Here is a 115,343-nt window from a genome sequence, read left to right as displayed (position 1 = left end):
CCCACAGCGTGCCGTCCTGCTCGATGTTCTGCGCGTCGAGCACGAGCGTGCCGCCAGCCGACAGCGGCGCGGTCGGCTGGCTGTTCGCGTATTGCTTGATGGTGAGCGTCGGCGAGGAATCGCTGACGCTCATCGTCGACATCAGCAGGTAGGCGGTGCTCGTGGCCGGAAAGATCTCGGACGCCGTGATGGTGAGGCGACCGGGTGTGACGAAATAGCCGCCGAGCGTGGTGGTGCTAGCGGGCAAGAGGGTTTCGCTGCCATAGCGGCCGGGCAGCAGCCGCACCGCGCCGGCCGTGGTCAGCGCGGCATTGCCGACATTCACCAGTGACAGGTCACCCTGGAGATCGATCCATTGCGTGACAAAGCGCCCATGGGATACGCCATCCGAGCCGACATAAAGCGTGCCGTCGGCCCGATTCTTCGCTGCCGGGGGCGATATCAGTTGCTCATAGCTGGTCCCTGCCAGCCGGATGTAACCGGCGTCGAGCGTGACGGTCGCGCCGCCGACGCTCGTCGGAGTATCATTGAGATTGGCGAGCTTGGCGCCGGCCTGCAGAATGCTGATCAGGTTGCTCCCACTGTGAAGCACCAGCGATCCCGGCAGGCTGATCTCTGTCGACCCGGCAAACCCGATCGTGGCTTTATTTTGCAAGCCACTACTAAATCCTCCGGCCGCGAGCGACACGGAGCTGAGCCCGCTATTGTTGAGCATGTCGGCGGCCAGCGTGACCGTCGTGGACGGCGTCGCCAGACCGCTCTGGGCGATCAGAATCCCGGACCCGATCCCGATCACGGTTTGCGCGTCGGCGCTGTAGACGGAGTTGAAGGCCGACCCATAGGGCACCAGCGTCCCCGGCAGCGCGAAATCGCCGAGCGACAGCGATCCGCCGGCGGCCAGCGGCGCCCCGCCGGCCGCCGCCAGCGCGCCACCGAGATAGACCGTGACGCCTCCGATCTGCAGCGTGCCGCCATTGCTCCACACCGCCTGGGTCTGGAGCTCGCGCCCGACGGGGACTTCGATCACCCCCGCCGCGCCGGCGATGTTGATCGCGGCGCCTGGCTGCACCTCGACCGCGGCGTTGCTGAGCAGGGTGACCGTGCCGCCATCATAGACCGTTCCGGTCGTATAACGGGTCACCGTTGGATCGGGCACGAACACGCCACTCACGTCCAGCATGCTGCCGGCAGCGATCGTGAGATTGCTGGAGCTCACGAGGTTGATCGCCCCGCCTTGCGCCTTGACGCTGCCAGCGACGGTCAAGGCGGCCTTGTTCGAGACCATGGTGACCGTGGCACCCGCCCCGGCGGCAATGCTGCCTTTGAAGCTCACGGCCTGATCGGCGACCAAGCTCACTGTCGCACCGGGATCGGTCGTGATCGTAGCACCGGTGCCGACATTGATGCCGCCGGTCACGTTCGCAAATCCGGACGAGGACAGATCGATGCCGGACTGCGTGAGCGACAGGTTGAGCGGCTTGCGCAGGCCATCGATCACGGTCCCGGCCTGGGCAAGATCGCTCGCCTTTGCAGCATTCGTCGCGACCCCTGCCAGCGATCCGGGAGCCGGGGTCAGGAGATTCGACTGTTGCAGCGTCAGCGCGGTGTTCGCGGCGACATTGGCTTCCGCCAGCCCGATCAGCGCGTAGCTGCCGAACCCGCTGTTGCTGAAGAAGGCGGTCGGCAGGTTGATCTGACCGACGCCGCCAGTCTGGGTCTCACCCGCACCGTAGGAGATCGCGCTGGTGCCGCCGATCTGGACGTAAGGCGCCTGCAGGGTGAAAGTGCCGCCTCCGGCGAAACCCCGGGCGTAGATGTTGCCCTCCAGATAGGTATTGGCGCGATCGCTCAACGGGACGATTGTGGTCAGTCCCGTCCCATTGTCGCTATAGTAGTAGAATCCGGTTCCGGCCGCAGCGAGGAGACCGGAGGGCGAGCCCACGATATTCGTCGACGCGGTTGCGTAGATCGGTAGTATGAGATTATACCCATCACGGGCACTATAGGTCTTCAATGCAACGCTGCCGCCCTTGCCGAGCGGAAGGCCGTCCGTCCCCTTTTTCAGCGCACCGTTGCGATCGATATAGCCGCCGCTCGACGCATCGATCACACTCCCCTGCGCCAGCCTGATGCTGCGCGTGGTGTCTGAAATCGACTGGATCACGTAATTAGTTGAATTGCCTAAATCACGTCCCGAGGTGATGGTACCGGTACCAATCAATTGAGTAACGCGATCGCTGCTCGCAAGGGTGCTGATCGTCACCGAGCCGCCGTCGACATAGGCGGATCCGAGCAGCGAGCCAGTGTCGGCGCCGCTGTCGTTGACCCACAGTCCGCTGACGTCGAGCCGACCCGTGACGAGGAGATCCTGAAGCGCCACCGACTGCGCAATAGGCCTCACGGTCATCCCGTCGGTGAGCGTCCAGCCTGTCAGGGTGATGCTGCCGCTGCGCGCCGTAATGGTTCCGTCGATCCGCTCGACATTGCCGAGCGTCACGCTGCCGCCGGGCAGCACGGTGAGCGCGGCATCCGCGGTCATCTGCAGCATGGCATTACTGCCGGTGTTGATGCTGACACTGCGGAAGGCTGACGATGTGAGGAGGTCGCTGAACACTGGGAATGCCAGCGTACCGTCGGCAAGCGCGACGAGCGTCGGAGACCAGGATGTTCCGAGCTTGAACGTCGACAGGCCGAATGGATCCAAACCGGCGTCGGCTCGAGGTTCGAGCAGCACCGTGTAGGTCGTGCTGTTGGTGCCCGACAGGGCCACGCTGAGGCCGGCGCCGTTCGGCATCGCTTCGAGTCCGGCGCGCTGACGCTCGCCGGCAACGATCGCCGTCGCGAACGATCCTTCCAGGATCGGGGCGGTCGCGGTGAAGTTGGCGGAGCCGGCGCTGCGGCCGGAGATGTAACCTGGATCGTAGTAGCCGCCCGCCAACACGCTGGCATAGGTTTCGCTCACGCCCCAGCGCGCATGATCGACGCTGAAGCCGCCGAGAACCGCATAGCTGAGATCGGACGGCGCGCTGCCGATGTTGTAGACGCGGCCGTTGGAGCCGACCACACGCGTCGTGGCGACCAATCCTGGGGCATACTGGACATAGCCTCCGGAGAGATTGATCGTGGAGCCCGGCAGCGTGATCGCGTTCTGTCCCGCCGTGATCGCGAGCTTTCCGCCCACGGTCAGCAACTCGTCGATCGTCTTCGGAATCAGGCCGGTAAAGCCCTGCGCGTTGAGAAGCGGCGAGCCGACCCACGAAACTCCGTCGGCCCGCGTTCCACTCAGTCGTGCATCGATCGTGACGGTGCTGCCAATCAGCCCCCGCGCCAGCGGCGTATCCGCGACCTCGGCAGCAGTCACCTTGAAAGTCAACATGTAGTTGGAGGTCGGCAAGGTCACGCCGGCAAGACCCGACAGGTCGATGCTGCTGCCGGCTTCCATCAGAACCGTGCCGGTCGTCCCGCTTGACAGAGTTCCGGCCGTCAGCTCGACGGCCGCTCCGGGCGCCCTGAGGAACGCGCCTCCAGTACCATCTGAAGCGCCCTGCAGGTCGACGTCACCGCTCGCCTTGATCGATACCTGCGGCTGGATGTTGGCCGCGAAGTAGGTCGACGTGGCCGTATTGGTGGGGATGGTGCTGCTGGTCTCGTCCGGCAAGATCGTCGTCAGGCTGCTCGGTCCGAGCACGATGCTCCCGATCGCTCCGTTGGTCGTCGGAGTTGTGTAGGATGTGCTCAGACCGATCGACCCGGGTCGGGTGACGCTCGTCGTGGCCTCGATCACACCGAGCTGGCGAATGCTGTCGGCGACGACGCTGATCGCACCGTCATTGGAGACGATCAGGCCGTCGTTTGTGACGAGGCCGCCATTCGGCAGAGCTGTGGTGAGCGATGTGGTCGTGACCGCCGGCGAGAGCACGATCTGGTCCCCGTTCACCACGTTGACGGACACCGTCGTCGTGCCCGGCGCGAAGGAGGTCGCCGTCAGCGCCTGCTTGACCCCCGTCGCCGTCGAGAACGGCTCGGTGAGGACGATCCCGCTCCCGGCTGCGAGGACGATCTGGCCATTGTTGGCGGTCAGCGTGCCGGAATTGGTGACCGTTGGCGCGATCAGCGCGACATAGCCATTGCTGGTCGTCGAGCCCACGGGGTTGGCGGTGATGTTCGCACCCGGCTGCACCACGATGCCGCCGCCCCCGAGCGATCCCAGCGTCTGATCGCCCATCACGAAGACGGCGGATTTTCCGCTGGCCACCGCGACGCCGTTGCTGTTCGTTGCAGCCGTGACGAAAAGCCCGTTCTGCGAGAAGTAGTCGTTGGCACTGCTCTCATTGGCCGGCGCGGCAAACGCGTACGACGTACCGTTCGCGGTGACGCTCTGCACGCTGTAGTTCGGGCTCGTGCCGGAGAAGGCCGAGGCAGCAGCGGTCGAGGTTCCAGCGATATCGTGGGTGCTCGCGATCAGCGACCCCACATTCACCTGGCTGCTGCCGCCGAAGATGATGCCGTTCGGATTGATCAGCAGTACCAAGCCATCGGCTTTGATGTTGCCGAGGATCTGGCTCGGCCTGCCGGTCGCGTCCACCCGGTTGAGCGCAACCCAGCCGGGATTGCCCTGCTGGTCGAAGACGAGCGAGGTGTTCCTGCCCACATTGAACTGATACCAGGTCATGATCGCCTGAGAGGCGGTCTGCTTGATCGTGACCGTGGTCTGGCCGTTGCTCGCGGACTGAACCGGTTGGCCGGCTCCGCTCCAGAGGTTGGTCGCCGTGCCGGCCTGCGAGGCGTTCACGACGCGTGGATCGACCACGAGGCCGCCGGGCGATAGACCATCGGTCACAGTTGCAAGGCCGCCGCCGAGGCTGTTCGACGTGCCGGTCGTCGCGACATTGCGGGCGGCCGCCTGCGCTGCCTGCATCGCCTTCAGCATGGCGGCAGCCTTCGCCATGGCATCTTGCGACTGCTTGGCGATCGTTGCCGCCTGTTGGGAAGCAGCCGAGGCTGCAGCGCTCGCCGCCGCAGCCGCCGATGCCGCGCCCGACGCACCAAGCGGACGCGCCTGGACCGCGACGCCGTTCAAAAACAGCGCGAGCGCGCTCACGCAGCCGAGCCACGCCAGCCGGTGGAAACGGGATGGGGCCACCCGGCGCGAGACGTGCCGCTGCGCGGCCATCGGCGCCACAGCAGGCGGCTGCGTCTCGATCCCGGCCGCGCATTGAAACATGCCGCTCGAACGCGCGGCACGTCGCTGGCGCGAGGCCGCCATTGCAGCTCGTCTCGCGTGCGTTGACCTGCCCTGCGACATCGTTCGCTCCTGATTTCCGCCGCGCTCGCTGCAGGCGCGCGTCATGGACGCGGCCGCCGCGGCTCGGCTCACTGGTAAACAGACGATTGATCGGGGCCGACACCGAAAGAGATTCGGCCAATGGACGGCCAATGCCGCCGCCGCGCGCCGGGGGGCGGACCATCCGGCAAGCCGTTGATCTGAAAAATCAGTGCGTTCGGACGCTGACGCCGATCCGCACCGGCTGCGCCATTCCAGCCGGTTGTGGACGGCTCATGGTGAGGCCGCGCAGAGCCGCGATCAGGGCCGTATCCCGTGCCGGATCGCCGGTCGTGGTGGCCACATCGACCTGCTCGACCGTGCGCTCGTGGTTGATCCAGAGGTTCACCACCGCGCGATAGTTGCCGTCGCGCGTCCGCGGGTTGTTGCGCAGCGCGTTATGGACGTCCATCCGCACCGACTCACTGAATTCTTGCGAGACCAACGTGCTCGCCGTTGCTCCCTGGACGTGCAATGTGCCCAGCGACAGATCCGAACCGAAGCGCGGCGCGGCGCCGTCGGCCTCCGCGGGAGCCTCGAGCATGAGCGTCAGCGCACCAGGGCGGCTGTACTGCACCTTCAGATCGGTGCCCGCCAGGAGTTTTATCAAGGCCTCATGTGGGGTATGGAGCCCCTCGATCGCCGTGGACCACCGCCCTTCGGCCGATTTGCTTTCATAGAGCAACTGAACTCCGGCCACCTGGCCGAAGGCCTGCAGCGCCGCCGCAAGTGGCTGCGCGGGAATCGCGAAGAAGCGGCGCTGATCGTCCCCAGGCGTGCCGGCTTCGACAGCCAAGCTCGTCGACACGTCCAGCAGAATGAACACAACGGCGACCAGCAGCGGCAGAACCGTGCGATACAGAACGTCTCTGGCGGTCGGAACAGCCGCAATTTGAGGGTGACGCCCCATTCCCATCGAACGCTCTCGAACCACGCGCAGGTCGCTGTTGGCACTTTGTCCAACATGCCCATTTAGCGGAGAGATGTGACGTCCATTCGGGTGTTTCGGTCGTCCTCGCGCAGGCCGTCCGCAACTAGGCTACCGACATCGACCCGGCGCGAAGGACGAATGGTCAGGCAGCCGGCGCGGCGGCGCTCGGGATCACGTCCTCAGGACCAGCCTCCTCCTTGCCGCGCCATTTCGACAGTTCCGCCAATTCTGCCTCGGGCTGCCGCGTGATGATCTCGCCGCGACCGAGATAGATGCAGCCTTCGTTGCCATCAACGGTGATCCAATCGCCCGCCGCAATGGTGGCTTCGTTGATGCGCGCCTGAGCCTCACCATCGAGCTCGATGGCGCCGCATCCGACCACGCACGGCTTGCCCATCTGGCGTGCAACCAACGATGCATGGGCCGTACGAGCCCCCACCGCGGTGACGATCCCCGATGCCGCGGCAAAGCCGGCGATATCAGCGGTGCTGGTGTCATGACGCATCAGGATGACCGGATCACCTGACGCCGCGAGCCGTTCTGCGGACGCGCTGTCGAACGCCACTCGCCCGGTTGTGACACCGCCACATGCAGCAATCCCGACCGCCGCGGGTGACCCGGTCACGACGAGCGAGGTCTCCGCGAGAGCGGCGAGGTCGATGCCTTCGATCCTTCCGATCGCCTCCGCGCGCGTGATCAGCCCCTCATGCACCAGGTCGACCGCGATGCGGACCGCGGCGCGCGGGGTGCGCTTCGCCGCCCTCGTCTGCAGGATCCACAACCGGCCTTCCTCGATCGTGAACTCGATGTCCTGCACATCCCGAAATTCCCTTTCGAGCCGCTTCAGCGTGTCGCGCAGTTGCTCCGCCACCGCGGGAAGCGCCCGCGAGAGGGCCGCCTCCGTCTCCGGCGTCCTTCGCCCAGACACCACGTCCTCCCCTTGAGAGTCGAACAGCACATCGATGACCGGCTCGCGCGCTCCCGTGGAGGGATCGCGCGAAAACGCGACGCCCGCACCGGACGACGTGCCGCCATTGCCGAAGATCATGGCTTGCACCGTGACGGCAGTGCCCTTCAGATGCTGCATCCCCTGCAGGCGGCGATAGGTCTGTGCACGCTCGCCCATCCACGATCGATAGACGGCCCGCGCCGAGCGTTCCAGCTGGATCGCGGCATCCTCCAGCCAGCCGTCATCGTCGAAGTCCTCCAGCAGCCTGCGCTCGTCAGAGGCGAGGCGCTCGAGCGCTTCGCTGTCCAGCTCGCGCTCGTTTGCCACGCTCTCCGCGGCAATCATCTGGTTCAAACGCCCTGCCAGCGGTGCAGGGTCGAGTCCGACGACGGTTTCGGCATAGCTCTCGAGCAAGCGCCGCCGGCAGTCCCATGCCAGGCGGGGCCGGCCGGTCGCGCGGACCAGACCGCGCACGGCGTGGGACGTGCAGCCGACATTGAGAACGGTGTCCAGCATGCCGGGCATCGACCGCGCTGCGCCGGACCGGACCGAAACGAGCAGCGGATTGCGGGAGCAGCCGAACGACTTTCCGGTCGCCTGCTCGAGGAACGCTATCCCCTCCTTCAGTCCTTCAACAAGCCGGCGCGTTGCCTGGCCCTTTCCTGCCACGACGTCCGCGCAGAGCTGTACCGGCAGCACGAAGGCGGGCGGGACTGGCAAGTCCAGTGCCGCCATCCTCGCGAGATTGGCCGCTTTTGCCCCGACGTCCTCCGCTGTGGGCCGCTCGCGTCGGCCATCCCCGATCCGTACGATACTCATCAAATCATTCCTCAGGCCGAGAGGTCACTCATCGTGTAGCGCCGCAGCAGGTGGCCGAAGCTCGCCAGACAATCGGTTGCGCGCTCGATCGCCCGCGCGAGCTCCAGGGCAGCGAGGGACGCCGCCACGTCGAGTCCACCGGAGAACACGCTCGCGGTAATCTCGCGCTCCCTTGCATCCGCCTGATGCTCCGCATCCATCAGCCGGGCGACGGCCGCAAGGGCATCCTCCGAATCCGCGCGTCTGCCTTCCTGCACCTCCGCCGCAGCAGCCAGTCCGGCAGCCGCGCACTCGGTCGCAGTGACGGTGATCGAGGCCAGACTCCCCAGCGCGGACCTGATCTCCGGATTCATCGGACCCGACGTCAGAGACGCAATGAACGCAGCCTGCTCCAACTCATCGATCGCCTGCTCGATACGGTCGACCAGCTCGCCGATGACCGGCCGCGCATTGAGCCGCGCGATTTCCGCGCGCGCCTCGATGGCAATCCTGTCGGCCTTGCGCTCGATCCGGCCGGCTCGCTCCGCGAGCAGTCTGACCGCAGCCGGATCCGGATCAATCGTGGATACGGATTGCTGGACGAGCGCAGCGACATCGCGCGACAGGCCGATCTGCCGCAGCACCATGGCGAGCAGCGCGCTGTCGACGCGATCGAGATGCCTGACGAGGTCGGCGCCGATCCGGTCACGCGCCAGCCGCGACGACTGACCGCCAAGCAGAGCCTCCGTCGAAATCTGCAGCGTCATCTTGAGGAAGCTGATCGCGGCGTCTCGTCCCAGCACCTGGTCTAGTCTCTCGCCGAAGCCGATGCGCGTGGGAGCCGCGCTGCGTACGGCTGCGCCGAGCAGTTCGTTGCCGCCAAGCTCCAGGAAGCCGCGGTGGCCGATACGCTGGCGCGCCGCCCACTCCAGGATGCGCACCGCGTCATTCTTCGCGACCCAGCTGCGGAGCAGCTTGCGGGCCTTGTTCCAGTCGATCAGGAAGACCAGCGACGAACCGATCGCGGCGAGCAATTCGTCCCGATCGTCGGGCCCGCTATACTCATAAGATCCGGTGACGAGATAGAAGGTCCCGTCGTTCTCGAGGCCCCCGGCAGCATGCTTGTCCAGTCCGCTCCATTTCAACTGACGTCCGTCGAACAGGGATACGAAGAATTTCGCGCGCGCCAGATGCACGTCGGTGTAGGTCATCGTGATGGCGCTCTCCGTGACGACGATGACGATCACGTGCGCATCGGTGGTGCCGATGTCGTTCTGGATCACCAGGCGATCGCCCGCCCGAAGCGCGGTCGCATCCAGTCCGGGATGGTTGAACTTGAGTGGCCGTGTCTCATTGAGGCCGCGCATGAAGCTCGCGACCGGTGCACGATCGGACTCCTGGATGCCGAAGACATGGGCCCCTGCGATGATCGCCTCCGCATGACTTGCGGCCAGACGGTTCAGCGCCTTGTGTAGATCCATGACCAATCGATGCAGGCTGTCCGGCCCTTCACGATCGACGCCCGTGAGACGACCGATGCGAGCGATCTCGATCTCCGACGTCGCGTCGAGATCACCGGCGCTGCGGATCAGAGCCAGGCGCTTTTCGAAGTGTTGGCCGTCCGCCGGATCTCCCGCGGTGACCGCGCCGATCATCGCGAGAATATCGCCCTCGATACCCTTCAGCAGCGGCGCCAGTCCCGGTGCAACGACCTTGTCGTCGCCGGCGAGATGGGCCCCGCTGATCAACGTGACGAGCGCCGCAGGCGCAAGTCCGGCCGCACGGCTCTCCATTGCGAGATCAGGCACGTCGCTGCGCGGCTGCCTTGCATGTTGTGCCGCGGCCTGCAGCGCGCTCAGACGGAGCTTGATGCGATCATTGGCGGCCAATCCCTCGGACACGAGGTGTGGCAACAGAATGTCGGACTGTCCGAGTTCTTTGACGATTTCTGTCTTCATTGGCCCATATCGCGGTTTAACGATACGCTTCGTAGCAGTCGTCGAACGAACGGGTTTTGCGCTGGATCATTCATCAAATTGTCACATGCCGAGATCATGCGCTCGGCATGGGCGGCCTCGTCATGAGGATGCATCGTTGTGCAGAACGTTGCAGTGATGCAGACGCGGAACACGATCGCGTCGGGAATTCGTCCGGCCTGCGTGGGGGCGATCGGAGCGAGCTTTCCGCCGCCTGGGTACGCCCGTGGCCTCGACGACGAGATAGATGCGGTAGGCGACGAACAGCTCCCCGGATCTTGAGAACCCGATTGTGCAGCGGCGATTTGAAGCGCAGATGACACGGGTTCGCACCGCGACCGAATCCGCGTCCCGTCGATGGGCGTCGAGATCTCCGCCGGCTCGCGGTGAGGCAGAGCGACGATCCCGACCTCGATACGCTCGCGGATGACACGACCAATCAGGCGTCACGCATCGATCATGTCGTGGGATGCGTTGCATCACGCTCCCGCTCCGTCGATGTGCGGGTGGGCCTCGCGGCAATATGATGCTGATTTTAGCGACGGAACGCGAAATGACCCCGACCATCGGCAACAGCAGCTGGGCTGAGCGGCGGGCTGACAATGAGCTACCATGGCGCCGACAAGGTCGCGGACCGTTACAACATCATGGGGTTGGCCAAGGCGTCGGTCCGCTGTCTCGCCGCCGAGCTCGGCGACAACAACATCGGAGTCTGCGCCGTGTCGCTCGGCCCGCTGCTGGTCCGCGCCGCGAGCGGCATCACACTTTCGATGAGCTCATCGAGGCCGCTGTGGCCCAAATCGCCTGCAGAAAGCTACACAGGCGCAACAGAGCTCGATTGACTGTTTCACCCTAGATCGGGGACATGATTGAGGAGAACAGTTTGGCGACGCTGCGTGGCAAGCCGGGCGACGGGAACCTGAGCTAGGCTGCCGTCAACAATTGCAGACAAGGCGCGACGACCAAAACTCCCGCAGCCTGAGGGCTACGGGAGTCTGTAGCGTTGGTTGCGGCGAGGCGCAACTACGGACACCGACATTCGCTGAGGGCGGACACGTGAGATCTGCCGCGAAATCAGCCTTCCGAAAGCTGTGCGTATCCCGATCCCGTGAGGGCTTATAGTCCGCTCGGAGGGAGGTCGCGGCCATCGTCATTTCAATTGCTTGCGGAGATAGGCGACAGCGTATTTTCCGCCGACGAATGTCTTTCAAGTCCCGAGCACGACCTGAGTGCATGTTCGGCGGGTTCTACGGGTTCGGCTTCAGGCGCACGACGTGCCTCTCAGGCTGTTCAGGCGAAGCTGCGGCGAACGTCGCACCATCGCTCACCACAGCAAGCCCGAACCCGACGCCTCCGCTTGTCGCTAAGGTTTCCTCGCGGCCAATGACTTCAGCTCCGGCTCTACAACACCTCGCAGAAGCTTCCGGATCTCATCCGATGCCAGTATCTGACTCCGCAACTTCGCGCGCAAGACGACGGCGGTCACAGGATCAATCGTAGCGAGTTCCTCAGCCGTCAGAACTCTCGCCGCCAGATACGCATCAAAATCTCGTCCACTCAGCTCCGGGAAAGTGCCGTCACGAAAGCCTTCTCTGAAGGTGGCAGTAGCCATGAGATCCTCCTGCGAAAAGAAGCTTGCTGAATTCAACCGTCAAGATAGTGCCACCGCACAAAAACAATAACAAGTAGAAATTCCTTTTGATTGCAGATGCGACGATGTGACACCTTAAGTGACATCGGTAGTTGAGCACGGAGCCGTGCTGACCGCTCCTGCCCAACTGTCCAACAAGGAGAGGTATCGCGCGAGCCAGCGCGTGACCCTTTCGCGCTCAAAGCTGCAGGTCTTGTACTCGAATAGGACGCGCAACTGTCCTTGAGAGTGCATGGCCTGAACCGACAAATCGAGATCCGAACAGGCGGTATCATAATCCTTGGCCGCCTCCGCAACTGGCTCGATGATCTCGATGCCGGGAAGTGCCTCCGTTTGACCCGGCGGTTCCTGAAACAAGAGCACGGCATTAAAGGGAAATTCAAACGCTGGCGCCTCCTGCCGCAGGCGCTCGATGACCCATTCGAACGGCGCTGCGCGATGCCGATAGGCATCAAGCAGGACGCTCCGGCAAACCGAGATTACTTCCGTGGGGCCGGCGCTTCCCGCGAGATCGATGTCGAGCGTAAGCATGTTGATAAAGAGGCCGACAGCGGCTTCGTACTCAGCGCGCCCGCGAAGGGATACCGCGGTGCCAATCCGCACGTCGTCCCTTCCTGTCACCTCGCGAAGCAGCATCGAGAGGGTGGCAAGCAGGACGACATAGAGCGTACAGCCGCTGTTGCAGCCTGCGATGCGCAGCCGCTGCAGCAAACCCGCATCAATCACGGCACTCACGCGGCCGACGCTAAATCGCGAAAGGCTTGACCTCGAGGCGTCTCGGGGCAATTCGGCCGGCGCCTTCGCCAGCCTGGTGCGCCAGAAATCCAGCTGTTTCTCGGCCTCCGGACTGGCGAGCCATTTCCGTTGCCAGCGCGCGAATTGCAAGCCAACGCGCTCCGCGCGCGCAACGGCTGGCGGGGCGGCTCCAACCGCAACGCGATAGGCCATGACCAGGTCGTGAACGACCACGTCCAACGACCATGCGTCGGCTATCATGTGGTGGACGCAGAGGAGCAGAAAATGCTCTCGAGGCCCCGCCCTGACCACAAGCGTCCGAAAAAGCGGCCCGGCCGCGAGTTCGAACGGTCGCAGCATGTCCTCGGAAAGGAGCGCTTCGACCTTCCCGTGACCGTCGACGACTCGTATCGAGGGTTCCGGCACCGGCTCGAACCCGAACATCGCACCTTCGAGGCCATCGACGACGTGCGAGCCCAAGATCGGGTGCTGTCCGATCGTTGCATTGAGCGCGCGACGCAGCGCTTGCACATCGAGATTTCCCTCAATTCGGTACGCCCTTCCGTTGACGAAGAAATGGCTTCCGGGAAGCATGCGTTCGACGTGGTACATCTTCGACTGAGCGACCGACATCGGCCAAGTGCGGGCATCCTCCTCGTGTTCAGGCGCTGCGGCCAGCTCGACATTCGCCTGCAGCAAGTGGTCGATCACGCGAGCGAGTTCCAACGCAGTGGGATGCTCGAAGATCGACTCGAGAGGCAAAGCCACCCCGAAGGAGTCCTGAATCATGGCCATCAGCCGAATGGCGAGCAGCGAATGGCCTCCCAGCGCAAAAAAGGAATCCTCCTGATTGACTTCCGCTACGTTCAGCATAGCCGCGTATAATGCGGTGATCATTTCTGCGATTGGCGAAGGGGGACGAGCGCCGGCCTCCAGCTGAGTCCGGGGCATGGGAAGGGCCGCCAGGGCCTGCCGGTCGATCTTTCCGGATGGCGTCATCGGCATCTGGTCGATCGCCACGATAGAGGTCGGGATCATTTCACGCGGCAGGCGTGCGCGCATCGCTGCAAAGAGATCACCGTCGGTCACGCCGCTCGATACCACATAGGCGGCGAGCACGGTATTGGCCTGGTTGGTGCGCTTGGCTACGACGGCGGCTGCGAGCACCCCGCTTGTGCCCACCAGCACAGCTTCGATTTCGCCCGGATCGATGCGAAGACCTCGGATCTTGATCTGCTCATCTGTCCGGCCAAGACAAACGATCGTTCCGTCGGGGCTGCGATACGCCAAGTCTCCACTGCGAAACAGGCGCTCGGTATCCAATTCGGGAAATGGGTTTTCGATAAATCGGCTGGCTGTCATCTCCGGATCATCGAGATATCCGCGTGCGAGGCAGCGCCCACCGAGGTAGAGCTCACCGCGCTGGCCGATCCGGCAGGGCTGTCCGGCTGAATCGAGAATCACTGCCTCGACATTATCGATCGGCAACCCGATGGGAATCGGCTCATCGTTCGGGATGTCGACGATCTCGTGCCAGATGCAGCCAATCGTCGCCTCGGTCGGGCCATACAGGTTCAGGATACGGATGTGGGGGCATATGGCGCGCAGCGCAGAGGCAACCGAGGCGTCCAGCCTCTCGCCACCCAGTATGACGGTCCTGAGGCTCGCCAGAGCCTGCGGTTCTCGCCTGAAGCCGGCGACGAAGTAGTTCAAGATCGAAGGCACGAAATCGACAAGCGTAATTCGTTGCTTCGCGATGGTTCGGGCGAGCTCTGCGCCATCTGCGGGCTGGTCGTCCGACAGAACGACAGTGCCCCCTAGGGTCAAAGGCCACAGACACTGCCAAACGACGCTGTCGTAGATGAATGGCGTCGTCTGCAAGACGCGGGCGCCCGCCTCCGCACCGATCACGTCGTCCATCCAGTCGAACCGGTTGACCAGCGCGCCGTGAAGGCAAACGACGCATTTGGGTTCACCGGTCGAACCGGACGTTGAAAAGACATAGGCCGGATCTTCAGAGCCAACCGCGACCGAGATCGCGTCGGCCTTCTCCGTCGGCGGAGCGATGACGATCCCCTTGAGCCACGGCAGCCGATCCGCTGTTGCCGGATCAAGCACCACGGTGGGGCTTCGAAAGCGCAACTGCTCGATCCGGTGTTTCGGCCACCGCGGATCAACGGGCGCAAAAGCGGCCCCGCTCCGCAGCACCGCGAGCATGGCGACAACCGCCTCCCTCGCTCCTTGCACCACGATCGGCACAATGCCCCCGGGCGCCACGCCGACCTCGGCCAAGCGCTTCTGAACGGCGGCAGCCCAGTTCACAAGGCTGCCGTAGTCGAGATCACCGCGATCCGACGACAGGGCAATGGCCCGGGGCGACCGAGCGGCCTGAAGATCGATGCGCTGAGCAATACCGACCTCGTTTGCCACCCGACGCCGGCCACTCCACGCCTTCAGCGCGGCTTCCCTGGCCGCGCGATCGAGTACGGCAAGGCTCGACAGATGCGCCTCGGGCCTCGCGGCGACATCGTTCAGCATGGTCATCAGCGATTCCAGCAGGCCATGCGCGCTCGCTGTTCCCAACTGATCAGGTCGCGCCTGCACGGTCAGGTCCCAGCCCAGCTTCGACCGCCGGACATCGACGCTCATATCGAATTTCAACTGCCGCGGCGGAATCGCGATGGGACGAATATCGAGATCGAGGCATCTGACTGCATCGTGCGCGCCCTCGGTGAACGTGATCATGCCCTGGAACAGCGGCCGCTCACTTGCGCCCAGGGTCGCCACGACCTCCTCGAAGGGCAGATCGGCGTTGTCGAAGCTTTCGCTGCAGACGTCGCGCACCCGCTTGAGGAAATCGACGAAGCGCGGATCACCTTCAGCCGACACGCGGAGCACGACCGTGTTGACGGTGAACCCCACAATACCCTGCAGCTCCCCCGGCATCCGATTCGTGACCGGCGTGCCGACCGACAGATCCGTTTCCCCGGAAAGCCGGTGCAGCAGTGCAAAATAAACCGCCACGGCAACCACCATCGGGGACGTCCCGCAGGTCGCAGCCAGCCTCTCGAGAACGCGAGTACGTTGCGGCGGCAGGACTGCCGTCGCAATCTCGGCTCGGCTCTCGACAACCGCGCCCATGCGCGGAACGCGAGCCAGCTCCGGCAAAGGCGACAGCTGCTCGCGCCAATAGGCCAGTTGGCGTTCTCGTTCACCGCCTTCAAGGAGCGATCGCTGCCAGGAGACGAAATCGGAATACTGATAATCGGCATGTGCCGACAGCCTGGGTTGGCAGGTGACGATTGCCGCATAGTCGGCTGCCAATTCGCGTTGCATCACGTCGAAGGAGAGACCATCACAGGCGATGTGATGGACGGCAAGAACAAGGACGTGGGAGCCATCCCGCACCGAGAAAAGTGCGGTCCGACAAACGCCTCTGCTCAGGTCGAAAGACTGGCTGATGAAATCCGACGCCGCCTGCTGGATCTCGGATTCGCAGATCGGTCCGCCCACACACGAAAGGCTCGTCTTGGTGTCGGTCTGGACCAACGCCCACGGCTCGGCCCCGATTTCGACAATCGACGTCCGCAGTGCCTCGTGGCGACCGACGAGATGATCCAGCGACTGCGCGAGCGCACCGATGTTCAGGTTCCCGACGATCCGTCCGACCCACGCCTCCGTATAGGCAGAGCCGCTCGGATCACGCCGGTGCAAGAACCACAACCTCTTCTGCCCGGCAGAGAGAAGTTGCATTCCGTGAGATCCGGTGACGGCCTGTTCCATTCGCACCTCCTTCCCCGCAGCTGCCGACAGCCGGGCATCATCCGGTCAACAGAGACGACACACGCACCTCGTCGATCATGAGCGCAAGCGCCTCCAGGCTCGGCGCTTCCAAGAACGCGCGCAGCGACACGTCGACCGCAAAGATCGTTCGCACGCGCCGCATCATTTGCATCGCCAGCAGGGAATGACCGCCGAGCTCGAAGAAATGATCATGCGCGCCGACCAGCGGCACCTGGAGCAGCTCAGCCCAGATTCCGGCGAGAGTTCGCTCGGTATCGTTGCGCGGAGCGATGAAATCGGAGCTAGAGGGCCCGAGGTCGGGCAGAGGCAGCGCCAGCCTGTCGATCTTCCCGGTCGGGGTCAGCGGCAATCGCTCAAGCGCCATGAACCCAGTTGGGATCATGTAGTCCGGCAGGCGCGCGCAAAGATGCTCGCGCAAGAGCCTCGCAGCTAGCGGCCGCGAACTCACAACATGCGCGATGAGATGCGTGTCCTCATGCCCTTCGGCACGGTAGGGCACGACGGCGACCTGTTCGACGGCCGGATGGCTCCTCAAGGCGGCCTCGATTTCGCGCAATTCGACGCGCGCACCGCGAATCTTGACCTGATCGTCCAGCCGGCCAACGAACTCGAGTTCTCCATCATCGCGCCAACGCGCGCGATCTCCCGACCGATAGAGTCGCTCTCCCTGCCCGAACGGACTCGGTACGAATCGATCGGCCGTCAGTGCCGGCCGTCGCCAATAGCCGCGCGCAACGCCCGCACCGCAGACGAAAACCTCGCCGACTTCGCCGGGTGGGACCGGTCGCAGGTTCTCGTCCAGCAAATGAACCTGGGTATTCATGATCGGGCTGCCGATTGCGACAGGCCCATCGTGCTGGACACGCCAAGCTGTGGCGTCGGCTGCGATCTCGGATGATCCGTATATGTTGGCGATCCCGCAGTCCGGCATCGATCGGCGAAGCTGCCGGACAAGCTCGGCATCCAGCGGCTCTCCGCTGAGACTCCATGCACGCAGGTGGCGGAGATGCCGCGCGACATCCGGAAGAGCGAGCATGGCGCGCGCCATTGTCGGCACAGTCGACAGCCGCGTCACGCGATTGTCGGCGATCGCCCGGACGAATCGCTCGGGATCGCGCGCCTCGGCATCGGGAATCAGGACCAGCGGCACGCCGCTGCAGAGTGGTCCAAACAGCTCGAAAACGGAATCGACAAATGCCACCGAGCTGTGCAAGCAGCAGACGTCATCGTCCTCAAATCGGCAGATTCCGGCTTGGGCCGCAATGCGATTGACCATTCCGCGATGCGTTCCGATGACCCCTTTTGAATTGCCAGTCGAGCCCGACGTATAGACCAGATAGGCTGCGTTGAGCGGATGCGCCTCGCGGACGGACGGTGGCGAGGCCACCACCGCCGGTACCAGTCGGTCGACCTGCATGACCACCGCGCCGCAGTCCGCCAGACGAGCGGCCGTGCCTCCGCTGGTCATCACAATCGAAGCGTTGGCGTCCTGCACCAGCCATGCGATTCGTTGAAGCGGGTGGCTGGGGTCAATCGCCAGATAGCCGGCACCGGCTTTCAAGATGGCGATGATCGCGATGACCGCCTCGAATGAGCGCTCCATGCATGTGGCAATAATCGATTCGGGCCCGCCGCCCCTGGCACGCAACTCATCCGCCAGCCGATCCGATCGCTGGTCGGCCTCCGCATAGGACATCGTTGCGCCGGCGCACATCAGCGCCGTGCGATCTCCATGCAACCGCAAACGGTCGCGCCAGAGATCGTGAAGACACTTTTCCTCTTCAAATGGCCGTGCGGTTGAATTCTTGCGTGCAATGATCTCTTGCCAGTCGGCGCTGCTCGGCCGCTCGCCGATCAATCCCGCCCCGGCATCCGGCCGATGAGTTTGAGTGCCGCGATCGTGGCTGGCAATGAAGACTACACTTGCGCCCTGGGCAGCCAGCGTAGAGGGGTCATGCAACATCGCCGCGGCGTCGGGCGTCCCGTTCGGCCGAAGCCGGATGCCGGAGCAATCGATATAGAGTGCCGGCAACTCGCCCGATGAGACACGCCCACGCATGAAGCCACGAATGGCCGCGTGATTGATCGTGTTCCGCTTCCCACCGACGATAAAGGCCAACAATGCAGCCGTGCCATTGGCCTGCAAGAACGGCAGCACCAGGCAGTCCGTCACTCCGGGGGCATCGCGCAGCACGTCCTCGGAGGCAGCGGGGTCGAAACTCCGCAGCCTCGTTTCGAGCAAGCGGTCCCGCCGACATATGAGCTGGAGCGAGCCGTCGCGCAAACGGCGCGCGATGTCACCAGTCAGAATCCAGCCCACCGACGCCTCAGGACCAGCGCCGACAGCGGCTTCATCATGTCGCGGCGGCTGCACGACGCGCACGGCGACTTCTCCAAAGACCTGGTTGTCTTGACCGAACTTGTCGAGCAGGTGGACTTGGACGCCATCAACAGCCCGTCCGACCGGCATCGAGACACCGTGCAGAGCCTCGGCACGGGAAAGGCTCTGTTGCGCAATGACCGGCATCTCGATGCAGCCATAGCCGTTCACCAGCACCGCATCCTTCGGGAGCAACCGCCGGAACAGCTCGATGTGCCGCATGCGCACGACTTCTCCGCCAAGTAGCAGGGTCTTCAGTCTCGCCCACTCACTCGCCCGCGTGCCATGCGCAAAACGATGGAACAGCGTCGGCGAGCAATGCACGATCGTCGCAGCGCTTGCCCTCAGGAATGGCCCCACGACACAGGCCGGCTCGACGACCGCGTCGACGAGGCAAAGAGTTGCCCCGGTTTGCAATGCGGCGAACGTCCCGAGCAACGCAGGCCAGGAGTTGAGCGAATAGAGCACGGCAACGCGATCGCTTCCCGTTGCCCGCATCGCCTCGGCGCAGCGCCGTCCGAACCACGACATCGCCGTGGCGTCGTGCGCGATCAGGTTCGCCGATCGCTCGCCGACCTTGCGGTGAAAGAGCACCCGGCCAGGTCGCAACGGCCTGGAGGTGACAGCATGTTCGTTGCCACGGACTGCGTCCCACGCCAGATGGCGTGCACCGGCTGCCTCGAGACGGTTCAACAGCCCGGCTTCGATGCGGCCCAAAACGACGTCTGGTCGAAATTCGACCAGCACCGCATCGAGATTCGCCTCAATCTCGGCGGGGTCGAACAACAGGCAGTCGCCCCCGGCCCGTAACGCCGCCAACATGGCCACGATCGACAACGCTGGATCGTCAATCGCAACGGCGATCCGGAACGCGGTCCCATGTCCCCCAAGGATCCCGCGTTCAAAACGGCAAATCGAAGCGTCCAGGTCCGCATAAGACAACGAATGGGCAGGCGTGACGATCGCCGATCTTCCGGGATCGTCCGACGCGATGGTGCTGATACGCTCGAATATGCAGAGCGAAGCGTCTGCTTCCCCACCTGATGGAGACACATCTTCATCCACCAGTCGGACCGAAGCCGGCTCCTGATCCGGGTTCGCAACGACAGATCGCAAGAACCGCAAGAAACGGTCGCGAAAGGCAACAATGGTTTCGCGTTCGAACAGGTCGGCGCTGTAGACCAGCCACATCGTCGTCAGCCGCGGGAACTCACGCACTTCAAGGCCGATATCGACCATCGCATAGGCCTCTTCTGCCTCGCTGATAGGTCGGAGGGAGACCCCGGGCAGCTCTCCACCTGTCCGATCGTCGATCGCCAGAACATTGAGCATCGCCTGAAAGATCGGCGCTCGGCCGACATCCGCCGGCAGACTGATCTCCTCAAACACCCGCTCGAACGGCACGCTTTGATGGTCTTGCGCCGCGACCGTCACATCGCGCACGTGCTTCAGAAAGGCGCGGAACGTGCGCGCCGCCGACAGATCGAGCCGCATTACGAGAGTGTTGAGAAAACAACCTATCAGCGGGGCCACCTCTTTGCGAGGACGGCCTCCAGCGGGCGACCCGATGCAGACATCAGTGCGCCCAGCGTGGCGCCCCAAGACGAACGCGAATGCCGCCAGATACACGACGTAACGACTGCAGCCTTCCGCTCTTGCAAGCAAGTCGATCTCGGCAGGGAGCGCGTCGGGCACCGAAATCGCCACCTTAGCGCCGCGTCCGCTGCGAACCAGCGGTCTTGAATGGTCACACGGCAGATCGAGAAAGGCATAACCGGACAACCGGGTCCGCCAATAGTCCAACTGCGTGGCGATGGCTTCGCCCTCGACCAGCTTGCGTTCCCAGCGGGCATAGTCGGTGTATTGCACTTCGAGAGGGGGCAGCCTCGGCGACCGCCCAAGCACCGCCGCTTCATAGAGCACGGCGACCTCGTGCACAAAGATCTGCACCGAGCGACCATCGATGATGGCGTGGTGGAAGATGAACGCGATGATGTATTCCTGCTGCGTCAACCTCACCAGCATAGCGCGGTACAACCGCTCTCTCTCCAGGTCGAACGGCCGTCTGACCTCCTTGTCGATCAAGGCCCTCGCCTCGACCTGGCGCACGCCGGGACGCAGCTCCGACAAATCGACGACCGCCAGTTGCGGGTCACAGGGCGAATGAACGACCTGATAGGGCACGTCTTCGATGGTCACAAAGTTGGTGCGCAGGATGGAATGCCGCTCCTGCACCCGCGCGATCGCCTGCTCGAGCAATTCGATCTGCAGGTGACCGTTGGCATGGACAACGTAGCGCACATTGCAGTTGTTGTTGTTGGGGTCGAGCTGATGCAGAAACCACAGCCGCTGCTGGGCGAATGACAGGGGGGCGAGCTCGCTTGCGAGCAGCCGCCGTTGCTTCGGCGGCAATTCACGGATGCGATCTGCAAAATCGTCCATCTCGCAACAACCGAAGTAAGTTTTCGTTGAAATTTGCTCCTGGAGATTGTACTCTTCGCGCGCGTGGCATGTCCAGCTGGACGAAGCCAACCCTTCAAGTCCGACAGCGACTACGTCTGATTCCTTGCGAAAGGCAGATCGAGCAAATCACCCCTGTAGCGCCGCGCTAGAGGCCGAACAGCGTCGACAGGAAAATTACAACCTTAAATTGCTAGTGACAGAAAATGACTCTCAGGCTGTTCATCTATCTTGCTGGGTGCATCACATTTTCGGTCGGCGCCTATTGTTACATCTACTCCCATCTCGGGACAGATCCGCTCGATGTCCTGGCGCTCGGTCTTCGCACGCATTTACCGGTGACTGTCGGCATGGTGCAGACAGCCGTTGCCGTCGTTTGTCTGGCTGGCACAGCGGTTCTAACGTCCCGGAGGCCTCTGCTCTCTCCCCTGCTCACGTTCTTCTTGTGCGGCAACCTCATCGACCTGCTGCTCCACGTCGAGCTCGGCCCTTTCCTTGCCATCAACCCGCTGTCCTTCATGGTGTTGGGAACGATGTTGTGTGCCTACGGTTCGGCCCTGATCATTATGAGCGGCTTTGGAATCCGTGCCATCGACCTCTTGGCGATTGCCATCGTCAAACGATGGAGCGCACCCTTTTGGCTAGCGAAAGGCAGTCTGGAGGCGCTGTTGCTCGGGTCCGGATACCTCTTGGGTGGACCGGTTGGAATCGGAACGCTGTCGTTCATGGTGCTGGTCAATGGTCTGATTCAGCCCATGATGTGGGGCAATGGCCGACTGTTCAATCTGCCGAACTTCGGTTTGCCACCGGAACAGGTCACGTCCTCGACATGACCGTCGGTCCCCGCGCATAGGACTGTGAGCGCGACGACATCATCGAGCGACGCTCCCCGGCATCTCGGCGTTTCAAGCGGGTCCCTGCGACAATTGGTTTCACCCCTTTTCAACGCCATCCAGTCTCAAGCTCGAGAGAGCTTGGGACCTCTATTCACGACGACGCAATCGCCTCGACAGGCAAGGGACCCTCGCTCGAAACCAATTCACCGATCGCGCGGACGAATTCGTCGATGTCCTCACGTGTCGTGCGGTGGTTGACGATCGCTGCGCGAATGACTGGCTGTGCATCGAGATATGTCACCGAAGGTGCAGCTCTCCCGCTCAGGTGAAGACGCTCGACCAGGGTACGATTGGCACGGCCAGAGCGCTCGCCCTTGATACCGAAGCAGACGATGTTCAGCACCACAGGCGCCCGCAACTCGAAGCTTCCGTCTTCAGCGAGCCGCTCCGCCAGGTAGGTCGCCGCGAGGCAGTTCTTTTCGGCGCACTTGCCGATCCGGTCCGCACCGTAGGTCTGAAATGCAAACCAGACCTTGAGCGCGCGGAAGCCGCGCGAAAGATCCGGTCCCAGATCGCAGGGCCACACGTCGCCTCCTGCCAATCCGACCTTCGCCCGCGACAGGTAAGCAGCCTCGCTCGCGAACGTATCGAGATGCAACGAAGCGTCGCGCACGCTGACGAACCCTGCATCGTAGGGCACGTGCATCCACTTGTGGAAGTCGAGCGCCGCCGAGTCCGCCCGCTCCAGGCCTTTCATCAAGGGCCGCAACGCCGGCGAGAGCATCGCCGCCGCGCCGATCGCGCCGTCGACATGAAACCAGAGGCCTTTGGCGCTCGCGATCTCTGCAATCTCGTCCAGCGGATCGATCGCGCCCGAATTGACGGTTCCGGCAGTTCCGACCACCAGAAACGGCACGTGGCCCGCCGCACGGTCCTCCTCTATCCTGTCGACCAGAATGTCCGTCCGCAGAGTGCGGCGGCTGGAATCGACCGGGATCACGCGAAGGTTGTCGGAGCCAAGTCCGGCGATCTCGATGGCCCGAACGATGCAGTGATGCGTCTCGCTCGACGCATAGGCGACAAGACGTTGTTTCAGCCCCTGCAACCCGGTCGTCCGCACCTCCGAGCCCAGCGCGCTGCTGCGGGCCACCAGGACACCGATCAGATTCGCCATCGATGATCCGGTGACGAACAAGCCTGACGATTGACGCGGAAAGCCGAGTATCTCCGCAACCCAGAGCGCGGCCTGGCGCTCGACATCGATCCCGATGTGGTTGCGGCCACCGCAATTGGGGTTCAAGCCGGCCGCAAGCATGTCGGCTATCATGCCGACGGGCGTTCCCGCTCCATGAACCCAACCCATGAACAGCGGATGTCCGTTCCCCGTCACATATGGGCGGACATAGGCCTCGAACTCCTTCAGCACGTCTCCGAACGGCCTCGGACCGCGCGGCAGTGCATGTCGAAATCGTTCCCGAACATGCTCTGGCGTCTCCCTCCACACCGGGCGATCCCGCAGCGTCTGCAGGTAGTCGATCATGGAGTCGAGCGCGGCGTGACTTGCGCTTCGGAACTCATCCCAATTCTCCGGGTCGAGATCGATCGCGCTCATGGTCTGTCCTCCAACCGAACGATCGATGCCTGGAGACTGGCCCGACTCATCGGCAATGCCCGTCGCAGACCTGCTGGCCATCGCATCACCCTCGCCGCACGATTCAATTTCCATGGAAGGACTTCCGCTCCACTCTCATTGTCGCGGGCCGATCGCGTCCACTCATGGTCCGAGATCAGCGACTGATATTGCTGCATCAGGCCGGCGCCGATCCCGCAGTCCTCACTCAGCGACATGAGCAAGTTCCCGTGCGTGATGACGAAGGTGGTCCTCTACGAAGGTCGAGATGAAATAGAACCCATGGTCGTAGCCATCCTGCATGCGCAGGCTCAGTGGCTGACGGACCTCCTTGCACGCCGCCTCGAAGAGGTCAGGACGCAGGTGTCCGGCCAATGCCTTATCGGCAGTTCCTTGATCAATGAGAATCGTGCCGGGATAGGGCCGCTGCCTCACGAGCTCGCAAGCGTCATACTCAGCCCACCGCGACCGGTCCGGACCGAGATATCCCAAGAACGCCTTTTGTCCGGACGAGACCTGGCTGGGAGCGACGACCGGGGCGAATGCCGAAACCGAACGATACTGTTGGGGGTTACGTAACGCGCAAACCAACGCGCCATTCCCTCCGACCGAATGACCGAAGATCCCCTGCCTTCGCTGATCCGCCGCGAAATGCGCGCAAATGAGCTGGGGGAGCTCCTGCGTCACGTAAGTATACATTCGATAGTGACGCGACCACGGCTCCTGAGTCGCGTCCACGAAGAAGCTCGCGCTTGCCCCAAACTCCCAATCGGCGTCCTCACCGGGAATGCCTGCCCCGCGCGGACTTGTGTCCGGGATGACAAGCATCAACCCGAGTTCGGCGGCCACCCTCTGCGCCCCCGACTTGATCATGAAATTCTGATGATTGCAGAGCAGCGCGGAGAGAAAGGTGAGGAATGGCACCCGCCGTTTCGCCGCCTGCGGTGGTCGATATACTGAGAAAGTCATCTTCAGGCCAACCGCCTCGGAAAGATGCGAGTAGAATCCGACCGTACCCCCGAAACAGCCGTGTTCTGAGATCGTGTGCACTGCGCCCTTCCCGCTATTCCCTTCCACGACGCGCCTCCCACCCCACACTCCATGCGCCACGACCTGGCCTATCCGGCACGGGGACCGACCCCGGCCGAAAAGCCCGTCGCCCGTTCCGGACCCGCCACCGGCGCGCCGTTCGTGTGCCCCGACAACTCGCCAAGTCTGAGGTCCGGCCGATCCACCACCTGGGCAAGAAAGCCAACGAGCTCGGTCTGCAGGCTGACAATCGTCGAGCGTTCGTACAGATCGGCTCGATACGTCAGGAAGATGCCTATTCCGTCGTTCGCTTCGGCCTGCACCTTGATGTTCAAGTCCATTCCTCCGCCCGGCGGCTCTCCAAGTCCGATAGGAACCAATTCAAGTTCGTCGAACACCATGGATCGCGGCTTGTGACTGAGCATATTCATCATCACCTGGAAGAACGGCGTCCCGCTTGCGTCACGTGGCGGCTTCAGCTCTTCGACGATGCGTTCGAACGGGACGGTCTGGTTCGCGTACGCACCGGTCGTCACCTCTCGCGCCTGCTGCAGAAGGTCGTCGAAGGTCATCTCGCGGGATAACTTGAAGCGCATGACCAGCGTATTGAGAAAGCAGCCGATCAGCGGCTCGAACTCACGACGCACTCTTCCGGCGACCGGAGAGCCGATACAGATATCGGAGCTACCCGCAATGCGGCCGAGCACTGCCGCAAATGCGGCCAGCAGCAGCATGTAACGCGTGCATCCTCTGGCCGCAGCAGCCATCGATATCCTGCCCGCCAGCGCCGTGTCGAGCCGGCAGAATAGGCTTTCGCTGGAGCCGTTCGCCAGCGGCGAACGCGGATGGTCCGGCGGCAGCCCCGAGACCAGCGGACAGTTCGACAGCCGATCCCGCCAATACGATAGTTCGTTGATCAGAAGAGGCCCTTCGACGGCCTGCCTCTGCCATGCAACGTAGTCCGCATACTGAATGGGCAGCGCCGGCAGATTCGGCGGACGCCCGGCAACTCGCGCCTGGTACAGCTCCGTGATCTCGTCCGTAAACAAGGTCATCGAGCGACCATCGATGACGAGGTGATGGAACACGAAAATGATCGTGTGCTCCCGCGCGGCTGATCGAAGAACCACGGTGCGGAACAGCGGCCCACGCTCCAAATCGAGCGGCTTGCGGAACTCGGCTTCGATACGCAAAGCCGTTTCCTCGACCCGCTCCTCGGAAGCGAGATCCGAGATGTCGACGACAACAAAGTCACTCTGCGTTTCGCCGCGGATGACCTGATAGAGGGTGTTGTCGATCAGGTGGAAGGTGGTACGTAACACCGCGTGGCGACGACGAACTTCCGCCGCCGCATGGCGAAGCGCATCGAGATCAAGAACACCCAGCGCACGGACGATGTAGCGCACATTGTACATCGCCTTGGTGGGGTCAAGCTGGTGCAACAGCCAGATGCGTTGCTGAGCGAACGAAAGGAGCGGAAGCTCCGCGACGAGGCGCCGGCGCCATTCGTCGGACAATCGTTGGATGTCCCGCCCCACGTCACGCATTGTCAAGCAACTCTCCGAGTATGTCCTCGATGGCTCTGGTCTTCGTCGGAATGATCGGCATCATCGACGGATCCATCTCGTGCGACGCGCTTCCGCCGCTGCTCTTGTCAGATACGATCCTCGCGAGGGCAGCAATGGTCGGGTTTTCGAACACCGCCGCGAGGGTGATGGAAATCCTGAACAAGTCCTGCATGCGTGCATGAAGCTGGATTCCGAGCAACGAGTCGCCCCCGAGCGCGAAGAAATCGTCGTCGCGGCCTATCTGCGGATGGCCAAGCAGGTCTCGCCAGATGTCCGATATCTGGGTCTCAACGTCGCCGGCAGGCTTCGGTGCGCTTGCATCACCACCCAGTATCGTCGATGGGCGCGGAAGCTCGGCCTTGGCGACCCGCTCCACGATCGACTGCTCCTGATCGCGCCATTTCGCGATCACGGCATCCAGATCCAAGGCGGATACGACGATTTGAGGCGTTGTGCATGCCAATGCACGAACGAACGCCTCTGCGCCTTCGTCCGAACGAATTGCGCCGGCAAGCACGTCGACCACGTCGCTGTTTGCCGACTGCGTTCGAGTGGACTCACCGCCCTCCCTCGAATCGGCCACCCGGAACTGGCAGTTCTCGAATTCGGCGAGCACCGTTCCATCCGGCGCCATGACCGATCCGTCGACTGCAAATATCCGCGACGCCGCGTCCTGAGGCCGCGCGCGCAGATGACAGAAGATGCGCCCCGGAAACCTCGCCAGAAGCCGAAGCCGCGCATAGCCAAACGGGAGCATCGGGACATCGCTCCTGTTCAGGAGCTTGGCCGCTCCCAGCGCAACATCGAGCAGTGATGGGTGAAGCCAGAATGCGTCGAGCTCGGCGGCATACGTCTCTGGCAGCATCACTTCGGCGACGACTTCTCCATTGCCGACATAGACCCGAGACGGCAAGTCCCAATGACGCCCGAACGTGAGAGTACTCCGGCGCGGCGCCGCCGGCGCCTGATCAAAGGGCGTGAGCCGTGCCAACAGCGCATTGATGTCGGTGATGATGGGAGCGATCTCGCCGACAGGACGCACGTTGGCCGACACATGCTCGACAAGACTGTCGCCGCCACCGACCTGGGTGACGACGCTGATCTTCCCGGCGGTGCGATTTGACTCTGTGAGGACGTGAACCTCGGGCGCAGCACCGTCGGCGACCGAGAGCGGGACCTTGAAGCTGACGTCGCGGAATTCGAGAGCCTCGTTGCTGGAAATTGCGGCCCACGCGGCCCTCAGCAGTTCGAGATGCCCGGTACCCGGCATCGTGGGCCGGCCGTTGAGACGATGCTCCGAAAGCACCCAGAGCTCGCCGGGGCGCAGGCGGGCCCTCACCGCCCGTTCGTCGGCACCGGAGATCAAGATTCGGTCGAGCATGGGGTGGCTCAAGGCCGCTCCTTCGTTGCTCGACTTCTGGCGGAGCCAGAACGGACAAGGAAGGAAGCCATGGCGCCTGATAGCCGCGACCGCCATGCCGACCTCCGCCCATGCTCCCCAATTTATCGAAATCGTCCGCCGTTTGCCGCGCGTCGTCGCGCACGACTGCGCAAACGCGTCGAGAAACGCGTTGGCTGCGCAATAGTCGACCTGGCCTAGACCACCTCGAACAGAGGTGAGCGACGAGCAGAGCGCCAGGAAGTCGACATCGACCTTGTGCAGGGCCTGGTGCAAGGCCAGGGTGCCCTGAACCTTCGGAGCGCAGACCGCGTGCGCCGCGCCCAGCTCCTTCAGCTGTATCATCCCTCCCCCGGCCGAACCGGCGGCGTGGATCACTCCGTTCAGCGCGCCAAACTCCGCAACGATCTCCTGGACCGTTCGATCGACGGCCGCAACGTCGGTAACATCGAGCTGGATCACCCGCACCGAACCGCCTGCCGCCTCGAGGCGCCGAATGCTGGCGATGCGCGTGGCAAACGGACCGTCGTGGCCGGACTCTCGCGAGAGTTCGTCCCACTTCTCGCGAGGAGGAAAAGGCGAGCGGGACGTCAATATCAGGCGCGCTTCACACTGGGTGGCCAGTCGCTCGGCCAGCACAAGACCGATCCCGCCAAGTCCGCCGGTGATGAGATAGACACCTCGTCTGATCAGCGGCGGCTCGGAACGCTCGAGCTTCACCTTCTCGAATGTCTGCATCCAGCGATCGATGCCGCGCAGAGCCACGACGTCACGAAGGTCCCGTATCCGTCCGCCTTCCGTCCCAAACGGATCTGCAAGCTCCGCGAGCAGGCGATCCAGCGCCGCCGGCTCCGTCCAATCCGAAGGGACGAGGTCAAGGTGGCGTGAGGCAATGTTCGGAAATTCCTGCCGTATGACCTTGGCCGGTCCCAGACCGAGAGCGCGTTCGGGATAAAGCGCCTCGGAATTGGTGATCCGATGGCTTCCTTCGGACACGATCACGAGCGAATGCCGAATTTCCGATTGTCGTCGTCCCAGCGCCTGGGCCAGCAAGATCATCGCATCGAAACACAGGGTCGTGTCCGTACAGAGCTTGGAGGGCGGACCGCATCCCCACAACGAGATGATCTGCGCGGGCATCAGCCCATTGAGGTGCATGCGCTGCAACAAGGCATCGTAGTCGGCCGCGACGCCCGGACGAACGACGAACGACGTATGGTCTGCGAGGTCCGGCTCGACACCAGCGTGCACCACAGCCACGCGGTGCCCGAGCGTCCGCAGCCGCTCGGCAATGCGCGTCCCGAGCCCACCGAGGTCGGCGAGGATCAACCAATCCTGTCCTTGCCGCGCCTCACTCAGCGTGGACGCCCCAATGGACAAGCGCCAGGACGGAACATAGAACCATTCGGATACGTCGTCGGACCTCTGTGCGCCGACCTCCTTGGCTGCAGCCGCGGTCGGCTTGGCCTCAGGCCTTGCGCCCGACGAAACAGCTCCGTCGCCGATCCAATAACGCTTGCGTTCGTAGTTGTGGCCCGGGAGCGAAACCCGACGACGGTGCCGGCCTTGATGATGGTTCGACCACTCGATAGGCGCACCCGCCGTCCAGAGTTTGCCCAGCAACTCTGCATAGTGTTCCTCACTGTCGAGACCGCCGGCGTCCGAAGCGAAGCAGCGCACCGAGGCGGGCATGATCGTGCGGGCAAAGCCGGTCAAGGCGCTCCCCGGCCCCACTTCGAGCAGGACCGATGGCTCCTCGCTTGCGATCGTCTCCAAAGCCGTCAGGCAATCGACCGGCATCACCAGCTGATTTGCCCAATATTGCGGATCCTGCGCCTCCTCCGCCGAGAGCCAGGTCCCGGATGCGCTCGATGCGATGGGAAGGGTTGGCGGATTCAGTTCGATGGTCGAAATCGCTCGCGCCAGATCGGCTGCCGCCGGCCGCATTGCCGGTGAATGGAACGCATGAGAAACCCGCAGCCGCCGCGCGGCAATTCCGCCTGCGGACAGTCGCTCGGCCAACGCGACGATGTCGGGTTCCGGTCCGGCCATGACGCTGCGCCGGCGGCCGTTGATCGCGGCAATCACGATCGCATCGGTCTCGAACTTTCGCAGGTCCTTCGCGTCGAGCGGAATCGCGATCATGGCTCCTGGCGGCTGCGCCTGCATCAGACGCCCCCGCAAGGCCACCAGGCGTAGAGCATCGTCCAATGCGAACACGCCTCCAATGCAGGCGGCGACATACTCGCCGAGACTGTGGCCGAAGGCCATCTCCGGCTTGACGCCCCATTCCATCCATTGGCGGGCGAGCGCATATTCGACGGCAAACAGCGCCGGCTGCGTGATGGCGGTCTGCTCAAGATCCTGTTCTCGCCCGCTCTCGGCCATGATCAGCCGGCGCAAGTCGAGTCCTTCCGCAATCAGCACCTCGGCACAATGATCAAACCAGTGTCGAAAGAACTTGGAATTGGCATGGAGCCCGCGGAACATCCCACGACGCTGCAAGCCTTGGCCGGAGAACAGGAAGGCCACCGGTCCTGGACGCACCGCAGCCGGTGTAGCCTGGCCGATCGATTGCCGGAACCGGTCCGCCGCCTCGGTGAGATTGCGTGCTGTGACGGCAAGCCGGAACGGCAGGGCGCGACGGCCCTGCTGAAGCGTGAAAGCGACGTCCTGAAGCGTCGTATCGTCGTCGGCGCCCAGCAGCCGATCCGACAGAGCCTGAGCAGCTTTCGCCAGCGCTGCCGGGCTCGACGCCGAGAGGGGCAATATCTCACACCGAGATTCCACGTCTGACGGCGGCAGTGCGGGGGCTTCCTGCAACACGATGTGCACATTCGTGCCGCCGATTCCGAATGAGCTGACGGATGCCCTGCGCGGCGTCTGGCCGCCCTGCCAGGGCGTCACCCCGGTTGCAACACGAAACGGCCCTGCTGCAAAATCGATGCGCGGATTCGGGCTTCTGAAATTGATGCTTGGCGGAATGCAGCCGCGGCTCAACGCCAGAACTGTCTTTATGAGGCCGGCCACGCCGGCCGCCGCCAGCAGATGACCAAAGTTCGATTTCACTGAGCCGATCAAACAGCTTCCCGGAGCCCCGCGATAGAGCGCGTTGAGACTGGATACCTCAATCGGATCGCCCAAGATGGTGCCGGTGCCATGAGCCTCGACGAGTCCGATGCTCGACGACTCGACTCCGGCGAGCGCCAATGCGTCCGCGATGACGGCTTCCTGGCCTGGCCCGCCAGGCGCGGTGTATCCCATCTTGTCGGCGCCATCATTGTTCACGGCCGAGCTCAGAATGACAGCCAGGATCCGATCGCCATCAGCAATCGCGTCCTCAAGGCGGCGCAGGACAACAGCGCCGGCGCCGTTTCCGATCACCGTTCCGCCGGCCTCCGCGTCGAACGGTCGGCAGTGACCATCAGGCGACAAGATCCCGCCTTCGACATGAACGTAGCCAGCCGGATGCGGGACGGTGATGGAAGCGCCGCCAGCAAGCGCCATGTCGCATTCACGCGACAACAGGCTACGGCAAGCGAGGTGCACGGTCGTCAGCGACGTCGAACACGCCGTCTGCAGGTACATGCTCGGTCCGCGAAGATCGAGCTTGAAGCTGACTCTCGTCGCGAGATGGCTCTCGGCATTGCCGAAGAACGCCTGCATCGTTCCGGACGGCCCGCGAATGGGATTGAGATCATGAACGTGAAACGCGTAGTGGGACATGCTCGATCCCACGAACACGCCCGTCACAGGACGCTGCTCCGGGTCCCCGTAACCCGCGTCCTCGAGCGCCGAATGGCTCACCTCAAGCATGATGCGCTGTTGCGGATCCATGAACTCGGCATCGCGCGGATTGATGCTGAAGAATTCGGCATCGAAACAGTCGGGATCGTCCAGCAGCGCAGCCGCGCGGACGTAGCGAGGGTGCCGTAGTTCGTCCGGCCGGGCACCATGTGCGATCAGCTCCTCGTCACTAAAGAACCGAACGCCCTCGCGTCCCGCACACAACATCTGCCAGAACGCCTCGATGTCGGGCGCGCCGGGGAAACGCGCGCTCATGCCGACGATGGCGACACCGTGCTGAATGGCCGGACCGTCCGTCATGTGGCTGTCCCCTTGCTCTTTTCCGCACGCTCTTCCAACTGCGTCAACGCAACGCGCCGCTGTTCGGCCAGGTTGCGAGCCTTCGCAAAGGCACGTGTGCGATCCTGACCGGCCTGCTTGTCGGCCATCCTTGCCATCGCCGCCACCGTGGGATGCCGAAAGAGTTCTGGCAGCGGAAAATCGAGCCCCAGCCTGTCGCGAAGAAGAAGGCTCAGCTCCGCCAGCGCGAGCGAATGACCGCCGAGCTCAAAGAAGCTGTCTTCGCGACCGACTGACGTCGTACCGAGCACTTCGCACCACAACGCGCCGATTTCCCGCTCCTTCCGCGTCGCGAGGGCGCCGCCGCGCGTGTTCGTCTCAGCAGGAAGCCTCGCGACGTCCAGTTTCCCGGACGCGGTCATGGGCAGGTCAGCGATCGCCGTGATACTCGATGGCAGCAGGTAGGAAGGCAATGTGTCCGCAAGTTCGCGGCGAATAGCTGCCGCGTCGAACGGGTGGTCAGGCGCAAGCACGACATAGGCGGCCAGACGCGGCCCGGACGGCGGTTCACCTCGCACGACGACGGCAGCCCGAGCAATGCCGCGCGTCCCATGCAACGCAGCTTCCAGTTCGTCCGGCTCGACGCGAAGACCACGAATCTTCACCTGTCGGTCGGAGCGGCCAAGAAACTCGATGCGCCCATCAAGGCATCGACGTGCCATGTCTCCGGTCGCATACATCCGGCTGCCGGCGCGTTCCGAAAACGGATCCGGCAGGTATGCCCTTGCTGTCGCCGCTCTCGCGCCGACATAGCCCCGCGCGACCGTCAATCCGCCGATGTGAATTTGACCTGGCATCCAGGCCGGCACGGGCCGAAGTTTCTCGTCCAGAATATGCACGTCTGCATTCGGCAACGCACGACCAAGCATCGGGCGCGCCAGATGGTCGGCTTCGGCAGGATCGATTTCGCCCGTAACGACTCCGACCGTGGTCTCCGTAGGGCCGTAGTGATTGACCAGGCGGAGCCGCGGTGCAATTGCAGCGATCTGCCGCACCAGTGACCAGGCCGGCTGCTCGCCGCCAAGAATGAGCATTTCCTTCGGAAGTATGTCGGCGGTCTCGCGGCCGGCGAACAAGGCTTGCAGGTGAGTCGGGACGATCTTCAGGCACTGCAGGCCATGGTCGCGCACGAAAGCACCGAACGCATCGGCATTGAGCAGTCGTGCCTCAGGCATGATGTGAAGAGAGCCGCCGGTGATGAAAGCGCCGGCCAGCATGGTGAGGCCGATGTCGGCAAACCACGGTGACACGATGCCGAACTTCCAGCTGTCACCGAACTTCAGCTGATGAACCAGAGCGGTCGCGTAGGCGTGCAGCTGGCGATGCTCGACCACCACAACCTTTGGAACTCCCGTCGATCCCGACGTTGAAAGCAGATAAGCGCAAGACTCGGGATTCGATCGCGGCAACGAACCTGTCACCATGTCGGGGGACGGCTCCACTCGGTTCAGGCGAAGCACGGCAACGTCGACGCCCTGAACAAGATCCGCATATTCGGAGCTGACCACCAAAGCCGCAACCGGCAATTGTCTGAGTATGGTTTGGAGCCGTGCGGGCGGAAGCATCGGATCGAGAGGCAAATAGCAGGCGCCACAACGCCACGCCGCCACCATCGCCAACACGGCTGCCGAGCTACGCCCCATGAGAAGAGCTATCGGTCGCTCGGGACCGGCGCCCAACGCGCTCAATCGGTTTGCCAATCGCCCGCCGTGGGCCCACAACTGGCCAAACGTCAGCAAACCCGCTTCGTCGACAACTGCAATACGATCGGGTGTGCTTGTCGCCCAATGCTCGAGAGACTCGAGCAAAGTGCCGGGCCGCGAGATGACCTTTGCCGGCTCGTTGCGAACGGAAAAGCTCAGATCCTGCAGACTTGCCGACGGCTGTTCGACGACGGCCGCGACGGCCTCCATCACGAGGCGCTTGAGCTCCTCGCCCGCCCCGGCTTCGATCGAACCCGCCTCAATCAGAAGCGTCGCGTCCAGCGTGACCCGGTCGGACGCCGTTCTGTGCTCGAAGCACAGGTCCGCAGCGAATGGACCTGCGTGAATCCTTCGCGCCAGCGGCCGCAACGTCAGTCCGGATCCTGTGAAGACGGCCTTCCCTGACCGCCACGCGAAGCCGAACCGGCCAAGCGAACCGTCGTTTCGCGGATCAAAATGCTCGACGCGGTCGCGTCCCAGCTCAAGGTCCCGTTGTACCGCCCGGACAATTTCCTCGACCGACAAACGACCGTCATAGGCCCACCCCAGCGGCGCACGGCGCGCGAGCGGTCCGAGACAATCCTCCAGCCCATCGTAACGGCGTCCATCGAACTCGACGGCAATCGCAAGTCCTGCCTGCGCGATCCGCGCAAGCACGATCCACCAAGCGGTGAGCCAGCATGCCTCCTCGCTAACATCGCGCTTTCCAGCATGCAGGCTTACTCGTTCGTGGAGCGACTTTGGCACAGCCCAATGCAGCGCAATGAAGTTTCGATGCGTACTCGGCCTCTCGAACGGGAGCAGCGGTGTCGGGAATGCGCGGGCTTGCCACCACACCGACTCCGCGGCTGCGCGTTCACACGTGAAATCGCAGAGCCACTCCGCGACCTCGGCAAATTCGATCGGAACGGCACCAGCCGCTGACGGAGAGACCAGAAGCTCGGTCACAAGATCAAGCGTGCGGGCATCTGCGCAGAGCGCTGGTAATCTGACCACCACACGTCCATTACCAAGCACAATTGCAAGAGGCGAAGATGACTCTTGGTCGATTGCCGACTCCCACATCGTGGCGAGGGGATCACGATCGCTCGCATCGCCGATCGTGACATCCGGCGACAGAACCGGAGCGATTGACTGGACCGGCAGGGAGTGGCCCGGCAACGCCTGAAAGCGGGTTCGCAGGATTTCGGCCCGCGCGGCCAATCTGCTCGCGGCGCTCCTCAGATCCTCGATGGAGGGAGATGTGCCCTCGATCTCCAGCACGATGACCGCGCGTGGCACGTTGTCGGGCGCCGCGCCGGCAAACGCTTCCGAAAGATAGCGTTGCTGCGGAGCAAGTCGAGCCAGCTTGTTTGTCATGCCGGTCATCTATCGAAGTCTTCCAATCTGACGCCGTCCACAAACGCAGTCATCCCGGCCAGCACACGCCGCTTTCCGCCGTAGCTGTTGCGCGCGTGAGCGAACATCATGTTGTCCAACAGCAACATGTCACCCGGCTGCCAGAAGAAACTCATGGCACTGGCCGCATATGCCGCCTTGACGGCCTCCAACATGTCGGCCGGTATTGCGGTCCCATCACCAAACTGCGCATCGCGCGGCAATCGGTCTGCCCCGACGGCACTTGAGAGAACCCGGGCAGTTCCATGACCAAGCGCGAGATGATGAAAAAGATGAGCCTGATTGAACCAGACCTCCTCGCGCGTTCGCGGATGTCGTCGCACGGCCGGATGACATTCCGCGATCCTCAGTGTGTCGCGATCGAGCCAATCGCAGCGGATATTCTGCTCGTTGCAGAACGCCTCGACAGCGACCGGGTCGTCGAGCTGGAACACCTCTTGCCATGGAAGATCGATGCCCGGCGCGAGCGTCCGCAGATACAGCACACCGTGGCGCTCGAAGGCCTCCCGCACCTCCTGCGGAATGGCTGCGAGCACCTTCCGACTGTCATAGATCGGGGTTTCGCCCCCGGTCTCGGCAGGCTGCACACACATGAGTCCAAGGAACAGCGGCCACCGCGCCGTATACGACATTTCATTATGGGGCGGGATGACACGGTCTGCGGGGTATTCCGTCGCGGTGTAGATGTTGCCGCCCACAGAGAGCCTCGGCGTCGAGCGATTGACATACGCCTCGGGACCACGGCCGTCGCCGAGGGTGCTCAAGCCAGCGCTCAAGGCCTCCGCAGATGGATCTGAAAAGCCGCGAAGCAGAACGGCGCCTGACCTCGTGACCAGTTCCCGGAGCAGCGGTCCATTCTCGCCGAGCCATCGCGTGAGCACCAATCCGTCGAAGCGTGGGCACAGCATCAGGAGTGGAACGCTGTCGACCTCATCGTGATACTCGACCAGCCCCGATGGGTCCGTTGGCAGCGCCCTGGGGAGCGCCCGCCTCGACAGTGGAAATTGCTTGCGCTCATTCATTGTCGGCGACCTCTTGCAGCGAACTACCCTGCGTGCGCAGCATCCGGTTCAAGCGGGTCTGATGGACACGGCGACGCGTCTGCCCGCCGCCGATCCGTTCAAGCAGACTCTGCAGCGCGGTGGCCGGCTCGGCCGATGCCGCCTCGCAGAGTCGCGCGAACAGCTCGGCAAGCTCAGCGCCCAAACCTCGGCCGACGATCTCTGCATTCGTTCTCAGTGCTCCGCGCAACTTACCGTCCGCCCGATGCAAGTGCAGATGCAGGGCGTAGCGGCTGAGCCCGAGCGAATGGTCGGGCATCGAGACCTCAAGTTCGTCCAATGAGATCCGGCCCGGCGGCGTGTTCTGCAGAACGAACACCGCGACGTATGGCGATTCGTCGCCCGCGCCGGCGGCCCGCGCGGCGGCAGCGATCTCCTCAAAAGGCAAGTCCTGCCGCATCAATGCACCGGCAATGAAGCCCTGCGAACGTTTGACCACTTCGTCCAGCGATGGCGCAGAGCTCAGATCGATGCGAATGAGAATGAGATTGATGAAACAGCCGACCAGATTTTCGAGCTCTGAGTGCGTGCGCCCGGATACCGAACTGGCGATGACGATGTCATCACGTCCGCCATGTACGCGGAGAGCGGCGGCGAAGACCGCGAGCAGCACCGTATAAAGCGTGGCGCCGGCTCGCGTCGCACACCCCTCCAGACGCCGGCAAGTCGGCTCGTCGAGCTCGACCGGAAATACCCGATGCTGCTCCCGAGTCGGACCTGCCAGGATCGACAGTTTCTGGGAACCAAGTCCGGTAAGGCGGGCACCCCACCAGCGGCGGGCCTCGGCAATTCGTTCGCCGCGCATCTGCTGGCGTTCCCAGCCGGCAAAATCGGCGTATCGCAACGACAGCGCAGCAGGCGGCGGCGCCTTGCCCCGATGGAAGGCATAGGCACGGGAAATGTCCGCGCTGATGACACCGAGCGACCAGGCATCGCAGGCGATATGATGGATTGAGAACTGGAAGATGCTGCGCTCGGGCGCGATCTGCAGCAAGCGAAAGCGGGCAGGAGCTTCCCGGCTCAGATCGAAGGGCAGCGAGGCGAACTCGCGGAAAAGCGCTGCAAGGGCTTCGCCCGACGCGGCGACCTGGAAGATATGAAGCGGCCGTTCGGGCGGCTCGTGGATGATCTGGACGAGCTCGCCGGCAACTTCGTCAAGGGTGGTCCGCAGGGGCTCATGACGCGTGACGAGATCCGAGACTGCGGCAGCGAGCGCAACGATGTCCACCGCTCCGCGGAGCTCGAGCGAGCCGGCAATGACATAGCGCGGGTCACCAGGCTGGAAACGATCGAGCAGCCAGAAACGGCGCTGGGCCATGCTGGCCGGCGCACTTGTCGTAGCCGGAAGTCGCGGGATCGCGCTCGCGGCTGCAGCACCCTCGTTCAACAGAGCTTCCGCTATCGCGCCCGGCGTGCGCAACTCGAACAGCCGCGGCAACGCAATCGTCCGGCCTGTCAGGACGCCCAGGCGCCCGATGAGCTGCGTCCCCGAGATCGAGTCTCCGCCGGCCGCGAAGAAATCGTCGTCCGCCTGCAGCGTGTCGATTCCGATCAGCCCCGCCGCGGCTGTGGCGACGATCTCCGTCAGCTCTCCGATCCGCCTCGCCTCTCCAGTCTTCGGCTCTGGCCGAACGGCGAGTGCGGCGAGCGCGGACCGATCGACCTTTCCGTTCGCAGTGAGAGGAAGTGTCTCGATGACATGGATGTCGCGGGGCACCATGTAGTATGGCAGCGCGCTCGTCAGATACCGTTGAATTCGATCCGAGTCCGGAGATTGGCGATCCGGCTTTCCGACGCAGTAGGCCGAAATGCCCCGTCGATCGGCGAGAGCAACGGCCGCCAGGATATCCGGGTGATTGGCCAATGCCGTCTCGATCTCTCCAAGTTCTATCCGGTGCCCGCGGACCTTCACTTGTCCGTCTTCCCGACCGAGAAATTCGAGCTTTCCGTCCGGCCGGAAGCGCGCCAGGTCTCCCGTCTTGAACAGGCGCTCGCCCGTTTCCGGATGAACGATAAAGGCAGCTTCGGTCAGGTCCGGCCGCGCCCAATAGCCAGTCGCAACACCGACGCCTCCGATATAGAGCGTGCCCGCAACCCAGTCGGGACACGGCTGCAGCCATTCATTGAGAACATGGGTCGTCTGGTTCGCAAGCGGCGCGCCATACGGATAGCTTGACCATTCGGCTTCAGCCTTGTCGAGCGGATGCCAAGTCGACCAGATCGCGGCCTCGGTCGCGCCACCAAGACCGATGCAGGATGCCTCCGGAGCAAGCCGCCGCACTCGCTGCGGCAACGCAAGAGGAATCCAGTCGCCGCTCAGCAGAACTGCGCGAAGTGACCCGAGGCTTCGCGGTTGCCCGGCCGATTCCGCCTGGTCCACCAGCATTTCCATCAGTGCGGGAGTAGAATTCCACACTGTCACACCATGGCGGGCGATCGCCGTCATCCACGCCAGCGGATTTCGCCACTCGTCGGGCTCGATACAAACCATCGTTCCGCCCACCGCGAGCGGACCAAACAAATCATAGATCGACAGGTCGAATGTTGCCGCCGAAACGGCCAGGACGCGATCGTCACGAGTCAGTGTCAGACGCCGGTTGATGTCGAAAATGGTGTTGACTGCTGCACGATGAGTGATCGTGACTCCCTTTGGAGTACCGGTTGATCCGGACGTAAACATCACATAGGCAGTCGAGTCCGGCGCGCGACTGCTGATCGGTGCGGGATCTGCTATCGTTTCCGATCGTATCGGCATCCGAGCGATGTCGGCCGGCAAATCGATGTCGGCCTCACTATCGACCAGTGCCGTCCGACAGCCTGCGATGGCCAGCACGATCCGTTGCCGCTCCAAGGGCCAAGCCGGATCGATGCGGGTAAACGCCTTGCCTGCACGCAGCACCGCCATCGACGCGATCGCCAGCGGATGGGCGTGCTTTGCGAAAATGGCGACTGGTTCGGCGGCGCCGGCCGTCTCGGCGACCCGAAGAGCAAGCGCCAAGGACGCACGTTCGAGCTCTCGATAGGTCATGACCGAATGCCGGCTGATGAGTGCCGGCGCATCCGGAGCACATTCGACGCTTCGCAGAAACAACTGATCCAGCGTGTCTTCCGCGATCGGCGATCGCGTCTCGTTCACTCGCGCACGTGTCGCGAGGCTCGCTGGTGGAATAAGGGCCGGCAGGATGCGACCCATCGCAGCCACGTCCTCGGACAGTCGCTGCAGCAGGCCGTTGAATGCAGCGAACATATCCTCGGCGACGCCCGGCTGCAGCCGTTCATCCAGACAATCCCACCAGCAATGTAGATCGCCGCCCCACTCACCGACTTGACAATCGAGATAGACCTGAGGCGTTTGCCCGTATCCCTGAACCAGGTGACCAATCGGTGTCGTCCCTCCTGGATCGAGGGACTGTTGCCCAAGTGTACTTGTGAAGACGACCGGCATGACCAGCTGACCGGCAGCCGTGCGACTCGACAGACGGCGCATGACCTCGACACCATCGACGATTCGATGCTCGAGATCGTTCAACAGCTGGGTATGCATCCGGCCTGCCAGCTCGGCCAGCGATTGGACTTGCCTCAAGTCGACCTCAAGAAGCGTGAGCGAGGTGAAATCGCCGACCATACGAGCTACGTCAGGATGCAGGGGCGCCCGGTTGAACAACGTAATGTTCAAAGCGAAATGGCGCGTTCTGGACCAGTCCGCGACGACCGAGGCATAGATCGCCATCAGGAGCGCCGAGGGGGTGATCCTGGCTTCCTGACACCTGGCCTGCAGCCGGAGCCAGGCATCCGCATGAAGCGTCGCATTTCGACGCTTGAAGCACGGAGCGGCATCCGACCGGCCCGGTACAACGGGTAGCTCCGGCGCCGCCGGCAACTGATCGATCCGCCTGTTCCAGTAGTCCGAGGCGCGTGCGCCAGCCGGACCATCGCGGAGCCGGCCTATTCCAAGCACGTAGTCGCGGAAATCGACCGCCAAAGGCGGCAGATCAACGGTCGGTTCGGCAATCAGCATCGCCAATTCGTTCGCGATCAGCCGGATACTGCCGGCATCGCAGACGATCGGATCGTATGCCACATTGAGACGCCGCTCACCGTCGGCGAACTCTGATATGCATAGCGAGAACAGCGGCCAGCGGGTCGGATCCGCGACCTGACCGCGCATCTCGTTCCGCAACTCCTGCTGGGCCTGCTCCAGCGCCGTCCCCGACAGGTGCGAAAAATCGCGATGCCCGAGCGGCATCCACGGAACGGTCGGGCGAATCCGCTGCTGTCCGTCGCTCGTCAGTTCCGCCCGTAGCATCGGGTGCCGTTCCACCAAGCGATTCCAGGCTGTTTCAAGCTCGTAGGGCTCGACCCGACCGATCGCCACTTCCAGGAGCGTGAATGAATTGATCCCGCCAAGCTCGAAGCCGCGTGCGCGCCCAACCCAGTAGGCTCTTTGAACCTCGGTCAGAGGAAATGGCCGCTCCCGGTTAGAGGCATCAGGAACAAGCGGCGACACCGCCTCTGTCAATTCGGTCGGGTCCTCGAGCCGCGCCGCGAGGCGAGCAACGGAGCCATCCTCAAAGATCCATTTCAGAGGTATCTCGAACCCCAGACGCCGCGATAGCGAAGCTGCGAGCTCGAGCGCAAGAATTGAGTTACCCCCGCTATCGAGAAAGCCGTCATCGCGCCCAACCGGCCGCCTGAAGATGTCTCGCCACGCCTCCGCGATCTGCAATTCGAGGGGTCCTATCGGCGCCACGAAGACTGGCGCGGCGGGCGCAATCCAGCGCCCCTGGGCCGCTGAGGGCATTCCCTGCAGAACCTCGCCGAGTGTGGAGCTCGCAGCGCGGCACAGCCGGACCAGCGCGGTCTCGAATGCGTGAACAATCTCAGGGAGATCGCTGTCATCGAACCTGGCACGGCTGTAGACCAATCGAAAGGCGAGCGCCTCGCCCGCAAAGACAGACAGCACCAGCGGATATGTGCCCTGACCTCCTTCGACGCGGACGTCGGAGAGATCGAGCGTCAGTCCAGCCACAGTCAATCGTACCGACTCGACTGGCAGATTCTGTACAACCACGACGCTCTCGAACAACGTGCGACTGACGGGAACAGCAGCGGCTTCTCGAATCGCCACCGAATCCGCGTGCTCGTACTGGGCCGCATCAAGCGCGCCACGTGCCGCATTGGATAACCACGCTCCAACGTCGGCGCGCACATCGACAATAAACCGCTGAGGAAGCGTCACCATCAACGGCCCGACAACCTGATCAGCGCCATCGAACCCGGCGGATCGGCCGGATGAGGTCACGCCGATCACGATGTCCGAGCGCCCGCTCAGATGCGCGAGCGTCAGCGCCCAGGCCGCCTGCATCAGGAGTGCCGGAGTTATCCGGAGACGCTGAGCACAATGGCGAACAGCGTCAGCAAGATCCGGAGTGCCCCGCCAATCCTTGACGCCGTAGCCATCGGCAGGCCCGGTCGGTCGCTTCGCGGCACCGATCGGAACCGGATCATTGAACCCTGCGAGCCTTTGTTGCCAGAATGATGAGTCGGACCCAGCGTCGCGCCGCCGCCACCAGCGAATGAACCGGCTGAACGGTACGGCCGTCGGCAATTCGGGCTCGGTGCCGGCGCACTCCGCTCCGTAGCACGCCATGACCTCGTCAAGGATATGACGCAACGCCCAGCCATCCATCACCGCGTGATGGTGAGTAAGCACCAGTTCGGCGGCACCTGGTGCTTGCAGCAGGACAGCGACCCGGATGAGCGGCGGACGGTCCAGATCAAACCGGCGTCGCCCGTCGATGGCGATATACGCGTCGAGCGACCGGCCGTCAGTGAGAACTTCGAACGGAAGATCGACATCTGCGCGTGCGAACTGGAAAATCTCTGCTTTGCCATCCCCACTAAAACCTGTGCGCAAAATCGAGTGGCGTCGCAACACCCGTCGCCAGGCGCGCTCGAATTCGGCCAGACGCAACTCGCCGGCCAGGCGACAGGCAAAGCAGACGATATGTGCCGACTGGTCCCGTCTCGCGTCGACGCCAAGCAGCATTCCCCGCTGCGTAGGGCTCAAGCTGAAGACGCCTGTGATGCTGTCTAGGCTGCTCACACGCCCTCTCCGACCACCTATAGGTTCATGCTTGCCAGCGCGACGGCAAGCTCTTCGCTGGAAAGGTCCGTTTCGATCGCGCCAATTGGCTCGGCCCGCTCGAGCAGCGTCCTGCGAACGCTCGCGGCGACCATACGCGCGCGCTCGCGCTGCCGTCCCTTCGCGGGCAGCGTCCAGTGCAGGTTCAATTGCCCGCCGATCAACCATGCATTGAGCTCGACCGGATACGGGCGAGCCCGATCGGGGCTACGCAAAAGACCGGGCTCTTGATCCAACAGTTCAAACGGGCCGTCTTCGGGACAGATGCGGTCCAGACGGCCGAGCCAGTTGAACAGAACCTGCCGTGGCGGTGCGGAACACAGCTGCCTTGCCGTGGCGTCGTCGCGGCCGGCGAGAATTCCATAGCTCGCGGCATGGTCCTCCCATTCCAGACGACGCTGCGAGACCTCGCGCATTGCGAGATCGAGCTCCTCGGGCAGGCGGGCCGGAAGCCGAAAGGGCGCAATCGCGGTGAACCATCCGACCGTTCGCGACGGATCAATTGGGACCTCGCTCAGACGACGGCCCATCGATTCCATGTCAACCAGAGTTCCGCCGCCAACCGCAGCCATGATCGCCAGCAGGAGGAAATCACCGGGATTTGCGGTAGCAGGAACAATTGCGAGGAGACGGTCCGTCTCATCGCGTGTGAACCGCACCAATTCGCTCTCGAACCCGGCATCTGCGGCCATGTCCGCACCGGCAACCGGAGCTCCCTGCAGGAGCTGCAGCCAATAATCGGCATGCCCTGCGAAGGCCCCACGCGCCGCATGGCCGTGCAGGGCATCAGCCCAGGCGGCAAAGGGAACCATCGGATCTGGCAATGTCTGGTCCTGACAAAGCGCCGTCAGATCATCGAGCAGAATGGTCCATGACATCGCATCGATCGACAGGTGGTGCGCCGACATCAGGAGCCGATCGCCCCCTTTCTCTCCTTGCAGCAATACGGCGGCGAACACCTGCCCACGCTCTGGAACAAGTTGCTCCTGTACCCGCGTCAGCTGTTCAAAGACATCCCTCTGCGGCGTTCGCACCCGCTGTAAATTCACCATCGCGCCGGGCGGCCGAATGAGCAGACGCCATTCTCCGCCTTCGGTCCACTCGGCCTTCAGTCGAAGGGAATCGTGACGATCGACAAGCTGCTGGAGTGCGGCGGCCAATTTGCTTTCAGAGAGGCCGGGGTCCACCCGAAGGACGATCGAGAGGTTCTCGTGCGAAATGTTCCGTCCCGCATGCAGCAGAAACCAGCGCTGAACCGGTGTCGCCGGAAACGGACCTGCAGGCCGGATGATCGGCGCGGCAACAGCACCGCCCCCCGGGGCAAGAGCGCGCGCGAGTTCGTCAATGGTCTGGTTTTCGAAGATCAGTCGCGGCGTGAGGGTCAGGCCGGCCCGCTGGGCCGCCGCGACCAGCCTGATGCTGACGATCGAATCGCCGCCCAGGTCGAAGAAGTTGTCGCGAATGCCGACCTTCTCCAGCCGCAGCACTTTCGCCCAGATCCCGGCCAGTCGCCGCTCCATCTCGCTCCGCGGGGCGGTGAACTCGCCTATCGCGTCCGAACGCGAGAAATCAGGATCCGGCAATCCCTTCTTGTCGATCTTTCCGTTCGGAGTGAGAGGCATGCGATCGATGAAGACGAAGACCGACGGCACCATGGCTTCCGGCAGCACGCCCCGCAGGTAGCTGCGCAAACTCGCGACGTTGCGAGCCCCCACATCGGGAACGATCAAGTAGGCGATCAGGCGTTGCTCCGGCAATCCGGCCTGTACGTCGCGGGCCACCACGATGGCGTCGCGAACCGCCGAATGGCGGCGCAGGGCACCTTCGACTTCGTTGAGTTCGACGCGCACGCCGCGAATCTTGACCTGCGAGTCCGCTCGACCGAGATATTCGAACTCTCCGTCATCGTTGATGCGAACAAGGTCGCCCGTGCGATACATCCGTGCCCCCGGGATGCCGGAAAACGGATCGGGCAAGAATTTCTCCGCGGTCGCGCCGGCGAGCTCGATATAGCCGCGCGCCAGATTGACGCCCCCGATATGCAGCTCACCGGCAACGCCGCTCGGAACCAATTGCTGATCGGGATCGAGGGCGTACAGGCGTACGTTCGTCATCGGATGCCCGATAGGCGGATCTCCGACCGACCGCCGAACATCCGGCACCTCGTGCACGCAATCGGTGATCGTCGCCTCCGCAGGGCCGTAGGCATTGTAGAACCGACGATCCGTCTTCCAGCGCCGCGCGATGTCCATCGTGCAGCGCTCTCCGATCGCAGCTACGCAACGCAGCTGCGGCAGTTCGTCCGGATCGAGCACGCCCAGCAGGGACGGCGGAAGTAGTGCGTGTGTGATTCGCAGCTCGCGCAATGCACCCAGCAGACGCTCAGCGGAATAAAGAGTGGCGCGATCACCGAAACAAAGCGTGGCGCCGGAGATGAGCGCCGAGAAGATCTCCCAAACGGAGGCGTCAAAGGAAAACGACGCGAACTGCAGCACGCGATCCCCGGCTCGAACGTCAAACAGCTCGTTCCAGCAGGGAATCATGTTGCAGAGGCCCCGGTGCGCCAGCTCGATTCCCTTCGGCACGCCGGTTGATCCGGAGGTGAAGATGACATAAGCGGCATTGTCGGGCTTTGCGCGGCGGCTAGGCCGTTCGCCCGACCTGTTGCCATCGATCGATCGCTCCAGCGGCACGATCATGGCTGGACTCTCAGGCAGCAGGGCCAGCAGCGACGGCTCGCACAGGATCAGCGCCGGCTTCGCCCTCTGCAACATGCTGGCAAGCCGGGCCTTCGGGTAGTCCGGATCAAGCGGCACGTGCACGCCGCCGGCCTTGAGGATCGCAAGGACCCCGGCCGCGAGTTCAGCGGATCGTTCGGCACAGATGACGACGCGCTTTTCCGGGCCGACCCCGGCCTCGATGATCCGCCAGGCGAGCGCGTTGGCGCGCTCGTCCAGCTCGCGATATGTCCATTCGCGCACACCGTCGACAACTGCAATGCCGTCGGGAAACCGGGTCGCCTGATCTTCAAACAGTTCGTGGATGCAACGGTCTGCCGGATATGCTCCGACGGGACCGAGACCTGCCGCCAGCACTTCGTCGCGCTCCTGGCGGCTCATCAGCGGAAGATCGCCGAGCCTCCTCTGCTCATTTTCGGAAAGCCCAACGAGCAGCGACGCGAAATGCTCCATCGCCCGCCCGATGGCGGCCGGGTCATACAGGCCGGTATCATAGTTGATCCGCAGCATCATCTCATCGGCCGGGACAACCATCACATTGATCGGATAGTTGGTCCGGAACAGATAGCGGCCATTTCGTGCATCGATCGTTTGTCGTGCAGCGTCCGGCTTGCTTACGGCCCCCGGAATGTTCTCGAATGCCATCACGCTGTCAAACAGCGCCACCCCCTGCGGCAGGCCCGCCCATTCCTTGATCTTGGGCAGTGGCGTGAACTCGTGGGCCCGCAGGTTGGCAAATTGTCGGTGCAGCTCGCGCAGCCACGGCCCGACTCGATCGGAAGCATTGACGGTGACTCGCACCGGCAGGGTATTGATGAAGAGGCCGATCTTGGCTGCCGCATCCGGCTGATCCGCCGGGCGGCCTGCGAAGGTGATCCCAAACAGCACATCGCTGGTGCCGGCATAGCGGGCAAGCAAGAGAGCCCAGGCGCCCTCGACCAGCGTCGCCAAGGTTACTGCCGCCCGCTTGGCCGCCGCGCGGATCTGCGCGGTCTGCTCCGCCGAGAGAACGAAAACGTGCTCGGCACATAGATGACCGCCCCGGGGTTCGGAACCTGCGCGCTTCACCGCCAACGATGTCGGTCCCGACACGTTCGACAACGCATCGCGCCAAAACGGCTCTGCATCAGGTCTCAGACGAGCCGGAAGAGAAAGAACGTAGTCCTTGAAGGAATAACGATGCTCGCTCGGAGGTGTCCGTGCGGGACCACGCACCACCCGATAGTTTTTCCGGATTTCGGCGAACAGGTTGACGATGGACCATGCGTCAAGAATGATGTGATGGTAGGTCGTGACAAGTCGCCAGGATCCATCCGACCAATGCACAGCCGTCATCCGCATCAGCGGCGGCTTTGCAAGATCGAACCCGGCATTGCGTTCTTCGGCAAGAAATGCTTCGAGCTTGTCGCCGGCCTCGGTCTCGTCGAGTGAGCGCCAATCGAGCTGCCCTACCGTCATTGGCGCGTGATCCAGCACCAATTGCAGCGGCCCTTCCTGTCCTTCCCAGACAAAGGCCGTGCGCAGCACGTCAATCGCCCCGACGGCGGCACCAACGGCTTCCGCGAAAGCCGGTAGGTCGAAGTCTCCATCGGTCTCGAGTTCGACCGCCAACTGATCGATATAAAGGCCGTCCCTCGGTGCCATCAGGGTATGGAACAATATTCCCTGCTGGAGGGGAGTGAGGGGATAGATGTCCCGGATCGCCCCGCTCACGGCAGATCCCCACTGGAGGAGGCAAAGCGAACCACGAGTTGATCGAGGTCTTCTTGGTTCAGCTGAATGTGCGGAAAATCGCTGACGCTGTAGGTGGGTGTCCGTTGGGAAGCACAATGCCGGGCAATGTCCTGCAGGGCGCGCGCGACCTCGTGACATGAAGCCGTCGCGGCACCGTCCGCCGACGATCTTCCCTCAATGCGCAATCCGCCGTCATCGGGATCGCGCCACCATTGGAGCAGCATCTTGTGATGTCCGGAGAACGACCAGTCCATGGGATCGCCGTTCGGATCGACTGGACTCTCAAGCAACGAGTTACGAACGCAGGCGAAGTAGCCCGGCGAAGGCCTGAGCAGAACGTCTCCACCGTTGTCGGCGGCAGCCGATTGGCGCATCGCTGCCTTGGCCATTCCGAGCGCGTCCTGCGGTTCGTTCAGCGCAGGTCCGATCGGGCAGAAGCGCGTCGCGCCCCGGCCGGCTTGCACCGACCAGCCTTTTGGCGCGCATGCGAGCCCCGCCGCCGCCAGGATCACTTCGTCGAGCCGGCAACCGCCAACCCGCTCCGCAGCCCGCTCGAGGGCGGCGACTTGGGATTCCGGAACCAGCGCAATGCGTTCCGGATCGAGACCGGTCAGACTCTCGTCATGATCGTCAGCATCCGCAGGCAGCTCGCGCGCGAGCTCGCTCAGGACCTTTCGCCACTCGGCCTGGTCGAGCACACCCGTCCGAGCCGCAAGCATCAAGCTGGGCGCCCCTCCCGGCGTCGCGCGTAGCAACTGGATCGTGAGGCCGTGCGGAAGCTCGGCGGGAATTGCATCGATCGCCGAAAATGGCCGCCCGGGCTCGATCTCCGCCAGCCTCGCCTGCACGGCATCAACGACGCGTCGCAAGCGGTGCTCCGGGATCGGCTGGCGGAGCCGGCACAACATGATATCGGCGGTCGCCGTGGGGGGCGCACTATCGGCGACCAACTGCGCAAGGCTGCGCGGCGTCGGATGCAGATATAGATCGTTCGGCGCGAGACTCACGATCTGTGCGTTTGCCTGGTTGAGACGCGAAACCACATCCAGAGCCAGAATGCTGTCGCCACCGAGCGCGAAAAAATCGTCGTCCGCCCCCATCCGTGGCGCACCAAGCACGTCGCGCATGACCCACAACACGCGCGCAACCGGCTCAGAGACGTCCGCCAGGCGGCGCAACAAGGCAATCTGATCGGCATTCTCCTTGATCAGGTCTCTGAGATTCGAATTGCAGGCGAACAGGTTGGCTTCGCCATCAACAGACAATGCCTGATCGACAATCAGCGGAATATCATCGGGATCAAGTCCCTGCCGCATGCCTTGCGAAACCGCGGCCGTAGGGGCGAGCCGGGGCGCAGCTTCCACCGCAGCATCAACGCGCTGCAGACAATATTCATCTACCCGCAACGCGATCCGACCATCTGGATCGGCAAGGGTTACGGCAAAACGCCAGCGCCCGTGCCTCTCCTCGCCTCCAGCAATGTGGCTGATCAGGCGCGATGGCAGCGGCCAGCAATACACCTGAACGCCGCGATAGGAGACGGGGACACATCCCCGCCCACCCGCGACGCCGATCGCAGCTCCGATGGCCACGTCGAGCAGGGCCGGATGAGCAAAGCCCGCGAGCGCGTCTTCATGGGCGTGGGGTGGCAGTTCGAGTTCGGCAAGCCACTCGCCGTCTCCAGCGCGAAGGCTATTCAGACAATTCCAGCGTTCGCCCAAAACCAGCTCCAATCCGTCAGCCCGCCACGCCAATGGGAGAGGACACCGGTCGCGCAAGGCCGCCAAATCGAACCGGCCTGGCTCGCCACCGCTCGATGCGCGGAAGCGCCCACGTGCAACGACGGTTCCCGTTTTACCTTGACGGTCGGTGAGCACATCGACCGTCCAGAAATCGGGAGCAGAAGGCTTCGGATCTATCACGATGCCGGTTGGGCCATTCTCGCCAAGCTCGACCGGCCTAAGTAACGTGACTTCATCGGCGACAAGCGCCGTTGAGCCCGCCCGATCCGCCATCGCACCGAACATCGATCCAAGAAAGACCGTTCCCGGAACGATCGCCTTGCCCATCACGCGGTGTTCATGGGCAAGCCACCACCACCGGTCGAAGTCGACCCGGCATGCCGTTCGCGCCACCGTGTCTGCCATTCCGACACCTGCGACGCGGTCCAAGGACAATGCGACGACCCGGCCGCCTGTTCTCAGGGCCGCCGCCGCTCCGTACGCTTCCAACGCCGCATTGGCCGCCGCGTAGACCGCAAGACCAGGCCCCCCCAGCAAACCGGTCAGGGAAGATAGCAACAACGTCACTTCGGGAACGCAGCCGTTGTTCTGTCGTGCAATCGCGGCCTGCACATTGATCGCGCCCTGCAGCTTCGCGTCGATCGCCAGCGAGATGCGTTCGGCGTCGAGCTGAGCGACGGGCCCCGCGGCCGCGACGCCTGCCAGGTGAATTACAGCCGTGATGGGGCCAAATCGTCCGACGATCTCCTTGACAGCCTCCGACACCGACACACGATCGCGTACATCAGCTGTACACACGATCAGGCGATCGTCTTCGATCCCGAGTTCCGCAGCCAGGCCAATCCCACCGTCCACGGGCGCGGATCGCTGCAACACCGCCACGCGGGCTCCGGGCCTGCTTGCGAGTCGGCGCACGAGAAGCCGGCCTATACCGCCCCTTCCTCCGGACAGCAGATAGACACCGTCCGAACGATCGACGGACTTGGTCACGACGGGCTCGAAGTCGCGTGTGAGCCGCTGATTTCCACGACAACAGACAAGTTCGTGGTCTCGGTCGGAGAGAAGTTCGTCGACAACCTGAACAGCCGCTCGATCAGCTACATCGGGATTGACCGCGCCTTGGTCCGCATCGATGGTGCGGCCGAGCGCCGGCGCGAAACCTTCCTGGCGCATGACCTTCGCGAAAGTGGCCGCCGCAGCCCCGTGCGGACCGACGACAACACCGCCCACTGTTCCTTCATAGGCGCCGATCGTAACAACATCCAGTCGAGCCGCACGTTTCGACACGGCACGGGCCAGCCTGAAAAGGTTGCCTATCTCGACGCTGGACCAGGGCGCCACACAATCGAGGCCAACGTCTGCCTTGCATACGTAGACGACGTGCGCTCCTTCAGGGACTTCGATTTCTCCGTCGATCCCAGTCGCGGGCACTTCGGCCACCTTCGTCACCGCCGACAAGCGCTGAACGAGCGCCTGAGCGAATGGATCGTCATAGTGCGCCAACAAGACCCTGCCCGGCACTTTCGTCGGCGCGCGCCGGGCCAGCCGGCGCCACACCACAGACCACAGCGCGCACTGACGCGTCGCGTCGATAGTTGGTGATGCGGCTGTCGCGGCAGACGTCTGCGGCATATGTCGTTGGCGCTGGAAGGGATAGCTCGGCAGCGAGATACGACGCGGGCGCCGGCCATCGTGCACCGCTTTCCAGTCGATGGCCGCACCGGCGGCCCACAACTCACCAAGACAGGCAAGCGACGATGCCTCCACGGTGTCGTCGTCGCCAAGCCGCCACACCACGGCCGCGGCTCCCGAGACGCGCGGGGACCGCGGTGCGAGAGCCATCCGACAGTTCACATCGATCACCAGCAGGGCCCTGTCACCGATGTTCAGGGTCGAAAGCGCCGTGTGGGCGTCGCCATCCGAATCTCGCTCACACGGCGGAACGCTCTCGATCAGATCGGCAACCTCATAGAGCCTTCCCAAGCCGGCCGATCCGACCGGTATCGACGGTTCGCGAATCTGCAGTCCACCGGATCGCGTTCCGCCTTGCGAAGCGCCATCCCGACAACCTGCCGCTGGACTCCTGGACCGGCGCGTCCCCTGCAAGATCGACAACGCGTCATCGAGCGTCATCGCGTCGGCGACAACCAGGGCCGCGAGCTCACCGACACCCACGCCGACCACCCCCCGCAGCGAAACGATGCGTTCGCGGAGCACGCGACCAGCCGTCAACATCAGGACGAACATCATCAACTCGCCCGCGTCGCGCAAGGTTGCTCCACCGAGCAAGGCTCCACGGACGTCAACCTGACAACGCCTCGCGACATCGCCCGCAACCTCGTCCAGCCGCCGTCGGAACAGGGCGTCGCCATCGTAGGAACGACGCACCGTGCCGGCTCCAACGGAGCCCTCACCATCGAGCATCACAACCACGGCGGGCGACCGCACCGCCTCGGTGCTGTCTTCGCCTCTCAATGAACTCAGCCGGGCGATCAGTTCGCGCTGGTCTCGCGCGACGAAGGCCAGCCGCTGCTGCAAGGGCTGTCGTCCCACCTGCAGGGTGTAGGCAATATCCTCTAGCCGTCGTTCAGGACACGCCTCCACGAAGCTCCGCAACCTCGCGACCACCTGGTCGAGCGCCTCCGGCGCCGCCGATTGGAGACAGATCAGCTGCGGTCCCGCTCGACCGGGAGCCAAGTGACGGGGAGCCAAGTGACCGGGAGCGACGTGACCGGGAGCCACGTCGACAGGCGGCGCCTGCTCGAGGACGACGTGGACGTTGGTGCCGCCAAAGCCAAAAGAGCTGACGCCGGCGCGCCGCGGACGACCGGTCTGGGGCCAAGGCGATGTCGCGCGATTGATCTCGAACGGCGTGCTTGCGAATTCGCATGCAGGGTTCGGCACCCGGCAATTGATCGACGGCGGAATCAACCCGTGTTCGACTGAAAGTATTGTCTTGATCAGCGACGCGCTTCCGGCTGCGGCATCGAGATGGCCGATGTTGCCCTTCACCGAGCCGACCAGGCAGGGCCGCTTTCGGCCAACCAGCGCGCGCGCAGCAGCAGCGATCTCCACTGCATCGCCAAGCTCAGTTCCCGTCGCATGCGCCTCGAGATAGTCGATGTCATCGACGGTCAGACCGGCCTGCGCCATAGCCTGCGCGATGACTGCCGTCTGCGCATCCGGGTTGGGCGCGGTAAACGCCTGCTTCTCGGCACCGTCGTTGTTGATTGCCGAGGCCAGGATAACGCAGCGCACCGGGTCGCCGTCCCTCAGTGCATCCTCCAGACGCCGCAAGACAACGACTCCGGCGCCGCAGCCGTTGATCGTACCTGCTGCCTCCGCGTCGAACGGACGACAGTGCCGGTCTGCGGACAGAATTCCGCCGTTCTGAAAGACGTGTCCCGCCATCTGCGGCACGCGGATCGTTACGCCCCCCGCAACAGCAATATCGCACTCCTCGGAAAGTAATGACTGCGCAGCGAGATGCACGGCAGTGAGCGCTGTCGAGCAAGCCGTCTGAACGGTGAGAGCCGGGCCGCGACAGTCCAGTTTGTGCGCAACGCGAGTGGCAAGATAGTCGGAAGCATTGCCGAGCATCGCGGGCAGCGACGCCCGACCGGCATCGACCTCGCCCGATTGCATCAACCGCCAAATGTAGGTGTTGAAGCCACAGCCCGCGAACACCCCGCAGCGCGATGGCCGATATTGCGCGGAACCGTAACCCGCGTCTTCGAGAGCCGCCAGCGCCTGTTCGAGGAAGATACGATGCTGCGGATCAGTGAGAACCGCCTCACGTGCACTCATGCCGAAAAGCGCAGAATCAAAACAGTCGAAGTCGCGCAGAACACCCTTTACGGGAATATAGCTCGGATTTTCCAACTGCTCCGGACTCACCCCCGCTGCCACCATTGCAGCTCGATCCAGCACGTCGATCGATTCAGTGCCGTCGAGCAGATTGCGCCAATAGCCGGCGGCATCGTCTGCACCAGGAACACGGCATGATAGACCGACTACAGCGATCCTCTCATCGCCAAACAACTCGCCCTCGAGCATCGCATGATCTGCAACTATGCCGGACGACATCACTCCACCCGTCATGACGATTTTGCGTCGCGGCTTATCGCGGCCGGTCGTTGCTGCACGGCTCCCTCAACGTGAGATTGATACCACGCACAACCATCGAAAGCGAGCGCTTTCTACAACACCACCTAACATTGAAAAATCGGTTGCAATTGATCTTCGGATCAACGAAAATCAACTCGCCCACTACGTGTTAAGCTCACAGTATTCGCCTCGAAGCGATCAATCAGAACTGCTGATGCGCCGAATTGGAGTTCGAGGAACCTCGGGAGATTTCTGATGGCCCGCACACCCTTCGTCTTGATCTTGCCGGACACGGCATCTGCGCCATCATGAAAGTGGCAAGACCAAATTCGCATTCGGGATTGGTGCGACACGACGCAATCGCAGGCTCAGCTTCGATCGTCGTTCCGCCCCGCGGGGCTTCGTAACGACGCAGCAGGTGGACAACAACGATGTCGGTAGCCTTTTCTCATTGGCGCTGCGGACGCGACTATCAGATCGTAGACGCAGGCCGACTGGAGGACGTCACCCTCTTCGTCTCTGGAAACAGCCGAGCCATTCGCGTTTCTCGTGATCTCGGCGAGCGCCTGCGAGCCGGGCTTGAGGCCATGAATGCGATCGAAGCCGCTGAATGGAACCTGCTGGCCGACAACGGAATCGTTTCCGAGGCCAACATACCCGTGGTGCGGGAGGCCAGGATTTCCGACGGGGCGAACCTGGCGATCAACGTCAATCTGACGTCGGTCTGCAATCTCGGCTGCACGTACTGCTTTGCCGATGGCGGCGACTACGGACGCATCAGTGGCAAGCTCGAGGGCGACATCGCCGACGACATTTTCCGGTTCGTGCAAGACCGCCTCCATGGGGAAGAATCGGTCCGGTTCGAATTCTTCGGTGGCGAACCCCTCTTGAACTTTGAACGCATCAGCGCGATGTGCGCACGCGCAGAAGCCGTTTCGAACGAAACCGGCATCAAATTCATTCACCGGATCTCGACCAATCTGACGGTCCTGCCCGAGGGAGCACTCGAGCTCTTCGCGCGTCACGGTTTCATCGTGTCCGTTTCGATCGACGGCTGCCGAGAGACACACGATCGCAACCGCCCGACCAAGGGGGGCCGCGGTAGTTGGGACCGGATCATTGCGAACTGCCGAGCGGTCAGGGCCGCCGGCGACGACATCACGCTGGTCGCCCGGATGACGGTCATGGGCGGCGACCCGGGCATGAAAGAGAATGTGCGCGCCCTGTGGGATATGAATCTGTTCGACTATTTTCAGATCTACCCAGGCGTCGTGCCGCGCAGCATAGGGCAGGCACTGGATGCCAAGAACGGTAACTTCGGCCAGGGAACGATGGCCGCAGATTTCCTCGATCAGCTCGCCGAGTTCGTCGACGGATATTCGGATCTGTTCAATCCCGACAACCGCTTCCGTGGCGTACTCGAGTATGAACGGATTGCCGACATGGTGCTCCGTGGCAAGGCCGCGCTCAGCTTTTGCTCCGGCGGACGCAACTACTTTACCTTCTCGCCCGATCACTCGATCATGCCGTGCCACCGGTTGGTTGGCGACACCGCCCTGCAATCCGGAGACAGCCGAACGGGCATCGATGCGACGACGCTCCACGACTGGCGAATGCCGATAGACGACCATCCGGTCTGCTCTGGCTGCTGGATCCGGTACATCTGCGGCGGTGGATGCAAGCAGGAAAACCTGCAGGCGACAGGCAGCCTCAACTCCCCCAGCGCAGAGGGCTGTCGCCATCAGATCCAATTGGTCGAGAACGTCGTTGGTATGCTGGCTGCCCAGGACGACAGCTACCGCATGCGCGATCGCTCCCAGCTGGACGATCTTTTCGTATCCTGCGGCCGACCGGTCATGCTCAACTTTCGCAATGACGCCGAGTCGCCGCCGCTTCAACATTTCCAGCCATTGTAAAATTGCATCAACTGGAGACGCCAGGTGAGTGAGAAACAGATCCGTCGAAACATCCACACCTATCCGTTCAAGTATAGCCACCTTGCGCCAGACGTCTTCTTCGAGCGAGAGAGGGCTGTGATCTATCTGCACATTCCCTTCTGCAATACGAAGTGCCATTTTTGCGACTATGTCGTCTATACCAACACGAGTGAAGACCTGCGCGCGGCCTATGTCGACGCGCTGCGCAAGGAGATCCGCGCGTTTTCCGAAAATAGAGCTTTCCCGGGCTTCAAGATCGACGCGGTCTATGTCGGCGGCGGAACACCTGGCGTACTCACCTCGCGGCAGCTCATCAGCATTCTCGAAACGATCTGCGAGACCTTCCCCGTCACGTCCGACTGCGAAGTCGCCGTCGAATTTGACCCGGGATCGGTCACCTACGAGAAGGTGAAGGAGCTGCGTGATGCCGGCTATACGCGCATGAGCCTCGGCGTCCAGTCATTCGACGAAGACATCCTCAAGCAGAACAACCGCCCCCACGTCCTGAAAGATGTCTTCACCGCCTGGGAAGCCATTCAGCGAGCCGGCTATGCCCATACCAATCTCGACCTGATTTACCCCCTGCTCGGTCTCGACTTGAAAAACTGGGAGGCCTCACTGAGGCAGGCGATTCAACTCGATCCCACCTGCATCACGGCCTATCCGCTCGAGGTCTGGCCGCAGACGGCATATCATCACTGGCTGTTCAAGGCCAAGTCGGCGCAGCTGCCATCGGGCGGCGTCGAGGTCGACATGTGCCGAATGTCCTACGACATGCTGGAGAGTGCCGGATATAGACGATACAGCACCAGCGGCTACTTTGATCCGAAGCGGGTCGACACCTATTCCAGATATCTCGAATATTACTGGCGAACGTGGCCGTTGATCGGGTTCGGGGTCTCCTCCAAGACCGTCATTCATGACCGGCTCTACACCAACGTGCGGCCGATCAAGGAATACCTGGAGCGCAGCGCACACGATATTTCGCTGATGGATATTGCGACCCGCATCACCAAGGAGCAGGAGATGCGGCGCGTGATGATCCGCGGCATCAAGATGTGCGAAGTCTCGAAATCTGATTTCCAACGACGGTTTGGCCTGCCGATCGAGCTCATGTTCGGACGCGAGATGAAGCGGCTGATCGATCGAGGCTTGATCGAGGAAGGACCCGATACCTACAGCCTGACGCGCGAAGGCCAGGTGTTCTCGACCAACGTCTGGGAGACCTTCTTCACCGAAGAAGACCTCCGGCCGGCCACGGATGGGGAGGTGCAGTTCGGCCTGTCTGAATTGGTCCTCACCTGACGGCGGACGACTACGGCAGCTCTCTGCGTAGATTCGAGTATGCAGCCCATGGCCAGCGAGAGGTCGGACGCGATATTTCCAGCGCATGAAGCCTTGGCTTCAAGCATCGGCCAGGTCTTCGAGTCCCACGCGCTCGTCAGCCCGAACAGGGTGGCATTCAGCTTCATAGCTGAGGGTGACGCCCCGACATCTGTGCTCACCTGCGGGGACTTGCACCGAAGGGCGCTGGCCATCGGGCGGACGTTGAGCAGACGTCTCGCGCCCGGTGAGCGGGTCCTTCTTGTGCTCCCGGCGGGGCCAGACTTTCTCTCAAGCTTTCTCGGCACCGTCTATGCAGGACTTGTCGCAGTCCCGCTTCCGGTCCCACGCTTTCCCGTGCAGGTTGAACGCCTCGCTGCCGTTTCGGCCAACGCGGGCGCCTCCGCCTTGATCGCCACCGACGAACTCGATCTTGGCGATCTCCGCGACTTGCCCCGGTTCGACCCGACCAATCTCGACCCGCAGGCGGATGGCTGGACGCCGCACTGGATCGGCGGTGATGCGATCGCATTCCTGCAATACACCTCCGGCTCGACCGGGACACCCCGTGGTGTGAAGGTCAGTCACAGGAACCTCCTCAGCAACTCCGCGCTACTGCGGCAGCGTTTCGGATACGACGGCAACTCCATTGCAGTGACCTGGCTGCCGCCGTCCCACGATATGGGCCTGATCGAGGCGCTGCTCCAACCACCGCTTCATGGCGGCCAGACTATTGCAATGTCGCCGCTGACGTTTCTCCGCCGGCCGGAGCGTTGGTTGAAGGCCATCTCGAAGTTCCGCGCCAGCCATGCCGGCGCCCCCGATTTCGCTTATGCCCAATGCGTCGAGCGCACGACGCCGGCAATGCGACACGGTTTGGACCTGTCCTCCTGGAAAGTCGCCTATGTTGCCGCCGAGCCTATACGGCCCGAGACGCTGCTTCGCTTCGGTGAGACATTCGTGCCTCATGGATTTGATCCGAAAGCGTTCCACGCGTCTTACGGTCTTGCGGAAAACACGCTTCTCGTCGCCGACGGGCCGGCAGAGCATCGCGAATTCTGCGCCGATGCGCTCGAGGAAGGCGCCGCCGTCGCAGCTACGATGGCGACAAGACGCAAACGCGCGCTTGTCCCTTGTGGCAAGCCGGACCAGCAATCCGTTCTGCGTATCGTCGACCCCGAGACGGCACGGATGCTCCCGGAGCAGCGGATCGGCGAGATCTGGATTTCCGGGCCAAGTGTCGCCGCAGGCTACTGGAATCTGCCGGATGAGACGCAACAGGTCTTTGGCGCGACTCTCTCGTCAGATTCCCGGTCAGCGGGACCGGCTTTTCTCCGAACTGGAGATCTTGGATTTTTGTCCGATGGTCGCCTCTACATCACGGGACGGCTCAAAGATCTCATCGTCCTCAGTGGCAGAAACATCTACCCGCAAGACGTCGAGCGCTGTGCCGCAGCTGCACATCCCGCGATCAGGCGAGCCCCAGCCGCTTTCGGCACATTTGGAGCAGACGGTGAGAGCTCCGATCGCCTCGTGGTCGTTTGCGAGATACGGCCGGACGACTTGTCCGGATGCAAGGCGATCGCCAGCGCCATACGCAGCTCGGTTGCGACCAGCATAGAAGCCGAATTGTCGGTGGTCATGCTGGTTGCTCCAGGGACCATTCGCTTTACGACGAGCGGCAAGATCATGCGACAGGATTGCCGCCGTCGCTACCTTCTCGGAACTCTTGCACCGCTCTATACGTCCGAGATCGGCGCAGCGCGCGAGCCACAATCCGACGATGCGAGCGATCCGCTGCATGCCTTTCTTCATCGTCGTCTCTCGATCACCGACTTTTCCGAGACAAGTCGCCTGACCGAGCTCGGCATCGACTCGCTGGCGGGGACCGAGCTTGCCCACATGCTTGAAGCCGAACATGGCATCGCCGTCTCGGCGGTCGAGCTTCTGCAATCGACCGTCGGCGAGCTCAGCGCGCGGATCGCGCGCGCCGATCGCGGCGCACCGAAGCCGTCCGATGTCGGCCCGTCCGGTTCGTCGCTGGTACACGGGCAGAACGCGATGTGGTTTCTCCACAGGCTCTGGACGTCGCGCGATCCTTTCCAGTTGAGCATGACGGCTAAACTGCGTGGCGACGTCGACGTTGCGCGGCTAAGAGGCGCATTCGATAGGTTGGTCGATCGCCACATCATTCTCAGGAGCACCTTTCCGCAACAGGACAGCGTCCATCAGCCTGGTCAGTCCATTTCATCGACGCCTCCCCGGCTGGTCGTTCGGTCTGAGCTCGCGCTCGACAACGCGCTCTTGACCTCTCTTGCTGAACAGCCCTTCGACCTGACGCGATCGCCTCCCTTCCGTGCCTTCCTGTTGGTTGGCAACGGCGAACACACTCTGTTGCTGTGCGTCCACCATATCGCAATCGACTTCTGGTCGCTTCGTATCCTGGTTCGAGATCTTGCCGCACTTTATCGCGACGAGCACGCCGCGCTGCCCAGGCTGGGTCCGCATTGGCTTCCTGCGCAAATGGAAATGCGGGCACTTGCTGACTCCGACGCTCGTCGCGAAACTTACTGGCGCGAGATGCTCGAGCGCGCACCACTGGATTTCGAGCTGCCGCTCGACCACAGTCGCCCCGCACAGCGCAATTTTTCCGGTGGCCGGACAGAGACCCGGATCGACGGCCAGACGCTCCGAGCCGCCCTCGAATTCGCGCAGGCGCGCAACGTGTCCCTGGCGACCGTCCTGTTCTCCGTGTTCGTCGGTCTTTGCCATCGCTACACTGGAGAGCAAGACGTCGTGATCGGCGTCCCTGTCGCCGGTCGCGAAAGCCCGCTCTCGCGAGATTTCATCGGGCTGCTTGCGAGACTTACACCGGTGCGCGTGCAGCTCGCGGGCGGAGCAATTGTTGACGATGTCGTCCATTTGTCCGACGTCGCCTTGCGTGGCGCTCAGCTTCATCAACCCTTTGCGATTGACGACGCAGTCCGACAGTCCTCCGTTGAGGGCGTCACGACTGCGCCGCTGAAGCTGCTGTTCAATGCCTATCAGGTCTCGGACGAAACACAGCAATCGATCGCGGCGCTCGCCGTCGGCGTGACGGGACCTGAACTTGATCTGGACGGCTTGATTCTGACGCCCATGGAGCGGCCGCCGGGGCGAGTTCATCAGGATATGGTCTTCAATGTGTTCAGCGAAGGCAATTCGCTGCGGATCGTTCTGCACTATGCCGCCGAGCTCTTTGACAGCGGGCGCATGCAACGGCTGATTGGCCACTATTGCGAGCTGCTGCACGGCTTTCTCGCGCAACCGCGCGGACGGCTGGCCCGGATCCCGCTGCTCGGTCAAACCGAGCGTCAGCATCTCCTGGGGCGGCTCGCCGGCCTCGACCATCAGAGATCACCGAACGCGACGCTCCATGGCTTGTTCGAGGAACAGGCACGACGAACGCCGACGGCAATCGCCTTGATCGCTGGCGACGTATCGATGTCCTACCGTGAGCTCGACCAAGCGGCTGGACGGCTGGCTTATCGGTTGCGCGAGATCGAGGATATACGGGTCGGAGATGCTGTCGGGATCCACCTGGAGCGCGACGCGCGGCTGGTCGTTGCCATGCTCGCCGTACTCAAGACGGGTGCAGCCTACGTGCCGCTCGATCCGAACTATCCGGCTCAACGGTTGCGCGGAATGGTCGCCGACGCCGACATCCGGAAGATGATCGGCGGCACGGATAGCCACGGGCTCGGCATCGCTCCCATCGCGATACCGGCCAATGGGGGCGGTGATGGTCCACTTCCAATACCCGTGCCGCTTTCCGCCGATGCGCCGGCGTACATCCTATTCACTTCAGGGAGTACAGGGCGTCCGAAGGGCGTGATCATCGCCCACCGGGCTGCCGCCGCACTGGTGCACTGGGCCAGCGAGCAATTCGGATCCGACCTCCAACGGGTCTTTGCGGGCACGTCCGCCAGCTTCGATCTTTCGATCTTCGAAATTTTCGGACCGCTTTGCACGGGAGGCACCGTCATCCTGGCGCCATCGCTGCTCGCCTTGCCCGAGCTGCTCGAATCGACGCGCCCAACGCTGATCAGCGGCGTGCCTTCGGTGATGGTCTCTGTGCTTGAACGCGTCAGAACGCTGCCCTCGTTGCGCAGCATCGCGCTGGCCGGTGAACGCCTCACAACCGACCTCTCCGATCGCGTGCTTGAAGCTTGCCCCGGGGCGAGGCTTTTTGACCTGTACGGGCCCACCGAAGTAACGACCTATGCGACCGCAGCTCAGCGCAGGCCGGGGGCAGAGGCCACGATCGGCACGCCGTTGCCTTGCACCCGAGTCTATCTTCTCGACGAGGCCATGGAGCCGGTGCCCCAAGGTGTGCCGGGTGAGATCTGGCTCGGCGGTGACCGCCTCGCCATCGGCTATGCGAAACAGCCAGGCTGGACCGCCGATCGTTTTCTCCCTGACCCATTTTCATCGCATCCGGGCGCCCGCATGTATCGGACCGGCGACCGCGGGTGCTTCAACGCGGCTGGCGAGCTCTGCTACCTCGGTCGACTGGATAGGCAAGTCAAGATCCGCGGCTATCGCGTCGAGCCGGACGAGGTGGAGATTCTGTTGTCCCGGCATCCGGCGGTGGCGCAAGCCGCTGTTGTGGTCGTGCCGGGGCCGGACCAGACGCTTCGTATGACCGCTTGGCTTGTTCTGAAAAGCGGTGCGGAGCTGGCCGAGATCCAGTCTCATGCGGCAAGCCACTGCCCGGCCTATCTGCTCCCGAGCTTTTACGTCAGCGTCAACGAACTGCCGAAGACCCCGACCGGCAAGCTCGACCGCAATGCGCTGATGAGAACCCCGGTGCCGCTGCCCGAAACCGGGACGTCCAGCAACTGCCACGACGGCCCTTTCGTCGCCGAAGCCGCGATCTGTATGGCCCGCGCACTGCACCTGCCCGAAGTCGATTCGGACGACAACTTCTTTCACATCGGGGGCCACTCGCTGGCCGCCGTTCGCTTCTGCAAATTACTGGGCGACGCGCTCGGGCGATCGATTCCAGTCATTACCCCCTTCGATCACCCGACCCCGCGTTCTATCGCCGCATATCTCAACCGCACACCGGGTAAGGCGCTGCCTGCCGAAACTGAACGGCGGCAGCCGGCCGCATCCCAATTGCCCCTCTCGTTCACCCAGCAGCAGATCTGGTACGTCTATCGCGCCGATGAAGCGGCTCCGACCTACAATATGGCGATGCTGCTGCGCTTCGATCGGCCGGTCACGGTCGAGGCCCTGCGGATGGCATTGCATGAAACCATCCGACGACATGCCGCACTTCGATGCCGCTTGGTGGATGATGTCAGCCCTCCCCATCAGATCGTCGTTGCGGCTCCTCCCATACGAATCCCCGAGATTGACCTGTCGCAGTTCGATGCCGACGCCGAAGCCGGGCTCACAGAAGCCGCCGACCGCTTTGCGCGAGCCGCCTTCGACCTGCGGAACGATCTTCCGATCCGGGCCACCGCATTCCTGATGCCGACGGGACGGCGCATTCTAGGCTTGGCTGTTCATCACATGATGATCGATGGAGCCTCGCTGAAACTGATCGTGGACGACCTTCTGACCGGTCTCGCCGGCCTGGCCGGCGAGACCGACGGCGAGCGGCCAGTCGCTTTCGACGATGCGTCCGCTCCACCCTGTCCCTCGGATCCAGGTGAGGAGATCCTGGCCGATGATCGCGCATTTTGGCGGTCAAAGCTGCTTGGTGCCGAGCCGTCGCGGCTTTCGGCGGAGCGCGGCGGCCTCCGCGGCTCTTCCATCGACGGCCGAACCTTTCGTTTCAAGATCCCGTTTGAGCTCTCCGCCGGATCGACGACCCTTGCGACTGGCGAGGATGCGACCACTTTCATGGCGCTTCTCGCGGCCTTTGCTGCTTTGATCGGACGGATAACCTGCCGGGACGAAGCCGTGCTCGCCTTGCCGATTGCGCTAAGACACGACCCGGGGCTCGACCAAGCCGTCGGAATGTTTGTACAGCCCGTTGTCGTGCGGATCGATCTTTCAGGAAATCCGTCCTTTCGGTTCTTGCTGCGGCGTGTTCGTCAAGCCGTGCTGGAAGCAATCGCTCATTCGAGACTGCCTTACGAACAGGTGATTGAAGCCGCCGGAGCTGCACGCGACGGAACCGCGGATCCGCTCTACTCGATATTGTTCGCGATCCAGAATGGTCCCGCACGCGACACGCAGATCGGAAACCTGTCGGCCAGTTGCGAGCCGCTGGATACCGGCACCGCCCGCTCCGAACTAACGGTTCTGGCGGATCCTGGTGGAAACGGCATCGATTGCGCATTCGAGTACAGGTCTGCGTCGCTCGACCCCACCACGATCGAAAGACTCGCGCTAGCTTGGAACACGCTGCTTGCCGCGGCGGTCGCCGCGCCGGAGGCCGGCATAAGCGAGCTGCCGATCGTGTCTCCCGAGCATCGGGACCTTCAACTGACTAAGTGGAATTCGTCTCCCGCGCCCGATTCCGATCTCGCGACACTGCATGAGCTGGTGCTTCGACAGGCCAGTGCAACGCCCGGGGCCATCGCGCTGACCGACGCCGACGGAAGCCGGACGTATCGAGAGCTCGTCGAGCGCGCAAGTACCTACGCCGCCGTCCTCCGCGAGCACCATGTCGGTGCAGACCAGATGATAGGGCTCTGCCTGCCGCGACGGTCCGACACGGTCGCTGCGATGATTGGAATCATGATGGCCGGTGCGGCGTGGCTGCCGCTCGATCCGGACTATCCGGCGTTGCGGCTTCAAGCCCTGGCCGACACGGCGGCCGTCTCGCTCGTCATAGCTGAGCCGAAGTGGTATCCATTGCTATTTGCGGATCGGCGCATTGCTCCGCCGCCCATGCGCGTCGACCCCGTCGATGTCGCAATCTGCTCTTCTCTATCCCTCGCCTATGCAATGTCCACGTCGGGCTCAACGGGAAAGCCAAAAGTCGTTGGCATCGCGCACGACAGCGCCGTCAACTTCCTGAACTGGGCGATCGGCGCGTTCGAACCGGAAGAACGAGCCATCGTTCCATGGTGCACTTCGATCGCATTCGATCTCACAATTTTTGAGATATTCCTCCCGCTCAGCACGGGCGGCGAGGTGGTCGTGGTCCGGGACATCCTGAGCCTCAACGATCTTCCCGCCAGGGATCGCCTGACCATGATCAACACGATCCCATCCGGAATGGAGGCATCGCTCCGGTTGGGACCGGCTCCACCGCGGGTCCGGACGATCTGCCTTGCAGGTGAACCACTATCGCAAGACCTCGTCGAGCGCCTGTTGAGAGGCTCCCACGCCAGGCGAGTCGTTGACCTCTATGGCCCTACCGAGGCCACGACCTACGCCACCTTCATCGAAAGACGAGCTGGCGAGCCGCCGTCGGTCGGTCGGCCGCTGGGCGGAATGACGGCCTATGTACTCGATCAACATCTGCAATTGCTGCCGATCGGGATCATCGGAGAGCTGTATCTCGGCGGACGCGGACTCGCTCGCGGCTATATCGGCGCGCCGGGGGCAACTGCTGACCGCTTCGTTCCTCATCCTTTCGAGGGCGGCGAAAGGCTGTATCGGACCGGCGACAGGGCCAGATTCCTCGAGAACGGACGAATTGAACTGCTGGGACGCGTCGATCACCAGGTGAAGCTCCGCGGCTTCCGTATCGAGTTGGGTGAAGTCGAACGTGTGCTTGCACGACATCCAGATGTGGCCGACGCGGCTGCCATCGTGAGCGCGACCGATTCAGGCGACAAGAAACTGATCGCGTTCGTGGCCGGCGCCAGCCGGCATCCCGATCCGGTCGCTCTCGTTGACTGGACCGCCCAACATCTTCCCCGCTTTTCCGTGCCAGCGGCCTGCATCGTTCTCGACGAGCTGCCGCGTTTGCCGAACGGCAAGCTCGATCGAGCTGTCATGGCGCACCTTGTGCCCGCACAACAGACGGTGGCGCGTGACGAAGACGGCGGCGCTTTGACCGGTGTCATTATCGCATTGTGGACCGATCTGGTTGGTCGCCCACCGCTGCCAGGATCGACATTCTTCGAAGATGGCGGAAACTCGCTTCATGCGGTATCGCTGATCGCAAGGCTCGGCAGCATATGCGGTGCAAAGCTGTCGTTGCGCGACTTTCTGAGCAATCCGACAGTTTCAGGCATCGAGGCCATCGCGCGCAAGGGACGTCGCTGGCAGGGCGTTCCGATGCTCCCTGCTCCGCTCCCGACTGAGCCCGCCGAAGAAGGGCCGCTGTCCCACGCGCAGCAGCAGATCTGGCTGTTCGGTCGGCTTGCGCCCGCAAGCCCCGTATACAATGTCAGCTATGTCATGCGGCTTGGCCAAACGCCGCAGCGTGACCGCCTCCGGGCCGCTCTGCGTGAACTTGTGCAGCGGCACCCGGCGCTGCGGACGAGCTTCCGGCAGGTTGAGGGAGAACCGCGCCAAGTTGTCCAATCCGGTGTGGAGATTGCCCTGGAAGAAGCCTGGCTTGACGGGGCCACGGCCGAAAGCGATGCCATCAACGGGATTCGCGTCATGTTGTGCCGGCCGTTCGACCTGGCCCAACCACCGCTGCTTCGTGCGATGCTCGCTTCGCTGCCAAACGGCAATTCCCTGCTTGCAATATCAGTCCACCATATCATCGTCGATGCGTGGTCGCTGAACGTGCTGCTCTGCGAGCTTGGCAAGCTGTACAGTGGCAAGCCCGTTCCACCGCCCCCCTCTATCGGCCCTATCGAATTTGCGGCGTGGGAGCAGTCCTGGCTTGGAACGCCGGGGGAAAGAAGGGCATTCCATCGCTGGCAGGATCGCCTCGCCGGATTGCAGCCGACGCTGCGATTGCAGGCACCTGCCGGACACGGAGACTTCGCCGGAATCACTTTGAAGCGGGTGCTGCCACCGGCGCTTCGGGACCAGATTCGCCGTGTTGCCCTTGCGACGGACGCGACCCTGTTTCATGCCGTCCTCGGCGCCTTCGCGTTGTTGCTGCGAAGCTTATCCGGAAAGGACGAACTCATCATCGGCCTTCCGGTCACGATGCGCCGCGATCCAAAATGGGACGGTGTGGTTGGCTTCTTCTCCAACACGGTCCCCCTCAGGCTCGACCTGACATTGGCAACGGACGCCCGTGCACTCCTGCAGCAGGTGCGAGATTCCGTGCTCGATGCGCATGACTGGGGTTGGCTGCCGCTGTCGCGCATCGCAGATGCCTGGAGGGTCGCGCGAGACGACAAGAAGCCGGAGCTGCTGGACGCCATCTTCGTCATGCACGATGGAACACGGGCGGGCAAGTTCTTCCCGACGCTCTCGGCATCATACCTTCCCGTAGAGCTCGGCGTCGCCAGGTGCAGCCTTATGCTTTCGGTATTGGACGAAAGTGATGGACTGATCCTGCACCTAGAAACCTCGCTGGTCGAGCGAGCGGATTCGATCATGAAAGACCTCGCAAGCATGATGGAGCGACTTGCAGAGGCGCAGACTTCAAGTCCTGCCGCCATGCCGCACTGGCCAGCTCCGAGCGACGAGCCGCTGCCGAAGGCGCTCGCCTCTCATTCGGCCGTGGCTGATTGGCACGTGGTGTCCCGAGACAATGGTCAAGCAAGAGCCTATATTCGCCTCCGCCCCGGCGAGCCCTACGACAAGCATCCAGAACTCCGCGCGCTTGCGCCCGAGTTGTTTTTCGTCAGCTGCATGCCGCGCCATGCCGATGGTGCCGTCGACGTTGAAGCTCTCGAGCAGAGCGTCGTACGACCTGCCTCGTTGCCGTCGCCGACCAACCGGGTCACGCCAGAACTACGCCCCTCGCGCCTTGCCTTGGTGGAAGGACCGGCCTTCATTCCTCCTCCCGACCGGCCGCGACATCTCCCCGATGCGTTGCGTCGCGCCGCCGCTCTCAGACCCGACAACGGCACCCTTTTCATCACCCGTAGCGGTGTCGCGGAGCGCCTCACCTACCCGCAGCTCCTGACCGAGGCGCGCGGCGCTCTCGCCGCACTCCGGCGCCTGGGAGCGCAGCCGGGGTCTTCGGCCATCCTGCAATTTGATAGACCGCGACAGCATCTGCCTGTGTTCTGGGGATTGCTGCTGGGAGCCATGCGCCCCTTAACGGTGGCAATCCCCCCGGTGTACGAGCCGGACCAGGCGATCGTCCAGAAACTTGTCGATGCCTGGCACCAACTTGGGCACGCCCCCATCCTATGCAGCGCAACGACGGCGGATGGGCTCCGCGGCCTGCGCCAACGGGGGATCCTTCCGGGCGCGCAGATTTTCGAGATCGATCGATCCGAAGCAGACGGCGCGCCCGAAGCAGAGCAACCATACGATGATCAGGTCGCCTTCTTCCAGCTGAGCTCGGGTAGCACGGGGACGTCCAAAGTCATTCCGATCACGCATCAAGGCATCGTACACCAGGCTCTCGCCAGCGCCGGTGCTCGGCGCGATTGCGGCGGCGTTTCGCTCAACTGGCTCCCGCTCGACCACGTCGTACCAATTCTGACTTATCACCTGACCGACGTCGTTCTCGGCCGGGACGGCATTCAGCTCGACACCGCTGCAGTTCTCGCCAACCCGCTGATCTGGCTGGACATGCTTGATCAGTACCGTGTCACGGACACGTGGTCGCCAAATTTTGGATTCCGCCTGCTGCTTGATGCCCTCAAGTCCGCACCGCAGCGGCATTGGGATTTGTCATCACTGCGTCGATGGATGAATGCCGGCGAGCTGGTGACATCAGCGACGATGCGCGAGTTGGCAACGCAAGCCGCGAAGTTCGGCCTTCCTGCCAGTGCTCTTCAGCCCGCGTTTGGAATGGCGGAGACGTGCACCTGCATCACCTACGAGCTCGATTTCGATCCGGTCAGGTCCGTCCGCTGGGCGCGCAGGTCCTCCATGGGAACGGACAGCACGGAATTCTCCGACCACCCCGCACCTGACACGACTGGATTCGTCAGCCTCGGTGCTCCCGTCGCCGGCGTGGCGCTCCGCATTGCGGATGCGGCTGGCTTGACGGCACGCGAGGGGCAGATCGGTCGGCTGCAATTCCAAGGGCCTGTGATTACGCCCGGCTACCTGGACAACGCGGCGGCAAATGCCGCGGCGTTCCAAGGCGACGGCTGGTTTGACTCCGGCGATCTTGGCTTCGTCGCCGACGGGCAACTCTACGTCACCGGCCGTGACAAGGAGGTCCTGATTATCAATGGAGTCAACTACAGTTGTCAGGAGCTCGAGGAAATTGCTGCGGATGCCGGAGGTGTTCTGGACAGGAAGACCGCAGCCGTCGGCTTCAGGCCGGAAGGTGCGGACACGGAGGCCCTCGTCATATTCTTCGTCCCTCAGCCTGCCGTCGACATCGGCAGGACGGCCCGAGGCATCACAGTTGCGCTCTCGCGGCGGATCGGTGTCGTACCTGCCCGTGTCATCCCGCTCTCGGACACGCAATTTCCGCGGACCACCAGCGGAAAGATCCAGCGTGTCGCGTTGCGCCGCGGCTTGACCCGGGATCTGCAGAAAGAGGACCGATCGATTCCGGCGGCGCCCGTCCACCGCGTGGTGTGGCGTCGCTCGCGACAAGAATTCGTGCGTCCTCCGCCACGGCACGCGGTCGTCTTCGGCGATCGATCGGGTATTGCCGAAACGATCGCAGATTGCCTCCGACGCGCAGGCTCACGATGTACGCTGGTCAGCTACGGATCGGCCTTCGACCGGCGTGGCCTCGACGACTTCGTCGTGCGCCCCTCGTCTCGCGACGATCATGCCCTGCTCTGGGCGGCACTCGAAGCTCCGGCCGATACGATCATGCACCTGGCCACCGTCGATCCGCCGACGGCGCTCGTCCCGACATCCTCGGCTTTGCGCGAAATGCAGGACGTCGGACTGTTCGCGCTGCTGGCGATCGCCCAGAGCCTGCCGGGCGATGCCAGCACGGAGATCGTGCTCGTCAGCCGAGGTCTTCGCGTCACGCCCTTCGATCAACAAGTCGCCTGGCCACATGCAACGATGTTGGGATTGGCCCGAACCATTCCATTGGAAAAGCCGGGATTGACGGTTCGCAGCATCGACATGAGCCTGTCCCGCTCCACAACGGATCACCAAATCATCATCTCGGAGCTCGCGGCCCCCGCAACCGAGCCGGAAGTCTGCCTGCGTGGATCGGTCCGCCTCGTTCCCAGATTGGAAGCCAACGTCGTCACGGACTTGCTGCCGGATTACAGCGGTCGCTGGATCGTCGCCGGAGGGACTGGTTCCGTCGGAACGATGCTGTCCAACCACCTGCGCTCCAAGCATCGGGGTGTCTTGCATCCGTTAAGTCGAAAAGCGCGGCCATCGAACGGAGAGATCAAGGCTGACGTCAATGATCTCGATACGTTGCGGACCGCGGTGAAGAGGGTCGAGGACGAGACCGGAGAACACATCGCGGGCGTCTTCCACCTCGCGGGTGACCTCGAACTGACGTCAATCGACGAGTTGACTCCGCATTCATTGTGGCAAGCCATCGAGACCCGCCTTGCTGGCGGAAACAATCTTGGTCGCCTTTTCGACGAGCGCCCCGAAGTCCGTTTCATCGTATTCTCATCCACGACAGGTCTGCTGGGTGGAGCTCTTGCGGGCGCTTATGCCGCCGCCAATTCGGGGCTTGACGCTTTGGTCGAGCACCTGCGGCTCCGCGGTTTCCGGGCGCAGACCATCCGTTGGAGCGCCTGGTCGGGGCTCGGCCTGAGCCAAACGACCACGGCTGAAGCCCGGCGAGCCAACGGCTTGCTGGACATTCCCGCAGATGCCGCACTGGCGATCTTGGACGCATTGGGAGATGAAACCGACGTCTGCGTCGGCTTGGATGAGCGACATCCTCGTCTCAGGTCTATCCTCATCCCCGCCGATCCCCGTCTCCCTCTCCATGATCAGCGGCTGCCAGCAAGCCCGGCAAGGCCTACGACCCCACCCGCCGGCGAGCTGGAAAACGCCATCGCCAGAGTCTGGCAGGACGTTCTCAAGCTCGAACATGGCCTCGATCGCGAAGCCTCGTTCTTCGAGCTTGGCGGCTCCTCAGTTCAATTGGCTCTGGTCCAGCTTAGGTTGGAGCAGATGCTCGAACGCCCCGTCCCCTTGCGGAGCGTTTTCAGCCACCCCAGCATTTCCCGATTGGCCGATTATCTCGGAGCCGAGGAGACACACGCCCAAGCAACTGCGCCGATCGTCGCGCGTCGGCGGAGGCGTCAACGCGCCTCGCCCGGCGCAGACACCACCAGCACATCCTATGGCGGGAGCCCCCAATGAGCGAACAGACCTATCTAGTCGTTGTAAACCACGAAGAACAGTATTCGATCTGGACGTCAGATCGCGAGTTGCCTGCGGGCTGGACCGCGGTGGGAAAGAGCGGTTCGCGCGAGGAGTGCCTGGCCTATATCGAAGAGGTCTGGACCGACATGAGGCCACTGTCGTTGCGTCGCGTGATGGATCAAAGCGCGCATTGAGGACAGCCTCGAGGCGCTCACTCCTTCACCCTCTAGGGCCCGACGGCCGACTGCTGATCGGCCGTCGCAAGCGTGCGAAATCATGCAGAAGACCTTCTACGCCGTTTTGGAGGATGTCCCTGGAAAGTCGTGGCAACGCTATTTCAGGAAGCATTGGCCCGCGACACGAAAATGGTATCTCGGCGAAGGTCTCGACGCCCGATCGACCGCGGCCGAGGGCCGAGCGGCGCTCGTCGCCCATATGCCCGAGTTCGTAGAGATATACGACCGTCTATGCAGCCTGTGTGGGTCAGATGATGTCGCGCACCGGGCGTTGAGTACCTACAATCTGCCGCCGATCCTGCCCGCCTGCAGCCAGGCGATTTGGCGCGGCCCCGACGGCCCGGTGCTCATCCGCAACTACGATTTCGAAATCGACACCTCTGCCCATTGCATAGAGGCAAGCCGATGGTTCGGCCGCCGCGTCATCTCGATGCGGGAGGCCTATTGGGGGTGCGTGGACGGCATGAACGATGACGGCCTCGTCGTCTGCATTGCATTCGGAGGACGGAAGGCGCACGGCCGGGGGTTCGCCATGCCCCTCGTTGCGCGCTACATCCTCGAAACCTGCCGGTCGACCAGAGACGCAATAGCCGTGCTCGTCCGCGTACCAGTGCACATCGCCCAAAACGTCCTCCTGGTCGACAAGTCCGGCGATCTCGCCACGGTGTTCGTCGGCGCCGACCGTCAACCGGCCGTAACGTCGATGCCCGCGTGCGCCAATCATCAGGAAGACGTCGTCTGGAGGGCAATGGCCGAGCAGAACCGGACCGTCGAGCGCCACGAATGCCTGCGCAGACTACTCGCAGGCGATGTTCGGTCCGAGGACAGTTTGATCAACGCGTTTCTGCGTGAGCCTCTCTATGTGCAAGACAAGCCCCGCGGCGTCGCAACCGTATACACTGCGGTCTATCGCCCGACCCAAGGATCCGTGGACTTCCTCTGGCCCGCGAAGCGCTGGACACAGAGATTCGATTCATTTCAACAGGGATCCTACACTCACTTCTTCGGCATGCCGCGTCTGGGCGGTCCGACTCGCCGATGAAACCGTGAAACCGGGATTCTCCGTCAGCACCTTCAGTGACGTGACAAAATCCTGAAGGAGCGAGTCGATCGTGGCCGGCTCGAAGATATCCGTCGCATATTCGGCGATACCGTAGAAGGCATCCGCCGTCTCGTAAACGAAGAGCGTCAGATCACGCCTGGCCGTTCTGACCGGAACGACAATCGGGTACGTCTGCAATCCGGCGAAAGCCGCTCCGTCGACCGGTACATTCTGCATCGCAAAGGCGATCCTGAAGAATGGTGTCTCGCGTTGGTACCCCCGGTTCGACAACCCGGCCTGAATGTCCGCGATCGATGCATTGGGGTGATCGAGCGCTGCAAGGACTTCAACTTTCACCCGCCTGAGCACTTCGCGGAAGCTTGGATCATTCGACAAGTCGACGCGCAACGGCAGATAGTTGATGAACAACCCGATCAACTCCTCCATGTTGGGTTGTCGCCTGCCTGCGACGGGAGTGCCGACGACGACGTCGGTCTCTCCGCTCCAACGCATCAGAGCAATCGTGAAGACCCCGAACAGTACCACAAACGGCGTAACGCCCTCGCCATCCGCAAGTTCTTGCATCGCGACCTTCAACTCGGGCGGCAGCGAAAAAGAGCGGGTTGCTCCGCTGTAACTTGGCTGGTCCGGCCTCGATCTGGCCAAGGGCAGATTCAGGAGCGGCGCGCCGGCCATCCGCTCTGTCCAATATGCTATCTCGGGCGCCAGCGCCTCACGGTACTCCCGAGTGCGCTGCCACAGGACGAAATCGGCATATTGAAGCTGCGGCTCGGACAGGCTCGGCGGCCGCTCCTCGCCAAATGCAGCGTAGAATGCACGAGCCTCGCGCAGCAGGATATGCACCGACCAGCCATCACAAACGATATGATGCACAAGCATCAGGAGATGATGCTCCTCGGGCGCAAGCCGCAGCAGCGTGACCTTGATCAACGGTCCTTTCTCGAGATCCAAGGCCTCGTTGCGCAATTGCGCCGCAACCTGGCGAGCTGCAACCTTGCGATGTTCCGGCGATCGTGATGAGACGTCAATGATCTCGATCCCGAATCGGCCTCGTGGATCGATGATCTGAAACGGCGTGTTGTCGTTCCATCCAAAACGCGTTCGCAAGCTTTCGTGCCGCTGCACGACTGCATCAAAGCTTCTTTCAAGTCTGGCCGGATCGAGCTTGCCCGTAAGCCCGACGAAGTAGGCAATATTAAACGCTGCTCCAGGCTTCCCGACACGGTGGAGCCTGAGCCAGCTCTCTTGCACGACCGAGGTCGGAATTTCGGCCGGACGAGGCTGCCGAACGAATGCGAAGTTCGGCTGTCCGTCGGCGCGACGCGCGACGTCGATCCACGCAGCAAGTTCAACTATTGTAGGCGCCGCGAACAAGGTTCGAAGCGGCAGATCGACTTTCAGCTCCTGCCTCACCCATGCAGCCACCCTCGCGGCACGGAGCGAGTGACCTCCCAGCTCGAAAAAGTTATCCTCGATTCCCAGATCGGAACGTCCGAGCACTTTACGCCAGATCGATAGCAGCGACCGCTCGCTCTCGGTGCGCGGCATGAGATGACGACTGGAAGGCGACGGTCGCAGCTCGGGACGGGGAAGCCCACGACGATCGACCTTTCCGTTCGGGGTCAATGGCATGGCATCGATCATCACGAACACCGAAGGAACCATATAGTCAGGCAGATACTCGCGCAGCCGAGCGCGAAGGTCACCCGGCCTAGGCGGGTCTGTAACATTCGCGGGCACCAAGTAGGCGACGAGGACTTTTTCGTTCGCATCGTTTTCGCGCGCGACGACAACGGCGTCACGCGCTCCCGAAACCCTCAGCAGCACCGGCTCGATCTCTCCAGGCTCGATCCGATAGCCACGGATCTTCATCTGATGATCGATCCGTCCTGCGAATTCGACGTTTCCGTCGGGCAAATACCGTCCCAGATCGCCAGTCCTGTAGAAACGATCTCCGGCAACTTTGGAAAACGGATTGCTGAAGAAGCGCTGTTCGGTCGCAACGTCGTCGTCGATATAGCCTCGTGCCAGTTGATGACTCCGCACGCATATTTCAGCGAGCTCGCCGACGCCGGCAAGGACGCCACGCCGGTTCTGCAGTATCAGTTGTACGTCGCCGATACCGCGCCCGAGCGGGACAACTTGCTTGGCATGCCCCGTCTCGCTTCCCAACTCCTCCAGACCTTCGTCAGGAACGACGAAATACGAAAGCGCGCGCTGCGTTTCCGTGGCTCCGTAGAGATTGACGCAAGTCGCCGAGGGCGCAATCGAGCTGATGGCCGCGACGTCCCGTAAGGTCAGTACGTCGCCCACAAAGAAGGCATATCGAAGCGACGCAATTGTAGTGCTCTCGGCCATTTCAGCATCAGGCGATCCACGATAGCTGAGGGCCTGCCCAAGCCCCGGCGTCAGTTGCGCAACCGTCACACCAGCTTCTCTCATCCACGTAGCCATGTATCCTGGGCGAATGATCTGCTCCGGATCGGGAATGCAGATCATTGCTCCCAGGCAGAGTGGAGTGAAGATGTCTCGCTGCAGGGGATCATGGGAAAGACCCGATACCATGCTGAATCGATCGCTTTGCTGGAATTCAAATGCCTGTTCCAGCCACGGCAAAAAGTAGGACAGCGGTCCGTGCCGCCCCGCGACCCCCTTTGGTCTTCCTGCGGATCCGGAGGTAAATGTGACAACGGCCAAGTCGTCCGGCCCGACGGCAGGTCGACCGCCATTTTGCAGCGGTCCGATCATCGCGTCCGATGCCAGCTCGATCTCTCTGCGGCGAAGACGCAGTTTGCAGCCGTTCGCAGCGCGTATAGCCGCCTCAACGAGGGCATCCGGCGGAACACCAGCTTCCGCGATCTCTATCCACGCCCGAGGTCTGGCGATATTGACTCGATCGATCAGGCCGTTCGTCGGATAACCTGGATCCAGAAGGGTGAATGCTGCGCCCGCTTTCAGGACACCCAGAATGGCGTAGACGAGTTCAGGGCCACGGTGGGCATAGATGGCGGCAACGTCTCCCTTCCGTAAGCCACTCCTGACGAGGATTTCGGCGACGCGATCGGAAAGCCGATCAAGATCGCCATAAGTGTATGTATCCGAGACGGTCGCAAGCGCCGTGCGATCGGGCGTGCGCGCCGCTTGCTGCACAAACAGCTCGTGAACGGCGCCACGCCAGCCGTAGCCGAGCGGCCGCGCCGGATCCGGCAGACTTTTTTGCCCGGCAGGCGTTCTCAATGAAAATGAGATGATGTTCTGCGCTGGATCCTGAACGATCTGCGATATGAGCAAAGAGAATTGAGCCAGAAATTCCGAGATGCGCTCCGGTCGGAAGAGATCGGTATTGTAGACAGCGCTGAGCGCAAGCCCGCTATTCGACGCCAGGACATAGAGCGTCAGGTCGAAACGAGAGATGGGATCGGTTGGCTCGAGCACCTTGAGTTTGAGCTTGGCATCGTCGGTTCCGCCCGAAGCGAAATTGAGCATATTGAGGACGCACTGAAACAACGGAGAGTGGCTCAAGGTCCGGCTCGGCCGCAACTCCTCCAGGAGCCGCTCGTAGGGGATCTCCTGATGAGCATACGCGCCAATTGCCGTCTCCTTGACCCTCTGAAGAAATTCGAGAAAGGTCGGCTCTCCCGCAAGGCTGGTGCGAAGCGGCATCATGTTCACAAACAGGCCGATCATCCGTTCGGTCTCCTGCTGCGACCGCCCCCAAATCGGGGTACCAACGATGATATCCTCCTCCCCGCTCCAGCGGCTCAGCAGGATCTTGAAGGCAGCAAGCACCACCATGAAGAGCGTGGCCCCCTCTCGGGTGGAAATGTCCGTCAGGCTTTGGACGACCTCCTTCTTCAGAACGATCGACGCCGTACCACCATTGAAGGTCTGTATCGCCGGGCGCGGCTTGTCGGTGGGAATTGTGGGCACACCGGACGCCCCCCGCAATTTGTCGAGCCAATACGTCAAGTGGCGTTCCAAGGCTTTGCCCTGAAGCCAAGCACGCTGCCAGATTGCGAAATCAGCGTACTGAATCGGCAGCTCCGGAACCGCGCTAGGTTTGCCCTCGCGAAGCGCCGCATACGACTGTTTGACTTCCTGGGCGAGAAGCTCCATCGACCAGCCATCGGCCACGATGTGGTGCAGCACCACGACGAGCCTGTGCTCGCTCTCCGACAGCCTGAGGACGAGCACGCGAAGCAACGGCGCGACGGTGAGATCGAAGGGTTGGCTTACCGTCATCCGGCTCAGCCGTTCGGCCTCCACCTTGCGATCCTGCCCGGATAGGGACGTCAGATCCTCGAACGAACAGCGGAATGCCACCGTCTGATCGACAACCTGCCGGGGTTCGCCGCCTGAGGAGACAAATCTGGTTCGGAGTATCGCATGCCGGCGCACGACGTACTGATAGGCTAAATCAAGCGCTGGATAGTCCAGCGGACCGTCGATCCGATAAAACTCGGGCAAGTTGTAGGCCGGCCCGAGCAGGCCGATTTGTTCGAAGGCCCACAAGCGCTCCTGGGCAAACGAAAGTGGTGCAGGCTCCGCATCCCCGCGTCGCGGTCGGATCACGAAGCTCGCATCAGACTTCGGTGCCCGAACGCCCCTAATGCGCGCATCGAGCAACTCTCGTTTCGCACCTGTCAACTGTCCGGTTTTTCCGAGGCCGTTCACGTCGTGGCCCATCGCCTATGATTTGTCTCGCGCGCCTCGTCCGAGCAAGAAGCCTCTGGTCGCCTCAAACAGGCCGGCCGCGTTCTCCATGACCACACCGTGGCCCGCTCTGTTGACAATCGCCAGCTGGCCGTCGGCCAACACCGCGGTGGCCATACGTCGCGCGACGTCGGCGGGCAGCACGGCGGACCCCTGCCCCCTTATGACGAGGCACGGGCACTTCACCTTGGCGAGAGCGGCCCAGAGCATGGGATCATGTCGACGATCCTGCCTGACCATCGGCTCGCCGAACTGAGGCCGTTCAGCCAAGGCGGGGTCGGCCTTGATTTCAAATCCGCCCGCGACTTGCCGCAGATTGTTCGAGGCAAAGCGGGCCAGTACCTTCCGATCGACCAGCGGCCGCCTCTCAATCAACCATTCCTCGTACTCGGCGACCGACCTGAAGCGGCGCGGCATCGAAACGAATTCGGCACGGAGCCGATCTGCGGCGGCAGCGCCGATTTCCGGCCCAAAATCGACAATGACCAGACGGGCCACTCGGTGCATGGACGCGGCAGCGAACAAGATCGCGATCTCCGCGCCCAACGAGTGCCCGACAAGCGTAACGGGTTCGCCATCGATTGCCTGCAGCACCGCATCCAGGTCTTCGACGAAGGATGCGACCTGATATGCAGAATCACGATTCCAGCTCGAATCGCCGTGGCCGCGCAGGTCCATGGCAAAGGTACAAAAATTCGCGGCAAGAAACGGCGCGAACTCGCTCCAGACGTCGGCAGAATCGGCGAACCCGTGCAGCAGGAGACAGGGCGGTCCCGTTTCGCTCCAGTGAAGGAGGCGAAGCGTGCCGGTGTCACGGATCGCAATGTGGCTGCTTCGCAAAATCACACCGTTTCGTTCTTGGATTTCACCGCCGGCAAGCATTCGGATTCAGGATGCCCTTCCGATCAGACCCCCTCATCTTCCATCTGCTCGATTTCAGCGACCAGCTTTTCTTCAATCAACGACGACATGCTCGCTACCGTGGGATATCCAAAGACATCGGCAGGCGAGATATCGGTTTGGAATCGGTTGCGGAGCCTCGGGATGAGCTGCAGAGCAAGCAGAGAGTGACCTCCAAGCTCAAAGAAATCGTCGTTGACTCCGATTCTCTCCAGGTTCAGCAATTCTGCCCAAAGCTCTGCGACGATCGTCTCGAGCTCGGTGCGCGGCTCCTCGAACGGCGTCAGCAGATTCGGCCGAGGATAGCGGCGCGTCGAACGCAAGGCGCTGACAGCCTTTGGCGCCTGTTGAGCCTGAGCTCGCACTTCCGTCTTCAGCTGCCGCTCCGTCGATGCCGCGCTGACAGGCGCGGCGGGCGCCCTCGCCGCTGCGGCCGCGGCCGGATCACGCAACGGATGCTTCAATACGGCGACCTGCGGGATTCCGGCCGCGAGGATACGATGGAACAGGTCGACGCCTTCTGCGGTGGATATGCTGCGCTTGAGATATTCCTCCCGGGTTGTCCTCAGCTTATCGGGAAGCGCTGCGCTGGCGTGCGCGGCCATACCGGTTTCGCTCCAAGCGTCCCAGTTGATCGAGATTGTCTTGTCAACGCGTGGCGAACCGCGCTGGGCAAAAGCGTCGAGGAACGCGTTGGCAGCACCGTAGTCGACATGCCCAACGAAGCCCGCCAGTGCACTGACGGACGAGAACAGGACCAGGAAGTCGAGACCGCGATCCGCGAAGATGCGCTCCAAGACCAGCGTCCCGGCTATCTTCGGCACCAACACGGGGATCGCCGATTGATAGCTCTTGGTCATGATAGGTTCGTCCCGACCGAGCCCGGCGGCATGAATGACGCCGTGGATTCGCCCATATCGCGCCTCCGCAAGCCGCACCAGCGCGCGCATAGCAGACATATCTGCAACGTCTGCCGAACCGAGCATCACCTCCGAGCCCAGCTTCTCGATCTCCAGGATTTGCCCGATGACGCGTGCTTCGCGTTTGCTTCCGCGCTCGGACGCCAGATAGCCGCTCCACTCATCACGCGCAGGAAACGACGAGCGGGATACCAGAACCAGCTTCACCGGCTTGCGCTCCGCCATCGATTTCGCAATGGCAAGCCCCAGCCCTCCAGTACCGCCGGTGATCAGATAGACCCCATTGGTTCGCAGCGACGGATCATCCGAAGCGCACGGGTCGAGCGAAATTCGCTCCAACATCGGCATCCAAAGGTGCCCGCCGCGATATGCGCAAACCGTTGACGGGATTTGGGCGGGAATACTGTAGATGAGCCGTTCGATCAGTTCCCCGCGTCGCGTCGCCGCAAGGTCCTTCCGCGAGATGTCGATCATCCTGCAGGACATGTTGGCATACTCGACGCTGCCGACTTGGCACGGTCCGCGTGTGATATTGCCGATCGGCGACAACTGCTCGTCACCGGTCACACTCTGCGTGTCGATCGTTATCGCTGCAAGCTTCAGGGGCAGGCCAGGGTCTCCGTTCCCCAACGCCCGCAGGAGATTCATCAGACCGAAAAATCCACGTTCCACGGCCCTCTCCACCGTGGCGGAGCGCAACGGCTCCTGAGTCGCGCTCCAGAAATAGACGACGATATCGGGAGCCTTCGACTCCCGCGCCAAGCTCGACACGAGCTCTTCATATTGCCGCGGCTGGTCCGGCGCGATTTCAAAGGCGGAGGGCGATACCTGCTTGAATCCGCTGCCGGCGCTGACCGTCGTGACATGAGGATGACGCCCCTTGAGCGACGCCATGAACTCGTTGCACAAGGCATCGTCGGTGATGAAGACCAACCAATGGTACGACTGAGCCTCGGCCGGCGACGATCGGTCGGGCGCTTTCGCAACCCTCTTCCAGAGAGGCACAAAGGTCCCCTCACCGCCGAGGTCCGCATGAGGCGGATTTGGCTGATCCTCTTGGGAGGAGCCCGCCCAGTAGCGTTGCCGTTCGAACGGATACGTCGGCAGCGGAAGCTTCCGTCGCCTCTCCTCTCGGTAGAGCTGCGACAGATCCAGCCTCAGCCCCCCTACCCACAATTTCGCCAGACCTCGCGCGAATGCTTCGACCTGATGCGCGGTTGCCTTGACATGCGGCATGCTCACGATCGTCGTCAGGGGACGTCCCGCGGCATTCTCATGCGCGAGTTGGGCAAGCGCACCGCCTGGGCCGACCTCGATCAGAACGCCGGGATATGTTCGCGTCATCTCTTCGATGCCGGCGGCGAAGTTGACCGCCTCCCGCAAATGCCTTCCCCAATACCGCGGGTCGGTCGCCTCCTGCTCCGTGATCCAACCGCCGGTAACGTTCGAAATGAACGGTATCGAGGGTGCCTTGAGCGGAACACTGCCCATTACTTCCACGAACGGCTCGACCATTGCCTGCATCATCGCCGAGTGAAAAGCATGCGATGTGCGCAACCGCTGGCAGAAGATATCATTCGACCGGATCACGGTCTCGAGATCTGATATTGCATCCAGCGGACCCGAAACCGCGCAGAGCGACGGTCCGTTGATTGCCGCGATCGAAAGATTGTCGTTGAGGTATCCCTTGATGTCGTCCGAAGACAAGGCAACGGCGAGCATGCCGCCCTTCGGCAGATCCTGCATGAGCCTGCCTCGGGTCGCGACGATCTGGACGGCGGCGTCGAGGCTGAACACGCCTGCAATGCAGGCCGCGACCAGCTCCCCGATGCTGTGTCCGATCATAGCAACCGGCTTGACGCCATAAGATGCCCACAACTGTGCCGTTGAATACGAGACGGCAAATATCGCAGCCTGCGCGAACAGCGTATCCGTAAGGCGGCTAGCGGCCTCGGCAGCTTGTTCTTCGCTCGGAAACAGCAGCGATCGCAGATCAATACCAAGATGCGGTTCGAACAGCTCCGCACTCCGATCCAGTTCGCGGCGGAAGACGGGCTCGTGTTCATAGAGCCCCAGGCTCATGTTGAGCCGTTGAGATCCCTGGCCCGGAAACATGAAACAAATGGAGGCCTTGGACAAATCCTGCGCTTGATCAATGATCCGTTGCGGGTCATCGGTCTGGATCGCATCGACTGCATCGTCGCCTCGCGTGCAGATCACGGCGCGACGATAGTGGTGCGAGGTCCGCCCCGCCGCCAGCGTGTAGGCCACATCCGCAATGTTTACATCGGCGCCGGCGAGATATTCAGCGAGATTGCGAGTTGCCGCATCAAGCGCAGACGCCGTGCGCGCAGACAATGGCAGCACGTGCGACGGTCGGTCGGACGCCGTCGAATCGAACGCCGGGGCCTCCTCAACGACGACATGGGCATTCGTGCCACCAATCCCGAACGAGCTGACGCCGGCCCGACGCGGCCGGGTCTTCCTGGCCCAGGTCTCGGCGCATGCCGCCACCTGAAAGGCTGTCTGAGCAAAATCGATCTTCGGATTCGGTTGTTCGAAATTGAGACTGGCGGGAATGATACCCTTCTCCATCGCCAGGACGGTCTTGATGAGCGAGGCGACACCGGCCGCGGTGTTGAGATGGCCAATATTGGACTTCACGGACCCGATCCAGATTGGCCGGCTGGCCGTCTTGTCCGTGCGGGAGCGATAAGCCTCGTTCAGCGCGGCGATCTCGATCGGATCACCCAGAGACGTACCGGTACCATGCGTCTCGACATAATCTATCGTATCCGGAGACACATGAGCTATCGCCATGGCCTCGGCGATCACCGCGGCCTGCCCTCCGACACTCGGAGCAGTATAACCAACCTTGCCGGCTCCGTCGTTGTTGACGGCTGAGCCGCAAATGACCGCCCGTATCGGATCGCCGTCGGCAAGCGCGCGGTCGAGCCGCTTCAATACCACGATGCCAATGCCATCACCGAACAAAGTCCCGCGGGCGGACGCGTCGAACGGGCGACAGTGCCCGTCTGGCGACAAGATGCCGCCCTCCGTGTAGCGGTAGCCGCGCTTCCGGAAGCTGCTCTGGATGGATACGCCGCCGGCAAGCGCAATGTCGCTCTCGCCGGACAGAAGACTCTGACAGGCGAAGTGAACGGCCACGAGCGACGTCGAGCAGGCAGTCTGGACCGTGATGCTCGGCCCCCGCAGATTCAACTTGTACGACAGACGCGTCGAGAGATAGTCGTCGTTGTTGCCGTAGATCAGAAGCGTTTGCAGAACCGGAGAAGCCCGCACTTCCCGCCAGACGCCCGGGGACAGGTAGAGCTGGTAGGTGCTCCTGGAGACTCCGGCGAATACGCCGATCGCTCCGCCAAAGGACGCGGGATCGCAGCCTGCAGACTCGAGCGCTTCCACCGCGCATTCAAGAAAGATGCGTTGCTGGGGATCGATGAACTCGGCCTCTTTCGGACTGATGTTGAAGTAGCCGGCGTCGAACAGATCGGCATCCGATATCGGTGCCCCGGCCTTCACGTAGCCGACGTCCGCGAGCTCGGCTTCGGAGATACCGCTTGCGCGCAGCTCGTCGACGCTGAACTCGCTGATCGACTCGACTCCCTCGGCCAGATTTTTCCAGAACTGCGCAACTGTCGGCGCGCCGGGAAAGCGACCTGCCAGGCCGATGATTGCAATGCTCATGTCCCGCGGTGAGTCTGTCACGGTTATCGGCTCCTGGTAAGTTCGGACGAGCCGGGCCTTGCGGCACGCCGCGATGCGAGCAAATCGCGACGAATTCCAGCGCGTGCCCGGCCAACGTCCAGCTGGTTCTCGGTTCCATCGCGCGCGGTCAAATGCGCCGCGAGCGAACGGATCGTCGGAAATTGGAACAGCGTTGTGATCGACACCGGGAGCGGCAGCAGCGCGGTCAGCCGGCTGTGAACACTGACGAGAAGAATGGAGTGCCCGCCGAGGTCGAAGAAGTTGTGATCGATGTCGACCCGATCGAGTTTCAGTACCTCACGCCAGACTTCCGCTATCGTGCGCTCCACGTCACTGCCGGGTGACGCAAACTGCGGACTGATTGCTGCCATTTCCATCGAGGGGGCCGGAAGAGCACTGCGATCGATCTTGCCGTTCGGGAGCCTTGGCAATTCCGGCATGCAGACCGTGCGGGACGGCAACATGTGCTCAGGAAGCGTCTGCTTGGCAAACGCGCGCAGCTCGGCGTGGTCGACACTCCCGGCGCGAGCAACAATGAAAGCAATGATCCTGGGATCTCCTGGTTCGTCCTCCCGGACACCGCATACGGCATCGCCGACGTTTGGATGAGCCCGCAACGTCGCCTCGACTTCGCCGAGCTCGACACGCACGCCGCGGATTTTGACCTGATGATCGCGTCGTGACAGGAACTGCAGGCAGCCATCCGAGCGCTGGCGAGCCAGATCACCTGTACGGTAAAGCCGTTCGCCGACGGCGAAAGGATTGGGCACGAACCGTTCCGCGGTAAGGCGCGGCTGTCGGAGATAACCTCGCGCGAGGCCGACGCCGCCGACATAAATCTCGCCGGTGCCCCCGATCGGCACCGGCCTCAATTTGTCGTCCAGCAGAAAGGCCTGCGTATTGGACAGAGGTCGTCCGATTCCGGAGTCGATATCGCCTGGGACCAACACGCAACCCGTTGCGTCGCCTGCCACCTCGGACGAGCCGAACAGATTGATTAAGCGAGCGCCAGGCAGCACCTCCGCAACGCGCTCGCAGAGGTCTTTCCCAATCGGCTCGCCGCTCGTCGTGATGCTTCGAATTGCCTTGAGTCGTTCAGGCGCTCCACCTGCCGCGAGCAGCACTTTCAGCAGCGAGGGAACGACGATCAGACGGGTAACTCCGGCGTCCTGCAATTCTCCAACGAACGCATCGACATCCCGGACCACATTCTCGCCGATCACCGCGATCGGCAGCCCCGACGACAATGGTCCAAGTATTTCGAACACCGAATCGACGAAGCTTGCCGCCGTCTTCTGGCAGCAGATGTCCGTCGCACAGAACGGATCGAGATATTTTTGAGCCTCGATCCGATTGACGGTGGCGCGATGCGTCGCCATCACGCCTTTTGGCACGCCTGTCGAGCCCGAGGTATAGATGACGTAGGCAAGATTGTCAGGGTGCGTCAGTTTGCTGGGCGCCGCCTCCGGTTGGGTCGCGATCGCCGGCCAATCCTTGTCAATCAAGACTTGTTTGACATCCCAGGACGGAAGCCGGTCTACGACGGACGCATGAGTCAGAACCAGACCCACTCCGGCGTTTTCGAGCATGAAGCTCAGCCGCGCAGCTGGATATTCGGGATCCAGCGGAAGATATGCCCCGCCAGCCTTTAGGATGCCCAGCTGGCCAACAATCATTTCCGGCGATCGCTGAACGCTCAGTCCGACGATGACGTCGGGGCCAATCCCGAGCTGCCTCAGGTAATGGGCGAGCTGGTTTGAACGTCTGTCCAATTCGCCGTAGGTCACATGACGCGTTCCGCAAACCAGTGCGACGGCGTCGGGCGCCCGCCGGGCCTGTTCGGAAATCAAGTCATGCACACATACATCCGGATACGGTGCCGCGGTCGCGTTCCAGTCTTCGACAATCTTGCGGCTCTCGTCCTCCGACATGATCCGCAAGTCGGATACCCGATCGGCGGGACGACCAACCATCTCGCCGATCGTCGTTCTGAAGCGTTCGGAGAACCGCCTGACGGTGCGTTCGTCGAACAGCTCCGTCGAGTATTCGAACTTGCAGTAGAGCGAGCCTCGCGACAATTCGCTGATGGTGAGGCTGAGATCGAACTTGGATCCGGTGTAGGTGCCGGTCGATGGCTCGACTTCAAGCCCGAGAACCTCGAGCGGAACGGAGCGCGGTGGCTGCAGCGCGAACATGGTCTGGAACACCGGCGAATGGCTTTGCTCACGCGGAATGCGCAGCGCACCGATCAGGCTGTCGAACGGCATCGTGCGATGCTCGTAGGTACGAACCGTCTCCGTTCTGATCCGGCTGATGAATTCGGCCACCGTCGGGTCGTCGGCAAAGTCCGCTCGAAACACCAGCGTGTTGACGAACAACCCGATGAGGCCTTCCACCTCCGGAAACGGCCGGTCGGCAACCGGCGAGCCGATCAACACGTCGCGACTTCCGCTACAACGCTGCAGCAGGACCGCGTAGGCGCCCAGCAACACCATGAACAGCGTCACCCGCTGCTGACGGCAAAAGATCCGGATCCGTTCCGTCAGGTCGGGTGGCAGTTCAAAACTCAGCCAGTCCCCCTCGAGGCTGCGAACCGGTGGCCGCGGACGGTCCGTCGGCAGATCGAGCAACAGCGGAACGCCGTGCAGCTTCTCCCGCCAATACGCCAGCAGCATTTCCTGATGCGACGCATGCAGCTGATTGCGCTGCCAGGCCGCATAGTCGCCGTACTGGATCGGCAGCGGTGCCAAGCGCACGTCCTGTTGCTGCGACAGCGCGTTGTAGATCAGCAGCAGCTCGCGGAACAGGAGCCCGAACGACCAGCCGTCGGAGACGATATGATGCACCGTCAGCAAAAACACATGCACATTGACGTCGAGCTGAAGAAGATGCGCCCGAAACACCTCGCCCTGCGCGAGATCGAGCGGACGCCGCCCCTGCTCGGTCGACCAATTGCGCACCACCCGCAGCTGCTCGCTCTTTGCCACACCGGTGAAGTCGGTCACCTCAAGCGAAAGCGGCGTCGATGCCAGAACAACCTGAGCGGGTACCCCGTCAATGACGCCAAAGCTCGTCCGAAGCACTTCGTGGCGGCGGACCACTTCCGTCAAACTCGCCGCCAGCGCCTCTCTGTTCAGCTCACCCCGCAACCGCAGCGAACCGAAATTGTTGTAGGCCGCCGTATCGGGCATCGCCTGCGTCAGCAACCACAACCCTTCTTGCGCCAGCGAAAGCGGCGTCACCACGCCTTCGGCGCGCCGCGGAATGTTCAGCTGAACACGGCTCTCATTCCCTCCGACATCGCTGGATGTGCCGCGAATTCGCTGTTCGAGAAGGGCTCGCTGCGCCGATGATAGATCGGAAATCCGAGCCGACACTTTCGAACCCGACATCTACGGCCTCCACCAAATTTTCTACGCAACCTAACATTGTGCCTCTCGGAAGTAAACCAATGTCAAGAAACATCGACGGTCGCCATCACGACGAGGCATCAGATCCTTTTCGCGAGGATCGCCGCTTGATCATCGATTTCTCGCGCGCCTGCCCACGGCGCGCGCTCGCACGCAGGCTCTCCGCGTCGTCGCGAGCTCCAACAAGATGCTCGGAGAGCGCGCGAATAGTCGGATATGCGAAGAGCTTGGTGACCGGCATGGAGCATCGCAGTTGCTCGCTTAGCCGATGGTGGACCCGTATCAATCGTAGCGAGTCTCCACCGAGATCGAAAAAATTGTCGTCGATGCCGAATGATCGATGGCCGAGCACCTCCGCCCAAACGGCCGCGATCTGCTCCTCGGTCGCGTCGCGTGGCGCAACCGAGCTCGGTCGCGGGGGCGCCTCCTCCAGAGGCATCGCCAACAATGCGCGCCGATCAACTTTGCCGTTTTGTGACAGCGGCAACTGATCCAGGAAGATGACCGTCGTCGGGACGAGGTATTCCGGCAATTGGCGACGTAGATATTCCAGTATATCCCCTCTGTCCGGCGCCCGGTCCCTGGTCGGAACCACGAAGGCGACGAGATGCTTGTCGTCGGGACTATCACCTTTCGCCAGCACAGCGGCTTGACCAACGCCGACACAGCCGGTCAAGATTGCCGCGACTTCCCCGGGCTCGACCCGATGCCCGCGAATTTTGATCTGGTCATCGCGCCGTCCCAGAAATTCGAGGCGACCATCCCAACGTCGCCGCGCGAGATCGCCCGTCCGATAGATCCGCTCACCTTCACCAAACGGTGACGGGACAAATCGCTCGGCGGTTAGAGCCGGCGCATTGAGGTATCCGAGCGCAACGTGCGGCGTCCGCACGCCAATCTCGCCGACGAGCTCGGTCGGGTGGCCCAGGTGGTCGAGCAGCACAACATCCGTGTCTGCAGCCGGAAACCCGATCGGCAGCACCGAATCGAACTGCTCATCGGTCACGCGCATGAACTGTTGGGACACCAAGGTCGCCTCCGTCGGCCCATAACCGTTCACAAGTGTACAGCCGCGCGGAAGATGCGCCTTGAGCAGAGTACGATCGGCGGGCAACGCCTCCTCTCCTCCGAGAACGACGAGGCGCAGCGTCGCGGACGAATGCGTGGTCAACCCCGGCGTTACCAGGCGAAAGACGGTTGGCGTTGCATGCCATATGGTCAGCTTGCAGCGTTCGATCCAGCGCGACATGTCACTGTAGCCGGATCGCCTGAGGTCTCGCAGATACAAGGACGCGCCATTCAACAAGGCCGCGAAGATGTCCATGACGGCGGCATCAAAGCCGTAAGACGCGATCAGGCTGAGGCGATCTTCCGGTTTGATGGACAGCGCCGCCGCATAAGCGTCAATGAAGTAGAGAACATTTCGGTCATTCTGCACCACCCCCTTCGGCCTGCCCGTCGTCCCCGAGGTGTACAGCACATAGGCGAGCGATTCCGGGGTCCGATTGGGAAGTGACCCCGCGCATTCTGCGAGCGCTCCACCGGTCACGATCAACGGCAAGGAACCGCAGATTTCTCTCACCCGCTCCGATTTCTCAGCGGTGACGAGCGCAACAGCTCCGGTATCCTGCAGGATGAATCGAAGCCTTTCGGGCGGATGCGACGGATTCAAGGGTACATAGGCGCAGCCGGCCTTCAGAATACCGAGGATTCCGGCAATCATCGGCGCACTGTGCTCAAACAGCAATGCGACCATCGCCCCCCTGCCCGCAACCTCGGCACGCAACGCCATCGCAACCCTGTTCGCCTCGGCATCAAGCTCCGCGTAGGTCCATGCCCAACCTTCATCGACCACGGCCATGGCCCGGGGACGCATTTTCACCTGCATGGCGAAGCGGCTGCTCAGCGTTTCCGCCACGCCTCCCGGCGCCCCATCCGCACCAACCGGAACTCTCGCGGTCTGCACAGGGCGCCCTTTGGGTGTCCACGTGTCAGTCAATGTCTTGAGGGGAAGATCGGAGACCCGAGCGTTCGGAGCCGCTGCCGTTATCGCGTCGAGCACATCGGTATAAAGCCTGGCCAGTCGGCCAACCGTACTGGCGTCAAAGATATCACGCGAGTAGTCCCATCGTGTCATAAGTCCGACACTGCTGTCATCAACTGCAAGGGTGAGATCGAATCTCGACCCAGTATACACACCGGTCGCCGGCGTAACCTCAAGGCCGCGAACCGAGAGCGGAACGGAGCGCGGTGGCTGCAGCGCGAACGTGGTCTGGAACACCGGCGAATGGCTTTGCTCACGCGGAATGCGCAGCGCACCGATCAGGCTGTCGAACGGCATCGTGCGATGCTCGTAGGTACGAACCGTCTCCGTTCTGATCCGGCTGATGAATTCGGCCACCGTCGGGTCGTCGGCAAAGTCCGCTCGAAACACCAGCGTGTTGACGAACAACCCGATGAGGCCTTCCACCTCCGGAAACGGCCGGTCGGCAACCGGCGAGCCGATCAACACGTCGCGACTTCCGCTACAACGCTGCAGCAGGACCGCGTAGGCGCCCAGCAACACCATGAACAGCGTCACCCGCTGCTGACGGCAAAAGATCCGGATCCGTTCCGTCAGGTCGGGCGGCAGTTCAAAACTCAGCCAGTCCCCCTCGAGGCTGCGAACCGGTGGCCGCGGACGGTCCGTCGGCAGATCGAGCAACAGCGGAACGCCGTGCAGCTTCTCCCGCCAATACACCAGCAGCATTTCCTGATGCGACCCATGCAGCTGATTGCGCTGCCAGGCCGCATAGTCGCCGTACTGGATCGGCAGCGGTGCCAACCGCACGTCCTGTTGCTGCGACAGCGCATTGTAGATCAGCAGCAGCTCGCGGAACAGGAGCCCGAACGACCAGCCGTCGGAGACGATATGATGCACCGTCAGCAAAAACACATGCACGTTGACGTCGAGCTGGAGAAGATGCGCCCGAAACACCTCGCCCTGCGCGAGATCGAGCGGACGCCGCCCCTGCTCGATCGCCCAATTGCGCACCACCCGCAGCTGTTCGCTCTTTGCCACGCCGGTGAAGTCGGTCACATCAAGCGAAAGCGGCGTCGATGCCAGAACAACCTGAGCGGGTACCCCGTCAATGACGCCAAACCTCGTCCGAAGCACTTCGTGGCGGCGGACCACTTCCGTCAAACTCGCCGCCAGCGCCTCTCTGTTCAGCTCACCTCGCAACCGCAGCGAACCGAAATTGTTGTAGGCCGCCGTATCGGGCATCGCCTGCGTCAGCAGCCACAACCCTTCTTGCGCCAGCGAAAGCGGCGTCACCACGCCTTCGGCGCGCCGCGGAATGTTCAGCTGAACACGGCTCTCATTCCCTCCGACATCGCTGGATGTGCCGCGAATTCGCTGTTCGAGAAGGGCTCGCTGCGCCGATGATAGATCGGAAATCCGAGCCGACACTTTCGAACCCGACATGGCCGCCCACTACTTGACAGTAAAAACATTAAAACATACTCCTTTTGGATGCGCAACCTCTCGTCGAGTCATTGTCAAAAAGCTACCTCATCGAACCGTCTCGATGGTTCACGCATTCAAGCCTCAGCCCCATCACGTCGACCGGCGGCGCGAATGTTCGGCAGGGCGTCTGGACAGATGTGCGACGGGAAATTGGAGCCGGCCACAGAACAGAATTCGTGACGCTCCCAGCCCCTTCATTCTCTCGTCGTCGCAGAGACATCAAGATGTCGCTTCACTCGCCAAGGACCGGTCTTAGGGCATCGCGGCAGGTTTGAGCACTCGTCATGGATCTGATCAGAGCACTCGCCAGGCGGTCGCCGCTGCAATTCGGACTTGCGATTCTGACCAGCACGATCGGCGGACTGATGACCATCATCACGCTAGGGGTGCTTTTTAGAGTTCTCGCGACCGATGCGAACCCACAAGAGCATCTATTCCAATTCGTGGCTGCGGCACTGTGTGTCACTGCGACCCGCTGGATGTCCCGCTTCTTTCTGGCGCAACTCGGACGCCGCACCGCTTTCCAGATCCACGCGAGGCTTGCCGAGCAGATCATTGCGGCTCCGCTGCGCGACCTTGAGCGCATCGGAGGTCCAAAACTGGTCTCGGCGTTTACTGACGAGGTCGGCAAGATCGCGGCAACGCCGCCGATCATTGCATTGCTGTGCACGGACATCAGTATCTTGATGGCGTGCCTCGGCTATCTCGGCTGGCTCTCCCCGTTGAGACTGCTCATCATAATGAGCCTCGTCGGGCTGGGCGGACTGCTTTTCTATTTCTTGCAGGCTCGCGAAATGAAGTTCGTCGACGAAGCCATCAAGGGCCGCGACGATCTGGTGAAAATCTTTCGATCGCTGGTCAGCGGAGCCAAGGAGATCAAGCTTAACGCCGCCAGGAAGCAACAGGTGCTCGAGGCGTTTCGCGACCGCTCCAACCAGCTATTTCGGGCCTCGCAGGCGCAGTCCCTGTATTTCAACGGCTCGACCACGGTCACGCAATCCTTGTTCTTCCTCGCTCTGGGGCTCGCGGTTTTTCTACCTGCAAACGGTCGCACTGATCGGCACTTGTTCACGACCTACAGCGTCTCGGTGATCTACATCGTCGGCACCGCGTCGGGCATTCGGGATCTGATCCGAAGGCTCCGCGACGCGAATCAGTCCGTTCGCCGGCTCAATGAGCTCGATCTGAGGCTCGAGCTCGCATATGACACTGTCACGAGCGACGAGGCCGGCAATTTTTCTCATCTGCGAGCGATCACATCGCTCTCTCTTTCGGGCGTCACCGCCGACTACACGACAAAGCACGCGGACCCGCAGAGACCTTACTTCGCGCTTGGCCCCATCGATCTGACCCTGAACGCCGGCGAGATCGTTTTTGTGACGGGACGGAACGGCAGCGGAAAGACGACGCTGGCAAAGGTGCTGCTCGGTCTCTACACCCCCACCGCAGGCCAGATACGGCTCAACGAGACCCTTGTCGAAGATGCAAACCGGAACTGGTATTGCCAGCACTTCTCGGCAATCTTCAGCGACTTCTACCTGTTCGATCAATTGATCCAGACCGATGAAGGCTTTCACGCCCGGCACGTCGCGCCATTGCTCGACCAATTCAAGATCGGCCACAAGGTGCAAGTCCAGACGGGCGGCCTGTTGTCCACGACGACCGCTCTGTCTCTCGGCGAACGTAAGCGGCTCGCGCTCACGCTCGCGCGTATCGAGGACAAGCCGATCTGTGTCTTCGACGAATGGGCCGCCGACCAGGATCCGGCCTTCAAGGAATTCTTCTACAGGCAATTCTTGCGGGAGCTCAAATCGCGTCGGAAGCTCGTTGTCGCGATCACGCATGACGACCGCTATTTTCACCTCGCCGACAAAGTCGTCGTCCTCGATCAGGCCGCGCCCATGCAAATTCGCGGGAACGCCCCATCCGGCGCGGACAATGATCTCGCCTCTCTTCCTCCATAGTCGGCACCCGGACCACGCGTGCGGCGCAGCTCGCCGGCATCGCCGAAGGCCTTGAGAGCCGTCCAATCGAGACCTCATTTTCCTTTGTCGCTTGCCGTTCTATGCTATCTTAGATTTAGGCTTCGAAGGCCTGCAGCCAAGCTGAGCGGCGATTGTCCCAGGATCAGACGTGCAATCAGAGATTGCATCTCTCGGACCATCCAGGCTCGAAAGATGATGCGACATTGGCAGATCGACGAGGCCGACATCGTGGACGAACGGGTTCAAGCTGGCAGCCACCAACGGGCTAACGTGACGGGGCAGCCGCCGAAGACCAGGGTATCCAAAGGGCTTCTCGTCTGGTTCGCCGTCATCTTGACGGCCGCAGCGGCCGGCTCGGCCCTTTACCGTACGGAGCTGACATCCCGCTTGACGATCTGGGGCCAAAACGTCCCGACCCCGGCGATGCGTCCCGTATCGCCAGCGGCGGCTGTCGCCGTGGTCCAGGTGCGCACCGATGACGTTCCGATCTATGTCTACAGCATCGGTACTGTCCAGGCCTACAACACGGTCAACGTCAAGGCGCGTGTCGACGGGTACATCACCGAGATCTTGTTCAAGGAGGGACAGGATGTGAAGGCCGGCGATCTACTGGCAAAGATCGACCCCGTCCCCTATCAGGCCCAACTTCAGCAACAGGAAGCGGCCCGGGCCAGCAAGCTCGCTCAGCTCGGTGCCGCGGAGCTCGACCTCAAACGCTACGAGACTCTCGCCGTCAAGGATTTCGCCACCCGGCAGCAGGTCGACAACCAACGCGCGCTCGTCGAGCAATACCGCGCGGACCTCCTCAGTTTCGAGGCTCAGATCAACTACGCAAAGGCGCAACTGAACTACGCGACGATCGTCTCGCCGATCGACGGAAAGGTCGGAGTTCGCCAAGTCGATGTCGGCAACTACGTCCAGGCCAGCAGCCCGAGCACGATCGCCGTTATCACGCAGTTGCAGCCGATTTCGGTCATATTCACCATCTCTTCCGTAGCAGCCGCCACAGCTCAACTGCGGCCGGGCGGAGCCAAGATTCCCGTCCTCGCCTTCGCCCCGGATCAAACGACCGAGCTTGACCGCGGCATCGTCGAAACGGTCGACAATCAAGTTGATCCCACGAGCGGAACGATCAAGCTCAAGGCGACCTTCCCAAATACCTCGCTCAGGCTTTGGCCGGGTGATTTCGTCAACGGCCGGGTGATCGTGGACACGCAACGCGACACCCTCACCGTGCCCTCCTCAGCCGTGAGGCACGGGCCCAACCAGGATTTCGTCTGGGTCGTGAACGACGACAAGGTCGTGTACACCCCGGTTACGATCGGACAGATTTTTGGAGGCCGTACTGTTCTGAAGCGCGGGCCGCCTGCCGGCACGACGATCGTCGTCGATGGTCACTATCGCTTGGACAACGGGACGCCCGTCCAGATTGTACGCACGGACAAGGATGCGGCACCGGGGGCGAGGACGACCTCGGCATCCAAGTGAATATCTCGGCTCCGTTCATCCTGCGTCCGATCGCGACCACGCTTCTGGTGTGCGCCGTCGTTCTCCTCGGCGGGCTTGGCTACTGGTTTCTACCGATATCTCCGCTACCCGCCGTCGAGTTCCCCACCATTCAAGTGACCACTGGTTATCCCGGGGCATCGCCGCGGGTCATGGAGACTTCGGTTACCACGCCGCTTGAGCACTATTTCGGCAAGATCTCCGGCCTGACTGGGATGAGCTCGACCAGTTCGTCAGGAACGAGCGAGATCACGCTGCAATTTGCGCTATCTCGGCCGATCGACTGGGCCGCACAGGATGTCCAGGCGGCGATCAACTCGGCCTCGAACTGGGTGCCGATAGCCTCATTGCCCACGCCCCCCGTGTATCGCCAAGTCAATCCGGCCGACACCCCTGTTCTGATCTTCGCCTTGACCTCCAACATTCTCCCGCTTCACGAGGTTGGCACCTACGTGGAATCGGTCATCGTGCCGAAGCTGTCGCAAGTCAAAGGCGTTGGCGCTGTGACCGTCGAAGGCGGACAGCGGCGAGCCGTTCGTCTCGAGGTGAACCCCGCCGTTCTGGCCGGGCTGGGGCTTTCCCTTGAAGATGTCCGGCGCGCGGTCGCCGCCAACACCACCAACAATCCCAAGGGCAGCCTCGACGGGAGCCACCAGTCGTTTCAAATCGGTGCCAACGACCAGTTGTTCAACGCCGAGCAATATCTTGGTATCGTCATCGCCTACCGTAACGGAGCGCCGGTCTATCTGCGCAACGTCGGCAAGACTGTCGACAGCGTCGAGAACACGCAACAGGCTGGCTGGTACAACGGCCGTCCGGCAATCATCCTCAACATTCAACGTCAACCGGGCGCGAACATCATCAATGTTGTGGAGGCGCTCAACCGGCTGCTGCCCAAGCTCCGCGCCGATCTCCCCCCGAGCCTGGAGATATCGATCGTTGCCGACCGAACGGTAACGATTCGCTCGGCCATTGCCGATGTTCAATTTACCCTCGCCAGCGCGATGGCGCTCGTGGTGTTGGTGATCGCACTGTTCCTGCGCCGCTTGTGGGCGACGGTCATTCCGAGCATCAGCCTGCCGGTCTCCGTCATTGCTACGTTTGGCGTGATGGCGCTGCTGGGATTCAGCGTGAACAACCTTTCCCTGATGGCCCTGACGATCGCATCGGGATTTGTCGTCGATGATGCAATCGTCATGATCGAGAACATCACTCGCTACGTCGACGATGGCGAGGCACCGCTGGCAGCGGCGCTGAAGGGATCCCGCCAGATCGGCTTTACCGTGATCTCGCTAACCGTGTCGCTGATCGCGGTCTTTATTCCCCTGCTTCTGATGGGCGGGGTCATCGGCCGGTTGTTCCACGAATTTGCGATCACGCTGTCAATAGCGGTGATCGTCTCCGCGGCCGTGTCGCTGACGCTCACGCCGATGATGTGCGCAAAGTTCATGACGTCGGCGGCCGCTCGACCGGAAAACGCGATCGCCGGTCTCAGCGAGCGGGGGTTTCAATGGCTTCTGAACCGTTATGAAAGTGGCCTCGGATGGGTCTTGCGCCATCAACACGTCACCCTCCTGTTCACCCTGTCGACCATCATCCTGACCGTCTGGCTCTACGTCGCGATCCCAAAGGGATTTCTTCCCCAGCAGGACACCGGCCTGATCATCGCTGTGACGGACGGCCCTGCCGATACCTCGTTTGCGAACATGTCCGCCCGCCAACGCGCGCTCGGTGAAATCATAGCAAGAGACAAGGACGTCATCTCGGTCGCGAGCTTCGTTGGAGCCGACACAACCAATCATACGCTCAGCAGCGGCAGGCTCTACATCAACATAGGAAGCCCCGACCGGCGGGCTGCCTCGGCCGAGGCGATCATGAAGCGCCTGCTGGCGGCCACCGCGAACGAACCGGGTACCAGGCTGCACCTGCAGTCGGCTCAGGATATTCGGCTCGAGACACGCCTGTCGCGCACCCAATATCAATACGTGCTTCAGGACCTCGACGAGGACGAGTTACGCACCTGGACCAACAAGTTGCTGGCCGCCTTGGGACATGTCAGGGAAATTGAGGACCCGACGAGCGATCTGCAGGATCAGGCGCCTCACATCGAGTTGATCGTCGACCGCCAAATCGCGGCGCGCTATGGCATCACCATGGCGGCGATAGACCAGACCCTCTACGACGCCTTCGGTCAGAGACAGATCGCGACGATCTATTCCGTGTTCGACCAATACCACGTAGTCCTGGAAGCTACACCAGCCATCCAGCAGACTCCGGACATCCTGGACCGCATATTCGTCACGGCCGGAACCCAGGCAAGCAATCTGGGCGCATCCACCAACGGTCTTGGTCTTGGTTATCAGCAATCATCAGCAGCCGTACCGCTCTCGACCTTCACAAAGGTGCGGCACACCATGGAGCCGGTCACGATCAGCCATTTCGGCCTGTTCCCTGCGGCCACGATATCCTTCAACCTGCCAACTGGAGTCTCACTGAGCCAGGCCACCACGGCCCTCCTCCGGGTTCAGGATTCCATCGGCCTGCCGGAAGCGATCACGACGACCCTTGTCGGAACGGCGGCCGAGTTCACATCCTCGCAGGACGGCGCGGTCTGGCTGATCCTGGCCGCGATCGTCACCGTCTACATCGTGCTTGGTGTGCTCTACGAAAGCTTCATTCATCCGATCACCATTCTCTCCACCCTGCCTTCGGCCGGCGTCGGCGCTCTGCTTGCATTGATGGCCACCGGTCAAGACCTTAACATCATCTCCCTGATCGGGATCATCCTCTTGATCGGCATAGTCAAGAAGAACGCGATCATGATGGTCGACTTCGCGATCGATGCGGAGCGTACCGAGGGAGCTTCCGCCGAAGACGCCATCTATCGTGCCAGCATCCTGCGCTTCAGGCCGATCATGATGACGACGATGGCCGCCCTGCTCGGCGCGCTGCCGCTGGCTCTCCAAACCGGCACCGGTTCCGAGTTGCGATATCCTCTCGGCGTTGCCGTGGTCGGCGGACTGGTACTGTCCCAGTTCCTGACCCTCTATAGCACCCCCGTCATCTATCTGTTCCTGGATCGCCTGCAACGCAGGATGAGGCGCGCGACCTCTCTCGGGGCAGCGAACTCACGCGGCGATGCTGCGGCGACCGGCTGACGCATGTTGCAGGCTGTTCAGACGTGAACATCTCGGAACCATTCATCAAGCGGCCCGTAGCTACGACGCTACTAGCGCTCGGCCTGCTGCTGGTCGGCATCATCTGCTACTTCCGCCTGCCCATTGCATCGCTTCCCACGGTCGAGCGCCCGACGATTGCCGTATGGGCCAGTCTGCCGGGCGCAAGCCCCGACATCGTCGCGACCTCGATCAACGTCCCGCTATCGCGCGAATTGGGGGTGATCCCGGGCCTCGTCGAAATGTCATCGCTCAACACGCAGGGCGGCGTGCAGATCACGCTGCAGTTCGAGCTGAGCGTGAATATCGATGCTGCGGCCAATGCGGTTCAATCGGCGATCAACACCGCCAGCCCAAACCTGCCGTCGGGCATGCCCCAGCCGCCGATCTACTACAAGGCCAATCCCGGCGGGGCGCCCGTGATCGCCCTTGCGCTCACCTCCCAGGTGGTGGACTCCAGCGACGTCTATGCCTATGCGGATACGATCGTCGCTCAGCGACTATCGCAGGTGAAAGGCGTCGCGCGGGTGGTCATCAGCGGCGCCGAACGCCCCGCGGTCCGCATTCAGGTGGATCCCGACACGCTCGCCGGCATGTCGCTTTCACTTGAACATGTCCGCGCAGCTGTGGCTTCCGCCTCGTTGAATCTTCCCAAAGGCAGCATTTCTGTCGAGGACAGAGTGTATACGATCGGCACCAATGACCAACTCTTTCATGCCGACGAGTATCGCCAGATCGTGGTCGGCTGGAGCAACGGGGCTCCCGTCCTGTTGCGTGACGTTGCGAGAGTCGAGGACAGTGTCCTCAACACCAAGCTGGCCGGCTGGTTCAACAACGAACGGGCGGTTCTGTTGTTTGTCTACCGCGAAGCTGATGCCAATGTCGTCGAGACCGTCGACGAGATCCTATCACTGGTTCCACAGCTCAGTCGCTGGATTCCACCGGCGATCAAGGTCAATGTTGCATACGACCGTACGCTGCTGATCCGAGCCTCGATAGCCGACATTCAGATGACGATCGCGGTCGCCTCAATTCTCATCGTGCTCGTCATTTCGCTGTTCCTGAAGCGACTCTGGACGACCGCGATCTCGAGTGTCGTGGTGCCAGTCACGCTGGCCGGGACGTTGGCCGCGATATATGCTCTCGGCTACAGTCTGAACAATCTATCCCTCATGGCGCTGACGATCGCCGTCGGCTTCGTGGTCGACGACACCGTCATCGTCATCGAGAACACGACGCGCCTGATTGAAGAGGGCAGCAGCCCCATCGAAGCCGCAATCAAAGGCTCGCGCCAGATCGGCTTTACGATCGTTTCGATAACGGCCGCCCTGATCGCGGCTCTGATCCCCGTCATATTCATGCCGGACATTGTCGGCAGGTATTTTCGTGAGTTCGGCTTCACCTTGATGATTGCGATCATTCTTTCGGCGGTCCTGTCGTTGACGCTGACGCCAATGCTTTGCGCCCGGCAGCCCGGGAGATCGACGGGCCGCACCGCTCATGGGCACGGGTTCGTTGAAGGCTATTTGCGCAGCCTGGACTGGACCATCCGGCACCAATTCCTGGTCATCACCACGATTGCCGGCATTCTTGCCGGCACAGCCTGGTTCTACGTTGCGCTGCCCAAAGGCTACATGCCAACGCAGGACACTGGAATTCTGTTCGTCCGCACCTACAGCAATCCCAGTATCTCCTTCGCCGCAATGGAAAGGCTGCAGCGCCAGGTGTCGACCACGATCCAGAGCGATCCCGCCGTCAGCGATCTGGTCTCATATATCGGCGCAGGCATTGGCGGCGTGATGTCCTGGGGCTACATGATGGTCAATCTGCGCCCCCCTGAGCAACGGCATGAATCGGTACAGGAGGTCAGCGAGCGGCTGCGGCAAAAGCTCGCCCCGCTCAAGGACGTGGCAACCTATTTCATTCCGATCCAGGACCTGAACGTAGGGACACAGAACAACGCGCTCAGATTTCAATATGTAGTGTCTTCGACTGACCCTGCATTGGTGGCGCGCTGGAGTGAAACGATGCGGCGGCGCTTGATCGCTCTTCCTGAAATTCGCGATCTCATAACGAACAGCGAGACGACAGGATTGGAGGCGGGGCTGGTGATCGACCGGCCGAGAGCAGCTCGCAGAGGCGTCACGCCGGTCGGCATCGACAACACGCTGTACGACGCCTTCGGCCAGCGCTGGATCAACCTGATCTACCTGCCTCTGAATTTCTCCGAGGTCATCCTGGAAGTGGACCCGGCGCGGCAGACGGATCCATCGCAGCTTGACCGGCTCTTCGTCCCCGGACTGAACGGAGTTCAGGTCGCTCTGTCATCGGTGACGCGGCCGCGGCGCGTCCATGGCTCGATGTGGCTGAACTACGACGACCGTTTTCCCGCGACGACGATCTCGTTCGATACCAAGCCCGGCGTGTCGATCGGTGACGCCATCTCCGCAATCCGGAAGGCCGAGGTCGAAGCCAATATCCCGGATGACGTCAAGACCCACTTCCGTGGGGAGGCAGGCGAAGCAGCTCAATCGCAAAACACGACGGTCCTGCTATTCATCGCCGCCTTGCTCGCAATCTACATCGTTCTGGGCATGCTCTATGAAAGCTTCGTTCATCCCGTCATTGTTCTTTCGGTCCTCCCATCGGCAACCTTCGGCGCCTTCCTCGCATTGTCGTTGACGGGGCTCGAATTGAACCTGATGTCTTCCATCGCCTGCATCCTGCTCGTCGGCATCGTGATGAAAAATGCGATCATGATGATAGACTTTGCAATCACCGCGGAACGGAAGGATGGCCTGTCCCCGATACAAGCCATCCGCGAAGCCGCAAGCGCTCGCTTCAGGCCTATTGTCATGACCAGCATCGTAGCGCTTCTGAGCGCGTGCCCGCTGGCTCTGAACACAGGTCCAGGTCACGAATTGAGACAGCCGGTAGGCATTGCCCTGGTCGGCGGTCTGCTGCTGTCGCAGGTTTTGACGCTGTACACGACGCCCGCGATGTACTTGCTGCTGGGCCGCTTCGCCTCGAAGTCCGCCAGGGCTGGTTTGGGCTAGATCCCTCTCCCGGCTACGATCGGCGGGCCTGCGCAGCCTCAGCGCGTTTCGCGCAGTTCGAGCCAGATGCCGTGCGTCACCTCGGGCGGGATGAAGATACTGTCCCAATGCTTGCCGTGGGCCTCCGTCAGCGTTGGAACGATACCTTGCAGGAATGCCTTCGCTGCCCGAATGCTCTGGACCCTGACCACGGCACCGACAATCTTGCGGCTGGAGCTCAAACCACGCGACGAAGGCAGCAGAGTTATCTCGCTCTCGGCGAAACGCCACTGGACCCATCGACCGCATTCTGGTGTGCAGGCGCGTTCAGTGGAGCTGGTCGCGCCCAGCGATCTGAACAGCTCTTGCTCTCTGCTGAAATCGTCACCCGCGAGCCACACGCCGACGAGCGATTGCGCCCCATTGGGATGCGCAAAGTGCTCCGGCCGGTCGGTCGCCGACGCATTGCGTTGGCCGAAAAAGATGTAGTGGAGCGGATCGGATTGCGGGAACCGGATCCAGGAGCCGCTGAAATCGGCTGATACGAAGCCAGCGCTCAGCCGATCGATCAATTCGGTCCGCCTTGGCGCGAAAAAGCCGAGAAACGCAGGCCCTTCCGCTCGTTCGAGAAACTGGCGATATTCCGCCGTGAGGTCGTCAACTGCGTCGACGGCGGAAATCAGTTCGAGTTCGGTACCGTCGGGAAACTTGATGTGCCCGTTGCTGACCCCGTTGGCATGATACCTTCCTTGTTTCCAGGCGAAGCCCAGGCGCTCGTAGGACCGGATGGCAACACCAAGATCGCGAACAGCGATCGGAATATGGTCCATTCCCGTAACTTCGGCGGCATGGCCCGGAGCGGCCAGCAGCAGGACGGTCGCAACAAGTGTCGCGAGTAGAGATTTGGCCATTGACAGGCACACGAGCATCGTCACCGGCTTCCCGGTGCAACATGGTAACGGTGATGCCGTCAGCTCTACGCTTTCCCGCGTTAAAGTCTAGAAATTCCTGGGAATCGGTTCGCCACAAGAACCCGTCCCGCTCCGCGCGGAGAGGTCGACAGAGGGGCCTGGGCTGGGGCGCTCTCTACGAAGGCATCAGGCCCCCCCCCTCGCGGAAACAACGCTCCACGGCCCTCACCGGACCACAGAGGGCCATCGGGGACCCGTCCTGAGAACGGAGCGCCGACGGCGATTGAGAATCGATTCCGGGCCGACTCGACCACGCCCTCAGGATGCGCTCGCTTCTATGGTGCGGCCTTGGTACATCGGGAAGGGCGTGACGTCTCCCCCGAATGGGGCATCTTCGATACGCACTGTCGGGAAATGAGCACGATCGAACACCTCATGGAGATTTGTGGTCATTTCTTCGGGGACCACGATCTCCGGGCCAACGTCATCCAGCGCGGACTTGGCGATGATGAACCTCCAGGATTCGCCTGGTTTCATTTTCACCTCGTTCCACCCGCCGGCGGGACCGCCGGCCCGGCGAGAACGATACCAGCCGCTCAGCCACTGGTCGGTCGGGTTGACCAGATGGACATGCAGCGAGCGGACGTCACCGTGCCACTCAAAGCAACAATGCTTGCCCGCAATTGCGCCGGCGGATTTCGATGCTGCCGTGGGTTGACGCAGACCGATTGACTTGAAATGAGCGTCCTTGCCGCACTGGGTGCAATGTCCCTGCTCGTCGAGCGCGAGCACCTGGGCATTGAGGCCGTAGCGCTTTACAAGCTCCGTCCCACACTGGTTGCAATAGGTGTTGCTGAACTTTGTATCGTACACATTTCCGAGGTAGACGTGCTCGACGCCGGCCGCAATCGCGATTTCTCTTGCGCGCTCGATGCGGTGCACAGGCGTCCGAACCGTGTTTCGCATCCGAAAATCGGGATGAAACCGCACGAAATGGACCGGTATCGTCGAACCGAGTTCGCGAAGAACCCAATTCGAGACCTTTTTTGCGGTCTCTTCATTATCTGAAATGTCGGTGATCATCAGCGTCGAAAGTTCGAGGTGACGCCCCGACGCGTGCACCTGTTTGATGCCCTCCAGCACCGGCTCCAGCCGCCCACCCGTGTATTTCTTGTAGTAGTGCGGATCCAACGATTTCAGGGAGATCGAGAAGATATCAATATGCGGGATCAGCTCGTCAATCGCTCTGCTGGAGATGTAGAACGCCGACTTGTACAGGGTGACGATCCCGGCCTCCTTCGCCAACCGCGCAGTATCAACGACCCACTCGTGCCAGACGACGGGATCGTTGTAGGTGAAACTTATGACCTTGAGGTTGCGCCGGAGGCAAATCTCGACGGCATCCTCCGGCGTCATCTGATAGATATCGCTGTCGAGCACATGCTTGGCCTGCGATGTCCGCCAGTTGTGGCAGTAGCTGCATGACATCATGCAACCGATGTTTCCGCACGAGAGGATCGCTGCACCGGGCGAGAAATGATTGACCGCCTCCGTCTCGATGGTTTCCTGGGTCGGATGAACCGACTTGCTATAGTTCATCGTCACGAGACGACCGTCTCTTACCCCGCGAACCTTGCACGCACCGTCCTGTCCTTCCCGCATCGTGCAATTTCGTGGGGAGAGATGACAGCGAACTCTCCCATCGGGCAGCAATTCCTCGAGCCTTGCCTGCTGATATGACGTCTGCCACTGCTTCATCTTCGAACTCTCAATTGCGGGCATGGATAGCAGTAAGAGAACTCTATTTTTAGTTATCTTTCCATCATTCGGCTACCTTAGATTTATTCAACCTAAAATTACAATAGTTGTCAATGTTCAAAACAGTGACGCAACCGATCACTGGACGCGACACGGATGGAAGTCGCTGTCATCCTTGAATAATCGCATGGAGTGCTTGCGCGCCTCGATCTGCATCTCTGCCACGGGTGTACTTGTGGCACGAGCGCTGTCAGAAAACGCTTGCGTCCGATCGCATGCACGGTTCACAGCGGGGATCGGCCCGACAGGCATTGGCGACGAGGCATGGACACCGTCGGACGCGTTGCAGTGTCGTCTGACGCGCACCGAGAGCCGGTGAAATGAACCTATACAATCGATGCGAACTCACCGCATCGCCGCACTTCAAGCAAAGTCGAATTCGGCGCTGCTGCGCCTCACGCCGAAGTTGATGGCGCGATCGCCGGACGCTGCTATGCGGCAACGCGCGCGATGGCATCAGCGCACAAAAGCAGCGAAGCCGCGCCTTGCTCTGCGGAAATGGGATCAGGGATAGATGCCGCGATCATAGCCGTCGGAGAAGAACAGCCGGACGGCATGCTTGCCGATCGGCTGCAGTTCGGTCAGATGCAGATAGGCCGGAAAGCACCAGCGCGATGCCGTCGATCTGCCGGCTCAGCCCGGACGCGGCGCGACTTTGCCTACCGCAAGGTCGCCGCTACGTCGGCGATATCCTCAATCCCTCTGCTTTGCCGCCGATCCTGTCTGGCTTGAAGATCGGCTGGGCCTTTGCCTGGCGCACGCTGAGCGCTGCCGAGCTAGTCTTCGGCGTCAGCGCCAGCCAGGGCGATCTCGGCTGGTTCAACTTCCGCGATCGCGACGAGCTGTTCACCTACAGGGGCTTCGCCGGCCCGATGATGGTGATCCTGATCGGCCGCGTCGTTCGAGCTCGGCCTGTTCCGCGCCATCGAGGCGGCAACGGTCCGGCGCTGTGGCATGCAGCGCGCCTGATGCGGGCGCGATCGTGCTTTCACGCGCAGTGCAGCAAAGGGCGGAGCTGTCTGCTCTGTTCGTCGATGCGCCTGCCGATACCGGGCATGCTTCCAAGGGCCTCGCAACTGGACGCCAAGAAGGTTGCCCACCGGACCGAGGCCGCCCAGGCTGTGCGCGACCCGGTCGACCGCATCGTCCTCCGCCCAGGCGCCAGCGCGGCCAAATCGATGCTGGGCTCCATGGGGACCGTTCTCAGCTGGACAGCGGCTCACAACGGGGAAAGGGGCGCACAAACCAAAACTCCCGCAGCCTGGCGGCTACGGGAGTCGGTATCGTTGGTTGCGGGGATAGGATTTGAACCTATGACCTTCAGGTTATGAGCCTGACGAGCTACCGGGCTGCTCCACCCCGCGTTAAACCGGTGCAGCACTTCTCATTTAGAAACAGATCAGAGTTTCCTGGCTCACGCTTTCGCGCGTGCCGTTCCATCCCAATGGCTTCCGGAGAAGGCTTGAGCCCGATGGCTGGACCAGCCGTCGGGTGCGGGCGGTATGTACCAATGCGAGGCCGGTTTGGAAAGGCCTTTCGGTAAGTTTTTTTGCGGGATTGTGACACCGTGCTGAGCCGCCGATACCACAGAAAGAATCGCGCGAATTCATGCGCTTATGAACACGCCCGCGCTTGGCCGCGACGCGTGGCAGCGCCTTGCCGCGGCGAAACGGGCAGTTCCTCGAACATCGGCGGCAGGGTCTCGGGCGGACCCGCGGAAAGCCAGCCCCGAACGCTTGACGGGACGTTCGCGGCGATCCGGGCGGAAACAGACGCCGCGCGCTTGCCAAGGGTTCGGCAAAGCTGCAGCTTCGGGCACCAACCAGAACGACGGCCGGGCATGCGGCCGCAGGACACCCGAGGAGACGTCCATGGACCAGTCCCTGAAGAGCCCGCCGCTGTCTGCACTCGACGATGCCTTTCACGCCATGATCGAGGCTTCGCGCAACGCGCCGCCGCCGCCGCTGGCGGCCCGGCTCGACAGCCTGAAGCGGCTGCGGGCGATGCTGACGGACAACGAGAAGCGCCTGGAGCAGGCGATCTCGGCGGATTTCGGCCACCGTTGCGCGGTCGAAACGACGATTGCCGAGACGCTGTTCCTCCAGGCCGAGATCAGACACACGCTGAAGGTGCTGTCGCGGTGGATGGCGCCGCGGCGCATCGCCACCGCGCTGCAGTTCTGGCCGGCGCGCAACCGGCTGCTACCGCAGCCGCTCGGGGTGGTCGGGATCATCGCGCCCTGGAACTATCCGCTGCAGCTGACGCTGGCCCCCGCCATCGGCGCCATCTCGGCCGGCAACCGGGTCATGATCAAGCCGAGCGAATTGACACCGCAGTTCTCGGCGCTGCTCAAGGAGCTGATTGCGGCTCGTTTCGACGCGAACGAGTTCACCGTCACCGGCATCGAGGACGGCATCGCCCAGGCTTTCGCGGCTCTGCCCTTCGATCACCTTGTCTTTACCGGCTCCACGCGTGTCGGCCGCATCGTCGCGGAGGCTGCGGGGCGCAACCTGACGCCGGTGACGCTCGAGCTCGGCGGCAAGTCGCCGACCATCGTCGATGCGTCCGCCAATCTCGACGAGGCCGCCGAACGTATCGCCTACGCCAAGCTGCTCAATGCCGGCCAGACCTGCATCGCGCCCGACTACGTGTTCGTGCCCGAGCAGCGACGCGACGAGTTCGCCGGCAAGGTCCATGGGCACATGCTGCGGATGTTCGGCACCAATCCCGCGAACAAGGACTACACCGCGATCATTTCCGATCGGCACTATGCGCGGCTGGAAGGGCTCGCCAGGGACGCTGTCGCGCGCGGCGCCAAGCTGCTGCACACGACCAGTCCGGAAGACCCCGCCTGGAAGAGCTTGCGCAAATTCCCGCCGACCGTCGTGGTGGGCGCCATGCCGGAGATGGCGATCATGCAGGAGGAGATCTTCGGCCCGCTGCTGCCGATCGTCACCTATCGCGACGCCGGCGAAGTGATCCGCTACATCAATGCCCACGACCGGCCGCTGGCGCTGTACTGGTTCGGCCGCGACGAGGCCGCGCGTGACGCCGTGCTCGCGCGCACGGTCTCCGGCGGCGTCACGATCAACGACTGCCTGCTGCATTTCGCCCAGATGAACCAGCCGATGGGCGGCGTCGGCGCCTCGGGGATCGGCCACTATCACGGCGAATGGGGCTTCGACAGCTTCAGCAAGCTGAAGCCCGTGTTCTATCGCTCGCCGTTCAACCGCATGAAGGATCTCTATCCGCCCTACGGCGCCAGCATCGCCCGGATCGAGAAGCTGCTGCGGTTTCTATCCTAGCCCCTCATTCCGGGGCGCGCGACGCGCGACCCCGGAATCCCGACATGAGAGCCGCCGTCATTGCGAGCGAAGCGAAGCAATCCAGTCTCGCCAAAGAAGCGGATTGCTGCGTCGCTTTCAGCTCCTCGCAATGACGGAAAACAAGAGCAAGAGAAACAATAGATCAGGGAGATAGAGTGTGACGGACGAAGTCGATTTCATCGTCGTCGGCGGCGGCAGCGGAGGGGCGACCGTCGCGGGGCGGCTGTCGGAAGATCCGGCGACATCGGTCGCCCTGCTCGACGCCGGCGGACGCAACGACAATTGGATCGTCACCACGCCCTACATGCTGTTCCTGATGGTGGCAGGCCCCGTCAACAACTGGTCGTTCACGACCGTGCCGCAGAAGGGTCTCAACGGCCGTACCGGCTATCAGCCGCGCGGCCGCGGGCTCGGCGGCTCCTCGGCGATCAACGCAATGGTCTACATCCGCGGCCACCGCGCCGACTACGACCATTGGGCGGCGCTCGGCAACGCCGGCTGGTCCTATGACGACGTGCTGCCCTATTTCAAGCGCGCGGAGAACAACGCCGAGTTCGATGGTGAATATCACGGCCAATCGGGACCGCTGCCCGTCAACCGGCTGCGCACCGACAATCCCGTGCACGAGATCTTCCTGCAGGCGGCGCGCGAGGCGCAGTTTCCGATCCGCGACGACTTCAATGCCGAGACGCAAGAAGGGCTCGGGCTCTATCAGGTGACCCAGCGCAATGGCGAGCGCTGGAGCGCCGCGCGCGCCTATATCCAGCCGCATCTCGGCACGCGCCGCAATCTGCGGATCGAGACATCGGCGCATGCGTCGCTGATCCTGTTCGACGGCAAGCGCGCCGTCGGCGTGAAATACCGCCAGGGCAAGGAGGTCAAGGAGATCCGCTGCCGGCGCGAGGTGATCCTGGCCTCCGGCGCGTTCCAGACGCCACAACTGCTGATGCTCTCCGGCGTCGGCGACCAGGCCGCGCTGGCGCGGCTCGGCCTCGCCAGCGTCCACCATCTGCCGGGCGTCGGCCGGAACCTGCAGGATCATCCCGACTTCATCTTCGCCTACACCTCCGACAACCCCAATTTCTCGTCATTGTCGCCGCGCGGGATCAGCCGCCTGCTGCGCGGCGCAGCCCAATATCGCCGCGAGCGGCGCGGACCGATCACCTCGAATTTCGCCGAATGCGGCGGCTTCCTGAAGACGCGGCCCGATCTCGACGTGCCCGACATCTAGCTGCATTTCGGCATGGCCGTCACCGACGATCACGGCCGCAAGCGCCATGGCAACGGCTTTTCCTGCCATGTCTGCCTGCTCAGGCCGAAGAGCCGCGGCACCGTTGCTTTGAAGAATGCCGATCCGCTCGCCGCACCGCTGATCGATCCGAACTTCCTCGGCGAGGAGGAGGACCTCGAGGCCATGGTCGCAGGCTACCGGACCACGCAACGGCTGATGGAGACGCCGGCCATGCGCGGTCTGCAGAAGCGCGACCTGTTCACGGCAGATGTCAGGACCGATGACGACATCCGCGCGCTCCTGCGCGCGCGCGTCGACACCGTCTATCACCCCGTCGGCACCTGCAAGATGGGCGTGGACGATCCGTTCGCGGTCGTCGATCCCCACCTCAAGGTGCACGGCCTGTCGGGCCTGCGTGTGGTCGATGCCTCGATCATGCCGAGCCTGATCGGCGGCAACACCAATGCGCCGACCATCATGATCGGTGAGAAGGCTGCTGAGATGATCCGGGCGGAGATGCGCTGAAAGAGTTGAGCATCGGCGCTGATGGGCGTGGATGGGTTAATGGGCCTGGATGGCCGGACCTTCGTCACGCCGAAGCGGCTTCGGCCGCGCAGGCGGGATGAGCCCGGCCATGACGGCGTGCGTTGAAACAGCGGCGGATCACGTCAGCAGGAAGCCGCCGTCCACCGTGACCACACTGCCGGTCATGTAGCGCGAGGCGTTGGACGCCAGCAGCATGATGGCGCCGTCGAGATCGCTCTCATGGCCGACGCGCCGCTGCGGAATGCGCTTGATGAGCTTCTCGCCGGCAGGCGTCTCCCAGACGTCATGGTTGATGTCGGTGTCGATATAGCCGGGCGCCAGCGCATTGACGCGGATGTCGTGGGCGGCGAATTCCAGCGCCAGCGCCTTGGTGGTCTGCACCACGCCCGCCTTGGAGATCGCGTAAGGCGAAATGAACTTCACCACGCTGAAGCCGAGCACCGAGGCGATGTTGATGATATTGCCGCCCGCCTTGCGCGCCATCATGCGGCGCGCAACTTCGGTGGCGGCGAAATAGGCGCCCTTCAGATTGGCGCCGATCACGGCATCCCAATCGGCTTCGCTCTGCTCGACCGCGAGCTTCTCCACGGCGATGCCGGCATTGTTGATCAGCACCGTAACAGGCCCGAGCGCCGCTTCCGTCGCATCGATGGCCTTGGCAATGGATGCGGTGCTGGTCACATCCATGTCGACCGCTGCCGCCCTGCCTCCCTTGGCCCTGATCTCCTCCTCGAGCGTCTTGAGCTTGCCGGTCTGGCGCGCGGCGAGGGCGACGGCAGCGCCATGGGCCGACAGCACACGCGCGAACTGCCGGCCGAGTCCCTGGCTTGCGCCGGTGATCAGGACCACTTCGCGGCTGACGTCGAACAGGTCGGACATGCAGATACCCTCGCGCTCCCTCGTTTCGTTGGCGCGAATTGATACAGACGATTTGAAGGAGCGCAAAGGCGATTTGTTTACGCGGGCAAACCTACACAGCGGATCAGCCATGAACGCCTTCGACCTCGCCGCATGTGCCGCCCTGGTGATCGCCGTCTACAGCGGCTTCTCGACCGGACTGCTGCGCAGCGCCATCACCATTCTGGCCTATCTGCTGGCGATGCCGCTTGCGATGGGAGCCGTCGCGGCGATGAGCCCGCAGCTGCAGGACGCGCACGGCGCGCCCCTGGCGCAGAACTGGTTGCAGTTCTTCGCAGCGTTCCTCGTCATCGGCGTGGCGCTGGGCAAGATCGGCCGCATCCTGCTGGACGAGGCGATCGGCTTCGAAGCCGGCTTCGGTGACCGGCTCGGAGGCGCCCTGCTCGGCGCGATCAGGGTCGGCATGGTCTCGACCACGCTCGTGCTGGTGTTCGATGGGCTGGTCCCGGCCGAGCGCCAGCCGCGCTTCCTCGAAGGATCGCGGTTGCGGCCGCTGCTGTCGCTCGCGGGCGCGAAGGGCTTTCGCTCGCTGCCACCCGAGCTCGCCGGCGCCCTCGACCGCCTCAAGCAGGAACGGCGCATCTGATCGCCCCAAGGCGCCCCCTAAGGCACGCCTCCAAGGCACCCGGCATGGCACCCGGCACGGCACCCCGCGAGCCATGCAATTCGACACAGGGCAGCTGCTCTTATCAGCGGCGGTCCGGTTGGCTAGAATGGCGGCATCTTCCTTCCAACCTCACAGACATCGTGGAGTGATTAATCGTGGATCTCGGGATCAAGGGCCGCCGCGCCATCGTCTGCGCCTCCAGCAAGGGACTGGGCCGCGCCTGCGCCATCGCGCTCGCCAATGAGGGCGTGCACGTCACGATCACCGCGCGTGGCGCCGAAGCGCTGGCCAAGACCGCGGCCGAGATCCGCGCTGCCAATCCCGGAATCACCGTGACCGAAGTTCCGGGCGACATCACAACGCCGGACGGCCGCGCCGCCGTGCTCGCCGCCTGCCCGGATCCGGACATCCTGATCAACAATGCCGGCGGCCCGCCGCCCGGCGATTTCCGCAACTGGACCCGCGACGACTGGATCAAGGCGCTGGACGCCAACATGCTGACGCCGATCGAGCTGATCAAGGCGACGGTCGACGGCATGATGGCGCGCAAGTTCGGCCGCATCGTCAACATCACCTCGGCCGCCGTGAAGGCGCCGATCGACATCCTCGGCCTGTCCAACGGCGCCCGCGCCGGCCTCACCGGTTTCATCGCCGGCCTGTCGCGCAAGACCGTCATCAACAACGTCACCATCAATGGGCTGTTGCCGGGTCCGTTCGAGACCGACCGCCTGCTCACGACGGCGAAGGGCGAAGCCGAGAAGCGCGGCGTCACGCCGCAGCAGATCCTGGCCGACCGCGCCAAGCTCAATCCGGCCGGACGCTTCGGCGATCCCGAAGAGTTCGGCCTCGCCTGCGCCTTCCTGTGCGGCGCCAAGGCCGGCTTCATCACCGGGCAGAACATCCTGCTCGACGGCGGCGCTTTCCCGGGGACGCTGTAAGACAGTGCTTCTTCGCGGCCGTTTTGGGCGAAACTGTCGCCGTCGCTTTACCTCTCCCCGCTTGCGGGGAGAGGTCGGATTGCATCGAAGATGCAATCCGGGTGAGGGGGTACAGGTCTAACCACTCGCACTTCCCGCGCGTCTGCCCCTCACCCCAACCCTCTCAGCGCGAGCGAAGCTCGTCGCGGCCCCGTAAGAACGGGGAAAGGGAGCGCACGGCCGTCTTGGCGAAAGCTCGATTCCAATACGCAAAAGACTTCGTTGTTATCGTCAGTACGGCGCCAACAACTACCCGCCGTCTCTTCCGAACGATCTACTGCTTCGTGATCTCGTCCTCGTCGCGCTGGCTCGGGCTGGATGAATCCGCCGTGGTACGGTCTTCGGTCCAGTCGATGCCGAAGGCCGCAAGGCCTTCGGCGAGCAGGTCGCCGAGCATCGGCTCACCCAACAGATAACGCGCGGTATGGCGATCGCGCTGCCCGCCCGCCTCGCTGCGCAACTCGCTCCAATCGTCGATGTCGCCATCGCCGCGACCGAGCCGCATCAGCGCGACGAGATCGGCCTGCTCGTCCTCTGTCATCGCATTGATGAAGCCCGTGATCTCGCCCACGACCGGATCGTCGCCGGAGTCCTGGAGCACGTCCACCATGTCGTCATCGGCGGCATTCGAGCCGGACTCGGCGTCGCTCACCTCTTCCTTGACGTCGAACTCGCGCGCCTTTTCGATCAGGAACGCGACCTTCTCGGGTGATATCGTCAGCTCTGGCATGGCCGTCTCCTCCTGGACAGTTTGGGACAACGCTTGGTCTGGACAGTTGATCCATTGCGCAGGGACGAGCGAGACTGCATCGTTACCGCCATCAAGAACAAAACGGGGAAGGGCATGCGTTGGACGGTCGGCCGGGTCAGGATCACCAAATTCGCCGAGCTGGAGACGGTCGGCGGCACCCGCTTCATCCTGCCGCAGGCCACGCCCGAGGAGATCCGCAAGCTGTCCTGGCTCACCCCCGATTTCGCCACCGAGGAAGGCCGGCTGAAGATGTCGATCCACACAATGGTGGTGGAGACGCCGACCCGGCGCATCGTGGTCGACACCGGGCTCGGCAACGACAAGCAGGGCCGCAGCGTGCCGGTGTGGAACAACCGCACCACGCCGTTCCTGGAAATGATGAGCGCCGCTGGTTTTGCACCCGACACCATCGACATGGTGATCTGCACGCATCTGCATGTTGATCATGTCGGCTGGAATACGCGGCTGGTCGACGGCCGTTGGATACCGACGTTCGCCAACGCGCGCTACATCTTCGGCCGCACGGAATATGAGCACTGGCGCGACCACAGCGCGGCCCCCGACGAGACGGCGACCTTCGCCGATTCCGTGCAGCCGATCGTCGACGCCGGCAAGGCCGAACTGGTGGCCAGCGACGCCGTCATCAGCGACGAGCTCACGCTGATCCCGACGCCGGGGCACAGCCCGGGTCACGTCAGCCTGCACATCCGCTCCGCCGGTGCGGAGGCTGTGCTCACGGCGGATGTCGCGCACCATCCCTGCCAGATGGCGCGTCTCGACTGGAGCTCGACCGTCGACGCCGACCCGGCGCAGGCGATTGCGACACGGCAAGCGCTGTTCTCGCGCTTCGCCGAAACCGCCACGCTCGTGATCGGCGGCCATTTCGACGCCGGCATCATCCGGCGGGACGGCGCAGCATTCCGCTTCGAAGCGATAGGGGCAGCGGCGGTGCATAGCCCCTAAGGTTGAATTTCGCCCCGCCATGCTCCATGACAGGGCCCTGGAATACCAAGGAGTCAGGGAGAGAAACCAATGAAGCTTGTTCGCTACGGCGATAAGGGCGCGGAAAAGCCGGGCCTGATCGATCCATCCGGCCAGTTGCGCGACCTGTCGGCCCACGTGAAGGACCTCGACGGCGCGGCCTATGCGCCGGAATCCCTGAAAAAGCTCGCCGCCCTCGATCCGGCCTCCCTGCCCGCCGTCTCCGGCAAGCCGCGGCTCGGCGCGCCCGTCACCGGCATCTCGAAGTTCGTGGCGATCGGCCTCAATTACTCCGATCATGCCAAGGAGACCGGCAACCCGATTCCGTCGGAGCCGATCTTCTTCCTGAAGGCCAGCACGGCGCTGTGCGGTCCCTATGACCAGGTCGAGAAGCCGCGCGGCTCGACCAAGCTCGACTGGGAGGTCGAGATCGCCGCCATCATCGGCACCCGCGCCAAATACGTCTCCGAGGCCGAGGCCCTGGATCACGTCGCCGGCTACACCATCTGCAATGACGTCTCCGAGCGCAACTTCCAGATCGAGCGCCTGGGCCAGTGGACCAAGGGCAAGTCGCACGACACGTTCGGCCCGGTCGGCCCGTGGCTCGTCACCAAGGACGAGATTCCCGACGTGCAGAACCTGTCGATGTGGCTCGACGTCAACGGCCAGCGCCGCCAGACCGGCACCACCGCCACGATGATCTACACCATGGCGAAGTGCATCTCCTATGTCTCGCAGTTCATGACGCTGCTGCCGGGCGACATCGTCACCACCGGCACCCCCCCGGGCGTCGGCATGGGCATGAAGCCGCCGACCTTCCTCAATGTCGGCGACGTCATCACACTCGGCATCGAGGGCCTCGGCGAGCAGCGCCAGGAGATCGTCGAGGCTTGAGACGGCAACCGCCGTCATTACGAGCGAAGCGAAGCAATCCAGAGCCGCCGCTGCAGAGCCGGACTGGATTGCTTCGTCACTGACGCTCCTCGCAATGACACCAGTCCATTTGCGTCGGCCAGGACTCAACGATGAAACTCACCTTCTCGCCCGCCTCTCCGTTCGCCCGTAAGGTGCGCATCGCCGCCATCGAGCTCGGCCTGATCGACAAGATCGAATTCGTGCCCGCAGCGGTGATACCGGGCCAGGCCAATGACGACTACTCGAAGATCACGCCGCTGAAGAAGCTGCCGGTGCTGATCCTCGACAATGGCGACGTCATCCTGGATTCCTACGTCATCGTCGAATATCTCGACGAGCTCGCCGGCGGCAACAAGCTGATCCCGACATCGGGCTCGACTCGCTGGAAGGTCAAAAGCGAGCATTCGATGCTGCAGGGCATGCTGGATTCGATGCTGCTCTGCCGTTACGAGGCGATGGTTCGCCCGGAGGCCATGCGCTGGAAGGCCTGGTCGGACGACCACTGGAACAGGGCCTGGATGGGCATGGCCCGCTTCAATGCGCAGAGCGACCTGATGACGCGGCCGTTCGACATCGTCTCGATCGGCCTCGTATGCGTGCTCGGCTATGCCGATTTCCGCTTTGCCGATTGCGGCTGGCGCAAGGCGTTCCCGGCGCTCGACGCGTTCCATCAGAAGATGATGGAGCGGGAGTCGATGAAGATCTCGTTGCCGCCGGCGGCCTGATCATTTTGGGGACAATCGAGTGACGCTGACGTTTTCGGTCGCAGATACGACCATCCATCGCATCGTCGAGCAGGAAACCAGCTTCCTGCCGGCACGCGAGATGTTTCCCGACCTGGCGCCGGACGTGCTCGCCGCGACGCGCAGCGAGATGCGCGCTGCCAATGCCCTCGACGCTCAGGACGCGCTGATCCTCTGCTTCCAGTCCTATGTAGTGAAGACGCCTGATCACACCATCCTGATCGACAGCTGCATCGGCAACGACAAGCCGCGTGCGCGGCCAGTCTGGAACATGAAGACCGACGACGCCTACATGCGGGCGCTGGCGGCCGCAGGCGTGTCGGTCGACGACATCGACGTGGTGATGTGCACGCATCTGCACACCGATCATGTCGGCTGGAATACGCGGCTCGACAATGGTCGCTGGGTGCCGACCTTCCCCAAAGCGCGCTACGTGTTCGCCCAGCGCGAGTATGATTACTGGGTGGCGCAGAACGCCAAGGCCGAGGTGCCTGCCTTCGCCGACAGCGTGCTGCCGGTCGTCGAGGCGGGGCGAGCCGACATCGTGGGCGACGAGTTTTCGATCGGCGATCACGTCCGCCTGCTGCCGACGCCGGGTCACACACCAGGCCATGTCGCGATGGCCGTGGGCAAGGGCAGAGACGACGCGGTGTTCTCCGGCGACCTGATGCACTCGCCGCTCCAGCTCGGCTATCCCGAGCTGTCGCCGAAATTCGACGTCGATCCGGTGCAGGCCGCGGCGACGCGGCGCAACTTCCTCGATCGCTATTGCGACACGGCGACGCTGTGCTGCACGGCCCATTTCCCGTCGCCCTCGGTCGGCCGCATCAGGCGCAAGGGCAATGGCTTCATTTGCGAGTCGGTGTAGCGCCCATCAACCTCAGTCGACGATGAACAGCTTGGCGCCTTTCGGCGTGAACGACCTGTGCGCGGCGTCGCCGAGATCCGAGACCTGATAGCTCATGCCGGCCGACAGGGTGAACCTGCGGCCGTCCTTGAGCTCGCTCTCGAGCTCGCCTTCGAGCACCAGCAGGATGTGGCCGCGATCGCACCAGTGATCGGCGAGATAACCCGGCGTGTACTCGACCTGCCGCACCCGGATGTCGCCGATCATCAGCGTCCGCCAATAGGCCATGCCCTGCTCTCCCGGATGCTCCGTCGCGGGAACGGCCGACCAGTCGGTGACAGTGAAGGGAAGCGTCGGAATCTTCATCGCGGGCTCTTTGGTCCTAAGGGGGAAGCCGGGCCTCAATCGAACAGGCTGGGCGTATGGTTCACGGCTGCGCCCTCGATCGCCAGCATCTTCAGCTTGGTGTCGACGCCGCCATTGGCGGAGAAGCCGCCCGGCTTGTTGCCGGCGGCGAGCACGCGATGGCAGGGCACCACGACGGGACACGGGTTGCGGCCGAGCGCCTGGCCGACTTCACGCGACAGCTCGACGCCGCCGAGTTGCCTCGCGATATCGCCATAGGTCAAGGTGCTGCCCGGCGGGATCCGGCGCGCGATCTCATAAACGCCGCGCTGGAACGCGCTGACGCCGTCGAGATCGAGGGCAACGTCGGCGAGATCATCCGCCTCTCCTTCAAGCAGCGCCTTGATGCGTGTCATGACGCGCTGCACATAGGTCGGCGGCTCGGCCTCGGCGATATCAGCGTAACGCTGCTGCATGCGGATGCGGGTCTGCGCGACGCCGCCCATCGGCAGTTGCACCGCATTGATGCCGCGCGGTCCCCAGGCGATCGCGCAAGCGCCGATCGCGGTGTCGAAAAGTGCGAAACTGTGGTCTGACATGGCAGGCTCCATCGCCGATCCGCCCCGTATCATCTGCCGGTCAAAATAGGCTTGGAGAATGTTGCGATCCACCCGGATTCTGCCAATGTCGACAGGCGCGGCCGGGCAGGCTCGGCCATGAACCAACGAGACAGAGACCCCGGATGACGCCTTTCCCCTCGCGCCTCGCAGCGCTCGTCCTGCTCGCCGCTGCGGCCGATCTCTCTGGCGCCCACGCCGCACCGGACGACAAGCTCAAGGCCGCCGCCGAACAGGCCAAGCCGGCGGTGGTCGACTCCCTGCGCGAGATGGTGCTGATCGAATCCGGATCGAGCGATGTCGAAGGCCTGAAGAAGATGGCCGATTTCACGGAAGGTCGGCTCAGGACGCTCGGCGCTACGACGGAGCGGCGCAAGACCACGCGCGGCGTCGGCGCCGACATGGTGATCGGAACGTTCGAGGGCACCGGCCGCCGCAAGCTGATGCTGATCGCCCACATGGATACGGTGTACCAGCCCGGCATCCTCAAGACCGAGCCCTATCATGTCGAAGGCGACCTGATCTATGGCCCCGGCATCGCCGACGACAAGGGCGGCATCGCCGTGGTCCTGCACAGCCTGCAGATCCTGAAGGACATGGGCTGGCGGGACTACGCGAAGCTGACGGTGGCGTTCAATCCCGATGAGGAGGTCGGCTCCATCGGCTCGGGAGAATTCATCGCCGAGCTCGCCGACCAGCATGACGTCGTGCTGTCCTGCGAGCCGACGGCGGCCAAGCCGGCGGCACCGGTCGACAGCCTCCTGCTGGGCGCGAGCGGGACCGCGACCGCCACGATGCAGGTGACCGGCCGCGCTTCGCATGCGGGCGCTGCGCCCGATCTCGGCCGCAACGCGCTGATCGAGCTTTCCCATCAGCTGCTGCAGACCAGGGATATCGCCAAATCGATTCCGGGTACCCAGCTGAACTGGACCACGGCCGCGGCCGGCACGGTGCGCAACCAGATCCCCGAGAAGGCGAGCGCCGGCGGCGATATCCGTGTCACGGTCGCCGACGGCGTCGAGAAGCTGCAGGCTGCGCTCGACGAGAAGATCAAGACCCATCTCGTGCCCGACACCGAGGTGAAGGTGACGATCGAAAAGGGCCGGCCGCCCTTCGTCGCCTCGGAGCGCGGACGGGCGCTCGGCAAGGACGCGCAGACGATCTACGCCGAGCTTGAGCGGCCGCTCGCGCTCGTCGACATGACCGGCGGCGCCACCGACGCCGGCTTCGCCAATCGCAGCGGCAAGGCCGTCGTGGTGGAAAGTTTCGGCATCGCCGGCTTCAACTATCATGCCCACAATGAGTATATCGACAGCACGACCATCGTGCCGCGGCTCTATCTGATGACGCGCATGCTGATCGAGCAGGGCAAGACGATGTAGATGATGCAGCGGAGCCAGCCCGGCGCGAAGACCGGGTCGTTCTCCGAGGAAACCAAGCGAGGGAGGACACCATGAAGCTGACACCGGAGCAGATCGCATTCTTCGACCGCGAGGGCTGGCTGTTCCTGCCCGAGCTGTTCAGCCCGGAGGAGACCGCCTTTCTCGCGCGCGAGGCCGAGGCGATCTACGGCACCAGCAGGCCGGAAGTCTGGCGCGAGAAGAGCGGCGCGCCGCGCACGGCCTTCGCGGCGCATCTCTATAACGATGCCTTCCGCGTGCTGGCCGCGCATCCGCGCATGATCGAACCGATCGAGCAGGTCTTCGGCGAGAAGGTCTACATGCATCAGTTCAAGATCAATGCCAAATCGGCCTTCACCGGCGACGTCTGGCAATGGCACCAGGACTACGGCACCTGGAAGCGCGACGACGGCATGCCGGAGCCGCGCGCGATGAACGTCGCGATCTTCCTCGACGAGGTGATGCCGATCAACGGGCCCTTGATGCTGGTGCCGCGGAGCCAGCATGCCGGCGATCTCGAGGCCTCCCACGATCTGCAGACGACCTCCTACCCGCTGTGGACGCTCGACGAGACAACGGTGACGCGGCTGGTCGGCGAAGGCGGCATCGTCGCGCCGACCGGCAAACCGGGCGGCATGCTGATGTTCCACGGCAATCTCGTGCACGGCTCGGCCGGCAACATCACGCCCTACCCGCGCAAGATCGTCTACCTCACGCTCAACGCCGTCTCGAACCACATCCGCACGCCGACGCGGCCCGACTACATCGCACACCGCGACTTCGCCCCGATCGCAACGCTTGACGACGATGCGCTGTTGCAGCTGGCACGAGCGCACCGCGAGGCGGCGGAGTAGAGACACGAAACGAGCTACAGAAAAAAAAGCCGTCATGCCCGGGCTTGACCCGGGCATCCATCAATCAGGCCGACGGTGCTCGTTGGAGATGGATGGCCGGGCCTTCGCCGCGCCGAAGGGGCTTCGTCCCCGCAGGCGGGTCAAGCCCGGCCATGACGATAAACTGATAATCGTGCTCACGCGCTTCCATAAATCCTGGATCCCGCAATGAACCTCTTTTCCCTCCTCCAAGCCCGCAATGCCTCCGGCAAGCCCGTCCGGGTGGCCCTGATCGGCGCCGGCAAGTTCGGCTCGATGTTCCTGGCGCAGGTGCCGCATGTCGCGGGGCTCGAGGTGCCCGTCATCATCGACCTCGATCCGGATCGCGCGCGGGACGCCTGCCGAACGGTCGGATGGAACGCCGAGCTGATCGCCCGCACGACGTTCAGTGCCGATGCCGCGAAGGCGCTCGGCGACGGCATCGATGTCGTGGTCGAAGCAACCGGCAGCCCGGCCGCCGGCATTCGCCACGCGCGCGCAGCCATCAAAGCCGGCAGGCACATCGTCATGGTCAATGTCGAAGCCGACGTGCTGGCG

Annotated in this window: 50 protein-coding genes, 1 tRNA gene and 2 pseudogenes (2 of these 53 running past the window's edge); 24 read left to right on the top strand and 29 right to left on the bottom strand. The window is 62.7% G+C overall.

Annotated elements, in window-relative coordinates; genetic code table 11:
* The 4 genes from LQG66_RS29460 to LQG66_RS29445 all read right to left on the bottom strand — a co-directional run.
* On the bottom strand, positions 1-5,266 hold the start of the coding sequence (locus LQG66_RS29460) for a filamentous haemagglutinin family protein (RefSeq protein ID WP_231319344.1). It extends 8,798 nt beyond the left edge of the window; the window shows 5,266 of its 14,064 coding nt (coding positions 1-5,266); it begins with the start codon at positions 5,264-5,266; the stop codon falls past the left edge of the window.
* 226 nt (positions 5,267-5,492) lie between these two features.
* Positions 5,493-6,239, bottom strand: a complete 747-nt coding sequence (locus LQG66_RS29455) for an STN domain-containing protein (protein WP_231319343.1) — start codon at positions 6,237-6,239, stop codon at positions 5,493-5,495.
* 157 nt (positions 6,240-6,396) lie between these two features.
* Positions 6,397-8,022, bottom strand: a complete 1,626-nt coding sequence (locus LQG66_RS29450; protein ID WP_231319342.1) for a PEP/pyruvate-binding domain-containing protein — start codon at positions 8,020-8,022, stop codon at positions 6,397-6,399.
* Positions 8,023-8,033: 11 nt separating this feature from the next.
* On the bottom strand, positions 8,034-9,959 hold the full coding sequence (locus LQG66_RS29445) for a hypothetical protein (RefSeq protein ID WP_231319341.1): 1,926 nt from the start codon (positions 9,957-9,959) through the stop codon (positions 8,034-8,036).
* A 620-nt stretch (positions 9,960-10,579) separates the two neighbouring features.
* Between LQG66_RS29445 and LQG66_RS29440 the strand changes: the two genes are divergently transcribed.
* A complete protein-coding gene (locus LQG66_RS29440; RefSeq protein ID WP_345778921.1) occupies positions 10,580-10,819 on the top strand; it encodes an SDR family oxidoreductase in 240 nt (79 codons plus the stop codon).
* 521 nt (positions 10,820-11,340) lie between these two features.
* Here the strand turns inward: LQG66_RS29440 and LQG66_RS29435 are convergent.
* From LQG66_RS29435 to LQG66_RS29425, 3 genes are all read right to left on the bottom strand, one after another.
* Positions 11,341-11,589, bottom strand: a complete 249-nt coding sequence (locus tag LQG66_RS29435) for a hypothetical protein (protein WP_231319340.1) — start codon at positions 11,587-11,589, stop codon at positions 11,341-11,343.
* Positions 11,590-11,703: 114 nt separating this feature from the next.
* Positions 11,704-16,146, bottom strand: a complete 4,443-nt coding sequence (locus LQG66_RS29430) for a non-ribosomal peptide synthetase (protein WP_231319339.1) — start codon at positions 16,144-16,146, stop codon at positions 11,704-11,706.
* 37 nt (positions 16,147-16,183) lie between these two features.
* Positions 16,184-20,989: a non-ribosomal peptide synthetase gene (locus LQG66_RS29425; RefSeq protein ID WP_231319338.1), complete on the bottom strand. Its 4,806-nt coding sequence runs from the start codon at positions 20,987-20,989 to the stop codon at positions 16,184-16,186.
* A gap of 224 nt (positions 20,990-21,213) precedes the next feature.
* On the opposite strand from LQG66_RS29425, the gene LQG66_RS29420 reads away from it, so the two are divergent.
* Entirely contained in the window at positions 21,214-21,840 is a 627-nt protein-coding gene (locus LQG66_RS29420; RefSeq protein WP_231319337.1) for a YczE/YyaS/YitT family protein, read from the top strand.
* A 154-nt stretch (positions 21,841-21,994) separates the two neighbouring features.
* Here LQG66_RS29420 and LQG66_RS29415 read toward each other — a convergent pair whose 3' ends face one another.
* From LQG66_RS29415 to LQG66_RS29375, 9 genes are all read right to left on the bottom strand, one after another.
* Positions 21,995-23,383, bottom strand: coding sequence for a pyridoxal phosphate-dependent decarboxylase family protein (locus LQG66_RS29415; protein WP_231327994.1), 1,389 nt, complete (start codon positions 23,381-23,383; stop codon positions 21,995-21,997).
* 294 nt (positions 23,384-23,677) lie between these two features.
* The gene (gene fghA, locus LQG66_RS29410) at positions 23,678-24,523 is read right to left on the bottom strand and encodes an S-formylglutathione hydrolase (RefSeq protein ID WP_231327993.1); all 846 of its coding nucleotides are present in this window, start codon (positions 24,521-24,523) and stop codon (positions 23,678-23,680) included.
* A gap of 68 nt (positions 24,524-24,591) precedes the next feature.
* Positions 24,592-26,049, bottom strand: a complete 1,458-nt coding sequence (locus tag LQG66_RS29405) for a condensation domain-containing protein (protein WP_231327992.1) — start codon at positions 26,047-26,049, stop codon at positions 24,592-24,594.
* Positions 26,042-31,576: a type I polyketide synthase gene (locus LQG66_RS29400; RefSeq protein ID WP_231319336.1), complete on the bottom strand. Its 5,535-nt coding sequence runs from the start codon at positions 31,574-31,576 to the stop codon at positions 26,042-26,044. Before LQG66_RS29400 ends, LQG66_RS29405 begins: the two co-directional genes overlap by 8 nt.
* Positions 31,573-34,686 carry an amino acid adenylation domain-containing protein gene (locus LQG66_RS29395; protein WP_231319335.1) on the bottom strand — a complete coding sequence of 1,038 codons (3,114 nt, stop codon included), beginning with the start codon at positions 34,684-34,686 and terminating at the stop codon, positions 31,573-31,575. Before LQG66_RS29395 ends, LQG66_RS29400 begins: the two co-directional genes overlap by 4 nt.
* Positions 34,683-35,738: a TauD/TfdA family dioxygenase gene (locus LQG66_RS29390; protein ID WP_231319334.1), complete on the bottom strand. Its 1,056-nt coding sequence runs from the start codon at positions 35,736-35,738 to the stop codon at positions 34,683-34,685. The genes LQG66_RS29395 and LQG66_RS29390 overlap by 4 nt, the downstream gene beginning before the upstream one ends.
* A complete protein-coding gene (locus tag LQG66_RS29385; protein WP_256460589.1) occupies positions 35,731-41,883 on the bottom strand; it encodes a non-ribosomal peptide synthetase in 6,153 nt (2,050 codons plus the stop codon). The genes LQG66_RS29390 and LQG66_RS29385 overlap by 8 nt, the downstream gene beginning before the upstream one ends.
* A gap of 17 nt (positions 41,884-41,900) precedes the next feature.
* Positions 41,901-46,373 carry a non-ribosomal peptide synthetase gene (locus tag LQG66_RS29380; RefSeq protein ID WP_231319332.1) on the bottom strand — a complete coding sequence of 1,491 codons (4,473 nt, stop codon included), beginning with the start codon at positions 46,371-46,373 and terminating at the stop codon, positions 41,901-41,903.
* Entirely contained in the window at positions 46,370-52,192 is a 5,823-nt protein-coding gene (locus LQG66_RS29375; protein WP_305879303.1) for an SDR family NAD(P)-dependent oxidoreductase, read from the bottom strand. Before LQG66_RS29375 ends, LQG66_RS29380 begins: the two co-directional genes overlap by 4 nt.
* Positions 52,193-52,208: 16 nt before the next feature.
* Here LQG66_RS29375 and LQG66_RS29370 point away from each other — a divergent pair, with 16 nt between their 5' ends.
* From LQG66_RS29370 to LQG66_RS29345, 6 genes are all read left to right on the top strand, one after another.
* The gene (locus tag LQG66_RS29370) at positions 52,209-52,499 is read left to right on the top strand and encodes a hypothetical protein (protein WP_231319331.1); all 291 of its coding nucleotides are present in this window, start codon (positions 52,209-52,211) and stop codon (positions 52,497-52,499) included.
* A 175-nt stretch (positions 52,500-52,674) separates the two neighbouring features.
* The gene (locus LQG66_RS29365; protein WP_231319330.1) at positions 52,675-54,159 is read left to right on the top strand and encodes a radical SAM/SPASM domain-containing protein; all 1,485 of its coding nucleotides are present in this window, start codon (positions 52,675-52,677) and stop codon (positions 54,157-54,159) included.
* A 24-nt stretch (positions 54,160-54,183) separates the two neighbouring features.
* The gene (gene hemW, locus LQG66_RS29360) at positions 54,184-55,485 is read left to right on the top strand and encodes a radical SAM family heme chaperone HemW (RefSeq protein ID WP_231319329.1); all 1,302 of its coding nucleotides are present in this window, start codon (positions 54,184-54,186) and stop codon (positions 55,483-55,485) included.
* Positions 55,486-55,524: 39 nt separating this feature from the next.
* Entirely contained in the window at positions 55,525-68,799 is a 13,275-nt protein-coding gene (locus LQG66_RS29355) for an amino acid adenylation domain-containing protein (RefSeq protein ID WP_345778920.1), read from the top strand.
* Positions 68,796-68,996, top strand: coding sequence for an MbtH family protein (locus LQG66_RS29350; protein ID WP_231319327.1), 201 nt, complete (start codon positions 68,796-68,798; stop codon positions 68,994-68,996). Before LQG66_RS29355 ends, LQG66_RS29350 begins: the two co-directional genes overlap by 4 nt.
* Positions 68,997-69,078: 82 nt before the next feature.
* Positions 69,079-70,080, top strand: a complete 1,002-nt coding sequence (locus LQG66_RS29345) for a C45 family autoproteolytic acyltransferase/hydrolase (RefSeq protein WP_231319326.1) — start codon at positions 69,079-69,081, stop codon at positions 70,078-70,080.
* On the opposite strand, the gene LQG66_RS29340 is transcribed toward LQG66_RS29345, so the two are convergent.
* The 5 genes from LQG66_RS29340 to LQG66_RS29320 form a co-directional block, all read right to left on the bottom strand.
* Positions 70,012-74,787: a non-ribosomal peptide synthetase gene (locus tag LQG66_RS29340; protein WP_231319325.1), complete on the bottom strand. Its 4,776-nt coding sequence runs from the start codon at positions 74,785-74,787 to the stop codon at positions 70,012-70,014. The two genes, LQG66_RS29345 and LQG66_RS29340, sit on opposite strands and share 69 nt — an antisense overlap.
* 3 nt (positions 74,788-74,790) lie before the next feature.
* Positions 74,791-75,696 (bottom strand): alpha/beta fold hydrolase, encoded by a 906-nt coding sequence (locus tag LQG66_RS29335; RefSeq protein WP_231319324.1) that lies wholly within the window; start codon positions 75,694-75,696, stop codon positions 74,791-74,793.
* A 23-nt stretch (positions 75,697-75,719) separates the two neighbouring features.
* Positions 75,720-80,339 (bottom strand): type I polyketide synthase, encoded by a 4,620-nt coding sequence (locus LQG66_RS29330; protein WP_231319323.1) that lies wholly within the window; start codon positions 80,337-80,339, stop codon positions 75,720-75,722.
* Positions 80,340-80,362: 23 nt separating this feature from the next.
* Positions 80,363-83,752 (bottom strand): non-ribosomal peptide synthetase, encoded by a 3,390-nt coding sequence (locus tag LQG66_RS29325; RefSeq protein WP_231319322.1) that lies wholly within the window; start codon positions 83,750-83,752, stop codon positions 80,363-80,365.
* A gap of 85 nt (positions 83,753-83,837) precedes the next feature.
* Positions 83,838-87,236, bottom strand: a complete 3,399-nt coding sequence (locus tag LQG66_RS29320) for a non-ribosomal peptide synthetase (RefSeq protein WP_231319321.1) — start codon at positions 87,234-87,236, stop codon at positions 83,838-83,840.
* A gap of 326 nt (positions 87,237-87,562) precedes the next feature.
* On the opposite strand from LQG66_RS29320, the gene LQG66_RS29315 reads away from it, so the two are divergent.
* From LQG66_RS29315 to LQG66_RS29300, 4 genes are all read left to right on the top strand, one after another.
* Positions 87,563-89,242 (top strand): cyclic peptide export ABC transporter, encoded by a 1,680-nt coding sequence (locus tag LQG66_RS29315; RefSeq protein WP_231319320.1) that lies wholly within the window; start codon positions 87,563-87,565, stop codon positions 89,240-89,242.
* Between the two features lie 213 nt (positions 89,243-89,455).
* Positions 89,456-90,751 (top strand): efflux RND transporter periplasmic adaptor subunit, encoded by a 1,296-nt coding sequence (locus LQG66_RS29310; protein ID WP_231319319.1) that lies wholly within the window; start codon positions 89,456-89,458, stop codon positions 90,749-90,751.
* Positions 90,748-93,927: an efflux RND transporter permease subunit gene (locus tag LQG66_RS29305; protein ID WP_231319318.1), complete on the top strand. Its 3,180-nt coding sequence runs from the start codon at positions 90,748-90,750 to the stop codon at positions 93,925-93,927. Before LQG66_RS29310 ends, LQG66_RS29305 begins: the two co-directional genes overlap by 4 nt.
* A gap of 23 nt (positions 93,928-93,950) precedes the next feature.
* Positions 93,951-97,001 carry an efflux RND transporter permease subunit gene (locus LQG66_RS29300; protein WP_231319317.1) on the top strand — a complete coding sequence of 1,017 codons (3,051 nt, stop codon included), beginning with the start codon at positions 93,951-93,953 and terminating at the stop codon, positions 96,999-97,001.
* A gap of 38 nt (positions 97,002-97,039) precedes the next feature.
* Here the strand turns inward: LQG66_RS29300 and LQG66_RS29295 are convergent, their stop codons facing one another.
* The 3 genes from LQG66_RS29295 to LQG66_RS37475 form a co-directional block, all read right to left on the bottom strand.
* Positions 97,040-97,909 (bottom strand): VOC family protein, encoded by an 870-nt coding sequence (locus LQG66_RS29295; RefSeq protein WP_231327991.1) that lies wholly within the window; start codon positions 97,907-97,909, stop codon positions 97,040-97,042.
* A 300-nt stretch (positions 97,910-98,209) separates the two neighbouring features.
* Positions 98,210-99,649, bottom strand: coding sequence for an AmmeMemoRadiSam system radical SAM enzyme (gene amrS / locus LQG66_RS29290; protein WP_231319316.1), 1,440 nt, complete (start codon positions 99,647-99,649; stop codon positions 98,210-98,212).
* A gap of 564 nt (positions 99,650-100,213) precedes the next feature.
* Positions 100,214-100,276 (bottom strand): hypothetical protein, encoded by a 63-nt coding sequence (locus tag LQG66_RS37475; RefSeq protein ID WP_425601365.1) that lies wholly within the window; start codon positions 100,274-100,276, stop codon positions 100,214-100,216.
* A gap of 101 nt (positions 100,277-100,377) precedes the next feature.
* Between LQG66_RS37475 and LQG66_RS29285 the strand changes: the two are divergent.
* A pseudogene (locus tag LQG66_RS29285) lies at positions 100,378-100,678 on the top strand (ABC transporter permease); the annotation flags it as partial.
* 318 nt (positions 100,679-100,996) lie between these two features.
* Here the strand turns inward: LQG66_RS29285 and LQG66_RS29280 are convergent.
* A tRNA-Met gene (locus LQG66_RS29280) sits at positions 100,997-101,073 on the bottom strand.
* Positions 101,074-101,580: 507 nt separating this feature from the next.
* Between LQG66_RS29280 and LQG66_RS29275 the strand changes: the two genes are divergently transcribed.
* A complete protein-coding gene (locus tag LQG66_RS29275; protein ID WP_231319315.1) occupies positions 101,581-103,014 on the top strand; it encodes a coniferyl aldehyde dehydrogenase in 1,434 nt (477 codons plus the stop codon).
* Positions 103,015-103,192: 178 nt separating this feature from the next.
* Positions 103,193-104,791 (top strand): annotated as a pseudogene (locus tag LQG66_RS29270) (GMC family oxidoreductase).
* 138 nt (positions 104,792-104,929) lie between these two features.
* On the opposite strand, the gene LQG66_RS29265 reads toward LQG66_RS29270, so the two are convergent.
* A complete protein-coding gene (locus tag LQG66_RS29265) occupies positions 104,930-105,691 on the bottom strand; it encodes an SDR family oxidoreductase (protein ID WP_231319314.1) in 762 nt (253 codons plus the stop codon).
* A 109-nt stretch (positions 105,692-105,800) separates the two neighbouring features.
* Between LQG66_RS29265 and LQG66_RS29260 the strand changes: the two genes are divergently transcribed.
* Together LQG66_RS29260 and LQG66_RS29255 are read left to right on the top strand one after the other, a co-directional pair.
* The gene (locus LQG66_RS29260) at positions 105,801-106,316 is read left to right on the top strand and encodes a CvpA family protein (protein ID WP_231319313.1); all 516 of its coding nucleotides are present in this window, start codon (positions 105,801-105,803) and stop codon (positions 106,314-106,316) included.
* Between the two features lie 176 nt (positions 106,317-106,492).
* Positions 106,493-107,275: an SDR family oxidoreductase gene (locus tag LQG66_RS29255; protein ID WP_231319312.1), complete on the top strand. Its 783-nt coding sequence runs from the start codon at positions 106,493-106,495 to the stop codon at positions 107,273-107,275.
* A gap of 313 nt (positions 107,276-107,588) precedes the next feature.
* Here LQG66_RS29255 and LQG66_RS29250 read toward each other — a convergent pair whose 3' ends face one another.
* On the bottom strand, positions 107,589-108,044 hold the full coding sequence (locus LQG66_RS29250) for a DUF3775 domain-containing protein (RefSeq protein WP_231319311.1): 456 nt from the start codon (positions 108,042-108,044) through the stop codon (positions 107,589-107,591).
* Between the two features lie 114 nt (positions 108,045-108,158).
* Here LQG66_RS29250 and LQG66_RS29245 point away from each other — a divergent pair, with 114 nt between their 5' ends.
* From LQG66_RS29245 to LQG66_RS29230, 4 genes are all read left to right on the top strand, one after another.
* A complete protein-coding gene (locus LQG66_RS29245) occupies positions 108,159-109,028 on the top strand; it encodes an MBL fold metallo-hydrolase (RefSeq protein WP_231319310.1) in 870 nt (289 codons plus the stop codon).
* A gap of 69 nt (positions 109,029-109,097) precedes the next feature.
* Positions 109,098-109,940, top strand: coding sequence for a fumarylacetoacetate hydrolase family protein (locus LQG66_RS29240; RefSeq protein ID WP_231319309.1), 843 nt, complete (start codon positions 109,098-109,100; stop codon positions 109,938-109,940).
* Positions 109,941-110,071: 131 nt separating this feature from the next.
* Positions 110,072-110,686 carry a glutathione S-transferase family protein gene (locus LQG66_RS29235; RefSeq protein WP_231319308.1) on the top strand — a complete coding sequence of 205 codons (615 nt, stop codon included), beginning with the start codon at positions 110,072-110,074 and terminating at the stop codon, positions 110,684-110,686.
* 19 nt (positions 110,687-110,705) lie between these two features.
* The gene (locus LQG66_RS29230) at positions 110,706-111,572 is read left to right on the top strand and encodes an MBL fold metallo-hydrolase (RefSeq protein WP_231319307.1); all 867 of its coding nucleotides are present in this window, start codon (positions 110,706-110,708) and stop codon (positions 111,570-111,572) included.
* Between the two features lie 12 nt (positions 111,573-111,584).
* Here the strand turns inward: LQG66_RS29230 and LQG66_RS29225 are convergent, their stop codons facing one another.
* Together LQG66_RS29225 and LQG66_RS29220 are read right to left on the bottom strand one after the other, a co-directional pair.
* Complete coding sequence (locus tag LQG66_RS29225) at positions 111,585-111,917, bottom strand: DHCW motif cupin fold protein (RefSeq protein WP_231319306.1); 333 nt, start codon at positions 111,915-111,917, stop codon at positions 111,585-111,587.
* A gap of 35 nt (positions 111,918-111,952) precedes the next feature.
* Entirely contained in the window at positions 111,953-112,495 is a 543-nt protein-coding gene (locus tag LQG66_RS29220; protein WP_231319305.1) for a methylated-DNA--[protein]-cysteine S-methyltransferase, read from the bottom strand.
* Positions 112,496-112,638: 143 nt separating this feature from the next.
* Between LQG66_RS29220 and LQG66_RS29215 the strand changes: the two genes are divergently transcribed.
* The 3 genes from LQG66_RS29215 to LQG66_RS29205 all read left to right on the top strand — a co-directional run.
* On the top strand, positions 112,639-113,895 hold the full coding sequence (locus LQG66_RS29215; protein ID WP_231319304.1) for a M20/M25/M40 family metallo-hydrolase: 1,257 nt from the start codon (positions 112,639-112,641) through the stop codon (positions 113,893-113,895).
* A gap of 71 nt (positions 113,896-113,966) precedes the next feature.
* Entirely contained in the window at positions 113,967-114,767 is an 801-nt protein-coding gene (locus LQG66_RS29210; protein ID WP_231319303.1) for a phytanoyl-CoA dioxygenase family protein, read from the top strand.
* Between the two features lie 207 nt (positions 114,768-114,974).
* Positions 114,975-115,343, top strand: partial view of an NAD(P)H-dependent oxidoreductase gene (locus tag LQG66_RS29205; RefSeq protein WP_231319302.1) — the 5' end (the start) only. It continues 936 nt past the right edge of the window; the window shows 369 of its 1,305 coding nt (coding positions 1-369); it begins with the start codon at positions 114,975-114,977; the stop codon falls past the right edge of the window.

It is taken from the genome of Bradyrhizobium ontarionense (genome assembly GCF_021088345.1).
In the GTDB taxonomy this organism is placed as follows: domain Bacteria; phylum Pseudomonadota; class Alphaproteobacteria; order Rhizobiales; family Xanthobacteraceae; genus Bradyrhizobium; species Bradyrhizobium ontarionense.
The sequence above is the reverse complement of the archived record's forward strand: the minus strand, read 5'-3'. Positions and strand labels throughout refer to the sequence as shown.

Excerpts from the sequence above, each read along its gene's own strand:
- LQG66_RS29250 (WP_231319311.1), bottom strand. The coding sequence starts at position 108,044 with ATGCCAGAGCTGACGATATCACCCGAGAAGGTCGCGTTCCTGATCGAA.
- LQG66_RS29355 (WP_345778920.1), top strand. The coding sequence starts at position 55,525 with ATGCAGCCCATGGCCAGCGAGAGGTCGGACGCGATATTTCCAGCGCAT.
- LQG66_RS29295 (WP_231327991.1), bottom strand. The coding sequence starts at position 97,909 with ATGCTCGTGTGCCTGTCAATGGCCAAATCTCTACTCGCGACACTTGTT.
- LQG66_RS29235 (WP_231319308.1), top strand. The coding sequence starts at position 110,072 with ATGAAACTCACCTTCTCGCCCGCCTCTCCGTTCGCCCGTAAGGTGCGC.
- LQG66_RS29455 (WP_231319343.1), bottom strand. The coding sequence starts at position 6,239 with ATGGGAATGGGGCGTCACCCTCAAATTGCGGCTGTTCCGACCGCCAGA.
- LQG66_RS29325 (WP_231319322.1), bottom strand. The coding sequence starts at position 83,752 with ATGTCGGGTTCGAAAGTGTCGGCTCGGATTTCCGATCTATCATCGGCG.
- LQG66_RS29330 (WP_231319323.1), bottom strand. The coding sequence starts at position 80,339 with ATGAGCATTGCAATCATCGGCCTGGCAGGTCGCTTTCCCGGCGCGCCG.
- LQG66_RS29405 (WP_231327992.1), bottom strand. The coding sequence starts at position 26,049 with ATGCGTGACGTGGGGCGGGACATCCAACGATTGTCCGACGAATGGCGC.
- LQG66_RS29220 (WP_231319305.1), bottom strand. The coding sequence starts at position 112,495 with ATGTCAGACCACAGTTTCGCACTTTTCGACACCGCGATCGGCGCTTGC.
- LQG66_RS29265 (WP_231319314.1), bottom strand. The coding sequence starts at position 105,691 with ATGTCCGACCTGTTCGACGTCAGCCGCGAAGTGGTCCTGATCACCGGC.
- LQG66_RS29315 (WP_231319320.1), top strand. The coding sequence starts at position 87,563 with ATGGATCTGATCAGAGCACTCGCCAGGCGGTCGCCGCTGCAATTCGGA.
- LQG66_RS29260 (WP_231319313.1), top strand. The coding sequence starts at position 105,801 with ATGAACGCCTTCGACCTCGCCGCATGTGCCGCCCTGGTGATCGCCGTC.
- LQG66_RS29430 (WP_231319339.1), bottom strand. The coding sequence starts at position 16,146 with ATGGAACAGGCCGTCACCGGATCTCACGGAATGCAACTTCTCTCTGCC.
- LQG66_RS29390 (WP_231319334.1), bottom strand. The coding sequence starts at position 35,738 with ATGAATGAGCGCAAGCAATTTCCACTGTCGAGGCGGGCGCTCCCCAGG.
- LQG66_RS29375 (WP_305879303.1), bottom strand. The coding sequence starts at position 52,192 with ATGCTCGAGGGCGAGTTGTTTGGCGATGAGAGGATCGCTGTAGTCGGT.
- LQG66_RS29445 (WP_231319341.1), bottom strand. The coding sequence starts at position 9,959 with ATGAAGACAGAAATCGTCAAAGAACTCGGACAGTCCGACATTCTGTTG.
- LQG66_RS29435 (WP_231319340.1), bottom strand. The coding sequence starts at position 11,589 with ATGGCTACTGCCACCTTCAGAGAAGGCTTTCGTGACGGCACTTTCCCG.
- LQG66_RS29225 (WP_231319306.1), bottom strand. The coding sequence starts at position 111,917 with ATGAAGATTCCGACGCTTCCCTTCACTGTCACCGACTGGTCGGCCGTT.
- LQG66_RS29420 (WP_231319337.1), top strand. The coding sequence starts at position 21,214 with ATGACTCTCAGGCTGTTCATCTATCTTGCTGGGTGCATCACATTTTCG.
- LQG66_RS29240 (WP_231319309.1), top strand. The coding sequence starts at position 109,098 with ATGAAGCTTGTTCGCTACGGCGATAAGGGCGCGGAAAAGCCGGGCCTG.
- amrS (WP_231319316.1), bottom strand. The coding sequence starts at position 99,649 with ATGAAGCAGTGGCAGACGTCATATCAGCAGGCAAGGCTCGAGGAATTG.
- LQG66_RS29245 (WP_231319310.1), top strand. The coding sequence starts at position 108,159 with ATGCGTTGGACGGTCGGCCGGGTCAGGATCACCAAATTCGCCGAGCTG.
- LQG66_RS29345 (WP_231319326.1), top strand. The coding sequence starts at position 69,079 with ATGCAGAAGACCTTCTACGCCGTTTTGGAGGATGTCCCTGGAAAGTCG.
- LQG66_RS29395 (WP_231319335.1), bottom strand. The coding sequence starts at position 34,686 with ATGACCGGCATGACAAACAAGCTGGCTCGACTTGCTCCGCAGCAACGC.
- LQG66_RS29450 (WP_231319342.1), bottom strand. The coding sequence starts at position 8,022 with ATGAGTATCGTACGGATCGGGGATGGCCGACGCGAGCGGCCCACAGCG.
- LQG66_RS29340 (WP_231319325.1), bottom strand. The coding sequence starts at position 74,787 with ATGGGCCACGACGTGAACGGCCTCGGAAAAACCGGACAGTTGACAGGT.
- LQG66_RS29370 (WP_231319331.1), top strand. The coding sequence starts at position 52,209 with ATGCCGGACGACATCACTCCACCCGTCATGACGATTTTGCGTCGCGGC.
- LQG66_RS29215 (WP_231319304.1), top strand. The coding sequence starts at position 112,639 with ATGACGCCTTTCCCCTCGCGCCTCGCAGCGCTCGTCCTGCTCGCCGCT.
- LQG66_RS29210 (WP_231319303.1), top strand. The coding sequence starts at position 113,967 with ATGAAGCTGACACCGGAGCAGATCGCATTCTTCGACCGCGAGGGCTGG.
- LQG66_RS29415 (WP_231327994.1), bottom strand. The coding sequence starts at position 23,383 with ATGATCGACTACCTGCAGACGCTGCGGGATCGCCCGGTGTGGAGGGAG.
- LQG66_RS29335 (WP_231319324.1), bottom strand. The coding sequence starts at position 75,696 with ATGCTTGCCGGCGGTGAAATCCAAGAACGAAACGGTGTGATTTTGCGA.
- LQG66_RS29320 (WP_231319321.1), bottom strand. The coding sequence starts at position 87,236 with ATGTCGGGTTCGAAAGTGTCGGCTCGGATTTCCGATCTATCATCGGCG.
- LQG66_RS29275 (WP_231319315.1), top strand. The coding sequence starts at position 101,581 with ATGGACCAGTCCCTGAAGAGCCCGCCGCTGTCTGCACTCGACGATGCC.
- LQG66_RS29350 (WP_231319327.1), top strand. The coding sequence starts at position 68,796 with ATGAGCGAACAGACCTATCTAGTCGTTGTAAACCACGAAGAACAGTAT.
- LQG66_RS29425 (WP_231319338.1), bottom strand. The coding sequence starts at position 20,989 with ATGGACGATTTTGCAGATCGCATCCGTGAATTGCCGCCGAAGCAACGG.
- LQG66_RS29365 (WP_231319330.1), top strand. The coding sequence starts at position 52,675 with ATGTCGGTAGCCTTTTCTCATTGGCGCTGCGGACGCGACTATCAGATC.
- LQG66_RS29400 (WP_231319336.1), bottom strand. The coding sequence starts at position 31,576 with ATGACGGACGGTCCGGCCATTCAGCACGGTGTCGCCATCGTCGGCATG.
- LQG66_RS29310 (WP_231319319.1), top strand. The coding sequence starts at position 89,456 with ATGATGCGACATTGGCAGATCGACGAGGCCGACATCGTGGACGAACGG.
- LQG66_RS29440 (WP_345778921.1), top strand. The coding sequence starts at position 10,580 with ATGAGCTACCATGGCGCCGACAAGGTCGCGGACCGTTACAACATCATG.